The 114,392-nt window shown below is 67.8% G+C and carries 100 protein-coding genes and 1 tRNA gene (1 of these 101 running past the window's edge); 27 read left to right on the forward strand and 74 right to left on the reverse strand.

The window, feature by feature from the left end:
* Nucleotides 1-26 precede the first annotated feature (26 nt).
* The 20 genes from DLJ53_RS27590 to DLJ53_RS35630 form a co-directional block, all read right to left on the reverse strand.
* Complete coding sequence (locus tag DLJ53_RS27590; RefSeq protein WP_202913393.1) at nt 27-1,844, reverse strand: M15 family metallopeptidase; 1,818 nt, start codon at nt 1,842-1,844, stop codon at nt 27-29.
* 99 nt (nt 1,845-1,943) lie between these two features.
* On the reverse strand, nt 1,944-3,518 hold the full coding sequence (locus tag DLJ53_RS27595) for a terminase large subunit (protein ID WP_202913394.1): 1,575 nt from the start codon (nt 3,516-3,518) through the stop codon (nt 1,944-1,946).
* Nucleotides 3,490-3,858 (reverse strand): P27 family phage terminase small subunit, encoded by a 369-nt coding sequence (locus tag DLJ53_RS27600; protein ID WP_111351406.1) that lies wholly within the window; start codon nt 3,856-3,858, stop codon nt 3,490-3,492. Before DLJ53_RS27600 ends, DLJ53_RS27595 begins: the two co-directional genes overlap by 29 nt.
* Complete coding sequence (locus DLJ53_RS27605) at nt 3,858-4,142, reverse strand: hypothetical protein (RefSeq protein WP_111351408.1); 285 nt, start codon at nt 4,140-4,142, stop codon at nt 3,858-3,860. The genes DLJ53_RS27600 and DLJ53_RS27605 overlap by 1 nt, the downstream gene beginning before the upstream one ends.
* On the reverse strand, nt 4,142-4,459 hold the full coding sequence (locus DLJ53_RS27610) for a phage head closure protein (protein WP_111351409.1): 318 nt from the start codon (nt 4,457-4,459) through the stop codon (nt 4,142-4,144). The genes DLJ53_RS27605 and DLJ53_RS27610 overlap by 1 nt, the downstream gene beginning before the upstream one ends.
* A complete protein-coding gene (gene gp17 / locus DLJ53_RS27615; protein ID WP_111351411.1) occupies nt 4,456-5,379 on the reverse strand; it encodes a tail completion protein gp17 in 924 nt (307 codons plus the stop codon). The genes DLJ53_RS27610 and gp17 overlap by 4 nt, the downstream gene beginning before the upstream one ends.
* Entirely contained in the window at nt 5,379-5,795 is a 417-nt protein-coding gene (locus tag DLJ53_RS27620; protein WP_111351412.1) for an HK97-gp10 family putative phage morphogenesis protein, read from the reverse strand. Before DLJ53_RS27620 ends, gp17 begins: the two co-directional genes overlap by 1 nt.
* Entirely contained in the window at nt 5,795-6,070 is a 276-nt protein-coding gene (locus DLJ53_RS27625) for a head-tail connector protein (RefSeq protein WP_111351414.1), read from the reverse strand. The genes DLJ53_RS27620 and DLJ53_RS27625 overlap by 1 nt, the downstream gene beginning before the upstream one ends.
* A 110-nt stretch (nt 6,071-6,180) precedes the next feature.
* Complete coding sequence (locus DLJ53_RS34870) at nt 6,181-6,489, reverse strand: hypothetical protein (RefSeq protein WP_146620112.1); 309 nt, start codon at nt 6,487-6,489, stop codon at nt 6,181-6,183.
* A gap of 57 nt (nt 6,490-6,546) precedes the next feature.
* The gene (locus DLJ53_RS27630) at nt 6,547-6,789 is read right to left on the reverse strand and encodes a hypothetical protein (RefSeq protein WP_111351415.1); all 243 of its coding nucleotides are present in this window, start codon (nt 6,787-6,789) and stop codon (nt 6,547-6,549) included.
* A gap of 12 nt (nt 6,790-6,801) precedes the next feature.
* On the reverse strand, nt 6,802-7,125 hold the full coding sequence (locus tag DLJ53_RS34875) for a phage tail protein (RefSeq protein WP_146620113.1): 324 nt from the start codon (nt 7,123-7,125) through the stop codon (nt 6,802-6,804).
* The gene (locus tag DLJ53_RS27635) at nt 7,115-7,471 is read right to left on the reverse strand and encodes a phage tail protein (RefSeq protein WP_111351417.1); all 357 of its coding nucleotides are present in this window, start codon (nt 7,469-7,471) and stop codon (nt 7,115-7,117) included. The genes DLJ53_RS34875 and DLJ53_RS27635 overlap by 11 nt, the downstream gene beginning before the upstream one ends.
* Complete coding sequence (locus tag DLJ53_RS27640; protein ID WP_111351418.1) at nt 7,471-7,800, reverse strand: HNH endonuclease; 330 nt, start codon at nt 7,798-7,800, stop codon at nt 7,471-7,473. The genes DLJ53_RS27635 and DLJ53_RS27640 overlap by 1 nt, the downstream gene beginning before the upstream one ends.
* Before the next feature lie 3 nt (nt 7,801-7,803).
* Nucleotides 7,804-8,406 carry a hypothetical protein gene (locus DLJ53_RS27645; protein ID WP_111351420.1) on the reverse strand — a complete coding sequence of 201 codons (603 nt, stop codon included), beginning with the start codon at nt 8,404-8,406 and terminating at the stop codon, nt 7,804-7,806.
* On the reverse strand, nt 8,406-8,864 hold the full coding sequence (locus tag DLJ53_RS34880; protein ID WP_146620114.1) for a hypothetical protein: 459 nt from the start codon (nt 8,862-8,864) through the stop codon (nt 8,406-8,408). The genes DLJ53_RS27645 and DLJ53_RS34880 overlap by 1 nt, the downstream gene beginning before the upstream one ends.
* 35 nt (nt 8,865-8,899) lie before the next feature.
* Nucleotides 8,900-10,462: a phage major capsid protein gene (locus DLJ53_RS27655; protein WP_111351423.1), complete on the reverse strand. Its 1,563-nt coding sequence runs from the start codon at nt 10,460-10,462 to the stop codon at nt 8,900-8,902.
* Complete coding sequence (locus DLJ53_RS27660) at nt 10,459-10,779, reverse strand: gene transfer agent family protein (RefSeq protein WP_111351425.1); 321 nt, start codon at nt 10,777-10,779, stop codon at nt 10,459-10,461. The genes DLJ53_RS27655 and DLJ53_RS27660 overlap by 4 nt, the downstream gene beginning before the upstream one ends.
* Nucleotides 10,776-11,933 carry a phage portal protein gene (locus tag DLJ53_RS27665; protein ID WP_111351426.1) on the reverse strand — a complete coding sequence of 386 codons (1,158 nt, stop codon included), beginning with the start codon at nt 11,931-11,933 and terminating at the stop codon, nt 10,776-10,778. The genes DLJ53_RS27660 and DLJ53_RS27665 overlap by 4 nt, the downstream gene beginning before the upstream one ends.
* A gap of 930 nt (nt 11,934-12,863) precedes the next feature.
* On the reverse strand, nt 12,864-14,204 hold the full coding sequence (locus DLJ53_RS27670) for a hypothetical protein (protein WP_146620115.1): 1,341 nt from the start codon (nt 14,202-14,204) through the stop codon (nt 12,864-12,866).
* A gap of 103 nt (nt 14,205-14,307) precedes the next feature.
* Complete coding sequence (locus DLJ53_RS35630) at nt 14,308-14,661, reverse strand: TroA family protein (protein ID WP_202913395.1); 354 nt, start codon at nt 14,659-14,661, stop codon at nt 14,308-14,310.
* Between the two features lie 448 nt (nt 14,662-15,109).
* Here DLJ53_RS35630 and DLJ53_RS36720 point away from each other — a divergent pair, with 448 nt between their 5' ends.
* Both DLJ53_RS36720 and DLJ53_RS27685 read left to right on the forward strand, forming a co-directional pair.
* Nucleotides 15,110-15,361, forward strand: coding sequence for a helix-turn-helix transcriptional regulator (locus tag DLJ53_RS36720; protein ID WP_111351429.1), 252 nt, complete (start codon nt 15,110-15,112; stop codon nt 15,359-15,361).
* Between the two features lie 3 nt (nt 15,362-15,364).
* The gene (locus DLJ53_RS27685; RefSeq protein ID WP_111351431.1) at nt 15,365-16,399 is read left to right on the forward strand and encodes a tyrosine-type recombinase/integrase; all 1,035 of its coding nucleotides are present in this window, start codon (nt 15,365-15,367) and stop codon (nt 16,397-16,399) included.
* A 71-nt stretch (nt 16,400-16,470) separates the two neighbouring features.
* On the opposite strand, the gene DLJ53_RS27690 is transcribed toward DLJ53_RS27685, so the two are convergent.
* The 3 genes from DLJ53_RS27690 to mtaB form a co-directional block, all read right to left on the reverse strand.
* A tRNA-Lys gene (locus tag DLJ53_RS27690) sits at nt 16,471-16,546 on the reverse strand.
* 128 nt (nt 16,547-16,674) lie between these two features.
* The gene (gene ftsY / locus DLJ53_RS27695; RefSeq protein ID WP_111351433.1) at nt 16,675-17,844 is read right to left on the reverse strand and encodes a signal recognition particle-docking protein FtsY; all 1,170 of its coding nucleotides are present in this window, start codon (nt 17,842-17,844) and stop codon (nt 16,675-16,677) included.
* Entirely contained in the window at nt 17,841-19,112 is a 1,272-nt protein-coding gene (gene mtaB / locus DLJ53_RS27700; RefSeq protein WP_202913396.1) for a tRNA (N(6)-L-threonylcarbamoyladenosine(37)-C(2))-methylthiotransferase MtaB, read from the reverse strand. Before mtaB ends, ftsY begins: the two co-directional genes overlap by 4 nt.
* A 113-nt stretch (nt 19,113-19,225) precedes the next feature.
* Between mtaB and DLJ53_RS27705 the strand changes: the two genes are divergently transcribed.
* Both DLJ53_RS27705 and DLJ53_RS35635 read left to right on the forward strand, forming a co-directional pair.
* The gene (locus DLJ53_RS27705) at nt 19,226-19,762 is read left to right on the forward strand and encodes a GNAT family N-acetyltransferase (protein WP_111351435.1); all 537 of its coding nucleotides are present in this window, start codon (nt 19,226-19,228) and stop codon (nt 19,760-19,762) included.
* An 82-nt stretch (nt 19,763-19,844) separates the two neighbouring features.
* Complete coding sequence (locus DLJ53_RS35635; protein WP_280525529.1) at nt 19,845-20,309, forward strand: inorganic diphosphatase; 465 nt, start codon at nt 19,845-19,847, stop codon at nt 20,307-20,309.
* 441 nt (nt 20,310-20,750) lie between these two features.
* On the opposite strand, the gene DLJ53_RS27715 is transcribed toward DLJ53_RS35635, so the two are convergent.
* The 12 genes from DLJ53_RS27715 to DLJ53_RS27770 form a co-directional block, all read right to left on the reverse strand.
* On the reverse strand, nt 20,751-21,131 hold the full coding sequence (locus DLJ53_RS27715; RefSeq protein ID WP_111351438.1) for a metallopeptidase family protein: 381 nt from the start codon (nt 21,129-21,131) through the stop codon (nt 20,751-20,753).
* Nucleotides 21,131-21,676, reverse strand: coding sequence for a disulfide bond formation protein B (locus DLJ53_RS27720; RefSeq protein WP_162409616.1), 546 nt, complete (start codon nt 21,674-21,676; stop codon nt 21,131-21,133). Before DLJ53_RS27720 ends, DLJ53_RS27715 begins: the two co-directional genes overlap by 1 nt.
* A complete protein-coding gene (locus tag DLJ53_RS27725; protein WP_111351441.1) occupies nt 21,673-22,251 on the reverse strand; it encodes a YqaA family protein in 579 nt (192 codons plus the stop codon). The genes DLJ53_RS27720 and DLJ53_RS27725 overlap by 4 nt, the downstream gene beginning before the upstream one ends.
* 7 nt (nt 22,252-22,258) lie before the next feature.
* Nucleotides 22,259-23,209 (reverse strand): glutathione S-transferase family protein, encoded by a 951-nt coding sequence (locus DLJ53_RS27730; RefSeq protein ID WP_111351442.1) that lies wholly within the window; start codon nt 23,207-23,209, stop codon nt 22,259-22,261.
* An 11-nt stretch (nt 23,210-23,220) separates the two neighbouring features.
* Complete coding sequence (locus tag DLJ53_RS27735; protein WP_162409618.1) at nt 23,221-24,573, reverse strand: adenylate/guanylate cyclase domain-containing protein; 1,353 nt, start codon at nt 24,571-24,573, stop codon at nt 23,221-23,223.
* A 207-nt stretch (nt 24,574-24,780) separates the two neighbouring features.
* Nucleotides 24,781-25,830: a class I SAM-dependent methyltransferase gene (locus DLJ53_RS27740; RefSeq protein WP_146620117.1), complete on the reverse strand. Its 1,050-nt coding sequence runs from the start codon at nt 25,828-25,830 to the stop codon at nt 24,781-24,783.
* A 14-nt stretch (nt 25,831-25,844) separates the two neighbouring features.
* Entirely contained in the window at nt 25,845-27,281 is a 1,437-nt protein-coding gene (locus tag DLJ53_RS27745) for a homospermidine synthase (protein WP_111351447.1), read from the reverse strand.
* A 179-nt stretch (nt 27,282-27,460) separates the two neighbouring features.
* Nucleotides 27,461-28,774, reverse strand: coding sequence for a GGDEF domain-containing protein (locus DLJ53_RS27750; RefSeq protein WP_111351448.1), 1,314 nt, complete (start codon nt 28,772-28,774; stop codon nt 27,461-27,463).
* Between the two features lie 91 nt (nt 28,775-28,865).
* Entirely contained in the window at nt 28,866-29,603 is a 738-nt protein-coding gene (locus DLJ53_RS27755; protein ID WP_111351450.1) for a proteasome-type protease, read from the reverse strand.
* A gap of 183 nt (nt 29,604-29,786) precedes the next feature.
* A complete protein-coding gene (locus DLJ53_RS27760) occupies nt 29,787-30,656 on the reverse strand; it encodes a transglutaminase family protein (RefSeq protein ID WP_111351451.1) in 870 nt (289 codons plus the stop codon).
* A gap of 6 nt (nt 30,657-30,662) precedes the next feature.
* Nucleotides 30,663-31,607, reverse strand: a complete 945-nt coding sequence (locus DLJ53_RS27765) for an alpha-E domain-containing protein (protein ID WP_111351453.1) — start codon at nt 31,605-31,607, stop codon at nt 30,663-30,665.
* 100 nt (nt 31,608-31,707) lie between these two features.
* The gene (locus DLJ53_RS27770) at nt 31,708-33,123 is read right to left on the reverse strand and encodes a circularly permuted type 2 ATP-grasp protein (protein ID WP_111351454.1); all 1,416 of its coding nucleotides are present in this window, start codon (nt 33,121-33,123) and stop codon (nt 31,708-31,710) included.
* Between the two features lie 256 nt (nt 33,124-33,379).
* Here DLJ53_RS27770 and wrbA point away from each other — a divergent pair, with 256 nt between their 5' ends.
* Both wrbA and DLJ53_RS27780 read left to right on the forward strand, forming a co-directional pair.
* A complete protein-coding gene (gene wrbA, locus DLJ53_RS27775) occupies nt 33,380-33,979 on the forward strand; it encodes an NAD(P)H:quinone oxidoreductase (protein WP_111351456.1) in 600 nt (199 codons plus the stop codon).
* 150 nt (nt 33,980-34,129) lie between these two features.
* On the forward strand, nt 34,130-34,858 hold the full coding sequence (locus DLJ53_RS27780) for a TerC family protein (protein WP_111351457.1): 729 nt from the start codon (nt 34,130-34,132) through the stop codon (nt 34,856-34,858).
* Between the two features lie 103 nt (nt 34,859-34,961).
* Here DLJ53_RS27780 and DLJ53_RS35335 read toward each other — a convergent pair whose 3' ends face one another.
* Complete coding sequence (locus tag DLJ53_RS35335; protein WP_162409620.1) at nt 34,962-35,558, reverse strand: META domain-containing protein; 597 nt, start codon at nt 35,556-35,558, stop codon at nt 34,962-34,964.
* A gap of 249 nt (nt 35,559-35,807) precedes the next feature.
* On the opposite strand from DLJ53_RS35335, the gene nuoG reads away from it, so the two are divergent.
* The 6 genes from nuoG (at nt 35,808) to DLJ53_RS36455 (ending at nt 41,052) form a co-directional block, all read left to right on the forward strand.
* Nucleotides 35,808-37,898 (forward strand): NADH-quinone oxidoreductase subunit NuoG, encoded by a 2,091-nt coding sequence (nuoG, locus tag DLJ53_RS27790; RefSeq protein WP_111351459.1) that lies wholly within the window; start codon nt 35,808-35,810, stop codon nt 37,896-37,898.
* A gap of 576 nt (nt 37,899-38,474) precedes the next feature.
* The gene (nuoH, locus tag DLJ53_RS27795; protein WP_111351695.1) at nt 38,475-39,524 is read left to right on the forward strand and encodes an NADH-quinone oxidoreductase subunit NuoH; all 1,050 of its coding nucleotides are present in this window, start codon (nt 38,475-38,477) and stop codon (nt 39,522-39,524) included.
* Nucleotides 39,521-39,949 (forward strand): GFA family protein, encoded by a 429-nt coding sequence (locus tag DLJ53_RS27800; protein WP_162409622.1) that lies wholly within the window; start codon nt 39,521-39,523, stop codon nt 39,947-39,949. The genes nuoH and DLJ53_RS27800 overlap by 4 nt, the downstream gene beginning before the upstream one ends.
* Before the next feature lie 89 nt (nt 39,950-40,038).
* Nucleotides 40,039-40,224 carry a hypothetical protein gene (locus DLJ53_RS27805; protein WP_111351462.1) on the forward strand — a complete coding sequence of 62 codons (186 nt, stop codon included), beginning with the start codon at nt 40,039-40,041 and terminating at the stop codon, nt 40,222-40,224.
* Nucleotides 40,225-40,378: 154 nt separating this feature from the next.
* The gene (gene nuoI / locus DLJ53_RS27810) at nt 40,379-40,870 is read left to right on the forward strand and encodes an NADH-quinone oxidoreductase subunit NuoI (protein WP_111351696.1); all 492 of its coding nucleotides are present in this window, start codon (nt 40,379-40,381) and stop codon (nt 40,868-40,870) included.
* 53 nt (nt 40,871-40,923) lie between these two features.
* Nucleotides 40,924-41,052, forward strand: a complete 129-nt coding sequence (locus tag DLJ53_RS36455; protein WP_264194515.1) for a hypothetical protein — start codon at nt 40,924-40,926, stop codon at nt 41,050-41,052.
* A gap of 195 nt (nt 41,053-41,247) precedes the next feature.
* On the opposite strand, the gene DLJ53_RS27815 is transcribed toward DLJ53_RS36455, so the two are convergent.
* From DLJ53_RS27815 to DLJ53_RS27910, 20 genes are all read right to left on the reverse strand, one after another.
* Entirely contained in the window at nt 41,248-42,102 is an 855-nt protein-coding gene (locus tag DLJ53_RS27815) for an alpha/beta hydrolase (RefSeq protein WP_111351463.1), read from the reverse strand.
* Nucleotides 42,099-42,533: a RidA family protein gene (locus DLJ53_RS27820; protein WP_244935178.1), complete on the reverse strand. Its 435-nt coding sequence runs from the start codon at nt 42,531-42,533 to the stop codon at nt 42,099-42,101. The genes DLJ53_RS27815 and DLJ53_RS27820 overlap by 4 nt, the downstream gene beginning before the upstream one ends.
* Nucleotides 42,530-44,173: an AMP-binding protein gene (locus DLJ53_RS27825; protein WP_111351465.1), complete on the reverse strand. Its 1,644-nt coding sequence runs from the start codon at nt 44,171-44,173 to the stop codon at nt 42,530-42,532. Before DLJ53_RS27825 ends, DLJ53_RS27820 begins: the two co-directional genes overlap by 4 nt.
* Nucleotides 44,174-44,184: 11 nt before the next feature.
* The gene (locus DLJ53_RS27830; protein ID WP_111351466.1) at nt 44,185-45,339 is read right to left on the reverse strand and encodes an acyl-CoA dehydrogenase family protein; all 1,155 of its coding nucleotides are present in this window, start codon (nt 45,337-45,339) and stop codon (nt 44,185-44,187) included.
* Between the two features lies 1 nt (nt 45,340).
* A complete protein-coding gene (locus DLJ53_RS27835) occupies nt 45,341-46,171 on the reverse strand; it encodes an enoyl-CoA hydratase family protein (RefSeq protein ID WP_111351468.1) in 831 nt (276 codons plus the stop codon).
* Entirely contained in the window at nt 46,171-46,701 is a 531-nt protein-coding gene (locus tag DLJ53_RS27840; RefSeq protein WP_202913397.1) for a MarR family winged helix-turn-helix transcriptional regulator, read from the reverse strand. The genes DLJ53_RS27835 and DLJ53_RS27840 overlap by 1 nt, the downstream gene beginning before the upstream one ends.
* The gene (locus DLJ53_RS27845; RefSeq protein ID WP_111351469.1) at nt 46,698-47,465 is read right to left on the reverse strand and encodes an SDR family NAD(P)-dependent oxidoreductase; all 768 of its coding nucleotides are present in this window, start codon (nt 47,463-47,465) and stop codon (nt 46,698-46,700) included. The genes DLJ53_RS27840 and DLJ53_RS27845 overlap by 4 nt, the downstream gene beginning before the upstream one ends.
* Before the next feature lie 94 nt (nt 47,466-47,559).
* A complete protein-coding gene (locus DLJ53_RS27850; protein WP_111351471.1) occupies nt 47,560-48,846 on the reverse strand; it encodes a flavin-dependent oxidoreductase in 1,287 nt (428 codons plus the stop codon).
* A 10-nt stretch (nt 48,847-48,856) separates the two neighbouring features.
* Nucleotides 48,857-49,315 (reverse strand): cupin domain-containing protein, encoded by a 459-nt coding sequence (locus tag DLJ53_RS27855; RefSeq protein ID WP_111351473.1) that lies wholly within the window; start codon nt 49,313-49,315, stop codon nt 48,857-48,859.
* A gap of 18 nt (nt 49,316-49,333) precedes the next feature.
* Nucleotides 49,334-50,029, reverse strand: coding sequence for an ABC transporter ATP-binding protein (locus tag DLJ53_RS27860; protein WP_111351474.1), 696 nt, complete (start codon nt 50,027-50,029; stop codon nt 49,334-49,336).
* Nucleotides 50,029-50,775 (reverse strand): ABC transporter ATP-binding protein, encoded by a 747-nt coding sequence (locus DLJ53_RS27865; RefSeq protein ID WP_111351476.1) that lies wholly within the window; start codon nt 50,773-50,775, stop codon nt 50,029-50,031. Before DLJ53_RS27865 ends, DLJ53_RS27860 begins: the two co-directional genes overlap by 1 nt.
* The gene (locus tag DLJ53_RS27870) at nt 50,772-51,788 is read right to left on the reverse strand and encodes a branched-chain amino acid ABC transporter permease (protein ID WP_111351477.1); all 1,017 of its coding nucleotides are present in this window, start codon (nt 51,786-51,788) and stop codon (nt 50,772-50,774) included. Before DLJ53_RS27870 ends, DLJ53_RS27865 begins: the two co-directional genes overlap by 4 nt.
* Nucleotides 51,785-52,708 (reverse strand): branched-chain amino acid ABC transporter permease, encoded by a 924-nt coding sequence (locus tag DLJ53_RS27875; RefSeq protein WP_111351479.1) that lies wholly within the window; start codon nt 52,706-52,708, stop codon nt 51,785-51,787. Before DLJ53_RS27875 ends, DLJ53_RS27870 begins: the two co-directional genes overlap by 4 nt.
* Nucleotides 52,709-52,791: 83 nt before the next feature.
* Nucleotides 52,792-53,964 (reverse strand): ABC transporter substrate-binding protein, encoded by a 1,173-nt coding sequence (locus tag DLJ53_RS27880; protein WP_111351480.1) that lies wholly within the window; start codon nt 53,962-53,964, stop codon nt 52,792-52,794.
* Between the two features lie 411 nt (nt 53,965-54,375).
* A complete protein-coding gene (locus tag DLJ53_RS27885; RefSeq protein ID WP_111351482.1) occupies nt 54,376-56,745 on the reverse strand; it encodes an oxidoreductase in 2,370 nt (789 codons plus the stop codon).
* An 86-nt stretch (nt 56,746-56,831) separates the two neighbouring features.
* Entirely contained in the window at nt 56,832-58,115 is a 1,284-nt protein-coding gene (locus tag DLJ53_RS27890; RefSeq protein ID WP_111351483.1) for a TRAP transporter large permease, read from the reverse strand.
* 31 nt (nt 58,116-58,146) lie between these two features.
* Nucleotides 58,147-58,683, reverse strand: a complete 537-nt coding sequence (locus DLJ53_RS27895; RefSeq protein ID WP_211100692.1) for a TRAP transporter small permease — start codon at nt 58,681-58,683, stop codon at nt 58,147-58,149.
* Nucleotides 58,680-59,693, reverse strand: coding sequence for a TRAP transporter substrate-binding protein (locus DLJ53_RS27900; RefSeq protein ID WP_111351485.1), 1,014 nt, complete (start codon nt 59,691-59,693; stop codon nt 58,680-58,682). The genes DLJ53_RS27895 and DLJ53_RS27900 overlap by 4 nt, the downstream gene beginning before the upstream one ends.
* 267 nt (nt 59,694-59,960) lie before the next feature.
* A complete protein-coding gene (locus DLJ53_RS27905; protein WP_111351486.1) occupies nt 59,961-61,127 on the reverse strand; it encodes a DegT/DnrJ/EryC1/StrS family aminotransferase in 1,167 nt (388 codons plus the stop codon).
* 10 nt (nt 61,128-61,137) lie between these two features.
* Nucleotides 61,138-62,049, reverse strand: coding sequence for a Gfo/Idh/MocA family oxidoreductase (locus DLJ53_RS27910; RefSeq protein ID WP_111351488.1), 912 nt, complete (start codon nt 62,047-62,049; stop codon nt 61,138-61,140).
* Between the two features lie 349 nt (nt 62,050-62,398).
* Here DLJ53_RS27910 and DLJ53_RS27915 point away from each other — a divergent pair, with 349 nt between their 5' ends.
* The 3 genes from DLJ53_RS27915 to DLJ53_RS27925 all read left to right on the forward strand — a co-directional run bounded on the left by DLJ53_RS27915 (nt 62,399) and on the right by DLJ53_RS27925 (nt 72,160).
* On the forward strand, nt 62,399-63,319 hold the full coding sequence (locus DLJ53_RS27915) for a PfkB family carbohydrate kinase (protein ID WP_162409624.1): 921 nt from the start codon (nt 62,399-62,401) through the stop codon (nt 63,317-63,319).
* Between the two features lie 151 nt (nt 63,320-63,470).
* Nucleotides 63,471-70,778 (forward strand): type I polyketide synthase, encoded by a 7,308-nt coding sequence (locus DLJ53_RS27920; protein WP_111351491.1) that lies wholly within the window; start codon nt 63,471-63,473, stop codon nt 70,776-70,778.
* Nucleotides 70,775-72,160 carry an aminotransferase class I/II-fold pyridoxal phosphate-dependent enzyme gene (locus tag DLJ53_RS27925; RefSeq protein WP_111351492.1) on the forward strand — a complete coding sequence of 462 codons (1,386 nt, stop codon included), beginning with the start codon at nt 70,775-70,777 and terminating at the stop codon, nt 72,158-72,160. Before DLJ53_RS27920 ends, DLJ53_RS27925 begins: the two co-directional genes overlap by 4 nt.
* A gap of 411 nt (nt 72,161-72,571) precedes the next feature.
* Here DLJ53_RS27925 and DLJ53_RS27930 read toward each other — a convergent pair whose 3' ends face one another.
* The 4 genes from DLJ53_RS27930 to dapA all read right to left on the reverse strand — a co-directional run bounded on the left by DLJ53_RS27930 (nt 72,572) and on the right by dapA (nt 75,320).
* Nucleotides 72,572-73,429 (reverse strand): SDR family NAD(P)-dependent oxidoreductase, encoded by an 858-nt coding sequence (locus DLJ53_RS27930; protein ID WP_162409626.1) that lies wholly within the window; start codon nt 73,427-73,429, stop codon nt 72,572-72,574.
* Between the two features lie 124 nt (nt 73,430-73,553).
* A complete protein-coding gene (smpB, locus tag DLJ53_RS27935; RefSeq protein ID WP_111351495.1) occupies nt 73,554-74,027 on the reverse strand; it encodes an SsrA-binding protein SmpB in 474 nt (157 codons plus the stop codon).
* A gap of 25 nt (nt 74,028-74,052) precedes the next feature.
* The gene (locus DLJ53_RS27940) at nt 74,053-74,373 is read right to left on the reverse strand and encodes a hypothetical protein (RefSeq protein WP_111351497.1); all 321 of its coding nucleotides are present in this window, start codon (nt 74,371-74,373) and stop codon (nt 74,053-74,055) included.
* Nucleotides 74,374-74,444: 71 nt separating this feature from the next.
* Entirely contained in the window at nt 74,445-75,320 is an 876-nt protein-coding gene (dapA, locus tag DLJ53_RS27945) for a 4-hydroxy-tetrahydrodipicolinate synthase (protein ID WP_111351498.1), read from the reverse strand.
* Between the two features lie 359 nt (nt 75,321-75,679).
* Here dapA and DLJ53_RS27950 point away from each other — a divergent pair, with 359 nt between their 5' ends.
* Both DLJ53_RS27950 and DLJ53_RS27955 read left to right on the forward strand, forming a co-directional pair.
* A complete protein-coding gene (locus DLJ53_RS27950; RefSeq protein WP_111351500.1) occupies nt 75,680-77,773 on the forward strand; it encodes a lytic transglycosylase domain-containing protein in 2,094 nt (697 codons plus the stop codon).
* Nucleotides 77,774-77,856: 83 nt separating this feature from the next.
* The gene (locus DLJ53_RS27955) at nt 77,857-78,627 is read left to right on the forward strand and encodes an alpha/beta fold hydrolase (protein ID WP_244935185.1); all 771 of its coding nucleotides are present in this window, start codon (nt 77,857-77,859) and stop codon (nt 78,625-78,627) included.
* 254 nt (nt 78,628-78,881) lie between these two features.
* Here DLJ53_RS27955 and DLJ53_RS27960 read toward each other — a convergent pair whose 3' ends face one another.
* Entirely contained in the window at nt 78,882-80,057 is a 1,176-nt protein-coding gene (locus DLJ53_RS27960) for a sensor histidine kinase (protein WP_162409628.1), read from the reverse strand.
* A 169-nt stretch (nt 80,058-80,226) separates the two neighbouring features.
* Nucleotides 80,227-81,621: a methylenetetrahydrofolate--tRNA-(uracil(54)-C(5))-methyltransferase (FADH(2)-oxidizing) TrmFO gene (trmFO, locus tag DLJ53_RS27965; RefSeq protein WP_111351504.1), complete on the reverse strand. Its 1,395-nt coding sequence runs from the start codon at nt 81,619-81,621 to the stop codon at nt 80,227-80,229.
* Nucleotides 81,622-81,725: 104 nt separating this feature from the next.
* On the opposite strand from trmFO, the gene DLJ53_RS27970 reads away from it, so the two are divergent.
* Entirely contained in the window at nt 81,726-82,340 is a 615-nt protein-coding gene (locus DLJ53_RS27970) for a hypothetical protein (protein ID WP_226577407.1), read from the forward strand.
* A gap of 270 nt (nt 82,341-82,610) precedes the next feature.
* On the opposite strand, the gene DLJ53_RS27975 is transcribed toward DLJ53_RS27970, so the two are convergent.
* Nucleotides 82,611-82,766, reverse strand: coding sequence for a DUF1127 domain-containing protein (locus tag DLJ53_RS27975; protein WP_111351507.1), 156 nt, complete (start codon nt 82,764-82,766; stop codon nt 82,611-82,613).
* Nucleotides 82,767-83,013: 247 nt separating this feature from the next.
* Here DLJ53_RS27975 and DLJ53_RS27980 point away from each other — a divergent pair, with 247 nt between their 5' ends.
* The 4 genes from DLJ53_RS27980 (at nt 83,014) to xylB (ending at nt 87,930) form a co-directional block, all read left to right on the forward strand.
* Complete coding sequence (locus DLJ53_RS27980; protein WP_111351509.1) at nt 83,014-84,252, forward strand: Zn-dependent hydrolase; 1,239 nt, start codon at nt 83,014-83,016, stop codon at nt 84,250-84,252.
* A 177-nt stretch (nt 84,253-84,429) separates the two neighbouring features.
* A complete protein-coding gene (pncB, locus tag DLJ53_RS27985; protein ID WP_111351510.1) occupies nt 84,430-85,722 on the forward strand; it encodes a nicotinate phosphoribosyltransferase in 1,293 nt (430 codons plus the stop codon).
* Between the two features lie 6 nt (nt 85,723-85,728).
* On the forward strand, nt 85,729-86,481 hold the full coding sequence (locus tag DLJ53_RS27990; RefSeq protein WP_111351512.1) for a glycosyltransferase family 29 protein: 753 nt from the start codon (nt 85,729-85,731) through the stop codon (nt 86,479-86,481).
* Between the two features lie 9 nt (nt 86,482-86,490).
* Nucleotides 86,491-87,930 (forward strand): xylulokinase, encoded by a 1,440-nt coding sequence (gene xylB / locus DLJ53_RS27995; RefSeq protein WP_111351513.1) that lies wholly within the window; start codon nt 86,491-86,493, stop codon nt 87,928-87,930.
* Nucleotides 87,931-88,032: 102 nt separating this feature from the next.
* Here xylB and DLJ53_RS28000 read toward each other — a convergent pair whose 3' ends face one another.
* The 5 genes from DLJ53_RS28000 to proS form a co-directional block, all read right to left on the reverse strand.
* Nucleotides 88,033-91,167 (reverse strand): efflux RND transporter permease subunit, encoded by a 3,135-nt coding sequence (locus tag DLJ53_RS28000; protein ID WP_111351515.1) that lies wholly within the window; start codon nt 91,165-91,167, stop codon nt 88,033-88,035.
* Nucleotides 91,168-91,485: 318 nt separating this feature from the next.
* Nucleotides 91,486-94,923 carry a DNA polymerase III subunit alpha gene (gene dnaE, locus DLJ53_RS28005; protein ID WP_111351516.1) on the reverse strand — a complete coding sequence of 1,146 codons (3,438 nt, stop codon included), beginning with the start codon at nt 94,921-94,923 and terminating at the stop codon, nt 91,486-91,488.
* A gap of 250 nt (nt 94,924-95,173) precedes the next feature.
* On the reverse strand, nt 95,174-95,851 hold the full coding sequence (locus tag DLJ53_RS28010; RefSeq protein WP_111351518.1) for an ABC transporter ATP-binding protein: 678 nt from the start codon (nt 95,849-95,851) through the stop codon (nt 95,174-95,176).
* Nucleotides 95,851-97,101: a lipoprotein-releasing ABC transporter permease subunit gene (locus DLJ53_RS28015; RefSeq protein ID WP_211100693.1), complete on the reverse strand. Its 1,251-nt coding sequence runs from the start codon at nt 97,099-97,101 to the stop codon at nt 95,851-95,853. The genes DLJ53_RS28010 and DLJ53_RS28015 overlap by 1 nt, the downstream gene beginning before the upstream one ends.
* The gene (gene proS / locus DLJ53_RS28020; RefSeq protein ID WP_111351519.1) at nt 97,098-98,432 is read right to left on the reverse strand and encodes a proline--tRNA ligase; all 1,335 of its coding nucleotides are present in this window, start codon (nt 98,430-98,432) and stop codon (nt 97,098-97,100) included. Before proS ends, DLJ53_RS28015 begins: the two co-directional genes overlap by 4 nt.
* A gap of 392 nt (nt 98,433-98,824) precedes the next feature.
* On the opposite strand from proS, the gene DLJ53_RS28025 reads away from it, so the two are divergent.
* Nucleotides 98,825-103,009 (forward strand): choice-of-anchor I family protein, encoded by a 4,185-nt coding sequence (locus DLJ53_RS28025; protein WP_111351521.1) that lies wholly within the window; start codon nt 98,825-98,827, stop codon nt 103,007-103,009.
* Between the two features lie 75 nt (nt 103,010-103,084).
* Here the strand turns inward: DLJ53_RS28025 and DLJ53_RS28030 are convergent, their stop codons facing one another.
* The 6 genes from DLJ53_RS28030 to DLJ53_RS28055 form a co-directional block, all read right to left on the reverse strand.
* Entirely contained in the window at nt 103,085-103,861 is a 777-nt protein-coding gene (locus tag DLJ53_RS28030; protein WP_111351522.1) for an L-fucose dehydrogenase, read from the reverse strand.
* A 135-nt stretch (nt 103,862-103,996) separates the two neighbouring features.
* Nucleotides 103,997-104,938, reverse strand: coding sequence for an ABC transporter substrate-binding protein (locus DLJ53_RS28035; RefSeq protein WP_111351524.1), 942 nt, complete (start codon nt 104,936-104,938; stop codon nt 103,997-103,999).
* A 117-nt stretch (nt 104,939-105,055) separates the two neighbouring features.
* Nucleotides 105,056-106,228, reverse strand: a complete 1,173-nt coding sequence (locus DLJ53_RS28040) for an ABC transporter ATP-binding protein (protein WP_111351525.1) — start codon at nt 106,226-106,228, stop codon at nt 105,056-105,058.
* A gap of 36 nt (nt 106,229-106,264) precedes the next feature.
* Nucleotides 106,265-107,347, reverse strand: a complete 1,083-nt coding sequence (locus tag DLJ53_RS28045; protein ID WP_111351527.1) for a polyamine ABC transporter substrate-binding protein — start codon at nt 107,345-107,347, stop codon at nt 106,265-106,267.
* A 113-nt stretch (nt 107,348-107,460) separates the two neighbouring features.
* Nucleotides 107,461-108,840, reverse strand: coding sequence for an aminotransferase (locus tag DLJ53_RS28050; protein WP_111351528.1), 1,380 nt, complete (start codon nt 108,838-108,840; stop codon nt 107,461-107,463).
* A 112-nt stretch (nt 108,841-108,952) separates the two neighbouring features.
* Nucleotides 108,953-109,426, reverse strand: a complete 474-nt coding sequence (locus tag DLJ53_RS28055) for a PaaI family thioesterase (protein WP_226577453.1) — start codon at nt 109,424-109,426, stop codon at nt 108,953-108,955.
* A gap of 167 nt (nt 109,427-109,593) precedes the next feature.
* Here DLJ53_RS28055 and DLJ53_RS28060 point away from each other — a divergent pair, with 167 nt between their 5' ends.
* The 4 genes from DLJ53_RS28060 to hppD all read left to right on the forward strand — a co-directional run.
* Complete coding sequence (locus DLJ53_RS28060) at nt 109,594-110,793, forward strand: zinc-binding dehydrogenase (RefSeq protein WP_211100698.1); 1,200 nt, start codon at nt 109,594-109,596, stop codon at nt 110,791-110,793.
* A 162-nt stretch (nt 110,794-110,955) separates the two neighbouring features.
* Entirely contained in the window at nt 110,956-112,095 is a 1,140-nt protein-coding gene (locus DLJ53_RS28065; RefSeq protein ID WP_111351533.1) for a CaiB/BaiF CoA transferase family protein, read from the forward strand.
* 230 nt (nt 112,096-112,325) lie between these two features.
* Nucleotides 112,326-113,645: a TRAP transporter large permease subunit gene (locus DLJ53_RS28070; RefSeq protein WP_162409630.1), complete on the forward strand. Its 1,320-nt coding sequence runs from the start codon at nt 112,326-112,328 to the stop codon at nt 113,643-113,645.
* A 35-nt stretch (nt 113,646-113,680) separates the two neighbouring features.
* Nucleotides 113,681-114,392, forward strand: partial view of a 4-hydroxyphenylpyruvate dioxygenase gene (hppD, locus tag DLJ53_RS28075; protein ID WP_111351536.1) — the 5' portion only. The gene runs 401 nt beyond the window's last position; 712 of the gene's 1,113 nt are visible here — the first part of the coding sequence; its start codon is at nt 113,681-113,683; its stop codon lies beyond the right edge, outside the window.

The following is a 114,392-nucleotide window of genomic DNA, read 5'->3' on the forward strand; positions in this document are numbered from 1 at the left end:
ACATAGTCGTACTCATAGGCGGATGCCTATGCCTTATCGGCTATGCCACCTGTCCGGTCAAAACGGGGTGCGCTCCACTCGGAATCGATGGTGATGCCGGCTTGGCGCAATGCCTGATGGATCTGTTGTTGCAGGGTCGAACGGCCTAGTTGGTCGTTCTCAAACTGCAATTGCTGTGTCACACGCTGGATCGCGTCGGCTTGGCGCTTGGCTGCGGCGGCATCGGCATCGCGATTGGTGTTCGGTGCCGGGTTGGCCGAAGGAATCGAAGCGCCGTTCGGCTCAACGTGCCATGGTTCGTGGCTCATCCGGAAGTTCAGGCCGTAGTTGGCCGCGTTCTGGTGCGCCCATTGGCGTGCAGCATCGTTCCCGTAGCCGAGGTCAGCGGCGAGGCCGTAGTTGTGCTTTGAGCCGCCGGGTGGTGCGACCCATTTCCGTGCAGCCTGTTCACTCCCGTATTTCTCGACGGCAGCCGCAAAAAGCTCCGCTTGGCGCTCGTTCGAACGGAACCCGCTGTTGAGCGAGATATCATGCCCGGCTGCCTTAGCATCGGCGATCATGCGACGTAGGGCGCCTTCGAACGAGTCCTCTAGTGCGCTGAAACTCTTGTTCGAACCGCCGACACCGGCACCAAGGCCAGCTTCACCCTGAAGGTAGGGCCCATACTGGTTGGGAACCGGGATAGGCTGAATATGAATCGTGCCAGCGGTTTGCTCCAGAACGCGCAACTCGGCGTTCGCGTGGGCTAACTCTCGGGTCAACTCGGCAGCACGGTCGCGAAGGCCATCAAGGGTCATCACACCGCGCTCACCGTCCGGCAACGCCATGTATCTATTCACCTCGGCAATCTCGTTTTCGAGGTACGCAACCCGTTTCCGCTGATCCTCGATAGCGCGATTGCCGATGGTGCCGGCGAGGTCGTTATCAAGGATCGTCATGCCTTCCGGCACTGACATGAGCCCGTTCGCAGCCGCCCAGTTGTTGATACGCGACCAGAAGTCCGAATTGCCGAACTCTGTTGCGAGGGTGTCGAGCTTCCGAATGGCGGCATCGATCGCGTCCACAATGCCATATGCAGCGGTGCCAGCATTGATGAACGCGGTGCGCAGCTTGGTCTGAACAGCCGTGGATAGATCGGCAATGCGTTGGTCGAGAACGACGGCCTTGTCGATCAACTCGCCACTCAGGACCGCACCAACCTCATGGGCCTCCCGGCGCAGATCGCTCATCGATTGAGTCGACTGCCTGACGACGGTCATGAGCTGTTCGCCGCCAGTGCCGCCGAAAATCTCATCGAGAACGCGAATCTGTGCGGCTGTACTTCCTAGCTGCCGAACGCGGTCAATGATTTCGTCGAAAAACTGCGCAGGGCGCTGGAGCTTCAGCGTTACATCCTCAACGCCATAGCCGAGCCGGGCAAATGCGTCCGCCGCTGAACCCTTGCCCGTCACTGCGAATTCGTCTGCACGAAGCTGCATTTCTTTGAAGCCGTCAACAATCGCATCCTGGGACACACGGAACTTGCGCGCTACAAACGAGAATTCCTGAAAGGTCGTCGTATCGAGGCCGGCAACCGCCGCTTCCTTGTTCATTTCGGCGACGGCTGCCGTTGCCTCCCTGACGCGACTGACCAACTCGCCAACACCGGCAGCGGCAAAGGCGCCTGCAAGCGCACCACGTACGGCACCGATGCCTTGGGTAAGATCACCGAGTGATCGGGCGCCCCTACGGCTCAGGCTTTCAAGGGCACGTTCACCGCCCTTGGCGCCGTCGCGTAGTTCCTTCTCGATGGATTTGCCGGCCTTCTCTGCGCCCTTGTCGATAGTGGCTGCGGCCTTGGCCATTCGCTTCTCCGCGCGTGCCAGAGATTTTTCGTACTCTGCCACCTTGGCCTCTAGGAGAATAGTAAGTCTTGCGTCATCAGATGCCATTGTATTGCCTCGTTAAATGTAAGATAGAATAGATCCGGAAATCTCGGTATAAGCTGCAGCGCGTGCAACAGCCATTGCCGAAGCAACGGCGCCATCAATGCGGTCTTTGGACTTCTTTTTATGGAAGCTTCGGTTCTCTGCCTTGTCGTACTCAACAGCAATATTGTTGAAGTTCCACCGCAGAACCGGATGGCCACCATGAACAAACTTGCCCGACAGGATGGCGCGCTCTAACTCGCTAATCGCCGGGGACATGGTGCGCCAACCCTGAGGGAAGGCCAGAACAGGCAATCCGTCATCGTCCAGGCGCTGCATCATGGCCGACGCTCCGTAAGGATCGAAGGCAATCTCTTCGACACGGTAGCGCTTCGTTTGCTCGCGAATGAACTCCTCCACCCGCTTGTAATCGACGGCGGGGCCGGGTGTGGCTTCAATAAGCCCTTCGTCGCGCCAACGGGGGTAAGGGACACCGTCGCGTGATGCGCGTAGCTCGATGTTGTCCTCGGGTACGAAAAAGTGCGGCTTCACGACGTACCTGTCGTCTTCGTCGCGCCAGCACATCACGACGGCGGTAAGATCCTTGTTGCTCGATAGATCGACGCCAATGAAACATGGCGCGTCGCCCATGGCTTCGGGATCAACGGGGCCGGCGCCTTTGTCGTAAACCTCCATATCGACGAATGGCGAGGTCGAGTGCTCCAGCCACATGTTCAGGTGCAGTTGGCGGAAGGCGTCACGCTTGCCGGGGTTAGTGCTGGCTTCGCGTGCGGCGATCCGCATGCCGTCCAGATCGGGGAAGCCGTAGGGCATGCCAGGATTCACACGGTGCCAAAGTTCCTCATCGGTCCAATCCTCATCGGGATCGGCCTCAAACAGGATGGGCAAAAAGGATGGGTCTTCAACCTCGCCGCTGGCCACCTTCCGGGCGTATTGGATTGTTTCCCAAGCGTGGTTGGTGTGGCCCCGTCCTGCCGTCGTGGCGATCAGCATGAGGGTGTTTGGCGTTTTGGTAAGTGAGGTCTCCATAACGTCAAACAGGTCACGTTTCGGCCATGCATGGAGTTCGTCAACCAGAACAAATGACGGCGTACGACCATGCTGGAGGCCGGCATCTGAGGAGATGGCCTCCATGCGCGTGCGGTCTCCAAGGTGCCCAAGATAGTTTCGGGAATCCGTGATCCCGACGTAGGGCTTCAGGCGCCTGTCCGTTTGAATGATGTTGCGGGCTTCCTCGAACGCGACGCGCGCCGTGCCACGGTCTGACGCTGCGAACTGCACCAAGCCACCAATGTTGCGCTCCGGGCCGATGGTGTGCAGCAGTGCCAGGGCAGCGCAGAACGCCGTTTTGCGATTGCCGCGAGGGACCAGTAAGACAACCTTGCGAACGATCCGATTGCCGTTGGGAAGGCGCGGCCCATAGATCTGGCGAACGATACGTTCCTGCCACGGGGCCAACTCGAACCGGCGCTTTGGCGACTGGCTCATTGGGTGTTTGAACGCACCGATTGCCTGTACGGCGCGTTCGCCGTAGCCAAACGGATCATCAATGGGTGAGTCGTCAAAGACCCAATGCGGATAGGTCTTCATCGTTATCACTCGGCTCTGTACCAACCTTACTGCGCGAGGTTGGCGACAAACCAAGTTCTGCGGCTAATTGGCGTTGGATTTGCTGGGCCTGATTCAAAGTCCCATTGATGGTTTTGTCTCCGCGTCCGGACGTGATGATTTCGATATTCGCCGTAGCTACGCAGTAGCTCGCGAGCGTATCTAGATCACTCTCGGCAAGAACGCGCCGTTCAATGAGGCGCTTTGCAACGCGCCGCCACACCGATTTCGCTTCAGCCGGGAACCACGCCGGGACTGACGGCGTGCGCTTCAGAAGGCCGGATTCCGTTGATTTTGGGTTGGGCTTGCGGCCACGGCTCATTACAATATATTCCTGAAATCGTCATTGTGTGTGGTAGAGGTGCGGCAGTGCTTAGACTGATTGCCGAGCTTGCTGCCAATCGGCAGTGGGAAAATCTGCGCGAAATTTCGGAATCGCTCCAACAGTTGGGGCCACCCGACTCCGTTGAGGAAGTAAAGCTCCGGGAAGCGCTGGATAAGCTTGAGCAACGCTTCACTCCAGGCAGAATGCTTAGCATCGAAGACTCGCACGAACTTGAGCAAATACTCACGATCGTTCGGGATCATTGCGTTGAAAAAAGGCACTAGACTCTCCCCCGACAACGAAGCTCAAGGGCGCGACGACGGCCAAGCTCGACGACTTCAATAATTTCGAAATTGTCACCGTTGCAGGATAGGCGGTCGGCTACGGACACATCCGGGCGCCAACGAATGCGAAACGCCGCAACGGTCTCTGAACCTTCGCCGGAAGCCCTCAGGAAGTCGCTGGTACGCGTCTCGAGCCGTTGGGCATGCACGGTGGCAAACGTGGCCCAACTCTCTGAAATTGCGCCGTATTCGTCCTGTGCCTGAGTTAGCGCTTTGATCTCAATGATTTTGTCTAGCTGTCCGGAGGTGATCATGCGGTCTCCCTCCAAACGTCGTCATCGTCCCAACGAACGAAATCGTCCCAAACGATGATGCCGGCTTCCTTCAGCACGTTGCTGATGCGGTAGCTGACAGGCGCCCGGTCTAGCCGTCCGTCATAGATCCCAATAAAGTTAATGTTCGCGCCGTACGTCCGTTCGCTGGCGAACACGCTGAAGGTGCCGCCTGGGAGTGTGGTCTTGTACGCCTCTAGGCCATCATTGCTGCAAACAGCGACCCACACGTTTCGCCATTCGGTCGGCGTGGCAACCTCAACGTTCGTGGTTTCGAGGTCGAACAGGACGCTGCCGCCATCGGCGGAATGGTAGGTTGGCCGGGCGTTGTCGTCGGGCGTGACGGACAGCACGGCGGAATTCACATCGTCGATGAAGCGCCCAACAGCATCGCCTTCGCCGGGAATGTCACCGGAGCCATCGATTGCGGTGTTCATCGTCTGCGGATCGAACAGGCGCCACTCGGCAAAAATGGTGCTGTCGGCGATCAGCAGGTGGTCGTCCGTATGGTACTCAATCAGGGCATCGAAGCTGATGAGGCCGTGGCAAAGGTCGGCGTCGGCAGCGTCGCGCATGGTTCGCTGTTGGCTGTAGCGGGTGTCCGCGCATCGCATCCAAGAGAACTGCGGCGCCCAATTGCGCAGGGCCGTTTTGATGACAGCCAGGATGGCATTGTTTTCGGATGACCCAGGCTCACGGGTGAACACGTGCAGATCGAAGCTAAGCCGCGCGTGATTCCGATGCGTCGTGAGGTCAACGGCACCCTCGGCAAACGGACCCATCCGAACGCGGGGAAGGTCCGGGCATTTGACGCTATCGACAATCGCAATCCCAGCAAGTTCAGGTACGTTCGAAAGGTGCTGGAATAGGGCCTTCTGGATTGTGTTTGATCCGCTCTCCATCACTGCGCCTCACGCTTTACGGCGGTGGCGATGGCGCGCTTGATCCGGTTCAGGGCCTTCTTTTTCCCGAGGCGATATCCCGGTGCAAAGAACGGTTGGGCGTCGGTGTCCGACGTGCCGAACTCGACGTGATAGGCGTAATCAACGTCGTCGCTGTAGGCGGTGATGATGGCTTGGTTCGGTTCGGCGACGGTGGCCTCGCCTTTCCGAATGGCCCCATACGGTGTGGCTTCACCGGGCTTGGTGACATGGATGGAGTCGCGAAGATCGCCTTCATCCTCTGGCGCAAGGGATCGCTGAATGTTCGCGATGTCCTCTGCACCTTTGATCAGTGCGGGCTGAACGGCCTCTAGGGCGCTCTTCGAAAGAGTTTTGAGTTTGCGTTGCGCCTTATCGAGGCCCTTAACCCTACCCATCAGAAGCTCCATTTGCGGTATGGAGCCAGGAAAGGGGCCATGGCGTCGCGGGGATCGAGGCCCGTTTCGCCAGCATGGTCGAACATGTGCGCGACACCAACAAGGATCGCGTAGCGCAGATCAGCCGGGACAGGGTCGAGGTCGGTTAGCGTCGGATCGCCAGTGAACCCGAGGGCAATTGCTGTCGCAGCGGCAATGATGCCGTTGAGGTCCGTGTCATCTTCGTTGTGGTCGATCCGGAGGTGAGCCTTCACCTCTTCGAGGGTTACAAGCATTGCTAAATTCCTTCGTAGTAATCATAGGGGCAAAAGCCTATTTCTGGTGAAATTTGAAGAAAGGGGGTGGTGCGGTATAGGGTTACCGTCCAAAAGTTCAGAGCCTCCCCCTATGCCATTGTTTCTATTGCCGCTTCTCGCTCCTTACGTCTGTCGGCCACATATGGCTCAAGGAACGCAAGGGACGCTTCCTCTTCAATATTCGCAAGGGCACAAACAAGACGATAATCCTTGCTTCTATCGATGAACCAATCCTTGGCTTCGATTACATCGCGTGAAGGAAACTTGCTCACTCGTCTCTTTGGGTTAGCTGCTCGCTTGGTGTCCTTGATGGCTTGGACAATGACGGCACGCCACAGCGCCACACATTGGGCAGTGTGGGTGGTTGGTGCGCGGTAGTCGTCTACGTTCTCGGCCATCCAACGGGCGTGCTCCTCTGCTGTGTATGTGTGTCGGGTGGATTGCATCGTTGAATATTATGGCCACTCTAGCAGTACGACGTCTACGCAATAGTAATTGTCAATGGCTTTGATGGTGCATTCCTTGAGGTGCCAAAGACGAGTCGTCGTCTCACCGGGCAAGGTGTAATCGATGCGATGGCCGATGTTTAGAGCGCGGAAAGGCGTAACATCGTCGATATCTTGAGTATAATATTGCAGCGCCACAGTATGCTCGTCGTCGATAAAGTGTTCGCTAATATAGATTGGGTCCATGTTCATTTACGTACATCCTCATTCGGTAATCTGTATAAAATTGGCTTCTACATCAAACAGCGGCATTGGGTACGTCGAGACCTTATAGGTGTTGCAGATCCAATGGTGCTCGTGCTCATCGCCGGGAACGTGATAGGCGAACGGCTTGCGGTTATGCTGCTTGAAGAACCGAAGTAGCTCTCTGCCTTTGTCCTTTGGGATCATGGCCCATTTCAGGGTCAGGCTGCGGTTGAGCTTCAGTTCCGCCGGGTTGCCTTCATTAGTGCTCGTCACCGTTGGCTCATGGGATGGCGTGAAGATTGGCCGGGGTGGGTTCTGGCTGGTTAAGTAATTATTGTGCATTACTGAAGTCCTGTGTGAACTCGGCTGTAATGGTGCGTCGGTTGTTCTCTTGGAATGTCCTGTTCCACTTCCGGCATGTCCACTTCTTAGCCGTGGAATCATCGGGTGCCGTATAGTAAAATGGCGTATGGCCACCTTGGGCACGAAAGAAATCTTCGATATAGTCGGCTTCGGTCACGTCGAGGAATTGCCACGTCAGGCGAAGAGTCTCCCGGATGTGGTTGGTGCCGTCTGCCGTGATTTGCGTATAGCCGTCGCCGAATTCCGCAATGAGAAGCTTTGGCGTCGTGTCCCTGATAGAATTTTCAGAGGGTGTGCGCGTGGGCGTAAACGTCGTTAGGGCCATTACTTCTTTCTCTCAAATGATTGCTTCCAACTGTTATGGCACTTGGTGCAAAGGGCCTGCCAGTTGGACCGGAGCCAAAACAGGCGACGATTGCCACGATGCGGCTTAATGTGATCGACGACGCTTGCCGGATGGCCGCAGCGGACGCATTGGGGGTGCTCGGCGAGAAAGAGCCTACGGGCGCGTTGCCATTGGGCATCGTAGCCACGCTCTTTGGCGTTCTGGCGCTGCTTATCCCTTTTGGCTTTGGCGGCCTTGATGTGTTCGCATTCCTCGCCGGGCCGTAGCAGGCATCCGCACGAACGAAGGGAACGCGGTTTTTGTGGCATGGTTCATCCCTTCACCGCGTTTGCGAACATTGCGGTCATTAGCGCGTCGCGGGATTTTGGGTCTTTGGCGACGTATGGCTTCTGGGCCTTGTCTTTCGCGCCGGAACCGAACAATTGGTTCAGCAGCTTGGCACGACCGCGTTGGGCAGCGAGAATCTGACCGGGCGTGCAGTCGAGGGCATCTTTCGGCGTGTAGCCAAGCCAACCCGTCGCAACCTCGAAAAGCTCGGCATAGAACCTTTTGGGGTTCGGCTTCTCGGTGCTCGTGGTGGATTTGGTGCCTTTGGTCGCCTCGGTGTCGTCGGCGTCCTCGTACAGATCGGGCGTTGCGCCAGCCAACCCGAGCACGACATTAAGGATCGCTTCGGTGAATGCCGGTGCCGGGTAGGGGCGCAACGCCAGTCTGGTTGCTTTGGCGATGTCACGGGGGTTCGCGTTGACGGCGCATGCGTGAATGACCGCTTCAATAATTGAAAATTTTTCCCTGATGACGCCATCAAGGATTGTTTCCATTCCAAACCGGTTATTAAGTGTCATTGCCGCCCGTAGGGTCGGAATCAGCGTCAGCTCAATGTCGTCTACGGTGAGTTGAACCCCGTGCATCATTATGGGGCTTCAGGAGCCGGGGCCATGACGGCAATGCCCTTGTCGCGCGCCAGGATGACGTTGAGGGTCATCACGTGATCGTCGCCGTCACCGCCAGTACCGATGGCGCACTTGGGGACGTACGCCCTAAAGTAGATCGCTTCACCGTTGGTTAGGGTATATTTGAAGTTGTAGCCGCCGCCATTGTGCGCATCGATGAGTGCCTGCTGCCCTGCGTCATTGGGGTCATATGCGAACACGCAATCGATAGAACCGGGATCATACGAACCCTCAAACTTGATCATTCGACCAAGATTGATGTCCTTAATCGACCCAATGTTGCGTTCACCGGAAATCTCACCGATCTCGTTAAGCTGACCGATGGTCTCGTAGGTATCTGCCTCAAACGCAGCTAGCCCGTTTGCCGAGGCTGTGGTTCCGATACTTAGGGTTGAAGTGTTGTGTTTAATGACTGCCATTTCAAATGCCTTTCAATAATTGAGAGAATGGCCGCTTATGCAGCGGCCATCGTGTAGAACGTCATCGCGTCAGGGTTGATAACAGCGCCACCGACACGACGATTGACGTGAACGACGGTCATGTTGTTGGCCGCCTTGGTGTACGGGTCGCTGAACAGCGTAAGGCCGGCACGATCCACGACGCGGAAGGTCTGGGCGAGGTCGCCGAACAGGATCGGCGTAGCGTCAGCCGCAACGTCGTCGAGGTCGGGCAGTTCGATGATCGGGAAGCCAAGGAAGGTCGAAGGCGTCCCGGCAGCGAGGGAGTCACCCCACGCATCCGGTGCCTCGGCGAGCGCCAGCTTGCGAAGGGCGGCACGCGTCTTGCGGTTCATGAACAGCTTGGACGAGCGGGCGTACTCGTTCGGAAGCGAAACCGTGAGGTCCACAATATCGTCAATCGCGAGCGTGGTGCCGGTCGCATCCTGAACCGCAACGTTCGCATTGCGCAGAAGGCCGGTCGGCTTCTTGGTGCCGTCGCCATCGAGGAAGGCAAGGCCCTCAGCCTTCGCGGCCTGTTTGGCGAAATCGCTGGCGATGATCGACATGATATCAACCTGCGAGTCGGCAATCAGGTCGTTGGAAATCGAAACCTGCGCACCCATGCCGAACGTATCGATGGTGAGAGTGGAGAAGGCGGCATCCGTGTCGGGTCGCGTCTCATTCTCGCCAACCCACGAAACCTGAACGGCGGAGTCCTGTACCGGAAGCTCAATCGACGGGGCGCCAATGGTCATAACGGACGCAAACTGGCGGAAAGGCGATGCCTCGATCAGAAGGCGCTGCACGGTGGCCTGGAACGTTGCCGGGGCGAGTACGCCGCCCTTGCCGCCAGAGTCGCCAGTGACTGAAAGTGCCTTCTGGTCGCCTGCGACAAACGCACGGAACGCCTTGGTCTCGGTCTCGGCAGCATCTTCGGTCTTGGCCGTGATGACACCAGGGCGATTGAGGCGGGTGGCGAGCTTCTGGTGATCGGTCTTAAGGGCGTCAAATGCCTTCGTGGTCTCGGCGAGACTGGCCTTGAGTTCGCTGATGGTCTCGGCGAGGTCAACGGTCTCGGCCTCGTCTTCAATTACTTCGTTGTCCATAGGGGTAACATCCTGATTTGAAAGAGAATTTGATTTAATAGAGGTGATCCGGGCGTCTGCATTTGCAGGAACAGCCACGACTGAACATTCAAGAAGGTCGACGGACCTAATCGTTCGGCCACCACCGCGAATGGGTGTGGCGGACTTGGTTTGAAAGCCGATGCTGAGGCCGGAAGCGGCGCCGGCACGAACCATGGCGTGAACTTCACGCGCCTTGGCAACGTCATTGATCAGCAGGTGGCCTTTAAGCTCTAGGCCCTTTTGCCCTTCAATAATTGAAGTCCACACGCCGATGACTTGGCTCTGATCGTGAGCCCACAGCATCGGAAGGGACGTTGGGGCGCCAGCAAATGCGCCCTTCTCAATGACATCGCCGACGCGGTCAGCCTTGCCGAAGGGCCATGCGATGCCTTCAATATCGCCGGTATCGCCGGTTGTGAATGCTGCCTTGATTTCAATGACTTCGCTCATGCCGGCACCTCTTCGGTGTCGTCGTCATCAACGGCGCCCATCAGGTCACTTAGCGTCACGAGCGCAATAAGTGCGCACTTCGTGAGGCCCGTTGGCAGCATGTAGGCTTCAATAATTGAAGTGGCGCGTTCAGGGTCGAGACCACCGCCGACGAGCGACAGACGAAGGATGGTCTTCACGTCCCTCGCGCGCCAGGAGTCAGCCAGCAGTGATCGCGCCAAGCTAGGCAGGCCAAGGTCGGTCTGGCGCTCAATTTCTTCAATAAGTGAAAGGGTCAGCGCAAACTCATACTCGCCGTCCCCGAAAAAGTGCTTCATTCCTGTACCTCACTGAAATCATTTGAATTTCCTTGTGTGTAAGGGTTGCCGAGGGCATCGGCGTCGGCGGTATCGATCCGGGGCATGTTCTCAATTGCGCGGATCTCATTGGCCGTAAGGACGCCGGAGGACCGGGCGATCTGGTAAGCCTGCCAACGGTCCAATGTGGCGGACTTAATGAATTCATCAGTTTCGAACTCAAATAGGAAGGTGTCGCGCTCTTCAGGCGTCAGGAGCGCACGGCGGTAGGCGGATACCCATTCCCGGTGCCATGGCGCGAGGCTGTAGTCGAGGAAGGCCCTGTTCATCTCGGCAGCGTTGGACCACGTTGCGCGCGTCAGTTCGTAAGCGAGATGGGGCGGAACGTTGAAGTGCCGACAGATGGCGACATTCGTCTGAATGAGGAGCTTTTCGGCTTCATTCTCGGCGAGCGGCTGCTGAATGGTCTCGTACTTCGCGCCGTGCTCTAGGACAGCGATGCCGCCGGCATTCTCGCCGGAAAGGGCCTGTGTCCAACTAGATTTGATAGCAGCCCGTGTGTCATCGCCCATGGCCTTCTGAAGCAGAATGATCCCGCCGGGCCTGGAGTTATTTTTGAAGGTGCTCGCGACCGTTTGGGCCATCACGAGTGAAAGGGCGATGTCGTCTTTGGCTTGCGAAATCACCGAAAGCCCAGTCACACCGTCGTCGGCCCTCATGCCGCTGGTGATGTGCAGAATATTGGAAAAATGCTCGACGACCGTTCCGCCATGGGCCAGCGAAAGCCGATACGTTGGTTCAAGGGTGACGTCGTCGATTTCGATTGCTACGGCGCCAGGTGACAGGCGGATTAGCTCGACGGGCCGGCCAGATCCATCGCGGGTGATGTGCGCGAAACCGTTGCCGAACGCGATGGCATCCCGCGTGAGGGCAGTGCGGAACGCTGCCGCACTCATCCAGTCTGAAGCGTCACGGTGAACGAGGGTATGGGCCGGGTGGTCCGTTGCTGCTTCCTTGGCGCCGTCTACGCGCTGGTAGAGCTTCACCGGGATCGAACAGCCGTTGGCCAGGAGGGCAGTGCAGACCGCTACCATTGCGCACTTGGCGGCATTGGTTGGCGTGACCGCGATGCCGGTGTTTGTGCTGGTCGTAAACAACCAGTCCAAGCCGAACATGCCACTGGTTGTCGTAGCGGCCTTCGTTTCAATCTTTGGTGACGGAATCCGCCTGGAGAGTCTGTTTAGAATGGTCAAAATATCGCTCGTAAAATTAGTGGAGGTCCGGCGGGAAGGATTTAATGTTCGAACCAAACCGCCGGACCTTGCGCAATCGCTATCACGTAAAAGGATCTAAACCATGATAACTTTGCGTATTATACTAAATATTTGCGGTTGATGCAATAGATCTTATGTAGATTTGTTGCAAATTGTGCCGAATTATGCTTCGGCCCTGATTGGGTTTTGTTCTCGATGTCCCGGCGGATGTGTGTTGATACTATTTAAAGCCCTTCAGGACGACGCACAGACGCTCGTTGGTTTTTGGGGTGACAGTGCCTAGGGGCGCGCCGAGGCGCCCCTACGGCCTCCTATGGGCTTCGTACGGTTCAGGATCGCCGGAATGTGGTGAGCGTGGTCTTGGAGGCAGCCAAATTTGAAGTATGAGTGACGTGTCACGTCACGTCACACTCTCGGGGAGTTCGGAATCGCCGGATGATGTGATGTTTCCGGAGTGTGGTGATGGTGAGCGACAGCGAACGTCACATTCCGGACGATGGTTTATGTTCCGGAGGTGTTGTTAGATGTCATGTAACGCCCATAAATCGCCCCCTTTAAGAATCCTTTGTTTTTTTGAAGTGACGTCGGTTCTCAAATCAAAAAGAGACTCTAATAGGGAAGCATTTATGGGCGTTACATGACACATGACATCGTCCGGATCGTCAGGTTGCCTGAATTTATGGGCGTTACATGACACATTCGGCTGCGCCTTCTCCGTATCGCGCGATTTATGGGCGTTACATGACACATGACATCGCCCGGAGATAAATCAAAAAGGGGCGCCCGTAATGTGGACACCCCTTCTGAAAGCCAACGATGCGCGGTTTGATATCAAAATGGCAGATCCTCCAGCGCCATCTGCTCGGAGGCTTCGGGACGACTCTTTGACGTCCAATCGTTCAGGCGATCATAGTTGTCATCGTAAACGAGAGGTTCGGCCTCAGGCTTGGGCTTTTCCAACGGTGCCGATTTTTCATCCATCGCCGGAACGTCCAGGTAGCCTAGCAAGCTCTCCAACTCTTCATCAGCCGTAGGCGCGTCCTGTGTCAGCCACGGCGCGCCCTCAACCGCAATTGCATTTTTCAAATCAGAATGTCGATTGGAGTTTTCGTGCGCTTCAATCTCGTCTGCACGCTCATCCCAAATCTTGTTATACACTCCCACCTTGACCGGATCGGCGTCGGGGTCGTCGTCTAGGTCGCTTATAGCCGATATGAATTCCGCAATGTCGGTAGGGGCCTCCTTCCTGTACCGCTCGCGAAGCCGACGACGTTGTTGATTTCGCCGGTCCGCCTCGCGTTTGGTCTCCCTCTCCGCATCAGACAGGGGCGCCTTGTTGGCGCGATGCTTCCTGACGCGTGCCGCCGAGTTGTCGTTGGGCCGGTAACGCTGCATGCGCGCAACTTTCTTGCGCGGCTTGTCGTTAGCGCCGGTCTTAGCGTTGGACGCTTCAACGGCTTCTCTGTTTTTGGCGCGCTTGCTGTCTGTGTATGGCCAAGGGGAACCGTACATTTCAGCGGTCAGGGCATCCAAGTCCGTCACGATCTCACTGCGGCGACGGTTCACACTGACGCTTTTTGCTGCAATCTCCTCAACTTTGCGGCGCCGCTCTAGATCGTCGCGATTGAAAATTCCGGACTTTCCACCGTCAATGGCGAACTGATTGAATGTCGCCAACTTATACATAATGCCGGTAGCGACCTTGGCCGATGATAGCTGGCTGAACTGCGGGAAGTGGGCATAATGAGCCACGTTAAGCACGTAGTCATAAATACAATTGACGTTGGCTTCCGAGTACCGAAGCCCTAACACGTCAAAGATCTGCCTTAGCTTCCAAATGCGTTCCGCGTCGCGTGTTTGCCACCACGTCTGATATTTGGCCGCAGCGACATAGCTACACTCATGGGTTTTGCGCCACTTATTGCGCCACTCCTGATCGAGTTTGAAGAGCACCGGCATAAAGATGTGTGTACGCTCAAACGGCGTCTTTTGCCGATAATCCTTGTGGCACATCTGATTGCACCACGCATCATGTTCGATGGTGCGGCGCGTGAACAGTGCACGGGTAGCCGCCGCCTGCTGTTCCGGACCTTTTTCAAAGAGATGAGCTTGTAAGACCTTACGATTTCTCTTGTAATCCGCCTTAGGTTGCCATATAATGTTGCCATGCACGGTTAAAGTCTTTCTTGATTTTGATCATGTTGTATACCCAAATGAAGCTCTTGCCCGACACGCGCCATAACGTGTCGGGCTTTTTTTATTGAAGAGCGCGCCATCAGCTATGCTGGTATTGCGTATGCAGCGCTTCGTGGTGTTCGCGCGCTTCGGCAAGGCGGGCCTGCGCTTCTGCATGGCGTTCGCGCGCTTCGGCAAGGCGCGCCTGCGTTTCGGCAACCTGCTGCTTTGCTTCTGCGATAGTTGCTAGCGCCTCCGCGTACGCCTCGACTTCGCGAAGGTCATAAAGCACGCCGCTACCGACTTTGATCACGTGCGGTCCAATCCCCAGGCGCATCCGGGCGGACAGCGTTGGATACGGCATGCCGAGGATATCAGATGCGGTTTTGCGATCCACGTAGGGGCGCGAAGGGTCGAGTTTGCTTAGGTTGGCCGCAATATCGTTGGAATTCATGTGAAAATCTCCTCTTTTCTAAATGAGCACATTGTAGCAAATATGAATCTACCGCGCAATCGAAAAATTCACAATTGCGTAAAATTGTTTCGCGGCCGGTCTCGCTGATGAGCGTGATCTTAGAAGCGGAGCCGGGGCTGCATCATGGAAACCCGCGAAGTTTTGCAGGGTATTCCGACGCGCCGAGCCCTTCAATAATTGAAGACGTAACGCAACCGGAAGTTTCGTCTTTTGAATCGCACGCGCGCACGCGAAAGAAGCGATCACGTGACATGCCTGATGGCCCGGAGCAGTGTCACTCTAGCCGAACCCTATGCCCCATTATCGCTTTGTAATTACTGCCAAAATTCGCTTGCCCAATCGCACGCATTTCGCTAGAACAATGTCGGCGCCATTTCACGCGCCACCACAAAGGCATTTCATATGACGAATTTTCAGCGAGCGATTTATGGCGAAATTCATTCCGGGACTCACCACAACCTCTAACCTCCTGTTGAAGTGCGAGGCCGCGAACTATCTGCGGATCTCACCGTCAACCTTCCGGCGACTTGAGAAGGCCGGCGAGCTACCAGAACCTGTGAAGGTTGGGCCACGAACGCTTTATCGTCGTGCAGACCTTGACGACTGGCTTGCCCCCGATTCGCGCACTGGCGAAGATAGCGATTCCGCCGCGATCCTTGCGGCGGTTCGCTGGAGCTAGAGCATGTCCAAAAAATACGTAACGTCCTCGCCCGACCGTCACGGGCGCATACGACACCGATTCCGACGAAACGGCGTCACAAGATACCTTCCCGGCGATCCGGGAAGTGATCAGTTTGAAGCGACCTATCAGGAATGCCTCAGGCTGGCCAAGGACGCTGAAACGAACCCCATCAAACGCAAGCTCACGCCACAGGAGGAGGCCGCTCCTGAGGGCTCTGTGGCTGCGCTAATTCGCGACTATCGGGCGACGAACAAATTTCTACGCCTGAAGCCTCCGACCAAGCGTCAATATGACGGTGCGTTTGGCGCCTTCATTGATTTGTTCGGGAAGGCGCGTGTTGCCGACATCGATGTGAAGTTCGTCCTCAACATGGTCAACGACCTCAATGGGACGCCGGGTGTGGCCAACGCCTATCTCCGGTGCATGAAGCTCCTGTTGAACCATGCGGTCCTGTGCGGCGATATCCCGACCAATCCCGCTAGTCGTGTCCAACCGATCAAGTTGGGCGAAATCGACACGTGGGCCGAAGCGGACCTAGCGAAGTTTGAGAAGCGATGGCCGAACGGAACGGTGGAGCGTCGCATTTACAACCTCGCGCTCTACACGGGCCAACGTGCATCGGACCTTCGCCGGATGATGGTGCACGATATCGAGGATGGCGTGATCTCGATTCGGCAGTCCAAGACGGGGGAGGTGGTAGTCCTACCCATTCATCCGGCGCTGCAAGCCGATCTCGACGAATTTCCGCCCAAGGGGGAATTCCTCATCCATCGTGCAGACGGGAAGGGCTACAGTGGCGGCGTCATATCGAAGTTGCTGAGGGAAGCGCTTCGTAAGGCCAAGCTACCTGAGAACCTGAAGCTACATGGTCTCAGAAAGGCGACGTGCCGACGACTCGCTGAGGCAGGTGCCTCTGAGCGTGAGATTATGTCGGTGAGTGGCCATCGGTCTCCGCAGATGGTCTCGCACTACGTGAAGGCTGCGAGCCAACGGAAGATGGCAGCGGCGGCAATGGCCAAATTGCTCGCTGTCTAACCGCTTTTGTCTAACCGCTGATTGGGTTGTGTCCAACCTTCTCCGGGCTGCTGCTAAGCCCTTGAGAAACTTGGTAGGCGCACACGGACTCGAACCGTGGACCCGCTGATTAAGAGTCAGCTGCTCTACCAACTGAGCTATGCGCCCCAACCAAGGCCGGTGACATAGGCCGGATTTCCGGCGAGGTCAACCGCCGACATGCCACTTCGGGCCCGTAAAACCGGAATGGGATGCAGCCATCCACCGGCCGAGCCTCCTGGCAGCCTTTTCGCCGCCTACAGCCCCGATATCGCCCGGGCGAAGTCCTCCGCCTGGAAGGGGGCCAGATCGTCGATCCCCTCGCCGATGCCGATGAAATGGATCGGGAGTTTGTGCTTCGCCGCGATGGCGACGAGGATGCCGCCGCGCGCCGTTCCGTCGAGCTTCGTCATGACGAGGCCGGTGACGCCCACCGTCTTGCCGAAGATGTCGACCTGGTTCATCGCGTTCTGGCCGGTGGTCGCGTCGAGCGTCAGGAGCACGGCGTGCGGCGCGTCCGGATTGCGGCGCTTGATGACGCGGACGATCTTCTCGAGCTCGGCCATCAGCTCGGCGCGGTTCTGCAGGCGGCCGGCGGTGTCGATGAGCAGGACGTCCGCGTCGGCGGCGGCGTCGAGCGCCTCGTAGACGAGGCCGGCGGCGTCGGCCTTCGGTGCGCCCGCGACCACCGTGCAGCCGGACCGCTCGCCCCAGATCTTCAGCTGCTCGACCGCGGCGGCGCGGAACGTGTCGCCCGCGGCGAGCACGACCTTCTTGCCCGCGGCCGCCTGCTGCGCCGCGATCTTGCCGATCGTGGTGGTCTTTCCGGTCCCGTTGACGCCGACCACCAGGACGATGAACGGCGCCTCGCCGGTGATCTCCAGCGGGCGGGCGAGGGGGGCGAGCACCTTCTCCACCTCGTCGGCCAGCACCTCCTGCAGCTCGTCGGCGTCGATGCCGCGGGCGTAGCGCTGCTGCGACAGGCGGTCGGTGATCGCCATCGCGGTGTCGACGCCGAGGTCGGCCTCGATGAGGATGTCCTCGAGATCCTGGAGCGACGAGGCATCCAGCTTCTTCTTGGTGAAGAGGCCGGAGACCTGGTCGCCGAGGCGGTTGGACGACCGCCCGAGACCCTTGCGCAGGCGCGAGAACCAGCCGTCCTTCGCGGCTGTCGCCCCGGCCGTCGGTGCCGGTTCCGTCGCCGTGTCGACCGCGGTTCCGGCCGGGTCCGCGCCGGTGCCGCGAACGTCCGCCTCCCGCACCCCGGTATCGCCCGAGACCGTGCCCGGGGCGGCGGACGCGGCTGGCGCCGTGGCGGACGCGGGCGCGGTGGAATCGGGCGCGGCGGAATCGGGCGCAGGGATTTCGGGCTGGGCTTCGGCCGACTTGCGGCGGCCGAAACCCCAGAAGGAACGCCGTTCGCTCATGCCGCCTCGGCCAGGGCTCGGATGCTGAGGCTGCCGTCGACGACGCCGTCCACGCGGCCGGTGACGAACGTGCCGGGGAGGGCCGGCCCGTCGATGCGGGCGGGGAGGTAGGTCGGGGTGCGGCCGCGCCCGTCGTCCTCCACCAGGACCTCCACCTCGGTGCCGACGGCGCCGGCGAGGGTGCGCGCCATGGCCGCCTCCGCCGCCTCGCGCAGCCGCGCGGCGCGCGCCTTGACGACCTGACGGGAGAGCTGGGGCATCCGCGCGGCCGGCGTTCCGGCGCGCGGGGAGAACGGGAAGACGTGGACGTGGCTCAGCCCACAATCCTCGATGATGGCGAGGGTTCGCTCGAACATGGCCTCGGTTTCGGTCGGGAAGCCGGCGATGATGTCGGCGCCGAAGGTCGTCTCCGGCCGCCGGGCCCTGACGTCGGCGCAGAACTCCACCGCGTGGTGGCGCAGGTGCCGGCGCTTCATGCGCTTCAGGATCATGTCGTCGCCGGCCTGGAGCGACAGGTGCAGGTGCGGCATCAGCCGCGGCTCGGACGCGAAGACGTCGAGCAGCGCGGGGTCGGCCTCGATGCTGTCGATCGACGACAGGCGGAGGCGCGCGAGGTCCGGAACGTGCGTCAGGATGCGTCCGACGAGGTCGCCGAGGCTCGGCGCGCCGGGAAGGTCGGGGCCGTAGCTCGTCAGGTCGACGCCGGTCAGCACCACCTCGGCGTGACCCGAATCGACGAGGCGCTTCACCTGATCGACCACGCGCCCCATCGGCACGGAGCGGGACGGGCCGCGTCCATATGGGATGATGCAGAAGGTGCAGCGATGGTCGCACCCGTTCTGCACCTCGACGAAGGCGCGGGTGCGGGCGGAGAAGGCGTCGACCATGTGCTCGGCCGTCTCCGACAGCGACATGACGTCGCTGACGACGACGCGCTCGTTCAACGACAGACCTTGCCAGAACGAGGGCGAGACCTTCTCGCCGTTGCCGGCGACGTGGTCGACCTCCGGCATGTCGGCGAAGGTGCCCGGCTCGGTCTGCGCGGCGCAGCCGGTGGCGACGATGGTGGCGTTCGGACGCTCGCGGCGGATCCGCCGGATGGTCTGGCGCGCCTGACGGACAGCCTCGGCGGTGACGGCACAGGTGTTCACCACGACGAGGTCGTCGTGTCCGGCCGCGTGCGCGAGCGCGCGCACGTTCTCGCTCTCAAGTGCGTTGAGGCGGCAGCCGAAGGTCACGACGTCAATAGGGGCAGGGTTTGTCTTCACGGTGAAGATATGCGCCGGAGGACCGGCCCTTGCAACCGGATGTGAGCGCAACTCGGCTTTGTGGCAGTACAAAATGACTTGCGCGTCGCCCGATGTGACAGCACCATCACCTCATGAGCACTGCGGCGATTGCTATACGAACGGCGAAACCGACCGACGCGCACGGCCTGGCGGACGTGCACGACGACGCATGGCGGTTCGCGTATCGCGGCATTCTCCCCGGCGTCGAGCTGGAGCGAATGATCGCCCGCCGTGGCCCGACCTGGTGGCACAAGGCCATCACCCGCCGCGTGCCGATCGTGGTGCTGGAAAATGGCGGCCAAGTGCGCGGCTACGTCACCTATGGCGGCAGCCGCGTGCGCACCTTGCCCTACCGGGCGGAGATCTACGAGCTCTACATTCACCCGGAATATTCCGGGCTCGGCTTCGGCCGGCGCCTCTTCCGCACGGTGCAGCAGCGGCTGCTCCGTCGCGGGCACGACGCGCTCGTCGTCTGGTGCCTCGCCGACAACGACCCCGCCTGCCGCTTCTACGAGGCGATGGGCGGCCGGCCGGTCGCCGGCGCGGACGAGATGTTCCAGGACGTGCGGGTCGCCAAGGTGGCCTACGGCTTCGATCAAGGGGTTCCGGATCCTGACAGCACCGAATGAAACACCGGCCTTCGGCGACCTGCCCTTCGCCGTCGACCCGCCGGAGGATGTCAACGTCGTCGTCACCGCGTCGACCGGATCCCTGCCGCTCAGCCTCGTCACCGACACGTCCGGCCGTCTGACCGTCGACCAGCTCTACCACACGACCATGCGCTGCCCCGGCAACGTCGGCCTGATCCCGCAGACGATCGGGGAGGACGGCTCTCCGGTCCACGCGGTGGTGGTCGGGGAGCATGCGCTGGCGCCGGGCCTCATCGTCGGCGCCCGGCCGATCGGCGTCCTCTATGTCAGCGGCGCCGACGCGGACGAGATGACGCTGCTGTGCGTCCCGGCCGCCCGCCTGACCACGCGCTACAACTCGGTGGTGAACTACAAGGACCTGCCGCGCGGCGACCTGCGGGCGATCGCCAACTTCTTCCTGCACTACCGCGACGTCGAGGAGACCTCGCGTCCCCGCACCTCCGGCTGGGGCGACGTTTCGGAGGCCCACCGCGTGGTGACGGAGGCCGCGGCCCGCTGGACGAAGGCGGCGAAGGCGCCGGGCTGACGGACGGCGCCCCGGCTGACGCTCTCCGTCAGGCCGCAGACGACCACATGCCGGACCGGTCATCTCGCCGGAGCGTCCCGCATCACATGCCGCTCGATCTCCGACCGCCGGTCCGACGTCCGGGGCAACGAGGTCCCGACTGCGGCGCTCACGCAATCCGGGGCGGGAGCCTGATCGCCGGAGCCGCCGTCGCGCCCCCCGAAGGGCGGCGTGCGGGATCCGCTGCAAGGGGCCGCAGGCCGGCGAAGCCGCTCGCCCATGCAGCGGATCCCGCACGCTGCCAGGGGGAAAGCGCGATGGTGGCTCCGGCGGTCAGGCGGGCTGATCGCTGGTGAGCCCCGAGCCCGCCGGAGGCTCCGCGCGTTCCGTTCCTGGATCTTCGCTGCGGTCCCGCATGACGCGGACCTCTCGGGTGCGGACCGGTATGCCGCCGGGCCCGGCTCAGTCGTCGGCGTCGTCGATCGCGTACATGTCGTCGTCGCTGAGGCCGAAGTGGTGGCCGATTTCGTGGACGAGGACGTGGCGGATGACCTCTTCCACCGAATTCTCGCTGCCGCGCTGGTAGGCGAGGATCGGCAGCCGGTAGAGCCACACGCGGTTCGGCATCATGCCGGTGTACTCCGCCCCGCCGCCGTTGCTGAGGCCGACGCCCTGGAAGAGGCCGAGGAGGTCGAGCGGGTGGTCGATGCCCATCGACGCCAGGACGTCGGGCGAGGCCTCGTCGGCGACGCGGATCTCCACGTCCTGCGTCAGGGCGCGCACGTCCTCGGGGAGGAGTTCGTACTGCGCCCTGGCGAGGGAGGCGAAGGTCTCCGCGTCCATTAGCGTGTCCCGGCGCCCGTCCCGGCGGCGGGCGCCGCTGCGGTGCGGCGGCTCGGACCGATGAGGGCGGCGAGGAGCAGGAGGAAGGCGGCGGTGCCGGCGCTGAGGACGTTCCAGCCGGCGAAGCTGAGGCCGAGGAAGCGGCCCTGCACCTCGGTGCAGCTCACGACGTGCTCGGTGTCGAGCGCACCGAGAAGGCCGTTCGGGTTGTCGAAGATGTTGTCTCCGCCGCCGCCCGAGCAGGTGCTGGGGCCGGGCCAGAAGCCCCACTCGGCGCCGGCATGGTAGACGCCGAGGCCCGCGCTCCACGCGACGGCGACGGCCGCGGCGAGGACCAGAAGGCGTGCCAGGCGGGGCGCCGGGCCCTGCAGCAGGAGCGCCGCCAGGGTCAGCGGGATGGCGATGTAGTAGCCGGTGCGCTGCTCGAGGCAGAGCGGGCAGGGCTGGAAGCCGCCGACGAGCTGGAAGAGCCACACCGCCGCGATGGCGAGGAGCATGACGACGAAGGCGCCGAAGGCCATCGCGGAGGAGGTGAGGGTTTTCATAGGAACTTGACCGCCACGAAACCGAGCACCGCGACGACGCCGACGGCGGCGAGCACCAGCGCGAGGCGGTCCTCGATGAAGCGGCGGATCGGCGGGCCGAACACATACAGGAGCCCCGCCACCAGGAAGAAGCGGATGCCGCGGGCGAAGATGCTCGCCACGATGAAGACGGGCAAGGACAACCCTGTCGCACCCGAGGCGATGGTGATCACCTTGTAGGGGAAGGGCGTGATTCCGGCGAGGAACACGATCCAGGCCCCGTACTGGTTGAAGCGTGCCGTGAAGTCCGCGAACTTCTCGCTGTAGCCGTAGAACTCGAGGAGGGGCTGGGCGAGGGCGTCGAACAGGACCGCGCCGATGAAGTACCCGGCGAGGCCGCCGATGACCGACGCCACGGTGCACAGCGCCGCGTACCAGATCCATTTGGTCCGCTCCGACAGGACCATCGGGATGAGGAGGAGGTCCGGCGGGATGGGAAAGAAGGAGCTTTCCGCGAACGACACCCCCGCGAGGGCCGGGGTGGCATGCCGGCTTGCCGCCAGAGCCATGGTCTTGTCGTAGAGCTTCTGGAGCAAGGTCGCCTCAGCTGTAGTCGATATCAGGCCCGACCGGGACAATCCCCGTCGGGTTTATCGCCCTATGGCTCGTATAATAGTGCCGCTTGATGTGGACCAGATCCGTGGTGTCGCCGAACCCGTGGAGTGCGTAGAGAGCCTTCAGGTACCGCCAAAGGTTCGGATAGTCCACGATCCGCCGGATGTTGCACTTGAAGTGCCCGTGATAGACCGGATCGAACCGCACCAGGGTGGTGTAGAGGCGGATATCGGCCTCCGTCAGCTGGTCGCCGACGAGGTAGTCCTTGCCCTCGAGGCGCGCCTCCAGCCAGTCGAGGCTCTCGAACAGCCGCGCGACCTCCGCGTCATAGACACTTTGCCGCGTCGCGAAGCCGGCCTTGTAGACGCCGTTGTTCACCGTGTCGTAGACGCGCGCGTTGACCCGGTCGATCTCGCCCCGCAGCGCCTCGGGGTAGGTGGTCCCGGTCTCGGCGCCCGCCTGATCGAAGGCGCTGTCGAACATGCGGATCACTTCGGACGACTCGTTGTTGACGATCGTCCCGCGCTCCTTGTCCCACAACACCGGCACGGTGACGCGGCCGGTGTAGTTGCGGTCGGCAGCCAGGTAGACCTCGCGCAGATAGCGCGCGTGGTTGATCATGTCGGGGATGACGCCCGGGCCTTCCTCGAAGGTCCAGCCGTTCTCGGCCATGTGCCAGTGGACGACCGAGAGGCCGACGATTTCCTCGAGCCCCTTGCGGCGCCGCATGATGAGGGCGCGGTGCGCCCAGGGGCAGGCGAGGGAGACGTAGAGGTGGTAGCGTCCCGCCTCGGCCCTGAAGCCGCCCTCGCCGGTGGGGCCCGGCGCGCCGTCGGCGGTCACCCAGTTGCGGAAGGACGACGCCTTGCGCCTGAACTCGCCGTTCGCGCCGGCGAACTCGGCGCCATCATGCCATGCGCCGTCTAGCAAATATCCCATCAAACGTCCCTCTATCCGAGCCTCACCAGATGGAGCGGTTCGGCCACGCCGGCTACCTCTGTCGGTGCAAGCGGGATGCCCTCGCGTGCATGGAAGCCTTGCTTACAGGCAAGCGCATACGTGTCCGCGGTGGTGAGAGCCTGGGTGCCTGCGACCTTGTTGTGCTTCTCCAGTTTCGCCGCGAGGTTGACCGCGCTGCCGATGACGGTGAACTCGAGGCGCCGCTCGGTCCCCACCGTCGCCGCGACGACGGGGCCTGCGACGACCGCGCCGTGGATCGGCAGGACCGGGCAGTCCTCGTCCTCGAGCGAGCGGCACCAGGCGGGGCCGACCTCCATCACGGCGCAGAGCGCGGCGAGAGCGTCGGCGGCGGCGGTCGGCGAGGGGCTCACCGCGCCGAAGGTCGCCATCGCCCCGTCGCCGAGGAACTTGTCGATCACCCCGCCGTGCTCCTCGATGATGGGGATCACGAGGCTGTGGTAGCGCGTCAGCACCTCCACCGTCTTCGCCGTGCCGCGAAGGCTCGCGAAGGGGGTGAAGCCGCGCAGGTCCAGCATCAGGATCGCCGCGTCGCGCGCCTCCGCCTCGCCGGCCATCGCCGCGGTCCGGCGGGCGGTGATCGCGTCGGCGACGCCGGCGCCGAAGTAGCGGCGCATGTCGCGCGAGGCGACGCCCTCCCGCACGGCGGTCAGCAGCGTGAGGCGCGCGCGGTAGAGCGTGGCGCCGAGGATCGCCGTCACCGCGATGATACTGATCAGCTTGTCCGCCTCGGCGCCGATGAGGATGCCGTTGCCGCTCATGTAGGCGACGAAGGACCGGGTGATGGAGGTGGGGCCCATCTCGTCGATGGCGAGGACGACGAGGGCGACCCAGCCGAAGAAGGCGAGGAGGCCCTGCGTCAGCACGAAGCGCGGGTCGAAACGCAGCGCGCGCACGGCGATGAAGATGAAGATGTGCGTGAACGTCGGCACGCGCAGAGAGAAGGACGGGGGCTGGCCGTAGCTGGTGTGGAAGGCCCACAGCAGCGAGTAGAGCAGGATGACGTCCGCCAGCATCGACAGCATCAGGAACCAGCCCGGCAGCCACCCGCGGTAGGAGAGGGCGAGGCGCAGGAGCGTGAAGATGAAGTAGATGCCGAGCGCCCAGGGCACCGGCTCGCTGATCATCGAGGCGTCGACCGGGCGCGGCGCGAGGCTGTAGAGCGCGGCGAAGGTGACGGTCAGCGTGAGCTGGACCCAGGAGATGGCGCGTTCGGAGCGCTCCTCCTCCTGCTCCATGAGCTTGGCGATCCGCGGCGGCAGGCGGCGCATTTCGCTCGGGCGCAGCCCGAGGTGGGTGAAAAGGCTCGATCCGAGCGCGGTCATGAGGCCGCCTCCGCTGGCATTCCGGCCGTACCTTCCTCGTTCCATGAAGCGAACGGTCAAGTCACGTTCGCGGCACGAAGGGGGAGGATGCCACTCTGCCGCGCACCGGGGGAAGCCAGCGAAACCTCCCCGTCCGCAGCGCGCACGACCGGCGCGCGACCGTGCGGCCCCCCGCTGCGGGCGACCGCGACCGGCCGGGCGGCGGCGTCAGACGAGGGCCGGGTTGCGCCAGCCCTGGACGCCGTCGACCGTGACCTCGCGGCTCGGAACGTCGAGGATCGCGGGGCGCTCGACCTCCAGCGTCCACCCCGCCGCGGCGAAAGTGCGCATCACCTCGCCCTCGATGTCGCGGCCGTGGGTGCCGACGACGACATAGGCGGCGGTGCGCGTGAGCGCCTCGATCCCGGCCGCGACGAGATCGCGCTCGCCGCCCTGGATGTCGATGTGGACGAGGTCGAAGCGCCCGTGCTCGGCGGCGAGCGCGTCGAAGGCGATCATCGGCAGCTCGGTGTAGCGGCCGGTCCCGATGGCGGCGGCGTAGGCGGCTTCGTCGGTGGAGAAGACCGGGGCGAGGCCCCAGGTGTCCTCGCCGGCCTGCTGCTGCGGGAAGGCCGCCGTGCCGGACGCGGCGTGGGCGATGCCGTGGTGCAGCGTGAAGTCGTCGGCGGTGAAGCCGTTGGCGGCGAGCGCCTCCTCGGCGAGGCCGAAGTTGAAGCGGTCTCCCTCCACGCCGACGAGGCGCGCGGTCTTGCCGGCGCGGCGGGCGACGACGCCGCTGATGTTCATCCAGCAGCCCCAGCCGCAGCCGAGCTCCAGCATGGTGAAGGTTTCGCCGGAGAGCTCCACCGCGCGCAGGACGGCGGCGAACTCCGCGGTATCGGCGTGCCAGTTGCTCGGGATGGGGCTCGCCTCCACCTCGGGCACGTGCTGGACGATGGCACGCGGGATCACCTTCTCCGGCACCTTCACGCCGAAGGAGTTGACCCGCATGCCGGGGGCGGCGGCGCGGGCGCCGTCGACGTGCCGCAACACCAGCGCCTCGCCGTCGAACGCCCTGTTGTAGAAGACGAACGGCGAGGGAGCCGGGGCGGGGGCCGCCCCGACCCGGGCCTGGAACTCGCCCGATTCGGACAGGATGCGCACGAGGTCCGCCACCGCCGGGACGGCACGGAAGTGCTCCACGACGTCCTCGCTCTCGGGCGGGCGTCCGAGCATGGCTTGGAACACGCTGCGGACGTCGTCTCGTTCCAGGGTCATGGGTCGCGATCCGGTCAGCGAACGAGGACGTTCTTGAACTGCCAGGGGTCGGAGGTGTCGAGGTCGTCCGGGAAGAGGTGCGGGCGGCCGTCGAGCGGGGTCCAGTCCGTGTAGTAGCCCTTCACCGGGCCGAGGTAGGGGAGCTGGACCTCCAGGCAGCGCACGTGGTCCATCTCGTCGGCCTCGACGATGCCGGCCTCGGGGTTCTCGAGCGCCCAGACCATGCCGGCGAGGACCGCCGAGGTCACCTGCAGGCCGGTGGCGTTCTGGTACGGCGCGATGCGGCGCGTCTCCTCGACGGAGAGCTGCGAGCCGAACCAGTAGGCGTTCCGGGCGTGGCCGTAGAGGAGGACGCCGAGCTCGTCGATGCCGTCCTCGATCTCGTCCTCGTCGAGGACGTGGAAGACCGACTGCGGCTGACCCGCCTGACCGAACATCTCGTGCAGCGACAGGACCGCGTCGTTGGCCGGGTGGTAGGCGTAGTGGCAGGTCGGGCGGTACTCGGGGTCGAGACCCTCGCCGACGGTGTAGTAGTCGGCGATCGAGACGCTCTCGTTGTGCGTCACGAGGAAGCCGTACTGGGCGCCGGGCGTCGGGCACCAGGTGCGCACGCGCGTGTTGGCGCCGGGCTGGAGCATGAAGCGCGCGGCAAGGCAGCCCGAGCCTTCCGGCTGGACGCGCATGTTCTCGGGCATCCACTTCTCGTGGCTGCCCCAGCCGAGCTCGGCCGGCTGCAGCCCCTCGGAGACGAAGCCCTCGACGGACCAGGTATTCCAGAAGGCGTCCATCGGCTTCGGGTGCTTGGTGCGCTGGGTGTCGCGCTCGGCGATGTGGACGCCCTTCACGCCGAGGCCCTGCATGAGCTTCGCCCATTCCTCGCGGCTCGTCGGCATCGCGGCGGGGTGGCCGAGCTCCTCGGCGAGGTTCATCAGCGCCTGCTTCACGAACCAGGACACCATGCCGGGGTTGGCGCCGCAGCAGGAGACGGCCGTGGTGCCGCCGGGATTGGCCCGCTTCTCGGCGCGCACGGTCTCGCGCAGGTGGTAGTTGGTGCGCGTCTCGGGCTTGGCGTTCTCGTCGAAGTAGAAGCCGGGCCACGGTTCGACGACGGTGTCGACATAAAGGACGCCGAGCTCACGGGTGAGCTTCAGGATGTCCAGCGACGAGGTGTCGACCGAGAGGTTGACGCAGAAGCCCTGGCCCTCGCCCTTGGTCAGGAGCGGGGTCAGCACCTCGCGGTAGTTGCCGGCGGTGATGGCGAGCTGGATGAACTCGATACCGCGCTCGTCGAGCAGCCGCTTGTCGGCGTCGGACGGGTCGATGACGACCATCCGGCTCTTGTCGTACTCGAAGTGCCGTTCGATGAGCGGCAGTGTGCCTCGCCCGATGGAGCCAAACCCGATCATGACGATCGGACCGGTGATGGTGCCGTGGATCGGCCAGTCGCTCATGAGTGTCTCCCGCGTCTTTGACCGCGGGACTTATTGCATGTCGCCCGCCGATGCTACGGCGTCCGGACGCTTTTCGCGCAAGGCATGCGGCGCTGGCCCCGAAGCTGCGGACCGGCCATGCGCTGCGCGCCCGGCTCGTCGGTCAATCCGGCCCGGCCGGAGCGCGAGGCGTCGTGGTCTCAGGCGGCGGCGTTGCGGCCGACCATCTCCTCGTCGGTTCCCGTGTCGGGCTCGGCGGCTTCGGCCTTTGGCGCGGCCGGCGCCGGGTCGATGGCGGCCCGTGGCGGTGTCGGCGGGGACGCGGCGGTCCCCCGGATCGAGGCCACCATCCGGCCGGACGCGTCCCCGCCCGCCGAAGCGGCGTCTGACGAGACGGGCGCGGCGACGGCGCCGGGGAAGGAGCGGACGAGGCCGTCGGACACGGTGTCTTCCGCCGGCGCGATCACGCCGCGGCGCTGCTTCGGGCCGGCGACGGCGAGCTGGCCCTCGGCCGCCGCCTCGATGTCGTTCGGGGCCGTCGTCCCCGTCACTTCGGCGCAGCCGATCGAGACGGTGAGCTTGAGACCCGGCTTCGCCTTGTCGACGGCGGCCGCCACCGCGTCCTGCACGCGCCTTGCGACGGGGACGGCGAAGGGGAGCGTCGCGTGCGGCAGGAGGAGGCCGAAACGATCGAGGTCGATCGCGGTGCACACGTCCGACTCCCGCGTCGCCTGGGTGACGGCGGTGGCGACGACGGCGCGCATGCGGTCCCACTCGTCCGGGTTGAGGGCGGCCTGCGCGCGCTGCGCCTCGTCGATGGAGACGAGAAGGTAGGAGTATTCGTGCCCGTAGCGTTCGTGGAGGCGCCACTGGTGCTCGAGCTGCTGCTGGAAGACGCTCGCCGGGACGGTGCCGGTCAGCGCGTTGAAGAGCCGCTGCTTGCGGCGGATGCGCGATCGCTGCGCCCGCCGGACCTCGTTGGTGACCGTCAGCCCGAAGATCACCGTGCCGACGGCCGTCCAGATGGCGAGCGTGCGCAGCGCCGCGCCGTCGAAGTCGGCGAACGGCAGGAGCGTCGTGACGAGGGTGAGCGGGGAAAGGCACGCCGCGACGAGGACGGCGCGCCGGTCGACGCGCCAGCCGAGCGCGGACCAGACCGCCAGCACCGTGAGGCCGATGAGGACGGGGACCACGAGGGCGAGGAGGTCCGCCACCATCGCCGCGTTCTCGGTGAGGATCGCGGCGGCCATCGGCGCGACGAGCACGACCGCCGCGGTGACCGGACCGCCGTAGAGGGTGGCGACGAGGAGGAGGGGGGTGTCGACGTCGACGACGAACGAGCCCAGCTCGAGCGGGGCGAGCTGGAGGGAGGCGACGACCAGCCCGACGACGATGCCGCAGCCGGCGTCGCGCCACGGTCCTCCGCTCACCCGGTCGAACACGAGCCCGAGCGCGAAGGCGCACAGGATGTAGATGCTGGCCGACAGCATCAGTTGCTGGAACGCGCCGATCATCGCCCACCTCTCGCGGGGTCGCTAACAGGTCGGCGATGATAGTGCCGGGCGGCGCTGGGCCCTGGCTGGCCTGAGGGCCGGCCGCCGTCGATCAGTAGCCGTAGGGCGGATTCGGGATCGACAGGTGCGCCTCACGCAGCGCGTTCGACCACGAGTCGCGCACGTGGCCGAAGTAGGGGTCCGACTCGGTGATGCGCACGTTGACGGTGCAGGCCAGCGCGTCGCGCGGCAGGACCATCGCGTCGAGCGGCATCCCCACCGCGAGGTTGGAGCGGATGGTGGAGTCCATCGAGATGAGGGCGATCTTCAACGCCTCTTCGAGCGGGGTGTGGAAGGTCACCGAGCGGTCGATGATGGGCTTGCCGTACTTGTGCTCGCCGATCTGCAGGAAGGGCGTGTCCTCGGTGCTCTCGAGGAAGTTGCCGGCGCGGTAGACCATGAAGAGGCGCAGCCGCCGCTCGCCGATCTGCCCGGCGACGAGGAGGGCGCAGTCGAAGCCGTTGCCGTCCTGGGCGAGGGCCTCGGCGTCGCGTTCGCGCACCGTGCGTACGGCGCGGCCCGCGAACTGCGCCATCTCGAACATCGAGGGGACGGTGTAGAGCGTCTGGATCTCGCCGTCGGTGCCGGGAAGGCCCTCCAGCATGTGGTTCACCACGGCCTGCGTCACGGCGAGGTTGCCGGCTGTGGCGATGGCGATGACCCGTTCGCCGGGGACCTCGAAGATCTGCAGCTTGCGGAAGGTCGCGATGTTGTCGACGCCCGCGTTGGTGCGCGTGTCGCCGACCATCACGAGGCCTTTGTGGAGCAGGAGACCGACACAGTAGGTCATCGCGTGGGTCCAGTTGGGACTTGGGGCGGTGATCTAACCGAAGTTGCGCCCCGAACCCTAGCTGTTTCGCGTCTCGGCCGGAGGGAAGATCGCCGCGTGTCGCGTCCCGGCCACGCTGCAGCCACGCTCCGGCCGCAATCGGCGCCGGGTTGATGCGGCGCCACGCGGAGGCCGCCGGCGGCCTCAGTCCATCGACTGGGACTGGCCGCCCTGGCTCTGGCGCTGCCGGCCGCCCGGTCCGCCCGGGGCGCAGTCCACCGTGACGGTGACGTCCAGCACTTCGCCGAGGCCGCCGTAAATCGCCCCGCGCAGCGGGGAGGCGCTCATCGTGTCGAGGCCGACGGCGACGCGCACGTAGTGGTCGGTGCCGCACAGGCCCATGGTCGGGTCGAACGCGATCCAGCCGAGGTCCGGCAGGTGGATCTCGGTCCACGCGTGCGCCTCGTGCGAGGTGCGCGGGCGGCCCTCGACGTACTGGTAGCCGGAGATGTAGCGCGCCGGGAGGCCGTCTGCCCGGGCGGCGGCGATGAGGATGTGGGCGAGGTCCTGGCAGACGCCGTGTCCCGCCTCGAGGGCCGCCGCGGCTGTCGTCGCGACGCCGGTGCGCCCGGTCTCGTAGCGCATGGTCTCGAAGACCATCGTGTTGAGGGCGTGCGCGCGGTCGAGCGGCGTGTCGCTGGACTTGGCGCGGGCCGCCGCGGCGAGGTCGCGGATCGCGTCGTCCGGCTCGGTCAGCGGGGTGTGGCGCAGGAAGACGCCCACCGGGAGGCGCTCCGGCGTTCCGGTGACGACGCCGTTGGTCGGCTCGGTGTCGACGGTTCCGGTGGCGGTGATCGTCAGGCTCTCGCCCGGCGAGCTGACCGAGAAGGTGTGGACGAGGTTGCCGAACGCATCCTCCGAGCGGCGCAGCACGGCGTCGCCCGAGACGTCGATGCGCCAGGAGCGCACGGTCTGCGTCGCGGTGGAGGCGGGCGTCAGGCGCAGGAGCTCGATGACCGAGTTCGGGGCCTGCTCGTAGCGGTAGTCGGTTTCGTGACAGATCGAGAGTCTCATAGGCCTTTAACGCAGGTACTGAGCTTCGATGGTCTCGGACAGCGCGTTGTTCTCGCGAATGGCGCGCTGCAGGAATTCGTGCAGTCCCTCCCGGTAGACGTCGTCGACGGACGAGTTGGCGAGCCGAGCGTGGTAGGCGCGCGCGGCGCGCTGGGCGGGTCCCTGCCGCCCGTAATCGTTGGCGAGATCGTCGAGGAAGTCGAGCGTGAACTTGGCGCAGTTGGCGATGGAGCGGGGGAGCTCCTTGCGCAGGGTCAGGAGCTCGGCCACCCGCCAGGGCCGCAGGGCGTCGCGGAAGACCCACTGGTAGGCGCCGAGCGCGGACGCGCCGCGCAGGATCGAGGACCACTGGAAATAGTCGAGGCCGCCGCCGACCGGATCCGTCTCGGGCAGCAGCACGTGGTACTTCACGTCGAGGATGCGGGCGGTGGCGTCGCCGCGCTCGATGTAGGTGCCGAGGCGGAAGAAGGCGTGCGCGTCGGTGCGCAGCATGGTGCGGAAGGCCGAGCCGTCGAACTTCAGGCAGGCCGACTTCACACCGTCGAGGAACTCGGTGAGCTGGCGGGGCGACAGGCTCTCGTTGTTGTAGCGCCGCAGGTCCAGCCAGGCGTCGTTGATCGCCTCCCACATCTCGCGGGTGATCGCGGTGCGGACCGCGCGGGCGGAGCGGCGCGCGACGGCGAGGCAGGAGTAGATCGAGGACGGGTTGTCCGGGTCGAAGGCGAGGAACTGGATGACGTTGCGCCGGCTCGCCTCGTCGTAGCGCTCGCGGAAGAGATACTCGCCGCCGGTGGCGATCATCGCCGATTCCCACTCGTTGGTGGTGCCGCCGTAGTTGGAGGGAAGGGCGGCGAGGCGGGAGGCGACGTCGAGGATGCGGGCGGTGTTCTCGGCGCGTTCGGCGTAGCGGGCGAGCCAATAGACGTCGTTGGCAACGCGGGAGAGAAGCATCAGTTCAGCTCCGAAAGTTCACGGGCGCAGCGGTGGGAGCGTGGCGTGATGCTCCGACGGACGGCGCCCCTTGTGCGAGCACCCCTCGTGCCAGTCCCGGTCATGCCAGCACCCAGGTGTCTTTGGTGCCGCCGCCCTGGGACGAGTTCACCACCAGCGAGCCTTCCTTCAAGGCCACGCGGGTGAGGCCGCCGGGGACCGTCTTGATGCCCTTCGAGCCGGTCAGCACGAACGGGCGCAGGTCGACGTGCCGCGGCGCGATGCCGTCCTGCACAAAGGTCGGGCAGGTGGAGAGGGCGAGCGTCGGCTGGGCGATGAACTCGTCCGGATCGTGCTTCAGCTTGGCGCGGAACTCCTCGATCTGCTCCTTGGTGGAGGCCGGGCCGACCAGCATGCCGTACCCGCCGGAGCCGGAAACCGTCTTCACGACGAGGTCGGGGAGGTTGTCGAGGACGTGGGCGAGCGAATCGGGCTCGCGGCAGCGCCAGGTGGGGACGTTGTTGAGGATCGGCTCCTCGCCCAGGTAGAATTTGATGATGTCCGGAACGTACGTATAGACCGCCTTGTCGTCGGCGACGCCGGTGCCCATCGCGTTGGCGACGGTGACGTTGCCGGCGCGGAATGCCGACAGCAGGCCCGGCACGCCCAGCACCGAATCGGGACGGAAGGCGAGGGGGTCGAGGAAGTCGTCGTCGAGACGGCGGTAGATCACGTCGACCCGCATCGCGCCCTCGGTGGTGCGCATGTAGACGACGTCGTCGCGCACGAAGAGGTCGCGCCCCTCCACCAGCTCGACCCCGAGGCGGTCGGCGAGGAAGGTGTGCTCGTAGAAGGCGGAGTTGTACTGGCCGGGGGTGAGAATCACCACGGTCGGCTCGCGCGGGGCCGTGCGCGGGGCGAGCGACTGCAGCGTGTCGAGCAGCTCGTTCGGGTACTGCTCGACCGGCTGGATGACGTGCTCGTTGAAGAGGTCGGGGAAGATGCGCATCGTCACCTCCCGGTTCTCCAGCATGTAGGAGACGCCGGAGGGCGTGCGCAGGTTGTCCTCCAGCACATAGAAGGTGTCGGCGTCGACGCGGACGATGTCGATGCCGCAGACCGGGGTGTAGATGTCGTGGGGGACGCGGACCCCGACCATCTCCGGCCTGAAATATGTGTTCTGGTAGATGAGCTCCTGCGGAATGATGCCGGCCTTGATGATCTCGCCGGTACCGTAGATGTCGGCCAGGAACATGTTGAGCGCGCGGACCCGCTGCTCGAGGCCCCTGGACATGGCCGTCCACTCGGCGGCGGTCAGCACGCGGGGGATGATGTCGAAGGGGATCAGGCGCTCTTCGGCGTCCTTGTCACCATAGACGGCGAACGTAATTCCAATTCGCCTGAACAACATTTCCGCTTCACGCGAGCGCGCCCTCAGCGCCTCGGGCGTGACCCCATCGAGCCACGACTTGATGATCTCATAGGCCGGCCGGGTGGAGCCGTCCGTGCCGTTCATCTCGTCGAAGAAATCAGCCATATGTCTTTCGCGTCAAGGATGGAATTGAACCGTGGCTGTGGCCGTTTGTTAAATCAAGTGTAGTGCGTGTTTCATTCTTGTGCAGTGGTTTGGTGCGATTTCGGGCTTTGACAGACGAAGTTGACGAGAGCCCGATGGCGGTGGGGCGGTCGCAAGGCAGACACGAAGCGGACGCACTTCACATCGAGTTTCATTGGCGTAGTTGGCAGCATGAACCCGCGAGGCACAACGCCTCGGAATTCTAGGAGTTGCAGCTATGGTAAAAGTTCTCGTCCTTTATCATTCGGCCTATGGGCACGTTGAAACGATGGCCGAAGCCGTGGCCGAGGGGGCCCGCGGCGCGGGCGCCGACGTGGTCGTGAAGCGCGTGCCGGAGACGGTGCCGGAGGATCTGGCGAAGGCGTCCGGCTTCAAGCTCGACCAGGCCGCCCCCATCGCCACCGTGGAGGAGCTGCCCGAATACGATGCCATCATCGTCGGCACGGGCACGCGCTACGGGCGCATGCCGTCGCAGATGGCCGCCTTCTGGGACCGCACCGGCGGCCTTTGGGCCAACGGGGCGCTGATCGGCAAGGTGGGTGCCGCCTTCGGCTCGACCGCCTCGCAGCACGGCGGCAACGAGATGAACCTCTTCTCGACGATCACCATGCTGCTGCACCACGGGCTCGTCATCGCCGGCCTGCCGTACAGCTACCCCGGCCTCACGGCCCTCGACGAGGTTGCCGGCGGCACGCCCTACGGCGCGACGACGATCGCCGGCGCCGACGGCTCGCGCCAGCCGACCGCGAACGAACTCGGCGGCGCGAAGGCGCAGGGCAAGATCGTCGCCGAGGTCGCGGCCAAGCTCGCCGCCTGAGGCGTCCGGCAGGCGTCGCGGCCGGGCGCCGCGATGCCTCCGTCCCGGCCTCCGCCCTTATTGCGCGGAACGGCTCTTGTCTCGGTGCGGGCGCCGATGGATCTTCCGCCGGACTGCGGCGTTCTTGGCGAGACACCAGAGACGAGGCCTATGGAACTTCTGACCGACCCCGCCGTTTGGGCGAGCTTTGCCACTCTCGTCGTGCTCGAGATCGTCCTCGGGGTCGACAACGTCATTTTCCTCTCGATCGTCTCCAACCGCCTGCCGGAGGCGCAGCGTGCCCGGGCAAGGCAGGTCGGGCTCATCGGCGCCCTCGTCCTGCGCATCCTGCTGCTCGCCTCGATCGCGTGGATCGTGTCGCTGTCGCAGCCGTTCGTGACGGTCGCCGGCTTCGGCCTCTCCTGGCGCGACGTGATCCTGATCGCCGGCGGCCTCTTCCTGATCTACAAGGCCGCCACCGAGATCCATGCCGAGGTCGAGGGCGAGGAGCCGGAGGAACACGCCTCCGGTGCGGCTTCGGCCGGGATGGCGAGCGTGATCGGACAGATCATGCTGCTCGACCTCGTCTTCTCCATCGATTCCGTCATCACGGCGGTCGGCGTGGCGGACCACCTCGAGGTGATGATCGGGGCGGTGGTCATCGCGATCATGGTGATGATGGTGGCGGCGGCGCCGATCGCGAACTTCGTGGCGCGCCATCCGTCCACCAAGATGCTGGCGCTGGCGTTCCTCGTGATGATCGGCATGGCGCTGGTGGCCGACGGCTTCCACTATCACGTGGAGCGCGGGTTCATTTACGCCGCGATGGTGTTCGGCGGCTTCGTCGAGGTGCTGAACCTGATGCGCGGCCGCCGGGTGAAGCGGCTGCGCGGCATCTGAGACGGCCCGGACCGCGGGCGGCCCGCCGCCCGGAAGGGGCGCCGGCGGAGGGGCCGGCGCCGCGGTGTCGTTTGCCGGGCGCCGCGGGAGGGCGCCGGCGGTCTCAGTAGCGGCGCAGGCGCAGCCGCGCGGTGCCCTTCGAGCTGAGGACGATCGTCTGGTTCTCGCCGGTCTCGACCCGGTCGACCTGCTCCAGCGCCTTGAAGATCCTGTTCTCGTACTCGGCGCTCCGGTCGCAGAATTTGCGCGTGGAGGCGACGCCGTCGATGATGATGTCCGAGCCGCGGCGGTTGTAGCGGCCGGAGAACGTGTTGCAGACCGCCTGACCGGAGACGCGCCCGTCACGGTCGAAGTTCATCGTCGCGTCCTTGCGCGCCCACTCGGGGAGCACCTCGCGGTCCACCGCGATGATGCGCCACGCCCCATCCACCTCCACCGGGCCGGAAGCGGGGCCGGGACCACCCGGCTTGCCGGGACCGCCTGGGCCGCCGGGCTTGCCGGGGCCGCCGTGGGACGGAGGCGGGCTGCCGCCGCCACCGCCGTACTGGGCGAGGTGGACCTGCCCGGCCGCGCCGACCGCCGCGCCGGGGAACGTCGCGACGGTCTGCGCAGCGGAGGGGCCGGTGCCGACGAGGGGGGCCGCCGCGAGGAGGAGGGCGGCCGCCGCGATCGCGAACGGGCGAGCGGAAAATTTGCTCATGGAACTGTCTCCATTTATCGAGCGCCTATGAACCGAATCGGCGCCGGCCACGTCATCGGCTGCGCGGGTCCCCTTGGCAAGCAATGGCGGCACGTGGCGTCCCGGCGGCGATCGTTCCCTTCGACGAGCTCCAGTTTGGGCTTGTTTCAATGTGGAAGGCGTTGCCGTGGCGAGCAATTTGGGTGATGACGTGCTACGCGCAAGGGCATGGCGCCCCGGCGCGGCGGCGACCCTGTGGTGTGAGGACCTATGGCCAATCTGATCATCGACGGTGAAGAGATCGAGGTGCCCGATCACTACACGCTGCTCCAGGCGTGCGAGGCGGCCGGCGCTGAGATCCCCCGCTTCTGCTTCCATGAGCGGCTGTCGATCGCTGGCAACTGTCGGATGTGTCTCGTCCAGGTGGTGGGCGGTCCGCCCAAGCCGGTCGCGTCCTGCGCGATGGGCGTGAAGGATCTGCGTCCCGGCCGCGACGGCACCCCGCCGACCATCAACACGAAGACCGACTTCGTGAAGAAGGCGCGCGAGGGGGTGATGGAGTTCCTCCTCATCAACCACCCGCTGGACTGCCCGATCTGCGACCAGGGCGGCGAGTGCGACCTGCAGGACCAGGCGATGGCCTACGGCGTCTCCGGCTCGCGCTTCACCGAGAACAAGCGCGCGGTCGAGGACAAGTACATCGGCCCGCTGGTCAAGACGATCATGAACCGGTGCATCCAGTGCACCCGCTGCGTGCGCTTCGTGACCGAGGTGGCCGGCGTTCCGGACCTCGGAGCCATCGGCCGCGGCGAGGACATGGAGATCACCACCTATCTCGAGACCGCGATGCGCTCCGAGATCCAGGGCAACGTGATCGACCTCTGCCCCGTCGGCGCGCTGACCTCGCGTCCGTACGCTTTCCAGGCCCGCCCCTGGGAGCTGACGAAGACCGAGACCGTCGACGCGATGGACGCGGTCGGCTCCAACATCCGCGTCGACGTGCGCGGACGTGAGGTGATGCGCATCCTGCCGCGCGCCAACGACGCGGTGAACGAGGAGTGGATCTCCGACAAGTCCCGCTTCATCTGGGACGGCCTCAAGACCCAGCGTCTCGACCGCCCGTACGTGAAGGAGAACGGCCGCCTGCGCCCGGCCTCCTGGCAGGAGGCCTTCTCGGTGATCGCCGCGAAGGTGAAGGGCGCCGGCAAGGACCGCATCGCGGCCCTCGGCGGCGACCTCGCCACGGCCGAGGAGCTCTTCGCGCTGAAGGACCTGATGAACCGCCTGGGCGTCGCCTCGGTGGACTGCCGGACCGACGGTGCGCCGCTCGATCCGGCCAACGGGCGCGCGTCGTACCTCTTCAACCCGACGATCGCCGGCATCGCCGACGCGGACGCCGTCCTCATCATCGGTGGCAACCCGCGCTGGGACGCGCCGATCCTCAACACCCGCATCCGTCAGGCCTGGGCGCGCAACGGCGCCAAGGTGGGCCTCGTCGGCGAGCGCGTCGACCTCACCTATCCGTACAGCTACCTCGGTGCCGGCGGCGCCTCGCTGAAGGACCTCGGCGAGTTCCGCGACGTCCTGGCCAATGCCGAGCGCCCGGCGATCATCGTCGGCCAGGGCGCGCTCACCCGTGAGGACGGCGCCGCCGTGCTCGCCGCCGCCGCGGCGCTGGCGGACGAGGTCGGCGCCGTCAAGGACGGCTGGAACGGCTTCGGCGTCCTGCACACCGCCGCCTCGCGCGTCGGCGGTCTCGACGTCGGCTGCGTGCCGGGCAAGGGCGGGAAGACGGGCAAGGAAATCCTTTCCGCCGGCCGCACCTTCGACCTCGACGTCCTGTTCCTGCTGGGCGTGGACGAGATGGACGAGCGCAACCTCGAGGCTCCGTTCATCGTCTACATCGGCACCCACGGCGACCGCGGCGCCCATGTGGCCGACGTGATACTCCCGGGCGCGGCATATACCGAGAAGTCGGGCACCTACGTCAACATGGAAGGCCGCCCGCAGCGGCTGACCCGCGCCGCCTTCGCTCCGGGCGAGGCGCGCGAGGACTGGGCGATCCTGCGTGCCCTGTCGGCCGAGCTTGGCGCCAAGCTCCCCTACGACAGCTTCGCCGCGCTGCACCGTGCGATGATCCAGAGCGTCCCCGTGCTCGGCCGCTACGACACGGTGACGGCGGCGGATCCGGCGGACGTCGGCAAGCTGACGGCGGCCTCCGGCGGCGTCGACGACGGCCCGTTCGTCAACCCGATCCAGCAGTTCCACCTCACCAACCCGATCGCCCGCGCCTCCAGGGTGATGGCCGAGTGCGCGAAGCTGTGGGCGGAGCAGCAGTTCGTGAGCGTGGCTGCCGAATAGTGCGCGTCGCGGCTCTCCCGTCCGGCGCGACGGCGGCGCATCGCGCCGCCGCGTCTTCCGTACCGCCGTCCCCGGGTCCGTCCCGGACGGTGGCGGGGCGGCGCCGGGGCGAGGGAGGGGAGGCGAACGGGCGGTCGACGTCCGACGCAGTACAGGAATTTCGGTGCCGGTATTTCAATCAAAGGGTGAAATACCGTCACTTTTATGCAGAACCGATCGCCGTCCAGCCTCAGCGTTCAAGCGGAAATCGATGTGTCACGGCCGAGAATCCTGAATTATGCGAGCCTCTCGCCGAATCCGGGAATGTCGTGTATCATTATTCCGGCAACGCGGCGGGCGATGGGTTCACTGTCTCGTTGCATGGCCGGGGCTGTCGTGGCTCCAGCGCTGTCGGCGAGGTTCGTGGTGCCGACGTCCAGCACGTCGCCGGGGCATGATGTCCCGGGCGATGCGGCTGCGGACGGTGGCTCCGCGTAAGGGATCCGGTTCGTCCACGCCCGTGGGCGAGCCGACTTGCAAGATCAGCGCGCAAGGTTCAGGAGTTCTGCGACCGCGCCGGCCGATTAGGGATCGATGATGCCAGACTTTTGGAGCACCTACGTACTGACGCCACTCATCATCGCGCTGCAGAGCGTGGTGCTGATGGTGGTGCTGCTCATTATCATCGCCTACGCGCTGCTCGCCGACCGCAAGATCTGGGCGGCCGTGCAGCTTCGCCGCGGGCCCAACGTGGTCGGCGCCTTCGGCCTCTTCCAGTCCTTCGCCGACCTCATCAAGTTCGCGCTGAAGGAGCCGGTCATCCCCGCCGGCGCGGACCGCGTCGTCTTCCTCCTCGCACCGCTGGTGACGACGGCGCTCGCGCTGTCGGCCTGGGTGGTGGTGCCGGTGGCGGACGGGTGGGTGATCGCCGACATCAACGTCGGCATCCTCTTCGTCCTCGCGATCTCGTCCCTCGGCGTCTACGGCGTCATCATGGGCGGCTGGTCGTCGAACTCGAAGTACCCGTTCCTCGGTGCGCTGCGCTCCTCGGCGCAGATGATCTCCTACGAAGTCTCCATCGGCCTCGTGATCATCAGCGTGCTCCTGTGCGTCGGCTCGCTGAACCTCACCGACATCGTGAACGCGCAGGCGACCGGCCTCGCGACGATGCTCGGCGTTCCCTGGCTGTCGATCCTCAACTGGTACTGGCTGCCGCTACTGCCGATGTTCGGGATCTTCTTCATCTCCGCCCTCGCCGAGACGAACCGTCCGCCGTTCGACCTTCCCGAGGCCGAGTCGGAGCTCGTGGCCGGCTTCATGGTCGAGTACGGCTCCACCCCGTACATGATGTTCATGCTGGGCGAGTACGTCTCCATCGGCCTGATGTGCGCGATGACGACGATCCTCTTCATGGGCGGCTGGCTGCCCCCGCTGGCGATCGCGCCCTTCACCTGGATCCCGGGCGTCATCTGGTTCGCCCTCAAGTGCTTCTTCGTCTTCTTCATGTTCGCCATGGTGAAGTCGATCGTGCCCCGGTACCGGTACGACCAGCTCATGCGCCTCGGCTGGAAGGTCTTCCTTCCCATGTCCCTGGCCGCGATCGTGGTCGTCGCGCTGGTGCTGAAAGTGACGGGCTGGCGGGGGTGAAGTCGCTGACGGGAGAGTGCCCCTGCGGATCTCTCTCGTTCGGTGCCTCCGGTCCTGCCGTCTGGACCGTCTTCTGCCATTGTACGGAGTGCCGCGACTGGAGCGGCTCTCCTCTCTCGCTCTGGGTCGGCTTTCCCTCGGAGAGCGTCGTCTTCGGCGGCTGGATCCTCTGGCGGCCGGGCAAGTCCATCGACGTGATGCGCGGCTTCTGTGGGAAATGCGGGGCTGCGGTGATTTATCGCGACCGCTCGATGCTGCAGGAAGAGACCTACGTCAACGGGCTTCTCGTGCATGAACCCGACCGGGTGAAACCCGCGGGACATGCCTTCTGGCGCGAGCGAATCTCCTACATCGCCTGCTCCGACGACCTGCCGCGGTGGGAGGGGTATTCCCGCGCGCGGCGGCTCCGGCTCGTCGAGTCCTGAACCTCACAATCGCTTGATCGCCCCGTGACTGGCTTGGGGCTCTCGATAATCATCCTATCTCGGCGGGATGATGACAGGGGATCACGGCTATGTTCCTGAGGTTGCATGTTCTTTTTCTGGCGCTCGCGCTGGTTGCTCCCAGCGTCGCCTGGGCCAGCGTCGTGACGCCGGTCCCGTCGCAGGACATCGTCGACCGGCGCTGCCCGCGGATCGACGTCGGCCCGCCGGGCAAGCCGATCCTGGTGCCGGATCCCGCCTGCGGCTCGGGCCGCTAGGGCGGGGGGCGTGGGTGTGCCGCACCGTACGCCACGCCCCGAAAAAAATTGGGCTTTCGGTCCTGCGGGACGGCCTCGGGACGTCTTGGGCGTTGCAGCCGCGCGCCAATCGCGCAATTAGAAAGGGTCTACGTCCGAACGGATCGAGTTGATCATGACCACGCTTCAGGGCACCGCGAAGTCCGTCTTCCTGGCGGAGTTCGTCTCCGCGTTCTTCCTGGGAATGAGGTACTTCTTCAAGCCGAAGGCGACGGTGAATTACCCGTTCGAGAAGAACCCCATCTCCCCGCGCTTCCGCGGCGAGCATGCGCTGCGCCGCTATCCGAACGGCGAGGAGCGTTGCATCGCCTGCAAGCTGTGCGAGGCCGTCTGCCCGGCGCAGGCGATCACCATCGAGGCCGGCCCGCGCCGGAACGACGGCACCCGCCGCACCACGCGGTACGACATCGACATGGTGAAGTGCATCTACTGCGGCCTCTGCCAGGAGGCCTGCCCGGTGGACGCGATCGTCGAGGGACCGAATTTCGAGTTCTCGACCGAGACGCGTGAGGAGCTTCTCTACAACAAGGAAAAACTGCTGGCGAACGGCGACCGCTGGGAACGCGAGATCGCGGCCAACATCGCGGCGGACTCGCCCTATCGCTGAGCCGGTCGTGCACCGCGGGTGTGCCGCCTGCGCCTTGGTCGCGGGGTAAGCGCATGGACGAGGAATCCGACCGTCCCTCCCGGAACGTCCGGCGGATCAGTGCCGCCTGGGGGATGACCCTCGGCGCCGTCGGCATCGTCGTCGTGCTGGTCCTCGCCATCATCGGCTGGATCACCGGCTGAGCAGACGGCAGCAGGCACAGGCCCGGCGGTCCCATCCGCCGGCCGTCTTATCGAACAATGAGTAGAGCCCGGCCGCATGGCGGCCGGGCTCTATTCGTTTCGAGGAGCGTCGCGGTAGAGCGCATCCACGTCTGCCGGCGCCGAGGCGGGCCGCGCCCGCCGATGACCCCGGCCGGTGCCGGCAATGGCCGGGCGTCAGGGCGTCCAGGTGAGGGCTTCGACGACGGTGCTGTCCGGGTCGCGCAATGCGTCGACGATGTCGAAGTGGTGCCGGCCGGGGGCCTCCAGCGCGACGGTGCGCACGCCGAAGCCATGCCACACATTGGCGAGAAGGGCGTTCTGCCGGCGGAATTCGGCGAGCTCCGCGCCACCGACGATGCAGGTCAGGTCGATCCCGTCGCGCGGCTCCAGCAGCGCCGGGCTCTCAGCGCGCGCGCTCTCGAGGGTCAGGCCGAGGATCTCGTTCATCGACGCCGGGATCAGGCAGCGCAGGTCATGGACGCCGCTGATCGAGACCACCTTGCCGATCCGCTCGATGGTCGCCTCGCAGATCGGCGCGTCGCGGCACAGCATGCGCGAGACGAGATGGCCGCCGGCGGAATGGCCGGAGAGGTTGATGGGCCCTTCGATCTGCTCGGCGATGTCGTCCAGGAAGGCGCCGATCTCGCGGGTGATCTCCGGGACCGTCGCCTCGGGGCAGAGCGTGTATTCCGGCATCGCCACGGCGAAGCCGCGGGCAAGGGGCCCTTCCGCGAAGCGCGACCAGTTGCCGATCACGTGCGCCTTCCAGTAGCCGCCGTGGACGAACACGGCGAGGCCCTTCGGCGCGCCCTCCGGGAGGAACAGGTCGTAGTGCTGGCGGGGCGAATCGCCGTAGGGGACGCCGATGCGGGCGCGGCCGGCGGCGAGGAGCGTCTCGCGGAACGTCTTCGCCTCGGCGGCCCAGCGGGGCGTGTAGGCGGCCGCGCCTTCGATGGAGGCGCCGTTGTCCCACGCCGCGTCGATGTCGGTGACGGGGTCGCCGCCGGTCCAGATCAGGTTCTCGGTCATGTGTCGGGTACGATCGCTGTGGCTTCGATTTCGACGAGGGCTTTGGGCTCCACCAGATCGGAGACCTCCACCAGCGCCATCGCCGGATAGTGACGTCCCATAACGTTGCGGTAAATGGCGCCCATCTCCGCGAGCGACCTGCGGTAGCCCTCGACCGAGCGCACGTACCAGGTGAGGCGGGCGATGTGCTCCACCTCGCCGCCGGCTTCCGCCACCACGGCAACGACGTTCCTGAGCGCCTGCTCCACCTGCGGGACGAACCCCTCGGGGAACTCCTCGTTCTCGTCCCAGCCGATGAGGCCGCCGGTGAGGACGAGTGTGCCGCGCCCGGCCATTCCGTTGGCGTAGCCCTTAGGCTTCTTCCATCCGGGGGGCTGCAGGACGGTCAGCGCGGCCGGCGCCGTCGCGGCCTCGTCGCGGGATTGGCTCACAGGACGTCTCCTTGGGTCTCGGGCTCGGCTTCGGCGTGCTTGCGCAGGGCAAAGCGCTGCAACTTGCCGGACTCCGTCTTGGGTAGCGCGTCGACGAACTCGATGGCGCGGGGGTACTTGTAGGGGGCGAGCTCGGCCTTCACGTGCTCCTGCAGCGTCTTCACCAGGGCGGCGTCGCCGGTGAAGCCGTCGCGCAGGACCACGTAGGCCTTGACGATGTGGCCTCGGTCCGCGTCGGGAGCGCCGACGACGCCCGTCTCCGCCACGGCCGGGTGGGCGAGGAGGGCGGCTTCCACCTCCGGCCCGGCGATGTTGTAGCCGGAGGAGACGATCATGTCGTCGTTGCGGGCCTGGAACCAGAAGTAGCCGTCCTCGTCCTCGACGAAGGTGTCGCCGGTGATGTTCCAGCCGTTCTCGACGTAGTTCCTCTGCCGTTCGTCGGCGAGGTAGCGGCAGCCGATCGGCCCGCGCACGGCGAGGCGGCCGGGAACGCCCGGCGGGCAGCGCTCGCCCTTCGCGTCGACCACCTTGGCCTCGTAGCCGGGGACGGGCTTGCCGGTGGCGCCGGGGCGGATGTCCTCCTCGCGTGCGGCGATGAAGATGTGCAGCATCTCGGTGGCGCCGATCCCGTCCATCAGCCGGATGCCGGTCGCCTCCAGCCAGGCGTCGTAGGTCGGGCGCGGCAGGGTCTCGCCGGCGGACACGCCCTTGCGCAGCGAGGAGAAGTCGTACTCGCGCGCCTTGGGGATCATCGCCCGATAGGCAGTCGGCGCCGTGAAGGTGATGGTGGCGCGGTATTCTTCTATGGCGGCGGCGAGGTCCGGCGGACCGGCCTTCTCCAGCAGCACCGCGGAGGCGCCGACGCGGAAGGGGAAGAGGACGAGGCCGCCGAGGCCGAAGGTGAAGGCGAGCGGCGGGGAGCCGATGAACACGTCCGTCGGTTCCGCGCGCAGGATCTCCTTTGCGTAGCAGTCGCAGATGACGAGGAGGTCGCGATGATAGTGGATCGTCGCCTTCGGCATCCCGGTCGTGCCGGAGGTGAAGCCGAGGAGGCACGGGTCGTCGGCGCGGGTGGGGGCGGCCTCGAAGGTGTCCGGCACGCCCTCCAGCAGGTCGCCGAGCTCGCCGCCGGCGGTGCCCTCCCAGGTCACGATGCGGCAGGGTCCGGCGGCCATGGCGGCGGCGCGCCGCATCTCGCCCTCGAGCTTCGCGTCGCAGAGGGCGAGGCCGATCTCGGCCTTGTCCAGCGCCTTGACGATCTCTCCGGCGCGCAGCAGCGGCATGGTCGCGACGACGATGCCGCCGGCCTTGATGATGGCGAGGTAGAGGGCGACCTTCGTGGGGTTGTTGGCCGAGCGCAGCAGCACCCGGTTGCCGGGCACCATGCCGAGCTTGCCTGTCAGCACGTTGGCCATCCGGTCGATCATGCGGGCGAGATCGGCGTAGGTCCAGCGCACGCCCGGCGCCATCAGCGCGACGCTGTCGCCGCGGCCCTCCGTGACGTTCCTGTCGACGAGCTCGACCGTGGCGTTCAGCATCTCGGGGTAGCCGAGGCGGTCGAGGTTGATGAAGTCGGGCTGCTCACCTTCGGGCGGCAGGTTGTCGATGACGAAGGTGTCGACGTGGCACGAAGACGGCATGACGCCTCCCACTAGGTCGGCTGCGACAGCAGCTGGCGGGCAATGATGAGCTTCTGGACTTCCGTGGCGCCCTCGTAGATCCGCAGCGCGCGGATATCGCGGTAGAGCGTCTCGGGAATGGAGCCGGACCGCACGCCCTCGCCGCCGTGGAGCTGGACGGCGCGGTCGATGACCTTCTGGGCGTTCTCGGTGGCGACCATCTTGGCCATGGCCGCCTCGCGGGTGATGCGCGGGGCCCCGGCATCGCGCGTCCAGGCGGCGCGGTAGACGAGGAGGGCGGCCTCGTCGATCTCGGTGGCCATCTCGGCGAGCGCGGCCTGGGCGAGCGGCAGGTCGGAGAGGGTGCCGCCGAACATCGCGCGCGAGCGGGCCCGGTCGAGGGCGGCGTCGAGCGCGCGGCGGGCAAATCCCAGCGCGGCGGCGCCGACCGTGGTGCGGAAGACGTCGAGCGTCGCCATCGCCACCTTGAAGCCCGCGCCCGGCGCGCCGATGCGGTGGGCGGCCGGGATGGTGACGCCCTCGAAGGCGAGGCGGGCGAGGGGGTGGGGCGAGATGGTGTCGAGCCGCTCGGCCACCGTCAGGCCCGGCGTGTCGGCGGGGACCCAGTAGGCGGAGAGGCCGCGCGCCCCCGGGGCCTCGCCTGAGCGGGCGAACACCACGTAGGAGTCGGCGATCCCGCCGTTGGAGATCCAGATCTTCTCGCCGTCGAGCCGAACGGCGTCGTTGCCGGCCGGCGTGGCGGAGAGCGCCAGCGCGGCGACGTCGGACCCGGCATCGGGCTCGGTGAGGGCGAAGGCGGTGATGGCGGTGCCGGCCCGGGCGCGCGGCAGGATCGCGGCCTTGACCGCCTCGTCCGCGAAGAGCGTGACCGAGCCGGTGCCGAGGCCCTGCATCGCGAAGGCGAAGTCGGCGAGCGCGTCGTGCCGGGCGAACGTCTCGCGCAGGATCGACAGGGCGCGCACGTCGAAGACGCCGGATTCCGGAACGGCGTAGGCGAGGAAGCCCGCCGCGCCGAGCGCGGCGACGAGACGCCGGCAGGAGGCGTCGGCGTCGTGGTGGTCGACGAGCGCCGGCACGTTCCCGGCGGCCCAGGCGTCGGCCTCGGCGGCGAGCGCCTTGTGGCGCGGCTCGAAGAAGGGCCAGTCGAGGAACGTGGTATCGGCCACCTCAGTTGCCCTCGAAGACAGGCTTCTGCTTCGCAGCGAAGGCGTTGAAGGCGCGGGTGAAGTCGCCGGTCGTCATGCAGAAGGCCTGCGCCATCGCCTCGGCGTCGATCGCCTCGTCGATGCCCATGGCCCATTCCATCTGCAGCATCTTCTTGGTGATGCCGTTGGCGAAGGTCGGCCCCGCGACGATCCCGGCGGCCATCTCCCGCGCGGCGTCGAGCGCGGCGCCGCCCTCCACGACGCGATTGAAGAAGCCCCAGCGCTCGCCCTCCTCGGCGGGGAGGAAGCGGCCGGTATAGAGAAGCTCCGACGCGCGGCCCTGGCCGATGATGCGCGGCAGCATCGCGCAGGCGCCCATGTCGCATCCGGCGAGCCCGACGCGGTTGAACAGGAAGGCGACCTTGGCCCCGGCGCCGGCGACACGCAGGTCCGATGCCATGGCGACGATCGCGCCGGCGCCCGCGCACACGCCCTCGACGGCGGAGACGATCGGCTGCGGGCAGGCGCGCATCTCCTTCACCAGGTCGCCGGTCATGGTGGTGAAGGTGTGGAGGTCCGCCGCGCCCATCTTCGTCAGCGGCTCGATGATCTCGAAGACGTCGCCGCCGGAGGAGAAGTTGCCGCCCGCGCCGGTGATGACGACGGCCTTGATGGACCGGTCGTGGCGCAGGGCGTGGAAGGTGTCGCGCAGCTCGGCGTAGCTCTCGAACGTCAGCGGGTTCTTGCGCTCGGGGCGGTTCAGCGTGACGGTGGCGATGCCGTCCGCGACATCCCAGCGGAAGTGGGCCGGGGCGAACCCTCCGAGGGGGGCTGCGATAGCGTTCTGGTGCATCAGGCGTCTCCTGTCCGCGTTTTGGCCTTGCCTTCGGTGGCGGACGTGACCGAGGCCTTGAGGTCGCCGAGGCGGTGGTAGAGCTGGTCGAGCTCGGCGGCGCCGAGGCCGCCGAGGAGCTCGCCGACCCAGTCGGAATGTTCCGCCGCCATCTCCGCGAAGGCGGCGCGGCCGGAGGGGGTGAGGCTGACGCGCACGGCCCGGCGGTCGGTCTCGGGCGTCTCGCGGACGATGAGGCCTTCCTGGACCAGCCGCTCGACGAGGCCGGTGACGTTGCCGTTGGAGACCATCATGCGGCGCGACAGCTCGCCGAGCAGGATCCCTTCGGGCGCCCGCTCGAGCTGGGCGAGGAGGTCGAACCGCGGCAGCGTCGTGTTGAACCGCTCGCGCAGGCGGCGCCGGATCTCCGCCTCGATGAGGTTGCTGACCGCGAGGAGGCGCAGCCAGAGGCGGAGGTCGGCGCTGTGGTCCTCGTGCGCGGCGGGCTCGCCGAGGGCGGAATCCATGTCGTCGGACGCGCGCGCGCTCATGTTTCGCCTCCTGAAACGGCGATCGCCTGCCCGGTGACGGCGGCCGCGGCAGGGCTCGCGAGCCAGAGGACGGCGGCCGCGACCTCGTCCGGGTCGATCAGGCGGCCCATCGGGTTGACCTTTGTGAACTCGGCGAGGAGATCGGCCCGCTCGCGTCCGGTCTTCTGTTCCAGCGCGTCGATGGAGCCGGCGACGAGGTCGGTATCGGTGAAGCCGGGGCAGACGGCGTTGACCGTGATGCCGGTGCGGGCGAGTTCCAGCGCGAGCGCCCGCGTGAGGCCGACCGCGGCGTGCTTGGCCGCGCAGTAGGCGCCGACATAGGCGTATCCCTTCAGCCCGGCGGTGGAGGCGATGGCGATGATGCGCCCCGAGCCCTGCGCCTTCATGGCCGGCACCACCGCCTTCGCCGCGACGAGAAGCGGCTCGACGTTGAGGGCCATCATGGTGCGCAGGGCGCCGGTGGTGGTGCGGGCGAGCGGGGCGGTGTCCGCGCCGCCGGCATTGTTGACGAGGACGTCGACGGGGCCGTGCGCCTCCGCGGCGTCGTGAAGAGCGGCGGCGAGAGCCTCTTCGTTGGTGACGTCGGCCGCGACATGGCCGGCGGCATGGAGCGCTTCGGCCGCGGCGCGGGCGCTTTCGGGCGTCCGGCCGAGAACCGTGACGCGGTCGCCGGCCGTGACGAACGCTGCCGCGATCGCGCGCCCGATGCCGCGGGTGGCACCGGTGACGAGGACGTGGCGAGGGGCGGTATCAGGCGAACTCAAGGCGTATGCTCGACGGCTCGTGATGTTTGAAGCTTAAACTATCAGGGCGAACGCAGGCAACCGCGGTCGCTCCATCGGCCCGGGATGGTCGCCGCTATTTGGCGGCGACCGGGGTCGGGGTGGCGGCGGAACTTGTGGCGCCGCCCTGCCTCTGGCCGGCGGCGGCGAAACCGGCCTTGCCGGCGTACCCGCCGACGATGGCGGCCCGCTCGGCCTTGGTCATGACGTCCTCGATGCTCTCGAAGCCGCCGGGGGCGCGCTTCTCCGCCTCGTCGATGACGCGCTCCGGGCCGCCCTTGCGGTTGAGCCGGACGACCTCGGCGGTCTTCGGCCGACGATCGGCCTCGTAGGCGTGGAGCGCCTGACGGGGGTGCTCGGCCTTCTGCAGCGCGTCGGCGAGCGCCCTCGCGTCGAGGATCGCCTGCGACGCGCCGTTGGAGCCGACAGGGTACATCGGATGCGCGGCGTCGCCCAGCAGCGTCACGCGGCCGAAGGTCCAGCGCGGCAGCGGATCGCGGTCGCACATCGGGTACTCGAACGCCTGCGGGGTCGTCTCGACGAGGGCGTAGACGTCGTAGTCCGGGATGTTGAAACGTCTGGCGTAGGGCAGCACCATCGAGCGCTGCGCGGGACGCGACCAGCTCTCCTTGGGGGGCGGCGAGGCGGCCCCGTCGGCCATCTTGATGTTCACCACCCAGTTCATGAGCTGCCTGCCGCCCTCGGGGTGGGCGATCGGGTAGAGCACGAACTTGGCGCCCATGCCGCCGCCGATCGCCATCGAGCGGCCATCGCGCCAGGGCGTGAACTCCGTCGCGCCGCGCCACATGAGGACGCCGTTCCACTTCGGCGGCCCTTCGTTCGGGTAGAACGTGCGGCGGCCGACCGAGTGGATCCCGTCGGCGCAGATGAGGACGTCGCCGCGCGCGGTGAGGCCGGGCCCGCCGGTGACCGAATCGATGAAATGCGCGGTGACGCCGCCCTCGTTCTCGATGAAGCCGGCGAGGCCGAGGCCGGTCTTGACCGCGTCCGGGCCGAGGCGGGCGATGACGGCGTCGTAGAGCACCTTCTGTAGCCGGCCGCGATGGATCGAGAACTGCGGGACCGCGTGCCCGGCGTCGAGGCCGCGCAGCTCGCGCCACACCTCCTGGCCGTAGCGGTTGTAGTAGAAGAGTTCGCGCGTGCGCGGCGCGGCGTCGTCGAGCGCCGGCAGGAGGCCGATCTCGGCGAGCTCGCGGATCGCGTGGGGGAGGGTGTTGATGCCCACCCCGACCTCGCGCACCGAGGGCGACTGCTCGTAGATCGTGGCGCGGATGCCGCGGCGGTGCAGCATCAGGGCCGTGGTCAGCCCACCGATGCCCGCGCCGGCAATGAGAACCTTCATGTCCGCCTCCTTATGCGGCCTCGTCCGGCGGCGGCAGGAAGTCCACTTCGTGCTTGGCCGACACGGCGACGACTTCGGCCGGATCCGCCTCGGGCCCAAGGTTGTGCAGCGCCCAGAAGAGATCGTAGAGCCGCGCCGCCGGGGTCACCCAGAAGACGCACTTCACCGGCGCGTCGGACTTGTTGAAGAGCCCGTGCGGCAGGCCGCGGGGCAGGCGGATGAGGTCGCCCGGCTCGGCAAAGCCCTCGCTGCCCTCGAGGACCGTCGTGAGGCGGCCCTCCAGCATGTAGATGAACTCGTCCTGCGTCGGGTGGATGTGCGGCGGCACGAAGGTCCCCGGGGGGAAGGTCGCGTGCCACGAGAACGAAGCGTCCGTGAGCTGCTTGGGCACGTAGGTCTGGCCCAGGATGTTCCAGACGATCCCGTCCATGCCCTCGCCGTGCCTGGTGATGCCGGCGGTCATTGTCATTGGGGCGTTCTCCTTCGCTTACACATGCAGGAAGCGGTCTTTGATGTCGGGGGTCGCCCTCAGCTCGGCGGTCGAGCCCTGCCAGGCGATGCGCCCCTTCTCGATGACGACGTGCCGGTCCGCGAACCGGGCCAGCGCGTCGACGTTCTTGTCGATCACGAGGATCGCCTCGCCGGCGGACTTGATCGCCTTGAGGCAGTCCCAGATCTCCTCGCGGATCAGGGGCGCCAGCCCCTCCGTCGCCTCGTCGAGGACGACGAGGCGCGGGTTGGTCATCAGCGCGCGGCCGATGGCGAGCATCTGCTGCTCGCCGCCCGAGAGCTGGTTGCCCATGTTGCGCCGCCGCTCCTGGAGCCGCGGGAAGAGGCTGTAGACGCTGGAGAGCGTCCAGCGCGCCGACCCCTCGTTGCGGTGCGTCGCGACGAGGTTCTCCTCGACGGTGAGCGTCGGGAAGATCTGCCGCCCCTCGGGCACGAGGCCGAGGCCGTGGCGTGCGATGATGTGGGGCGGCCTGCCGGTGACGTCGTCGCCGTCGATGGTGATGCGCCCGCCGGTCGGCTTCAGCAGGCCGAAGATTGACTTGACGGTCGTCGTCTTGCCCATGCCGTTGCGGCCGAGCAGCGTGACCACCTCGCCGGCGGCGACCGAGAGGTCCACGCCGAAGAGGATGCGGGACTGTCCGTAGGCGGCTTCGAGCCCTTCGACGACGAGCATCAGGCCTCCTCCCCCAGGTAGGCGGCGCGCACTTCCGGGTCGGCGCGCACCGTGGCGGCGTCCCCGGTGGCGATGAGGCGGCCGTAGACGAGGACGCTGACGCGGTCGGCGAGGGCGAAGACGGCCTCCATGTCGTGTTCGATGAGGACGACGGTGTGGGTCGACTTGAGCTGGCGCATCAACTCGACGAGGACGGCGCCTTCCTCGTGCCCGGTCCCGGCGAGCGGCTCGTCGAGAAGGAGCATCTTCGCGCCGGTGGCGAGGGCGATGGCGATCTCGAGCTGCCGCTTCTCGCCGTGGGAGAGGTCGCCGGCACGCCGGTGGGCGCGGTCGGCGATGCCGACGCGCGAGAGCGTTTCCATCGCCGCGTCGTTGAGGGCGCGCTCGGCCGCGGCGGGACCGAAGAAGCGGAACGAGGAGCCGGAGCGGGCCTGGACCGCGGTCGCCGCGTTCTCCAGCACGGTGAAGCCTTCGAGGATCGAGGTGATCTGGAAGGACCGAGCGAGGCCGCGGCGCACGCGGGCCACCATCGGCAGCCGCGTGATGTCCTCCCCGGCGAAGTGGACCGATCCGGAGTCGCTCTTCAGCGAGCCGGAGAGCTGGTGGATCAGCGTCGTCTTGCCGGCGCCGTTGGGGCCGATGATCGCGTGCAACTCGCCCTCGGGGACGTCGAGGGAGATGCCGTCCGTGACGGCGAGCGCGCCGTACGCCTTGCGCAGGTCGCGGATGGACAGGAGGGCGCTCACGGGCGGGCTCCGAAGATGCGGCCGACGAGGCCGGCGATGCCGCCGCGGGTGTAGAGCACGAGGAGAATGATGAGCGCCCCGAACGGCAGGTGCCAGTGCTCCCACATGGACGAGAGCACGTTCTCCAGCGCGAGGTAGCCGACGGCGCCGGCGATGGCGCCCGTCAGTGTGCCCATCCCGCCCAGCACGACCATGACGATGAGCTCGCCCGAGCGCTGCCACGTCATGTACGCGGGCGAGACGAACTCGGTCTGGTTCGCGAGGAGGACGCCGGCGATGCCGCAGAGCGCCCCGGCGATGACGTAGGCGGTAAGCTGGTAGGGGAAGGGGGCGAAGCCGATCGCCTGCATGCGCACGGCGTTGTCGCGCGTTCCCCGCAGCACGCGGCCGAAGCGCGAGGCGACGACGGTGCGCAGTAGGAAGAAGGCCGCCACGAGCACGACGAGCGCGGTGTAGTAGAGCCCGACGTCGCTCTCCAGCGCGGACGTGCCGAGGAGCGTGGAGCGGCTGTAGAGCGTCACGCCGTCATCGCCGCCGTAGGCCGACAGCGAGACGAAGAAGAAGAACGCCATCTGCCCGAAGGCGAGCGTGATCATGATGAAGTAGACGCCCTTGGTCCGGAGCGAGATCGCCCCGGTGAGGAGGGCGAAGAGGGCCGAGACCGCCACCGCGACCACCGCCTGGAGGACGACGTCGCCGATGCCGAGGCTGGCGAGGATCGCCACCGAGTAGGCGCCGATGCCGAGGAAGGCGGCGTGGCCGAAGGAGACCATCGCCCCGTAGCCGAGCACCAGATCGAGCGAGAGGGCGGCGATGGCGTAGATGACGATGCGCGTCGCCGTCACCACCAGGAAGGGGTCGCCCGCCGCGGTCGCGGCCGGCGGCAGCGCGGCGAAGATCGCGAAGAGGATCAGCGCGGCGACGAGGGCGCCCCGGCTCGCGAGGCGGGGCTGGCGCGCGTCGGCGGCGACGGCCGGGTCTACGGCCGGATCGGAGACGGCGGACTGGCTCACGCTGCGCCCTTCTTCGGGAAGAGGCCGGAGGGGCGCGCGAAGAGCACGACGGCCATCAGGATGTAGATGAGCATCGGGGCGAGGGTGCGGCCGGTCTGCGCGGCGGCGGCGGGCTCCATGAGGCTCCTCAGGACGATCGGCCCGAAGGTGCGCCCGACGGTGTCGACGACACCGACGAGGATGGCGGCGACGAAGGCGCCGCGGATGGAGCCGACCCCGCCGATGACGATGACGACGAAGGTGAGGATGAGGATGCTGTCGCCCATCCCCGGCTCGACCGAGAGGATGGGCGCGACCATGGCGCCGGCGAACCCCGCCAGCATCGCCCCGAGGCCGAAGACCAGCATGAAGAGCCGCTTCACGTCGACGCCGAGCGCGGAGACCATCGGCGCGTTGGTGGCACCGGCGCGCAGCAGCATCCCGACGCGGGTGCGGGCGACGAGGACCCAGAGGCCGAGCGCCGTCAGGAGGCCGGCGACGATGATGATGATGCGGAAGACGGGGTAGCGAAGCGGGCCCACCAGCGGCACGGAGCCCGACAGGATGTCCGGGACCGGCACCGACAGCGGCGCGGCGCCCCAGATCATCTTCACCCCCTCGTTGAGGATCAGGATGAGGCCGAACGTGGCGAGCACCTGCTCGAGGTGGTCGCGGTCGTAGAGCTGGCTGAAGATCAGCCGCTCCAGCACGATGCCGAAGACGAGCGCGGTGGGAAGCGCCAGGGCGAGGCCGAGGAAGAAGTCGCCGGTGACGGCGGTGAACGTCGCCGTGAGATAGGCGCCGACCATGTAGAGGACGCCGTGGGCGAGGTTGATGAGGTCCATGATCCCGAAGATCAGGGTCAGTCCCGCGGCGACGAGGAACAGGAGGATGCCGAACTGCAGCCCGTTCAGCGCCTGGAGGAGGAGGAGGTTGGTCATGGTCCTCGGTGTCGGTCCCGGATCCTCGGGCGGGTCGGTCGAAGGGGCCGGCCGGATGGCTCCGGCCGGCCGTCAGGCGGCGTTTATTTCGCCATCTTGCACTGGTCGGCGTAGTTGTCGGCGTAGTCGTCGAAGATCTTCTCTTCGATCTGCGTCTCGAACTTGCCGTCGTCGCGCTTGGCGACCTTCACCAGGTAGAAGTCCTGGATCGGGTAGTTGTTGGGGCCGAACTTGAAGTCGCCGCGCAGCGAGGTGATGTCGGCGGCGCGCAGACCCTCGCGGATCGCGTCCGAGTTCGAGACGTCACCGTCGGCGTGCTTGATGGCGCTGTCGATGAGCTGGGCCGCGTCGTAGGCCTGCATGGCGTAGGTGCCGGGGACCGCGCCGAACTTCTCCTCGTAGGCCTTCACGAACGCCTTGGAGGCCTCGTTGTCGAGGTCGGGAGCCCAGTTGGCGCCGCCGAAGAAGCCGACCGCCGCGTCCTGCTGTGCCGGCAGCGTCGTCTCGTCGACGGTGAAGGCAGAGAGGAAGGGGATGTTCTCGAGGCCGGCCTGGCGGTACTGCTTGACAAGGTTCACGCCCATGCCGCCGGGCATGAAGGTGTAGATCGCGTCCGGCTGGTAGGCGGCGATCTGCGCGAGCTCGGCGGAGAAGTCGAGCTGGCCGAGCGGCACGAACACCTCGCCGACGACCTCACCCTTGTAGGAGTGCTTGAAGCCCGCGAGCGCGTCCTTGCCGGCCTGGTAGTTCGGCGCCATCAGGAACACGCGGGCGAAGCCCTTGTCCTGCGCGTATTTGCCGAGGACCTCGTGCACCTGGTCGTTCTGGTAGGACGCGACGAAGAGGTTCGGGTTGCACCCCTCGCCGGCGAAGGTCGAGGTGCCGGCGTTGGGGCTGACGAGGAAGGCCCCGGCGTCGGTCACCGGCTTGGCGATCGCCATCATGATGTTGGAGAAGATCGGTCCGACGACGAAGTTCGCGCCGTCGCGCTCGACGAGCTCGCGGGCCTTCGTCGCGGCGACGTCCGGCTTCAGCTCGTCGTCGACGACCACGACCTCGGTCGGGATGCCGCCGAGCTGACCGCCGAGCTGCTCGACCGCGAGTTCGAAGCCGTTCCGGGCCTGCTCGCCGAGCACGGCCGGCGGACCCGACAAGGTCACCATGACGCCGACCTTGACGCCGTCTTGCGCGGCCACCGGGCCAGCGATCATCGTCGTCGCCAGGGCGGCGGCGGCGAGCTTAGCGATAGTCCTCATCCTCGTCTCTCCACGCAGTTGTTCTTGTCCGACTGTACGGCTTGTTGACGGTGAGCGCCTCAGACGTTGCGTGCCGAGAGGCGGCGTCCGCTGCCAATTACTTTACGCATAAAATAATTGGCAGCAACAGGGTTGTTGGGCCTTATCGAACGTCTGAGCCCGGTTGCCGCGATAACCAGCCTCTTGCTGCCGGACTGGGCGAATTCTGCCCATTGAACAGGCGAATGCATGCCATTTCAAGCCATTAAACGGCGCTTTCCTGCCGCGCCCACGAGCCCGTCGGCGCCCGGACGGCAGGTCCGGGACGAGGCGCACACGGCGGGCACGCCGGCGCCGCCGGGAGGGCGCGGCGCGGCGGTCGGAACGGGGCCAACGCGGGCCGCGCCTCCGGAAGGATGGGCCCGCGGGGCGTTATTCGGCCGCCTTCTGCGTGGGGGAGGCGGGGGTGTGCGGCCGCGGGCGCGCCTTGCGGCGGAGCTCGATCTCCTGCTCGCGGCGTTTCTTCATCTCCCGGTGGACCTGGTCGCGGCCGGCGGTGTACTGCCTCGGCCAGTGCTGGTTGCGCGTGTCGTACCAGGCGGCCGCCTCGCGGCTGAAGTAGGGCGACCACATGTGCGGCCGGCCGAGCGCGACGAGGTCGGCGCGGCGGGTGTGGATGATCGTGTTCACCTGCGCCGCCTCGGTAATCGCGCCGACCGCCATCGTCGCCATCCGCGGCACGTTCCGGATCGCCTCGGCGAACTTCACCTGGAACATGCGCCCGTAGACCGGCTTCTGGTCCGGCACGGTCTGCCCGGCCGAGACGTCGATGAGGTCGCATCCGGCCGCGGCGAACGCCTCGGCGATCGCGAACGTCTCGTCCTCGCTGATGCCGCCGTCCTTCCAGTCGGACGCGGAGATGCGCACCGACATCGGCCGCTCGGAGGGCCAGACCTCGCGCACCGCGGCGAACACCTCGAGCGGGTAGCGCAGGCGATTGGCGATGGATCCGCCATACTCGTCCGCCCGGCGGTTGGTGAGCGGGGACAGGAACGAGGCGAGGAGATAGCCGTGCGCGCAGTGAAGCTCCAGCATGTCGAAGCCCGCCCGCGCGGCCCGCTCGGCGGCCTGCACGAAGTCGGCCTTCACGCGGTCCATGTCGGCCCGGTCCATCGCCTTGGGCGCGGCGCTGACGCCGGAGAAGTAGGGGATCGAGGAGGCGGAGAAGAGCGGCCAGTTCCTGGCCTCGTCCTCGATCGGCATGTCCATCTTCTCCCAGCCGAGCTGGGTGGAGCCCTTCCGGCCGGCGTGGCCGAGCTGCATGGCGACCTTGGTGCGGCTGTTGGCGTGCACGAAGTCGACGATCCGCTTCCACTGCGCCTCGTGCGCGTCGGTCCACATGCCCGGACAGCCGAGCGTGATGCGCGCGTCCGCCGACGGGCACGTCATCTCGGCGAAGACGATGCCGGGGCCGCCGAGCGCGTGGCTCGTGTAGTGGACGAAGTGCCAGTCGGTGAGGTTGCCGTCCTCGTCGGCCGAGTACTGCGCCATCGGGCTCATGACGACGCGGTTCTCCAGCTCCATCCCGCGGAGGCGGAACTTGGTGAACATCGGTGTCGGCCGCGTCTTGCGGTAGTCGTAGCCCGACTCGCGGAAGTAGCGTTCGTAGAAGGCGGTATCGACCTTCTCCACGAAGGCGGGGTCGCGCACGATGAGGTTGTCGTAGGTGATCGACTTCGCCCGGCACATGACGACCATCGCGAACTGCTCCGGACTCATGTCCCAGGACCGGTTCATGTGCTCGAACCAGGCGAGCGAGACGTCGGCGTTGTGCTGGATGATCTCGCAGGCGGTGCGGCGCGTGTCGTCGTAGTACTTGAACGCGGCCTCGATGCTCGCCTCGCCGTTCTCGACGACGCCGTCCGACAGCGCGATGGCGCACTCCATGGCGAGCTTCGTGCCGGACCCGATGGAGTAGTGGGCGGACGCCTTCGCGTCGCCGAGAAGGACGATGTTCCGGTGCCACCAGCGCTGGCAGTAGATCCGCGGGAACTGGCGCCAGTTCGACCGGTTGAGGAGCAGCGGGTGCCCGGCGAGCTCCTCCGCGTAGAGGGCGGACAGCTTGTCGGCCGAGGCCTGTTCGTCGAGGCCGTCGAAGCCGTGGCCGGTCCAGCAGGCGTCGTCCATCTCGAAGATCCAGGTCGAGAGGCCGGCCTCGTACTGGTAGGTGTGGGCGCAGATGATGCCGTGCGCCGTCTCCTTGAAGAAGTAGTTGAACTCGTCCATCGGCCGGGTGGAGCCCATCCAGCAGAAGCGGTTCGACTTGATCGCCACCTCCGGCTGGAAGGCGTCGCGGTAATGCTCGCGGATGCGCGAGTTGACGCCGTCGGCGGCGACGATGATGTCCGAATTGGCGAAACGCGTGGCGACCTCGTCCGCCGGGATCGCCTCAGAGAAGTGGAGGCCGACGCCTTCCTGCCGGCAGCGGTGCTGGAGGATCGACAGCAGCAGCTTGCGGCTCATGCCGGCGAAGCCGTTGCCGGAGCAGCGCATCTCCACCCCGTCCTTATGGACGGCGACGTCGTCCCAGTACTCCATCTCGGCGCGGATGTGCTGGAAGGAGCGGCGGTCGCGCGAGAGGAACTCGTGCAGCGTCTCGTCCGAGAAGACCACGCCGAAACCGAACGTGTCGTCGGCGCGGTTCTGCTCGTAGACGTCGATCTGCCAGTCGGGCCGCCGCTTCTTGGTGAGGAGCGCGAAGTAGAGCCCGCCGGGTCCACCGCCGATCACCGTGATCCTCATGGGCGCCTCCATCGTCCGGCCATAAGCTGCGTCGCCAGTTAGTTTAAGCCTAAAATTTCTCCGGTCCAGAGGATTTTCGGGGTCCGCTACATCGTCTGCGGCAGGAACAGCGCCAGGGCGGGGACCGCGATCAGGAGCGCGATCCGTACCAGGTCGACCAGCACGAACGGCACCAGTCCCCGGAACACCGTGCCGAGGCTGAGGTTCGGAACCACCGACGTGAGGACGAACGCGTTCATCCCGACGGGCGGCGTGATGTAGCTGATCTCGGTCGCGACGACGACGAAGATGCCGAACCAGACGAGGTCGAACCCGGCCGCCTGCGCGACCGGGTAGAAGATCGGCACCGTCAGCACGATCATCGAGAGACTTTCGAGGACGCAGCCCAGCACGATGTAGATCGCGAAAATCGTCAGGATGATGGCGAGCGGGCTGTCGAGTCCCCCGAGTGCGGAGCGGAGGTCCGTCGTCATGCCGGACAGGGTGACGTAGTTGGCGAAGGTGAGCGCGCCGAACAGGATGAAGAACATCATCGCGGTCATCTTCGCCGTCTCGAAGAGGGTGGCGAAGGTGTCCCGCCAGGCGAGCCGCCCGCGCAGGATCGTCAGCAGGAACGCGCCCGCCGCGCCGCAGCCCGCCGCCTCCGTCACGGTGAAGACGCCGAAGTAGATGCCGCCCATCACGAACGCGAAGAGGACGAGTGCGCCCGAGACGCCGCGCAGCGCGACGATGCGCTCGCGCAATGGCAGCGGCGCCTCGCGCGGGATCTCGGTCCGGCCGAGCGCGATCGAGATGCGCACGGCGACCATATAGAAGAGAACGCCGATGATCCCCGGGACGACGCCGGCAAGGAAGAGGGCGCCGATGTCCTGGCTTGTCATGATCCCGTAGAAGATGAGGATCACCGACGGCGGGATCAGGATTCCGAGGGTGCCGCCGGCGGCGATGGAGGCGGTCGACAGCCCGTCCGGGTAGCCGTAGCGGCGCATCGAGGGGAGCGCGATCTTCGACATGGTGGCCGCCGTCGCCAGCGACGATCCGCACACCGAGGAGAAACCGCCGCACGCCACCACGGTCGCCATCGCGAGACCACCGCGGCGATGGCGCAGCCAGGCGTTGGCCGCGCCGTAGAGGTCCTCGGCGATGCCCGACTGCATGACGAAGTTGCCCATCATGAGGAAGAGCGGCAGCACCGACAGCGAGTAGTTGCGCGCGTTGTCGAAGTAGGTCTGGCCGAGCAGCGACAGTGCCGGGCCGAAGCCGAGGATCGTGGCGCTGCCGACGACGCCGACCAGCATCATCGCGAAGGCGATCGGCACGCCCGCGAACATGAGAGCGAGAAGGATCGCCATGCCGTAGGGCCAGTCCATCGCTAGCGGCTCCGGGAACGGGGTGAGGGCATCAGACGGAGGTCGCCGTGCCGCCGCGCCCGGCGCGCATCGCGACGAGCGTGAGTGTCAGGAGGGCGGAGACGGTGCACAGGGCCGCCGCAGTGTAGGCGATCGGGCCGACGGGCAGGCGCAGGTAGGTCGTCACTTCGCCGTAGCTCGCCGTGCGCATCCCCTGGATGGCGAGGCGCCAGGCGATGACGCCGAGCGCCGCCGCCGTGATGAGCCGGGCGATGGCGAGCTCCACCGCCTTGCCGCGCGGGCCGAGCCGCGCGGTGAAGAGGCGGACCGTGACGTGCCCGTCGTCGAGGCAGACGGCGGGCAGCCCCGAGAAGATCACCGCCGCCAGCACCAGCTCGGTCAGCTCCGTGGCGCCGAAGACGGGGCTGTTGAAGAGGTAGCGCCCCGCGACGTCGACGACGGTGATTCCCATCAGCGCCATGAGGAGCACGGCGGAGAGGGCGGCGAGGGCGATCCGGATCGGGCGCAGCGCGAGCGTGCCGCCGGCCTCGACCGCCATCCCCGGCTCGTCGGCGGCGGCGCCGCTCATTCGGCGGCGACGGCGGCGATCTCGGCCTTCAGCGCCTCGAGCGCAGCCTTGGCGTCGATGCCGGTGGACGAGGCCTCGGCGAGCTTCGCGTCGATCACCGGCTGCAGCGCCTTGGTGAAGGCGGCGACTTGCGCGTCGGCGGCCGCGCTCAGCGTGATGTGGCCCTTCATGGCGTCGCGTCCGGCGGCGTCCGCCGCGTCCCACGCGGATCCGGCCATGCGCGCCAGGGCCTCGCCGGAGACCTGGTCGATGGCGGCCTTGTCCTCGTCCGACAGCGACTCCCACCGCGCCTTGTTCATGACGACGAAGAAGGACGTGTTGTAGAGGCCGCCCGGAACGGTGAGCCCCGCGTCGAGCAGGCTGTCCAGCTTGAAGAAGGTGACCGATTCGAACGGGAAGAGGATCCCGTCCGCGACCCCGCCCGACAGGAGTTCGTAGGACTTCGACGAGGGCGCCAGCACCGGCGCGGCGCCGAGCGCGGCCGCCACGTCGCCGGCGATGCCGCCGCCGACGCGGATCTTCGTGCCCTGCAGCGGCATCTCGGCGGAGAGGTCGACACCCTCGGTGAAGATCTCGCCTGGGCCGTGGGTGAAGACGGCCAGCACATGGACGTCCTTCGCCTCGCCGGCCGCCGCCAGCATCTTCTCGTAGATGCGCCAGTAGGCGACGGAGATGTCCTCCGCGCTGTCGCCGAGGAACGGCATCTCGGCGATCGAGACGGTCTTGAAGCGGCCCGGATTGTAGCCGTGGACGCCGTAGGTGATATCCGCCACGCCGTTGACGGCGAAGTCGTAGTGCGCCGGCGGCGGGCCGAGCGGAGCGTCGAGGATCTGCACCGTGACGCGCCCGTCCGTCGCCTTCTCGATGGCGGCGGCGTAGGGGACCATGACGTCCTTCATCAGCGGATGGCTGGGCGGCAGCCAGTTGGCCATCCTCAGCGTGGTCTGCGCGCTGGCCTCGCCGGTGAAGAGCGCAGCCAGCAGGGGGACGGCAAGGGCCAAGGATCTCATGATCCGATCTCCATCATCGAGCCGGTGGGAGTGGGAGGCGAAGTGCCTGGCCGTTCGGGCGCAATGGGCCCGGGACCGGCGCGGCGAGGAGAGTGCACGCTCCTCGAAGCGTTGCCAAGCGGGCACTGGCGTGACGCCCGCGCCTCCCCCGGCAACCGGACGAGCGGCGGGCGGCGGTGCGTAGGGGCGGCCGGCCGGTGGCGCGCGGCCACGAAAAAAGCCGGCCCCGAGGGACCGGCTTTCGGCAGCTCAATCCGGGCGCTGGCCTCAGATCGAGGCGATCGCGTCCGCGACCGCGTCGACCACGCGCAGGGCCTCCTCGTCGGTGAGGTCGGGGCCCATCGGCAGGCTGAGGACCTCGTCGGCGAGCGTCTCGGAGACCGGCAGGTGCTCGCTGCCCGTCAGCGTCGCGGCGAACGCCGGGTGGCGGTGCAGCGGCACGCGGTAGAAGAGGCCCGTGCCGATCTGGCGGTCGGTCAGCGCCGCGCGCACCGCGTCGCGGTACTTCACGCGCACGGTGTAGAGCGCCCAGGCCGAACGGACGCCGTCGCTGTCGGCCGGCGGCAGGGTGCAGATGTCGCCGAGCTCGGCCTGGTAGATCGCGGCGAGTTCGGCGCGGCGGTTCAGCTCCGCCTTGAAGACGGTGAGCTTCGACAGGAGGATCGCGGCCTGGATGGTGTCGAGACGGCCCGTCATGCCGATGCGCATCGCCTCGTCGCCGTCGCCCTGGCGGCCGTGCGTGCGGATCTGGCGGACCGCGGCGGCGAGGTCGTCCTCGTCGGTCATCACCGCGCCGCCGTCACCGAACGCGCCGAGCGGCTTCGTCGGGTAGAAGGAGACGCAGGAGATCGGCGCCAGCGAGCCGACCCGGTTGCCGTCCAGCGCGCCGCCGAAGGACTGCGCGGCGTCGGAGATCAGCGGCAGGCCGTGCGCGTCGGCGGCGGCCTTCAGCGCCGGGTAGTCGGCGGGGCGGCCGAAGAGGTCCACCGGCATCACCGCGCCCGGCGTCAGGCCGCGCGACTTCGCCGAGGCGACCGCTTCGTCGAGGCGGGCGGCGTCCATGTTGTAGGTGGCCTCGTCGACGTCGACGAAGACCGGCGTCGCGCCGACCGCGATCACCACCGCGGCGGTCGCCGAGAAGGTGAAGGCCGGGACGAACACCGCGTGGCCGGCGCCGATCCCCATGGCCATCAGCGCCATGATCAGAGCGTCACGCCCGGAGGAGACGGCGATGCAGTGCTTCACGCCGGAGAAGGCCGCGAGGTCCTGCTCCAGCTCGGTCACTTCGGGGCCAAGGATGTACTGGCCGTGGTCGAGCGCCTTGGCGATGCGGCGGTCGATGTCGAACCGCAGACGGGCCTGCTGTCGCTTCAGGTCGAACAACGGGATCGGTGCGTGGGTAGTGACCGGGGCCCGTGCAAGAATGGCAGTCATGTTCGACCTTTCAGGCAGACAACTGGAACGAGGGAGAGGCAATCGCCGCGCGGATACGCTCGGCCACCGCCAGAGCGGCGGCGCCGGCACGTCCCGTGACGGTCGGGTGCGGCCCACCGAGCACGGCCCGAACAAACTCGTCGAGCTCGGTGAAGAGGTTGTCGCGCGGGGCGATCGGCTCGTCGGAGACGATCGCGCCGTGCGCGGTGCGGGCGAGACGCCCGGCTGCGAGGTCGGCGCGCCACACACCGTCCGCGTCGTGGACGGTGAGGACACGCTCGGTCACCGGCGAAAGGCGGCTGGCGGAGAGGTCCGCCGTGATGCCGTTCGCGAAATGGAGCGAGGCGACGGCCGATTCGGCGCCGCCGTCTGGGGCGAACGCGTTGACGGTGCGCGGCATCTGGCCGGCGAGCGTCAGCGCGAGGTCGATGTCGTGGATCATCAGGTCGAGAACGACATCGGCGGTGGGCGGAGTCGGCCGCGGCGGGTTGTGCCGGCGGGCGGCGATGTGAGTGACCCCGTTGGCGCCCTCGGCGATCACGGCGAAGGCGGGGTTGAAACGTTCGATGTGGCCCACCTGGAGCACGACGCCGGCGCGCTCGGCGGCGGCGACGAGGGCGGCCGCGTCGGCGTCCGACCCGGCGATGGGCTTCTCGATGAAGACCGAGGCGCCGCGGCCGATCAGCGGCTCGGCGATGGCGCGGTGCGCCTCCGTCGGAACCGCGATGACGGCGGCGTCGGGAGAGATGGAGGCAATGTCGCTCGTCCACGCGGTGCCGTGCTCGGCCGCAAGGCCAGCCGCGCGCGCCTCGTCCTGGTCGACGATCGTGACCTTCCCGACGAGGGGATGCTGGCTGAGGTGCCTGGCGTGGTGGCGTCCGAACGACCCGGCGCCGATGGAGGCAATGTGGAGCGCTTGCATGCCGCGTGAAGTAGCATGCGGATTCGTACTTGCGAGTTACCAGGACCGCCGAAAACGGCCTATCGCACTCAAATGGTGTTGCAGCATGTTACCAAATTGCGCGTTTGCCACACGTCAGTACGCGGGTGTTGCAGAATTGTCAGCCCCGCCATGCGTCAGACGCGCGGCTTGACCCTTCGACAACTGACTTCGGCCTCTGTGCTGCTGCCGAATCGGGGGAACGGTGTCGCCTTATCCCTAGAACTGCGAATCGTTTACTTGCGTTCCGACCGCAAGACATCTCTATGTCGCTCCCCAATTGGTTAATCGTGGAGCCGTCCGTGATCGGATGCCAGCGGGGACAATCGGCGTGATCGTGTCGTGCGGCGAGGCGCTCGTGGACCTGATGCCGGAGCGGCAGGACGGCGGCCTCGTCTACCGCCCCGTGCTCGGCGGCTCGGCCTACAACGTGGCGCTGGGAATCGCGCGCCTCGGCGGGGCGTCCTCCTATCTCTGGGAGCTCTCCACCGACGAGCTCGGCTGCGCCTTCGCCGCGGCCCTCGAGGAGGAGGGGGTCGACATCGCGTCCGTGCGGCGCAGCGCCCGGGCGACGCCGGTCGGGATCGTCGACCTCTCCGGGCCCGAGCCGCGCTACAACATCGCCGATCCGGACCGGGTGATGCACGACACGGTGCCGCCGCCGCTGCCGGAGCGGGCGTCCATCGTCGTCGTGGGCTCTGCGGTGCTCGCGCAGGAGCCGGTCGCGACTGCGCTGGAGGCGCTCGCCGCGAGCGCGCCGCTGGTCGCCATGGACTATAATGTGCGACAGCCGAGCATCAGCGATCTGAAGACCTACCGCGCCCGATTGGAGCGGATGTCATCGCGGGCGGGGATAGTGAAGGCCAGCGAGGCAGATCTTCACATGATCGGGGTAGACGTCCCCGAGGCCTTTCTGCACCGTATGTTAGAAGCCGGCGCCGCCATGGTTGTATTGACCAAGGGCGCCGACGGGGTTTCGGCCACGACATCGGCCGGCACCGTCAGCGTTGCGGCACGCCGGGTCGACGTGGTCGATGCGGTCGGAGCTGGAGATGCGTTCATGGCAGGTTTATTGGCTGCATTGCAGTTTGAGGGATTGTTGTCCGGACCCGCCTTGCGCCAATTGACGGCGCCGCGGCTCACGGACGCGCTGGACGCGGCGCAGTCGGTCGCTGCGGCAGCCTGTACCAAGCGAGGGGCCGTTATGCCGAAATGCTCGGAAATCGGCGGTCGCTTCCGGCGCTTGGCCTGAGGCGTCCGCCTTTGTTGCTTGGATTACGCCGATCGCCTATGCGTCTTTGTCGCCCTGACGATACGGTTTTCGTAGCGATCGGGCGATCTCACTCGCGTGTGCGTCGCGTCGGCTTCCCACCGATCGCCAGTTGGACTGAAGGATCGCCAGTATGACGGTTACGGACTCGCGTGTAGCTCTTGTCGGGTCCGCCTGCCGTTTGCCTGAAGCCGAAGGGCTCGAGGCGTTCTGGGAGGTTCTCGTCAACGCGCGGTGCGTGATCTCCTCGCTGGACGAGGAGCGCTTCGGCACGGCCCCCTACCTGCATCCGGACAGGAACAAGGCCGGCCGTTCGGTGACCTTCGCCGCCGGGCAGATCGCCCGACCGTACCACTTCGACCCGGGCTACTTCGGCATCTCCCCGCGCGAGGCGGCGACGATGGACCCGCAGCAGCGCGTCCTGCTCGAGGTCGCGGTCGAGGCGCTGGAGAACGCCGGCATCCCCGCAGACCGCCTCGCGGGGCAGGAGGTCGGCGTCTACGTCGGCGCGTCGTCATTGGATTATTCCAACGAGGCGCAGCTCGACCCCATGTCGATCGAGCCGCAGTCGATGACCGGCAACACGCTGTCGATCGTCGCCAACCGCATCTCCTACGTCTTCGACCTGCGCGGGCCGAGCTATACGGTGGACACCGCGTGCTCCTCCTCGCTGATCGCGCTGCACCACGCCATCGAGGACATCCGCCTCGGGCGTGTCGAGACCGCCATCGTCGGCGGCGTCTCGCTTCTCCTCAATCACATTCCCTTCATCGGCTTCTCCCGCGCCTCGATGCTGTCGGCGAACGGCCTCTGCCGGGCGTTCGACGCCGGCGCGGACGGCTACGTCCGCTCGGAGGGCGCGGTCGCGCTGGTCCTGCGCTCGGAGGAGGCGGCACGGCGCGAAGGCGACCCGATTCGCGCGCGCTTCGTCGGCTCCGGCATCAACGCGGACGGGCGGACCGCCGGCCTCTCGCTGCCCTCGCCGACGGCGCAGGCCGACCTCCTGCGCACCGTCTACGAAAAGGGCGGCATCGACCCGGCGAAGCTCGCCTTCGTCGAGGCGCACGGCACCGGCACCCGCGTCGGCGACCCGATCGAGACCAACGCCATCGGCACCGTCCTCGGCCAGAAGCACGGCGACCCGCTGCTGATCGGCTCGTCCAAGACCAACTTCGGCCATCTGGAGCCGGCCTCCGGCCTCGTCGGCGTGCTGAAGTCCCAGCTCGCGCTGGCGAACGACCTCCTGCCGGCCTCGCTGCACTTCGACGTCCCGAACCCGGACATCGACTTCACCGGCCTGAACCTCTCGGTCGCCGCCGAGGCGACGGAGCTGGAGCCCGCGGCCGAGCCGCGCCTCGCCGGAATCAACTCCTTCGGCTTCGGCGGCGCCAACGCCCACGTGGTGATGGCGGACGGTGACCGCGTCGCCGACGCCGGTACGCTGAAGCACGACGCCCCGCTGGTCGTGTCCGCCGCCACCCGCGCGGCGCTCGCCGAGCTCGCGACCGCCACCGCCAGGGCGCTCGACGGCGCCGACGCCGCCCACGTCGCGAGCCATGTGAACGCCGCCGCGCACCGGCGCCAGCGGCTCGCCCACCGCGCGGTCATCGCGCCGGGCGATTCGGCCGCCATGGTGTCCGCGCTGAAAGCCGTCGCGAAGGGCGACGACCATCCGCTCGCGGCCGTCGGCGAGGCGGCGACCGTCGCCGAGAAGCCGGTGTTCGTCTACTCGGGCAACGGCTCGCAGTGGGCCGGCATGGGCCGCGCTGCCTACCAGGGCGAGACCGACTTCCGCCTGTCGTTCGACCGCACAGACCGGCTCTTCATGTCGGTCGCCGGCTGGTCGCTGGTGACGATGCTCTTCTCCGGCGACCTCGAGACCGAGATCGAGCGGACCGAGATCGCCCAGCCGCTGCTGTTCGCCATCCAGGTCGCACTGACCGACGCGCTGGAGCGGCGCGGCGTGACGCCGTCGGCGGTGATGGGGCACTCGGTGGGCGAGGTCGCCGCCGCCTGGGCCTCGGGCGCGCTGTCGCTCAGCGACGCCGTCAAGGTGATCCACGCCCGCTCGACGCATCAGGAGGTGACGCGCCACCTCGGCGGCATGGCCGCGCTCCTGCTTCCCGCTGACGAGGCCGAGGCGGCGATCGCGCCGTACCAGGGCCTCGAGCTCGCGGCCATCAACTCCAGCCGCTCCGTGACGATCTCCGGTCCGACCGAGCAGCTGGCGACGTTCGGCAAGGCCGCCCGCGCCAGGCGCTGGGCCATGAAGCGGCTCGACCTCGACTATCCGTTCCACTGCGCGCTGGTGGAGCCGATTCGCGGCCCGCTGCTCCAGTCCCTCGGCGCCATCGCCCCGCGCCCGACGACGATCCCGATGATCTCCACCGTCACCGGCGAGGCGGTCGACGGTTCATCCCTCGACGCCGCCTACTGGTGGGAGAACGTGCGCCAGCCGGTGATCTTCCAGACCGGTACGATGGCCGCGCTCGAAGCCGGGCACCGCCTGTTCGTGGAGATCGGCCCCCGGCCGGTGCTGACCGGCTACCTCAACGACGCGCTGCGCACGGCCGAGCTTCGCGCCACGGTGCTGCCGTCCTTCAAGCAGGGCGACGGGCCGGACGAGCCGGTCGCCGAAGTGCTGCGCAACCTCCTCGCCAACGGCACCGCCGTCGACGACGTCGCCCTCTTCGGCGAGCGGCGCGCGGCGCCGGACGTGCTGCCGGGCTATCCCTGGCAGCATCAGCGCTACAAGAAGGCCGAGTCGAACGACATCGTGTGGCTGATGAAGCGGCGCGACCACGTCCTCCTCGGCGACCGCGTGCGCGAGGACGTGCGCGAGTGGCGCGTCGCGCTCGACCCGGTGGTACTGCCCTTCCTCGCCGACCACACTGTCGAGACGTCCGTCGTCTTCCCCGCCGCGGGCTTCACCGAGATGCTCCTCGCGGTCGGCCGCATCCTCCATCCGGGCCAGCCGGTCGAGGTGCGCGGTCTCGACATCCTCGCCCCGCTGGTGCTGGACGCGACCGACGACCGGACGGTGCGCACCCACGAGATCGCGCCGGGAACCTACACCATCTGCAGCCGCGTCCGCGGCTCCGACGACCCGTGGTCGATGCACGTCAAGGCGAGCGTCGGGAAGGCGCCGGCCGCGCCGCACGGCGACCGGATCGAGGTGCCGGAGGGCGCGCCGACGGTTCCGGCCGCGCGCCTCTACGAGATCACCGGGCAGTTCGGCCTGCCGTACGGCCCGGTCTTCCGCCGCGCCAACCTCGTGACGCTCGTGGACGACGAGCATATCCACGTCCGCCTCAGCCCGCCGGACCCGGCCACCGCGCGCCTCAAGCTGGCGCTCGACCCGACGATGTTCGACGCGTGCTTCCACGGCCTCTTCGCGTTCCTGGCGGGGCGGGACGAGGTGCGGGGCGTCGCCGTCCTGCCGATCCGCCTCGGCCGGCTGACCCTCGCCGCGGACGCCGCCACGCCGACCGAGGCGGACATCACCGTCCGTCGTCCCACCGAGGGGATCGTCGAGGCGGACTTCGTGCTGCGCGACGCCTCGGGTACGGTCGTCGCGACCGCCGAGGCCGTGCGCTTCCAGGCCGTGCCGCTCGCCCATGCGGTCGGCGAGCCTGTCGTCGCCGCGCCGAAGCTGCGCCGAGTCTCGCGCGTGAGCGCGCCGGCGTCGGAGCTTGCCGCGTTCGCGCCCGCCGACGCCGGCGAGACCGAGCCGTCGGAGACCGCGCTCTTCCTCGAGGCCGGGGTCCTCGCCGCCGCCGCCGAGGCGCTGGGGCCGATCCTGACCCCGCCGGCCTCGCTCTCGGCCTGCGTCGCCGAAGGGCGTCTCGCCGGCAACGCCGTCCCGCTCGCCGCGCGCGTTCTGCCGGCGCTCGTCGCCGCCGGCATCGCCGAGGAGGAGGGCGGCACCTACGCCATCACCGGCGAGGCGGTCGACATCTCCGAGATCGTCACGATCCTCATCGAGGAGCACCCGGAGCGTCTCGCCGAGGCGACCTTGCTCGCCGCGCTCCCCGAGTGGCTCGCCGACACCTTCCGCAACGGCATGGCGTCGGAGCATCCGGCATCCGACGCCATGGTCGACCAGCTCCTCGTCAGCGCCCCGTTCACGGCGCCGCTGTTCGCCGAGATGGGACGCCTGATCGAGATGGTCCTGTCGGCAGACGGGGCAGCGCTCACGGTCTGCCTCGTCGGCGCCGGCAACGTCGCCTTCGCGCGCGCGGTGGCCCGCGCCATCGACCCGGAGCGGATCCGCCTCACGATCACCGACACCGACGCCACCGAGCTCGAGCGCACCGCGCTGGTGTGGGACCGGGTCGAGGGTGTCCACCTGGAGCCGTTCGCCGACGCGCGCGAGCACCGCTACGACCTCGTCGTGGTCACGCCGCAGTTCGGTCCGCTCGACATTGCCGCCGCCGCGGCGTGTCTGCGACCGGGCGGCCGGCTCCTGGGTGGCGCGCTGTCGGGCAACCTCTTCGCCGACGTGATCGGCGGCCTCACGTCCTCCTGGTGGTCCGCCTCGCTCGACGCGGAAAGCCCCGTCGGGCCGCTCAACGCGCCGCAGGAGTGGACCGCTGCCCTCACCGAGGCGTCGCTCGAGGGGATCGACGTGCGCACCCTCGCCTCGGGCGAGACCGACGCGGTGATCTTCGCCGCGAGCCGCCCCGCCGCGTCGGCCGCAATCGCGCTTGAGGCGTTGCCGGCCCTCGTCGCCGTCGGTCCCGCCGGCGGGCGCACCCTCGAGGCGATGCGGGCGATGTTCGACGACGCCCCCGAGCTCGCCGACCTCACGGCGACGCCGGAAGGCTCGCTGGTGCTCGCGGTCGACGTCCCGGACGCCGCCGAGCTGTCGGCCCGCCTCGCTGAGATCGGCGCCTTCCTCGTCTCGCTGGGCGCGGACGCCCGCTCGGTCACCATCGTGACCTTCGGCGCCCACGTCGAAGGCGCGAAGGAGGTGCGCCCCGCGGCCGCCGCCGTCGCCGCCTTCGGCCGTGTCGCGATGAACGAGTTCCCGCATCTCGACATCCGCCTCGTCGACATCGCCGCGTCCTTCGACGCCAGCGAGGCGGCGGTGCGGCTGCTGGCCGAGCTCTCCGAGCCCAACGGCGAGCGCGAGATCGTCCTGTCCAGCGATCACCGCAGCGTGATGCGCTACGTTCCGCTGCGCGAGGACGCGGCGGGCGAGGCGCTGTCGCTCCAGATCCCGCGCCGCGGCTCCATCGACAATCTCGTCTGGGCGCCGGTCCAGCATCCGCCGCTCGGCCCCGGCGACGTGCGCATCAGGGTCGAGGCGTCCGGCCTCAACTTCCGCGACGTCATGTGGACCCTCGGCCTCCTGCCGCACGAGGCGCTGGAGGACGGCTTCGCCGGCCCGACGCTCGGCATGGAGTGCGCAGGCGTCGTCGAGGCGGTCGGTCCCGAGGTGACCGGGGTTGTGCCAGGCGACTCGGTGCTCGCCTTCGCCCCGCAGTCGTTCGCGAGCCACGTTACCGTTACCGCGCAGTCCGTCATCCCGCGTCCGGCGGAGCTCGCCCCGGAGGCGGCGGCGACGATGCCGGTCGCCTTCCTCACCGCGTTCTACGCGCTCATCGAGCTGGCCCGCCTCGAGGAGGACGAGACCGTCCTCATCCACGGCGGCGCGGGCGGTGTCGGCCTCGCGGCGATGCAGATCGCCAAGTGGCGCGGCGCGCGCGTCTTCGTCACCGCCGGCACGCCCGAGAAGCGCGCCCTGCTGCGCGAACTGGGGGCCGACGAGGTGTTCGACTCCCGCAGCCTCACCTTCGCGGAGGAGGCTCGCGCCGCGACCGGCGGGGAGGGCGTCGACGTCGTCCTCAACTCCCTCGCCGGCGAAGCGATGGAGCGTTCGCTCGATACGCTGAAGCCGTTCGGGCGCTTTTGCGAGCTCGGCAAGCGCGACTTCTACGCCGACACCAAGCTGGGCCTGCGCCCGTTCCGGCAGAACCTCTCCTATTTCGGCATCGACGCCGACCAGCTCATGAAGCACCGCCCCAAGGTGGCGCGCCGTGTGCTGACCCAGATCGTGTCGATGATGGACTCCGGCGAGCTGACGCCGCTGCCCTACCGCTCCTTCGGCGCTGGCGGCGTGAAGGATGCCTACCGCCTGATGCAGGCCGCCGGCCACATCGGCAAGATCGTCGTGACACCCCCTCAGCCGTTGGCCCCGGCCGAGGCGCACGTGCCTGCGTCCATCGTTGCGGACAAGGCCTACCTGCTGATCGGCGGCGTCTCCGGCTTCGGCTTCCGCACCGCGGAGTGGCTCATCGAGGAGGGCGCGAAGGACCTCGTCCTCGTCAGCCGCTCCGGCGTGAAGGACCCGGTCGTCGCCGAGAGCATCGAGGCCTACCGCGCCAGGGGCATCGCCATCGACGTGCGCCAGGCCGACGTCACCGACGAGGCGGCCGTTCGCGCCCTCGTCGCCGAGATCACCGCCCGGCGCCCCCTCGGCGGCGTCTTCCACATGGCGATGGTCCTCGACGACGCCCTGATCGCCTCCCTCGACGCGGACCGCTTCGAGACGGCGATGCATCCGAAGATCGCCGGTGCCGCCGCGCTGGAGGCCGCCACCGCGGACGTTCCGCTCGACCTCTTCGTGCTCTACTCGTCGATCACCGTGCAGCTCGGCAATCCGGGCCAGGCGAACTACGTCGCCGCCAACGCCTACCTCGAGGCGGTGGCCCGTCGGCGCCGGGCGCAGGGGAAGCCGGGGCTTACCATCGCCTGGGGCGCGATCGCCGACGCGGGCGTGTTCGCCCGCTCGCTGCAGTCCAGCGACCTCTTGCGCCGCAAGCTCGGCCGCCACGCGATCACCGCCGGCGACGGCCTCGCGGTGCTGAAGCGCTTCCTCGCCGAGGGGGCGGCGACGTCCGGCCCGGCGGTCCGCCTGATCGGCCAGGTCGACTGGGCGACCGCGCGCAAGGAACTCATCATCGCCCGCAGCCCCGCGTTCGAGGACCTCGCCGACACCTCCGCCGGTGATGGCGACGACGCCGGCACGGTGGACCTCGCCGAGCGCATCGCCGGCCTCTCGCCCTCCGAGGCGGTCGCAGAGGTGACGCGGCTCCTCGCGGTCGAGATCAGCCGCATCCTCAAGATGCCGGCCTCCGAGGTGGACCCGCACAAGCCGCTCACCACCCTCGGCATGGACTCGCTCATGGGCGTGGAGCTGCGCATGAGCGCGGAGCAGAAGCTCGGTGTCGACATTCCGCTGATGTCGCTCACCGCCGGGGCGACGCTCGCCGACATCGCCAAGAAGGTGGTCCACCGCACCACCGGCGACGAGTCGACCGACGAAGACCAGGACGAGCTGATCGCCCGCCACATCGGGTCCGCCGATGCGCCGCGTGAGGCGATCGAAGCCGCGGTCCGCGAGAAGACCGCCGGGGTGAGGACAATCCTGTCATGAAGAAGCGCGGCATAGGCTCCCTCAAGTCGGCGGCGAAGGACCAGCTCCTCGCCGCCGCCCGGGCCTCCCGTCAGGCGGGACTTGAACGCAAGCTCGAACGCCTCGTCCCGGACAACACCGATGGCAGACCCGGCGGCAAGTCCTTCGACTTCTCGTCCCTGGAGAACGCCCGGCAGCTCAAGATCCAGCGCGCCGCGGCCGAGATGCTCCAGATCGACGTGCCGTTCTTCCGCCCCCACGACGTCCGGGCGGCCGCGCATACCCGCATCGGCAACCGCGAGTACATCAACTTCTCGTCCTACGACTATTGCGGCCTCAACGGCGACCCGCGCGTCACCGCCGCCGCGCAGGAGGCGATGGAGCGCTTCGGCACGTCCGTCTCCGCCTCCCGCGTCGTCTCGGGCGAACGGCCCTTCCACCGCGAGTTCGAGAAGAACATCGCCCGCTTCCTCGGCGTCGAGGACGCCGTCGTCATGGTGTCCGGCCACGCCACCAACGTCACCACCATCGGCCATCTCCTCGGCCCGAACGACCTGGTGCTGGCGGATGCGTTCATCCATAACTCCATCGTCGAGGGCGTCCGGCTCGCGGGCGCGACGCGGCTCACCTTCCGCCACAACGACATGGACCACCTGGCCGAGCTGCTCTCGGCCAAGCGCCACCAGTTCAACCGCGTCCTGATCGCCGTCGAGGGCCTCTACTCGATGGACGGCGACACCCCGCCGCTCGACCGCCTCGTCCGCCTCAAGACCCGGCACGACGCCTGGCTCCTCGTCGACGAGGCGCACGCCCTCGGCGTCGTCGGCCCCACCGGCCGCGGCCTCGCCGAGCGCGAGGGCATCGACCCCAACGCGGTCGAGATCTGGATGGGGACACTATCCAAGACGCTCGCCTCCTGCGGCGGCTTCATCGCCGGCTCCACCGCGCTCGTGGAGTACCTCAAGGCGACGGCCCCCGGCTTCGTGTTCTCCGTCGGCATTCCCCCCTCGGTCGCCGCCGCCGCCAACGCCGCGCTCCTCGCCCTCGAGGCGGAGCCGGAGCGCGTCGCCAGGCTCGTCCACAACGGCCGGCACTTCCTCAAGGCCGCCAGGGCGGCCGGCCTCGATACCGGGACCGCCGAGGGCCTCGCGGTGCTGCCGGTCATCATCGGCGATTCCATCGTCTCGGCCCTCGTCGCGCACCGCCTCGCCGAAGCCGGCGTCAACGTCCAGCCGATCATCTTCCCCGCGGTGCCGGAACAGGCCGCCCGCCTCCGTTTCTTCGTCAACGCGACCCACAGCGAGGACGACATCGACACCGCCGTCCGCCTCACCGCCGAGATCCTCGAGCGCACCCGCAAGGACGGCGCCGGCCTCAGCCAGCTCGCCGCCAGCCTGCGCTGACGTCGCAGGACCCGGACCGGGTATCGGGGCAGCGCCGGGACGGCCGGGCGAAAGCCTGCGGGACATTCGAATATCTCGGCATCGCCGGCGCGGGCTGGACCGCCGCTGCGAGGGAGTTCCCCCTCGCGCTCCCCCATCTCGCCGATGGGCAGGCGGTTCAGGTCAGGCGGCCGCGAAGGGCGGCCGACTGATCTGAACCACCCGGACCAGCGTGGGTCGGGATGCGGGCGCGTCAAGGGTGAAGGCTCCGCCCGCCACTGCGTGGCGCCCTTGACCCGCCCGCATCCCTTGAGCCGTGCCGGATGTGAGTTGGGGGACCGGCAATGCCGGCGCGGCCGGGCCGTGCGTGGGTCCGCTGATTGCCGCCGGTACGGGACGGTGGCTGTTGGGAACGCTTGCCGCCCTGCGGGCCTAGCTCTCGTCGCCCTGGGGATCGTCCGGGCGGTCACGGTCGAGCTTCCGGGACGTGAACGTTGGCTCGACGCGGGGGTCCGGCTCGATCCTGGCGCGGAAGGTCGGCACGATCCGGTCGATGATCCCGCCCGGAGCGATCGCCTCGCCGAGCGAGAGCAGCCGGTAGGGCAGGGGGAAGACCGACGTGCGCCGCCCCGCCTCCGTCGCGCCGATGATCTTGAGCGCCGCGCGGTCGGCGCTGATCTCGAACGGCTTGGCCCCCTTGTGCCGCTCCGACATCGGGCTCGTCACGAAGCCGGGGCACAGCACCGTGACCGTGATGCCGTCCCTCGCGAGCCGTGGCCGCAGCGCGTGACCGTAGGCGATGAGGCCGGCCTTCGTCGCCGAGTAGACCGCGAGGTCCGGCGTCGGCATCAACCCCGCCGTCGAGGCGACGATCCCGATGTGCCGCCGCTGCCGGGCCGGCACGGTCTGCGCGCGCATCCGCTCGACGATCACCCTGATGCAGTTGATGTTCGCCAGCAGGTTGGTGCGCACCAGCCGCTCGGTGTCCTCCGCCGACTCCAGCGCCCTCGGGTCCGGCGGGCCGGCCGACAGGCCCGCGTTCGAATAGAGGCCCTTGAGCGTGTAGCGTTCGGCGACGTCCTCCGCCCAGTGCTCGAAGGCGCCGGTCGTGATGTCGATCCGGCTGCTGATCGCCCGCCCGCCGCGCCGCTCGACCGCCTCCGTCGCGGTCGCGAGGCCCTGCGCGTTGCGTCCCACCAGCCCGACCGTCAGGCCCGGACGGGCCAGCCGCTCCGCCAGCGCCTGACCGATCCCGCCCGACGCGCCGGTGACGATGATCAGCGGTGGCAACGGGGCCGTTCCGGTTCGGCCGCGCGCGGGCTCCCCTTCGGCGGCGTCGCGCGGGAGATCCTCGGGCGTGGACGCACCGGCGCGGCGGGAGCGCGGCGAGGGTGTTGCCGCACTCACCGGCCCGTCAGCCTCGGTCTCTCAGGAGGCGCGCCTTGTCACGCTGCCAGTCGCGCTTCTTCTCGCTCTCGCGCTTGTCGTGGGTCTTCTTGCCCCGGGCGAGGCCGAGCTGCACCTTCGCGACGCCGCGCTCGTTGAAGTACATCCGCAGCGGCACCAGCGTCAGGCCGTCCTGCGCCACGGCGCCGATGAGCTTGTCCATCTCGCGCCGGTGCAGCAGCAGCTTCCGCGGACGCTTCGTCTCGTGGTTGAAGCGGCTCGCCTGCTGGTACTCCGGAATGTAGACGTTGTAGAGCCACAGCTCGCCGCCGGACTCACCGGCATAGGAGTCGGCAATGTTCGTGCGCCCCTCGCGCAGCGACTTGACCTCGGTCCCCTGAAGCTGGATGCCGGCTTCGACATCCTCCAGGATCTCGTAGTTGAACCGCGCCTTGCGGTTCTCGGCCACGGCGCGCGAGGCAGGGTGGGGGTTCTTCGCCATGGTCGTGTCTCGCGCAGTCGGTCCTCTAGAAGACGCAGATGGAAAAGCCCGTCGCGTCCGACACCCAGCAGGCTGTCTTTTCGGTGGAACGGAAGAACGGGCCGGGCAGGGAGATGTTCCCGTTGCCGTAGTCCGCGAAGCCGTCGGCGACACCCTGCGAGACGATCGAGATCGTGTAGCCGGGTTTGCCCGGTGCGGTCACCGTGAAGCTGCCGTCGCCGCCGAACTGGAAGAAGTCGCACGGGTAGCGGCCGTCATCGTCGTTCACGCACGTCGCTGGGCCGGCAAAGACATGGGTCGTCGACAGGGCGATGACAATGATGCCCAGCGCAAATCGTTGCCGCATAGTCGAATTCGCCCTCCGCGTCGGCGGCGGATGCTAGCCGAAGCATCCGCCCCTCGCCAGCGAGGAGTGCGTTAAATCAACCCCGCGTGCGCGAGCGCCTTGTCGAGCGCGGCCTCGGCCTTTCCGCTGACCGGAAGCAGCGGCAGGCGCAGCTCGTTGGTCATCCGGCCGAGCTTCGACAGCGCGTACTTCGCACCGCCCGGGCTCGGCTCCAGGAACAGCGCGTCGTGCAGCGGCATCAGCTTGTCCTGGATCGTCAGCGCCGTCGCGTAGTCGCCGGCAAGACAGGCGTTCTGGAAGTCGGCGCACAGCTTCGGCGCGACGTTCGCGGTGACCGAGATGCAGCCGACGCCGCCGTGGGCGTTGAAGGCCAGCGCCGTTCCGTCCTCGCCCGAGAGCTGCACGAACGACGGCCCGCACGCGGCCCGCTGGCGCGAGACGCGGCCGAGGTTCGACGTCGCGTCCTTCACGCCGACGATGTTGACGTGCTCGGCGGCGAGCTCGGCCATCGTCTCCACCGTCATGTCGATCACCGAGCGCGGCGGAATGTTGTAGATGATGATCGGCAGGCTGATCGCCTTGGCGATCGCGCCGAAGTGCGCCTTCATGCCCGCCTGGTTGGGCTTGTTGTAGTAGGGCGTCACGACGAGCACCGCCGTCGCGCCGACCTTCTCGGCATGCTCGGCCAGCGAGATCGCCTCGCGGGTCGAGTTCGAGCCGGCGCCGGCGATCACCGGGACGCGGCCGGCCGACACCTCGACACAAATTTCGACGACGCGCTCGTGCTCGTCATGGGTCAGCGTGGGTGACTCGCCCGTCGTGCCGACGGGGACAAGACCATGAGATCCTTCGGCAATCTGCCACTCCACATGGTCGATGAAGGCACGCTCATCCACCTTTCCGTCACGAAACGGTGTGACGAGTGCGGGCATTGATCCCTTGAACATGGCCGGGCCTTTCTTGTTGGGTGTCGGTACCGGCGTGACTCGCGCGGACCGCCCTCTTGTCGGCGTACGCGTTACCGAAAAGGTAAGCTAAACGGGTTACCACTCCGTAGTGCACTGGCGTTTTGGGGGACGCAATGCGGTTCTGCGTTGTGAACAGGCTGACGATGCTAACTTTGGCGGCAAGTGTGGGCACGGCGTCAGCCGCTCCGCTCACTTCATTGCCCCAAATGGCGGTCTCGACAAGTGTCGTGACCGTGGGCGACAGCGTGCCCGTCCCCACCCCCCGTCCGGGGTCGGCGGCGGCACGTGCGGCGCCTCCGGACGTTAAGATTATTGGCCGAATTCAGGACGGGCAGGCCGTGCCGCTGTCCGCCTCGGCCTTCGCCGCGCGAGCCGACACCGGCCCCATGAAGGCGCTCTTCGCCGCCGCCACGGACGAGGCGACCATCGAGGTGCCGTCGCCGGCACCGGCTGCCGCTCCGGTCGGCACGCCGTCGCCGGCGTTGCTCGCGGGACACGGCAACCCGCGCGGCAGTGGGCCGTCCCCGTTCGCGGCGGAGGGGCGGCAGTCGAGCTCGCTCAAGGGCGCGCTCGACGCGCTGAAGGCCGACCGTTACCAGGAGGCGCTCCAGCGCCGTAACGGCCTCGGCGATCCGCTGGACCAGCTCATCGTCGACTATTTCCTCGTCCGGTCGGGCACCGACGAGCTGTCGTCGGCGATGATCGCCGACTACGCCGTGCGCGCGCCGAACTGGCCGGACCCGGAGCTGGTGCGCACGCGGGCGGAAGAGGCGCTGTCGCGCGAGCGGCCGGCGCCGGACGTCGTGATCCGCGCCATGGGCGGGCAGGCGACGTCTCCGGTGGGCGTGCGCCTCCTCGCCAAGGCGATGATCGCCAGGGGCGACGTCAACGGCGGCATGAAGCTCGTGCGCAAGGTCTGGCATGAGCAGAGCCTCGGCACGAGCCTGCAGAGCGCCTACGTCGACGACTTCGCCGCGCGCCTGACGATCGACGACCATCTCGAGCGGATCGACAAGCTCGTCGCCAACAACCGGTTCGACGAGGCGTCGGCGCTGCGCGGCCGGCTCGGGACCGGGCCGCGCGCCTATCTCGACGCTCGCGTCGCCGTCGCGACCAACGCGGGGAACGCGGGCCAGCGCCTTGCCGCCGTGCCGGCGGACCTGCGCAAGCGCCCGGGCTACCGCCTCGCGCAGATCGAGGAGAAGCGCCGCGAGGAGAAGCTCGACGCCGCCGCGCGGCTCATCGAGTCGACGTCGCGCCGCGACATCGTCGACGGTGACGCCTGGTGGGTGGAGACGCGCATCGTCGCCCGCATGCTGGCCGAACAGGGCGAGGGGCGCAAAGCCTACCAGCTCGTCACCATCGGCTTCGCCGAGGGGAGCGTCGAGCGGGCGGACCAGGCCTTCCACGCCGGCTGGTTCGCGATGCGCTACCTGAAGGACGGCAACCGCGCCGCGCGCCACTTCGCCGAGCTGGAGACGATCGCCACGACGCCGCTGTCGCTCTCGCGCGCCGCCTACTGGCGGGGCCGCGCCGCGACGATGGCCGGCCACTCCTCCGAAGCGCGCACGGCCTACAACGATGCGGCCCGCTACGGCTTCACCTACTACGGTCAGCTCGCGCGGGTCGCGATCGGCGCCTCGGGTACCGGCGTCGCCCGCGCGCCGACGCCGACGCCCTCCGACCGGGCCGCGTTCGCGCGCAACGACGTCGCCGTGGCGGTCGAGCGGCTGATCTCCTCCGGCCACAAGCATCGGATCGCGACACTCCTGTCGCACCTCGCGAGGACGGTGCCGACGCCGGGGCAGGTCGTGCTGACCGCCGATCTGGCAGACAAGGCCGGCTACCCGCATCTCGCGTTGATGGTCGCCAAGGAGGCCCAGCGGCGCGGCGTCGACGTCGGACGGCTCGCCTATCCGAGCAACGCGATCCCGCATTCGGCGAAGGTCCCGTCGGGCCTCGACAGGGCGGTGGTGTTCTCGATCGCGCGGCAGGAGTCGGAGTTCAATCCCGACGCGGTGAGCCCGGTGGGCGCACGCGGGCTGATGCAGGTGATGCCGCAGACCGCGGCGTCGATGGCGCGCGAACTCGGCCTCAGCCACTCGGCCGCCAAGCTGACCAGCGACCCCGGCTACAACGCCACCCTCGGCGCGGCCTACCTCAGCAAGCGGCTCGGCAACTTCAACGGCTCGTATATCCTCACCTTTGCCGCTTACAATGCCGGGGCGACTCGGGTGCAGGAGTGGATCCAGCGATTCGGCGACCCGCGCGATCCGCGGGTGGATGCGGTCGCCTGGGTGGAGGACATCCCGTACCCCGAGACGCGCAACTATGTGCAGCGCGTAATGGAGAACGTGCAGGTGTACCGCGAGGCGCTCGGGACGGGACGGCTCGCGATCGACACCGATCTATCCCGAGGGAGGCCAAGCTGATCCGTGATCTTACGACGGCCGCGCGTGACGGAACCCTGATCCACGCGGAGACTTACGGCCCGTCAGACGACCCTGTTCCAGTCATTTGCCTCCCCGGTCTCAACCGCAACGCCCGAGACTTCCACGTTCTCGCCAAGTCGCTGTCGACCCCGGACGAGTGGCGCGCGCGCCGCGTGATCGTCGTCGAGTCGCGCGGCCGCGGGCGTTCCGGCTGGGCCGACAAGGCCACCTACAACGTCATCCAGGAGCTCGACGACCTCCTCGTCTGCCTCGATTCCTGGAAGGTGGGTTCCGCCCAGTTCGTCGGCACCTCGCGCGGCGGCCTGGTCACGATGCTGCTCGCCATGAAGGCGCCGGAGCGGATCGACCGCGTCGTGCTGAACGACATCGGGCCGACGATCGAGCGCAACGGGCTGGCGCGCATCGCCTCCGGCATCGGCGTGAAGATGCACCACGAGTCGTTCGAGGCGCTGGCGGACCACCTGTCCGAGGCGCAGGGCACCCAGTTCCCGCGCATGCCCTGCGGGAAGTGGATCCGCTACGCCGAGCAGCTCGCGACGATCGACCCCGAAGGCGGCGTCGTGCTGGACTTCGACCCCGCCCTCGCGGAGACCGTGCGCGGGTACTCGCCGGACGATCCGGCGCCGGACTTCTGGCCGGGCTTCCAGGCGCTCGACGGCAAGCCGGTGATGGTGGTGCGGGGGGCGTACTCCGACCTCCTGTCGGCCGCGACGGTCGAGGCGATGCGCCGCCGCCACCGCGACCTCGCGACGCTCGTCGTCCCGGACGAGGGCCACGCCCCGCTGCTCTGGGACCGCCTCAGCATCGAGACGATCAGCACCTTCCTCAGCTGACGCCCGCCGCGCCGGCCCCTGCGCACTCCGTTGGCGGGGCCTTCCATCCGAGGTCCTGACATGCGGAACGGGTCGGTCCGCACGAGACGGAAGGTTTCGCCGCGACTCCTATTGGGGGGATGACACCCTTCATGCGCTGGCTCGTCCCGACCGGGCCGCTGACGCGCGAGGCACCCGGCGGGTCGTGCCGGAAGCACAAATGAAAACGGCCTCCCGGGGGTCCGGAAGGCCGTGCTTCATGGAAGTGGGGCCGATTACTCCGCCGCGGGGGCCGCTGCTCCGGCCTCGGAGTGGCGCTTGTGCGGGTGCGACGCGCCGTTGGCGGAGCGGTCACCGCCGCGCACGATCGCGGGCTTGCGAATCTCCTTCGGGGCGGCGCTCAGGGTGCCGCTGGAGGCGAGGTCGTTGGCTCGGGTGCGGTTCGGCACGCGGATGAAGCAGGACGTGCCCATGTGCCCGCTCTCGCGCTCGATCGTTCCCTCCAGCGAAGCGAGGTACATGTCCACGAGGCGCATGCCGAGGCCGGTCGACTTCGGATCGACGTGGTCCTTGTCGAAGCCGTTGCCGTTGTCGGTCACGGTGATGTGGATCTCGTCCGCCCGGTCCTGCATCAGCACGCGGATGGAGCCGATGTCCTGACGCCCGTTGAAGGCGTACTTCGCGGCGTTCGCCACCAGCTCGTTGACCACGGCGCCGAGCGCGATCGCGTCGTCGATCGAGACGGGAAGGTCGTCGCCCCGCACTTCGATGGACCAGCCGGTGTGCTCGGACGTCGCCATCTGCTCGATGGAGTGGCAGACCCTCTCGAAGTAGGGACGCAGGCGCACGATGCCGGTGTTGTCGTGGATCGCGAGGAGCTCGTAGAGCGAGCCCATGGACTCCACGCGCAGCGCGATGCGCTGCAGCACGTCGCGGCCGGCCTCGTCCTCGAGCTGGCGGCTCTCGATCCGCAGCATCGACAGGATGGAGGCGATGTTGTTCTTCACGCGGTGATGGACCTCGGTCATCATCGCGTGCGTCTTCTCGACGCTCTCGTCGGCGGCGCGGGCGGCCATCTCGGCGTTTGTCACGTCCTCGATCTTGACGAGCATCTGGTCAGTCGGGGCGCCGGCGCGGGTGACGCGGCGGGCCGACACGTTGAGGACGCGCGCACCGATGACGGGGAAGGTTTGCTCGAGCTTGAAGCCGCGAACGTCGACGTCGTGCGGGATCACCGATTCGAGGAGCGGACGCAGCGCGGGCTGGTTCCAGATCTCCGAATGGACGTTGAAGATCGAGTGGCCGAGCGTCTCGGACTCGGTGCCCCCGAAAAGCTGATAATAGGCCAGGTTCGCGAACTGGACCACGAGCTCGCCGTCCAGAACGAGCATGGCCGACATCATCGAATTGACGATGTCCCTGTAGTGAACTGACGGATCCGTCACGGCCATGCGCATACTCTGTTCCGTTCATCGGCCGCCGCGGATCGCGCGCCTCGGGAGGGTGACCGATCATTTATACAGTGTCTTGCAATCAAAGCGAAGGCGTCAACCAGCTGTTTGCGACGTTTCAGACAACCACCAGACGCATAAGGGCTTAACAAGGTGTGAACGGCCGGAATTACTCTGCCGGCTCAGCAACCGGATCCTCGGCCAGCCAGGCGGAGAAATCGGCCCGCGCCCGCTCTGTGTAGGCCGCCTTGCGGCCCGCCTTCTTCTGCCCGCGGCCTTTTCGCCCAGTAGCGATCGGGGTGACGGGCGGGAAGAGGCCGAAGTTGACGTTCATCGGCTGATAGGACCGCGGCCCGCCCTCGTCGTGTGACAGGTGGCCGCCGGTGATGTGGGCGAGAAGGGCGCCCATCGCGGTCGTCGGCGGCGGGGTCCGCGCCGCGCGGCCGGTCAGTTCGGCCGCGGCGAACCGGCCGGCCATGAGCCCGGTGGACGACGCCTCGACGTAGCCCTCGCAGCCGGAAATCTGGCCTGCAAAGCGCAGGTTCGGCGCACTCTTGAGGCGAAGGGTGGCATCGAGAAGGCGCGGCGAGTCGATGTAGGTATTGCGGTGCAGGCCGCCGAGGCGCGCGAACTCGGCGTTCTCCAGAGCCGGGATGAGGCGGAAGATCTCCGCCTGCGCGCCGTAGCGCAGCTTGGTCTGGAAGCCGACCATGTTGAAGAGCGTGCCGAGCGCGTTGTCCTGCCGGAGCTGGACGATGGCGTAGGCCTTCACCTGGGGATTGTGGGGATTGGTGAGGCCGATCGGCTTCATCGGTCCGTGCCGCAGCGTCTCGCGCCCGCGCTCGGCCATCACCTCGATCGGCAGGCAGCCGTCGAAGTAGGGGGTGTCCTCGAACTCGTGAAAGTCGACGCGGTCGGCGGCGAGGAGGGCGTCGATGAACCGCTCGTACTCTTCCCGGTTCATGGGACAGTTCAGGTAGTCGGCGCCCGTCCCGCCGGGGCCGGCCTTGTCGTAGCGCGACTGGAACCACGCGACGTCCATGTCGACCGATTCGCGGTAGACGATGGGGGCGATGGCGTCGAAGAAGGCCAAGTGCTCGGCCCCGGTCTCCCGGGCGATCGCAGCCGAAAGCGCGTCGGAGGTGAGGGGGCCGGTCGCGATGATCGCCGGACCGCCCGGCAGAGCGGTCAGCTCCTCGCGCACGATGGTGATGTTGGGGTGCCCCTCGATCGCGGCGGCGACGGCGGCGGAGAAGCCGTCCCGGTCGACCGCGAGGGCGCCGCCCGCCGGGACCTGGTGCGCATCGGCCGAGCGCATGATGATCGAGCCGAGGTCGCGCAGCTCCGCATGGAGGAGGCCGACGGCGTTGCTCGCCGCATCGTCCGATCGGAACGAGTTCGAGCAGACGAGCTCGGCGAGCGAGTCGGTCTTGTGGGCCGGGGTCATGCGGGTCGGGCGCATCTCGAACAGGCGCACGGACAGACCCGCCTCGGCGAGTTGCCAAGCTGCTTCCGATCCGGCCAGGCCGCCGCCAATCACGTCAATGTCTGCCATGGCGCACATTGTGGCGATCGGACCGCTCACCTTCAAGGCGAGATTGTGGATCGTCACCCGTGACGGAGAGACACGGGGCGGCCTTGCCCCTATTGAGGTGCCAGGAGGACTGCGTGCGTCATCACTTTCGCCCCATGATCCTGGCGTTCGCGCTCCCGCTGCTGGCCGGCTGCGCCGACCTCAGCAACGGCAAGCCGGACGCGTGGTACACGGCGCGAGGCGCCATCGCCCCGCGCGAATCCGGGCGTGTCGTGGTCTGCCACGGCTTCGGCTGCAATCTTAAGACGGCGTATCACTTCACCCCCGCCGACTTTGCAAAGATGCGAAGGCTGATCGGCAACGGCGATGCCGCGCAGGAGCGCGAGGGCGTGCGCCGGATGATCGCGTGGGCCGAGAAGCGGGTGGCGCCGACCGTCGGCTCGGGCGACGACATCGGCGGTCTCGACCTCTTCAACGCCGGCGAGGCCGGCCAGATGGACTGCATCGACGAGGCGACCAACACCACGAGCTACCTGCTCGTCGCGCAGGAGGCGGGGCTGCTGCGCCATCACCATGTCGGCCGTCCCGTTGCGCGCGGCTACTTCCTGGACGGGCGCTACCCGCACGCGACGGCGGTGCTCATCGGCAAGACGGGGTCATGGGCCGTCGATTCCTGGCCCTACCGCAACGGTGCGCTTCCGGACGTGATGCCGCTCGACGAGTGGTTCGCGCGCTCCCCGTCGGGCTGATCGTCCACCCGCGACTGCATCCGCCGGGCACCGTCGGTGCCCGGGCCTCCGGTTCCACGACATTCCGCGGCGTGCGCCCTCGCCGGAGAGCTCCCGCAGGCCGGGAACGCAGCTATGCGCGGCTATGCATATCGCAGTGCAGCAAACGATCTTATGTCGACATTGAAATCTGCGGGCACCGGTCCGCGAGGTGCCCAAAATGCAAAAACGCGCCGGACCACCAGGATCCCGACGCGTTTCGCGGTCATCGTAATCGTATGTATTCCGCGATCAGCGGCGGCCATGGCCACCACGAGCGAGCGACGGAATCTCATCCCGGAACACACCGATGTCCATGAGCTGCCGATCCGGCAGGCGGGACAACTGATCAACCGTGCGGCGATATTCCATCCAGCCGTTCACGGCGCGACGCATGCGCTGCATCATCTCTCTAACGCTTTCATTCAACTGCTACCAACGATCCCGATATAGTCGAGCGTGCTGGCAACGTGACCGCCCACCGGGACATGGCTGCGTTGTCTCTCGTCCGGCCCTGAGGTCGGCTTCGTGCAAGATTGAGGAAACGGCCGCAGCGCGAGGGCCTTCGCCGGCCGGGGTGGGCGATGCCGGGTTCCGTCGGGGCCCGTCCTGCCCCTAGGCTGTTGCGCGGATGCCTCAGCCTCGGGAGACGGAGATGCCCACGCAGGCACGGATCAACTCCGACCGGTTGGCCGCTCTTCTCGGCGGTATCAACGGCTTCGGCTTCGACCCGGGATCGGGCGGCTACGACCGGCGCGCCTTCTCGGACGCCGACATGGCCGTGCGCCGCTGGTTCATGGAGACGATGGCGGCCGACGGTCTCGACGTGCGGATGGACAGCGTCGGCAACGTCTACGGCCGCGTCGGCCCGCCGGGGCCGGCGGTGGTCGTCGGCTCGCACCTCGATACCGTGCCTGCGGGCGGCCCGCTCGACGGCGCGCTCGGCGTCGCGGTGGCGCTGGAGTGCGTGCGCGCGATCCGGGAGGCCGGGCTGGCGCTCCGCCGCCCCATCGAGGTGCTCGCCACCGCCGACGAGGAGGGCCGCTTCGGCGGCATGCTGGGGAGCCAGTCGATCGCCGGCGCGGTGCCGCCGGGGTGGCTGGACGCGGCGGTCGACGCGGCCGGCGTCCCGCTCACGGAGGCGATGCGTGCCGTCGGGCTCGACCCCGGCCTCGCCGGGGAGGCGGCAAGGGACCCTGCCGACGTCCACGCCTTCCTGGAGCTTCATATCGAGCAGGGGCCGGTGCTGGAGGCGGCCGGGAAGGACATCGGCGTCGCGACCGGGATCTCCGGCTGCGCGGTGCTCGCGGCGTCGCTCGTCGGCGCGGCCAACCACTCCGGCACGACCCCGATGGACATGCGCCGCGATGCGCTGGTGGGCCTCGCCGAGGTTGTGGCGGCGGTCCCCGGCATAGCCCGCGACGTCGGCACGGACGAGGCTCGCCTCACGGTGGGCTTCGTCGAGCTGACGCCGAACCAGCCCCACACCATACCCGGCCGCGCCGACTTCACCGTGATCGTGCGCGACGTCGACCATGGCGCGATGGCGATGATGATCGGCGCGCTCGAGACGCTGCTCGCCGAGGCCTCCGCCCGCCACGGTCTGGCGTTCACCTCCGGGACGCGCAGCTGGCTCGACCCGGTCGCCCTCGACCCGGCGCTGCAGCAGTCCCTCCTCGCGGCGGCGGGCAGCCTCGGCTTCGATCCGGTGTCGATGCCCTCGGGCGCCGGCCATGACGCCCAGATGATGGCGAGACTATGCCCCTCCGCACTGCTGTTCGTCCCCAGCGAAGGCGGAATAAGTCACGCGCCGGGAGAGTTCACCGCGTGGGAGTCGATTGAAAAAGGGGCAGCTGTATTCCTGAAGGCCCTGACCCGGCTCGCTGCGGAGTGAGCGGCGCCGAATTCTCCCGCGAACGGGATCGGCGCGTACTGCCGGGGGGTGACTGCGGGGCCGTGTCACAATGCGCAACACATTGAACTCAGGGGCGGCATTTTCCCGGCCCATCTGCTATGCAACACGCGCAGAATTTGCGTAACCCGCGAGCAGGGTGCTGCATCGGAGGACGTCTTGGTCGATATCGCGACGCGTGTCTGGAACCATAAGTGGAAGATCGACCCGATCGTCCGCTCGCTCATCGATACCGATTTCTACAAGCTTCTGATGTGCCAGTCGGTCCATCGCAACAAGCCGAACACGCGGGTCACCTTCCAGCTCATCAACCGGTCCCGCGACATCCGTCTCGCCGACCTCGTCGACGAGGGCGAGCTGCGCGAGCAGCTCGACCATATCCGCTCGCTCAGCCTGTCGCGCGGCGAGTCCACCTGGCTCCGTGGCAACACCTTCTACGGCAAGCGGCAGATGTTCTCGCCGGAGTTCATGGCCTGGTTCGAGGAGCTGCGGCTGCCGCCCTACACCCTGGAGAAGCGCGACGGCCAGTACCGGCTGACCTTCGAGGGGGCGTGGCCGGAGGTGATGCTGTGGGAGATTCCCGCGCTCGCCGTCCTGATGGAGCTGCGCTCGCGCGCGGTGCTCAACCAGATGGGCCGGTTCGAGATAGAGATCCTCTACGCCCGCGCGATGACCAAGCTCTGGGAGAAGGTGGAGCGCCTGCGCACCGTCCCGGAGATCCAGATCGCCGACTTCGGCACCCGCCGGCGCCACTCCTTCCTGTGGCAGGACTGGTGCGTGCAGGCGATGATCGAGGGGCTGGGGGAGAGCTTCACCGGCACGTCGAACTGCCTGATCGCGCAGCGCCGCGAGGTGGAGGCGATCGGCACCAACGCCCACGAGCTGCCGATGGTCTACGCCGCGCTCGCCGACAGCGACGAGGAACTGGCCCAGGCGCCCTACCAGGTCCTCGCCGACTGGCACGAGGAGCACGTCGGCAACCTCAGGATCATCCTGCCGGACACCTTCGGCACCAAGGGCTTCCTCGAGCACGCGCCGGACTGGCTCGCCGGGTGGACGGGCGTGCGCGTCGATTCCGGCGATCCAGCCACGGCGGCCGAGACCGCCATCGCCTGGTGGAAGGCGCGCGGCGAGGACCCGACCCAGAAGCGCATCATCTTCTCCGACGCGCTCGACGTGGAGACCATGCTCGACCTGCAGCGGCGGTTCACCGACCGTGCCCGCGTCTCGTTCGGCTGGGGGACGCTTCTCACGAACGATTTCCGCGGTCTGGTCCCCAACGACGCGCTGAAGCCGTTCAGCCTCGTCTGCAAGGCGGTGTCGGCCAACGGCCGTCCCACGGTGAAGCTCTCCGACAATCCGGAGAAGGCGACCGGGCCCGAGGACGAGATCGCCCGCTACAAGCGCGTGTTCGGTGTGGGTGCGCAGACGCCGATCCCCGTTACGGTGTAGCCGCCTATGACCCCTGAGTACCGGGTCGATCCCTCCTTCCGCGCCAAGCTCGTGCTGGCGGGCGAGGACTGGCTGCAGGCGCTGCGCGACGGCTGGTGGCGCTCGCTCGGCACGACACCGCCTGCCCTCGGACCCGGCGCGAAGGACGCTGCGGCGGTGGTCGGGCCGCTGGTCGCCGGGCGCAGCGTCGCCCTGATCGGCAATGCGACGAGCCTGCTCGACGATCCGCCGCGGGGCATCGACGATCACGACGTGATCGTGCGCATCAATCGCGGCGCGCATGTCGCCGAGCAGCTCGGCACCATCGGATCGCGCACCGACATCCTCCTCCTCGCCGGGCGGCGCATGGCGATCACGCTGGCGGTCGACGAGCACCTGCTGAAGCACAAGCCCGGGCACACGCTCTTCATGAGCGTCGCCGACCGGCGGCGGCTGCCACGCTGGCTCGCCCGCCGGATGAGCTACTACCCCGCCGCCTGGCGCGAGGCGCTCGAGGCGGAGCTCGGCGCGCGGCCGTCCACCGGCGCCATGGGCATCGACCTCTTCTCCCGTCTCGTCGGCGACGGCACGCTGCACCTCTACGGGTTCGACTTCTGGGACAGTCCGACGAGCTATAACCTGCGTACCAAGGTCGGCCCGCATGCGCCGAACGCGGAGCGCGACTTCGCGCTCCGCCGGGTGCGGCCGGAGCACATCCACGGATGGCGCGCGCCGGACGGGGCGGGCCCTCCCGAACCACACGCAACCAGAGAACCATAGGCGAAGCGTATGTACTTGGGGCTGGACCTCGGCACCTCCGGGCTGAAAGGCGTCGTGATCGACGATGCGCAGACCGTCGTCGCAGAGGCCGTGGCGCCGCTCTCGGTGTCGCGGCCCCATCCGGGCTGGTCGGAGCAGGACCCGGCCCATTGGATCGCCGCCGCCGAGGAGGTCCTGACCCGCCTCGGCGCGGCCACCTCCCTCTCGGCGGTGCGCGGGATCGGGCTCTCCGGGCAGATGCACGGCGCGACGCTGCTCGCCGCCGATCACGAGCCGCTGCGACCGGCGATCCTGTGGAACGACACCCGCTCCAGCGCCGAGGCGAGCGCGCTCGACACCATCCCGATGTTCCGCTCGATTTCTGGCAACATCGTCTTTCCGGGCTTCACCGCGCCCAAGCTCGTCTGGGTCAAGGCGAACGAGCCGGACGTGTTCGGCAAGACCGCCTTGGTCCTTCTTCCCAAGGACATGCTGCGCCTGTGGCTGACGGGGGAGGCGGTCTCCGAGCCGTCCGATGCCGCCGGCACGAGCTGGCTCGACACCGGCGAGCGGACCTGGTCCCCCGAACTCCTCGGCGCGTGCGACATGACCGTCGCGCAGATGCCGCGCCTGGTAGAGGGCTCGGAGGTCTCCGGCACGCTGCGGGACAGCATCGCGACGCGCTTCGGCTTCTCGTCCGGCGTGGTGGTCGCCGGCGGGGCGGGCGACAACGCGGGCGCGGCCGTCGGCATGGGCGTGGTGGAGGAGGGGCAGGCCTTCCTGTCGCTCGGCACGTCCGGCGTGCTCTTCGCGCCGTCGCCCGGCTACAATCCCGCGCCGGAGACGTCGGTTCACACCTTCTGCCACGCGCTGCCGGGGCTCTGGCACCAGATGGGCGTGATCCTCGCCGCGAGCGACGCGCTGTCGTGGCACGGCCAACTCCTCGGGGCGGACCCGGTGGCGCTCGCGGTCGACATCGGGCCGCTGAAGGCCCCGTCGCAGACGATCTTCCTTCCCTACCTCGGTGGCGAGCGCACGCCCCACAACGACGCCAGGATCCGCGGTGCATTCGTCGGTCTCGGCCACGAGACCGACCGTGTCGCCGCAACCCGCGCGGTGATGGAGGGCGTCGCCTTTGCCGTCGCCGACTGCCGTGACGCGCTCGAGGCGGCCGGCACGAGGGTCGAGCGTGCGATCGCGGTCGGGGGCGGCAGCCGCTCGCGCGCCTGGCTGGAGATCATGGCGACCGCGCTCGGCATTCCCATCGACGTGCCGGGCGCCGGCGACTACGGGGCGGCCTTCGGCGCGGCGCGGCTCGGCCAGATGGCGGCGACGGGCGGCGGCGCCGAGCTCGCCACGCCGCCGGCGATCGCCGACACCATCGAGCCCGACCGGGAGCTGGAGCGCGCCTTCTCCGACGCGCACGACCGCTTCTCGGCGCTCTACCTCGCGCTGCGCGGCGTCCGCTGACGCGGTAGGCACCCTGCGGCAACGAAAAAGCGGGCCCGTTCGGCAAGAACGGGCCCGCTTCGTTGTGACCTGCCCCGGCCGAAGACCGGGGCGTGACGGCGGTTATTCGGCTGGCGCCGCGCTGGCTGCCGTCTTCGGCTTGCGGCGGAACAGGCCGACGAGGCGCTGCACCGCCACGAAGAAGATCGGCACGAAGACCACCCCGAGGATCGTCGCCGACAGCGTGCCGCCCAGCACGCCCGAGCCGATGGCGTTGCGGCCCGCCGAGCCCGCGCCGGTGGAGATCACCAGCGGCAAGACGCCCAGCGAGAAGGCCATCGACGTCATGATGATCGGGCGGAAGCGCTGTCGCGCGGCCTCTCTCGCGGCTGTCACCGGATCTTCCCCGCCGTCCATCCTTTCTCGTGCGAACTCCACGATCAGGATCGCGTTCTTGCCTGTGAGGCCGATGACGGTGAGGAGGCCGACCTGGAAGAACACGCCATTGTCGAAGGAGCCGAGCCACGCGCCCGCCAGCGCGCCGAGGACGCCGATCGGCATCGCCAGCATCACCGCGAACGGGATGGTCCAGCTCTCGTAGAGCGCCGCCAGCGACAGGAACACCGCCGCGAGGGACAGCGCGTAGAGGAGCGGCGCCTGCGAGCCGGACTCGATCTCCTCCAGCGACAGGCCCGTCCAGGCGATCTGGAAGCCGGGAATGTCGGCGGCGAGACGCTCCACCTCGGCGATCGCTTCACCGGTCGTGACGCCGGGTGCGGGCGTGCCCTGGATCTGCATCGAGGGGATCGCGTTGTAGCGGTAAAGCCCCTGCGGGCCGTACCGCCAGCCGCCGGTGGCGAAGTTCGAGAACGGCACGAGGCCGCCTTCGGCGTTCGACACGCGCCACAGCCGCAGATCCTCGGGGGCGGAGCGCGCGGACGGCTCGCCCTGGATATAGACACGCTTGATCCGGCCCTGGTTGAGGAAGTCGTTCACGTACTGCCCGGCCCACGCGATCTGCAGGAGATCGCCGACGTCGGCGGCCGTGACGCCCATCGCACCGGCGGCGCGCCAGTTGATGTCGAGGTTGAACTGCGCCGCGTCCTCGAGGCCGTTGGGGCGTGCCGACGCGATCAGCGGCGACGCCGCCATGGCGCCGAGCAGCTGGTTGCGCGCCTCGAGAAGCTGCTCGTGCGTCTGCCCTGCGCGGGCCTGGAGGTAGAAGTCGAAGCCCGACACGTTGCCGAGTTCGATCACCGCCGGCGGCACCACCGGGAAGACGAGCGCGTCCTGGATCTGGCTGAGCGCGCCGTAGGCCCGGCCCGCCAGCGCCTGCACCGCCTGGCCCGGCTCGGTCCGCTCGTCCCAGTCCTTCAGCCGGACGAAGCCGATGCCCATGTTCTGGCCACCGCCCGCGAACGAGAAGCCGACCACCGTGAAGATGGAGTTCACGTCGTCCTGCTCGTGGTCGAGGTAGTAGTCCTCGATCGTCTTGATGGTCTGGAGCGTGCGCCCTGCCGTGGCGCCGGTCGGCGCCTGGACGAGGGTGAACATGATCCCCTGGTCTTCGTCCGGCAGGAAGCCCGTCGGCGTGTTGATGAAGAGGTAGACCATGCCCCCGGCGAGGGCGAGGTAGATGATGCCCATCCGCAGCGGCCGCCCGGCGGTCGCGCCGACCAGCCTGGAGTAGCCGTTCTGCGTGGCGTTGAAGCCGCGGTTGAACCAGCCGAACGGACCGCGCTTCACGGCGCCGTGCTTGGGCTGCTTCAGGAGCTGGGCGCAGAGGGCCGGCGTCAGCGTCAATGCGACGACCACCGACAGCGCCATCGCCGAGACGATGGTGACGGCGAACTGCTTGTAGATGACGCCGGTCGAGCCGCCGAAGAAGGCCATCGGCACGAACACCGCCGACAGCACCATCGCGATGCCGATGAGGGCGCCCGTGATCTGCCCCATGGACTTGCGTGTCGCCTCGCGCGGGGTGAGGCCTTCCTCCTCCATGATGCGCTCGACGTTCTCCACCACGACGATCGCGTCGTCGACGAGGAGGCCGATGGCCAGCACCATGGCGAGCATCGTCAGCGTGTTGATGGAGAACCCTGCCGCCGCCAGCACGCCGAACGTTCCGAGCAGAACGACCGGCACCGCGAGCGTCGGGATGAGGGTCGCGCGGAAGTTCTGCAGGAACAGGAACATCACGAAGAACACGAGCACGATCGCCTCGAAGAGGGTGTGGATCACCGACTCGATGGAGATCGTGACGAACGGCGTCGTGTCGTACGGGACGACGTAGGAGACGCCCTCGGGGAAGAACTGGGCGAACTCGTCGACCCGTGCGCGGACGGCCTCGGCGGTGTCGAGCGCGTTGGCGCCGGTCGCGAGCTGGATCGCCATGCCGGACGCCGGCTGGCGGTTGTAGCGGGCGATGGTCTGGTAGCTCTCCGCGCCGATCTCCACCCGGGCGACGTCCTGCAGGAGGACGAGGCCGCCGTCGGTCTCGGCGCGCACGACGATCTGCTCGAAGTCCTGCGGCGTCTGCAGCAGCGACTGGGCGGTGACCGTCGCGTTCAGCATCTGCCCCTCGACCGCGGGGAGGCTGCCGAACTCGCCGGCGGAGATCTGCGCGTTCTCTGCCGCGACGGCGTTGACCACGGCCTCGGCCGACAGCTCGTAGGCGGCGAGCTTGGACGGGTCGAGCCAGATGCGCATCGCGTACTGCGAGCCGAACACCTGCACCTTGCCGACGCCCTGGATGCGGCTGATCTCGTCGACCATGTTGGACGTCAGGTAGTCGGACAGGTCCACCTGATCGAGCGCGCCGTCTTCGGAGATGAGCGCGATCACCATGAGGAAGCCGGCGGACGACTTCTCCACCGTAATGCCCTGGCGCTGCACGGTCTCGGGTAGGAGCGGTGTCGCCTGACTGAGGCGGTTCTGCACCTGCACCTGCGCGATGTCGGGGTCGGTGCCGGTGCGGAAGGTGAGGGTGATCTCGGCCTGGCCCGTCGACGTCGAGTTCGACGAGATGTAGCGCAGGCCGTCGAGACCGGTCATCTGCTGCTCGATGACCTGGGTGACGGTGTTGGCGACCGTCTCGGCGGACGCGCCGGGATAAGTGGCTGTGATCTGCACCGACGGCGGGGCGATCTGCGGGTACTGCGCGACCGGCAGCGTCATGATCGCGAGGATGCCGACGCCCATGATGATGATCGAGATCACCCAGGCAAAAACGGGACGATCAATGAAGAACTGTGCCATGAGTGACCTTTAGCAGCCCGGCAACGTGCAGCAGCACGCTTAGCGATCGGTCCCTAGAGCACATTCCGCGAACGGGCTCCAGAACTTGAATGTCGCATTCGCCGGGGAGGGGGGCAGGATCCACACTTCCTGAGGCGAGCTTATAGCAGCCGATCCCCGCGCGGCCTACCGGGGCGGCGCATCTCAGTGTTGCGACGCACCATCCGGCCGGAAGGTGTGGGATCCCTGCCGCGCCGGCCCTCGCGACGGCGCGAGCGGATGCCGCCCGTTATCGCGGCCAGCGCGGGGCCCGGCGTAGGATGCAGAGGAGCCGGGTGCTCAGGCGTAGGCGACGTCGACCACGCCGGGTATCGACTTGATGGCGTTGGCGACCGATCGCGAGACGGCGCGCGGCTCCCGCAGGGCCATCTCCACCTCGCGGCCGCCGCCCTGGGTGAGGGCGACTAGCTTCACCGTGCACATCCCCTGATGACCGATCAGCCGCTCGATCGAGGTGATGACGTCGGCGCGGTCGAGGAAGACGGTGAGCGTCGTCGACTGCTTGGCGGCCAGCTTCTCCAGCGGCTCCACGTGGCCGATGCGGATCGAGATGCCTTCCTCCTCCTCCCGCGCGGTCACGGAAAGGAGGACGCAGCTCCCCGGCTCGAGCTTCTCCCGGTACGCGTCGAGCGTGTCGGAGAAGGCGATCGCCTCGTACTGGCCGGACGGGTCGGAGAGGGCGAGGATCCCCATCCGGTTGCCGCTCTTGGTGCGGCGCTCCTGCCGTGAGACGACAACGCCGGCGATCTTCGCCCCCTCTCCCCGGCGCACGGCGGCCGGGAAGTCGCGCCACTGCGGCACGCCGGCCTTCTCCAGCGCCTCGCGGTAGTCGTCGAGCGGGTGCGCGGAGAGGTAGAAGCCGATGGCGTCGAGCTCGCGCTTCAGCCGCTCGTGCGGGGTCCAGACCGCATTGGTGGGCAGGCGGATGTCCTCCGCCGCGCTGGCGCCGAAGAAGTCGTTCTGGCCGACCGCCGCGCCGGAGGCGACGCGGTTGGCAACGCCCAGCACCTGTTCCAGACCCGCCGAGAGGCTGCCCCGGTCCGGCACCCAGACGTCGAAGGTGCCGGCCGCGACGAGCGCCTCCATGGAGCGCTTGGGCGCGGCCTTCGGGTCGAGGCGGTTCGCGAAGTCCGAGAGGTCCTTGTACGGCGCCTTGGCGCGCGTCTCCTCGATGTGGTGCACGAGGGGCCAGCCGACGCCCTTGATGGCGCCGAGGCCGTAGACGATATCACCCTTCTCCACCGAGAACTCGCCCTTCGACTTCTCGATGGAGGGTGGCAGCACCTTTATGCCCATGCGCTGCGCCTCGCCCCGGAAGTCGGCGAGCTTGTCGGTGTTGCCCATGTCGAGGGTCATCGACGCGGCGAGGAACTCCGACGGGTAGTGCGTCTTCAGGTAGGCCGTATGGTAGGCGACGAGGGCGTAGGCGGCGGCGTGGGACTTGTTGAACCCGTAGTTCGCGAACTTGGCGACGAGGTCGAAGATGCGGTTCGCGTCGGCCGCCCTGGTGCCGTCCTTCACCGCGCCGTCGACGAAGCGGTCGCGCTGCACCGCCATTTCGGCGGCGATCTTCTTGCCCATGGCGCGGCGCAGCAGGTCGGCTTCGCCGAGCGAGTAGCCCGACAGGACCTGCGCGATCTGCATCACCTGCTCCTGGTAGATGATGATGCCGTAGGTCTCTTTCAGGATCGGCTCGAGCTTGGGGTGGAGGTAGTCCGGCTCCTCCAGCCCCTGCTTGCGGCGGTTGTAGCTCGGGATGTTGTCCATCGGGCCCGGGCGGTAGAGCGCCACGATGGCGATGATGTCCTCGAACCGGTCGGGCTTCATGCCGACCAGCGCCTTCCTCATGCCCTGACTTTCCAGCTGGAAAACGCCGGCGGTCTCGCCCCTCGCGAGCAGCTCGTAGGTGGGGCCGTCGTCCAGCGGCAGGGTATCGAGGTCGATCTCGTCCGGGATCAGGGCGATTGCGCGCTCGATGGTGGTGAGCGTCTTGAGGCCAAGGAAGTCGAACTTCACCAGGCCGCCCGATTCCACCCATTTCATGTTGTACTGGGTGACGGGGAGGTCGGACCGCGGGTCGCGGTAGAGGGGGACGATCTCCTCCAGCGGCCGGTCGCCGATGACGATGCCGGCGGCGTGGGTGGAGGCGTGGCGGTAGAGCCCCTCGAGCTTCAGCGCCATCTGCAGCAGGCGGTCGATCTCGCCGTCCTGCGCCTTCGCCTCCTGCAGCTTCGATTCCTGCTCCAGCGCCTGGCCGAGGGTGATCGGGTTGGCAGGGTTGGAGGGGACGAGCTTGGCGAGCTGGTCGACCTTGCCGTACGGCATGTCGAGCACGCGGCCGACGTCGCGCACCACGGCGCGGGCCTGGAGGGTCCCGAAGGTGATGATCTGCGCCACCCGGTCCGGGCCGTAGCGCTCCTGGACGTAGTGGATGACCCGGTCGCGCTTCTCCTGGCAGAAGTCGACGTCGAAGTCCGGCATCGAGACGCGTTCCGGGTTGAGGAAGCGCTCGAACAGGAGGTCGAAGCGGAGCGGGTCGAGGTCGGTGATCGTCAGCGCGTAGGCGACGAGCGAGCCGGCGCCCGAGCCGCGGCCCGGCCCCACGGCGACGTCGTGCGCCTTCGCCCACTGGATGAAGTCGGCGACGATGAGGAAGTAGCCGGGGAACTTCATCCGGCAGATGATGCCGAGCTCGTGCTCCAGGCGGTGCTCGTACGCCTCGCGGTCGACGCCGGGCGCCATGCCGCGCGTGGCGAAGCGCCGTTCTAGGCCGTCTTTCGCCATCTGGGTGAGCCGCTCGGCCTCGGCCTCCAGCTCCTGCTCCTCGGTCTTGTCCTCCGGCGGCAGGCCCTGGGCCTTGCGCTCGGCGGCGATGAAGCGCGGCAGCATCGGCGGGCACTTCTTTACCCGGAAGTGGGAGCGCATGGCGATCTCGACCGTCGAGGCGATCGCCTCCGGGAGGTCGCTGAAGAGGGCCTCCATCTCGCCCTGGGTCTTGAAATAGTGTTCCGGCGTCAGGCGCCGCCGGTCGTCGTCGGCGAGGCGGCGGCCTTCGGCGATGGCGATCAGCGCGTCGTGCGCCTCGTAGTCGTCGCGCTTGGCGAAGTAGACCTCGTTGGTGGCGACGAGGGGAACGCCCCTGTCGTAGGCGAGGCCCACGGCGAACGCCTCGAACGTGTTCTCCGCCGTCGTCCCGTGGCGCTGGAGCTCACAATAGAAACGATCTCCGAACGTTTCGCGAAGTTCGTCGAACAGCGCGGCGGCGCCGTCGGTCTCGCCGAGCTCGAGCGTCTTGCCGACGGGACCGTCGGTCCAGCCGGAGAGGGCGATGATGCCGTCGGCGTAGGGGGCGAGGCCGTCGACCGGGACGGCGACGGTCTCGCCGTCCGACTTCAGGTAGGCGTGGCTGATCAGCCGCTGCAGGTTGGCGAAGCTGTCCGGGCAGGTGGCGATCAGGGGCATGCGGGCGATGGGCGTGATCCGCCGGCCACCCTGGATCCGCTCGGCGAGGCGGATGGGGACGGTGCAGGCGATGAGGGGCTGCACGCCCTCGCCATACGCCTTTTCCGAAAACTCCAATGCGCCGAAGAGATTGGCCGTGTCGCTGACGGCGACGGCGGGCTGATTGTCCGCCGCTGCAAGCGACACGATCTTCTTGAGGTGCAGCGCGCCTTCCAGGAGAGAGTAGGCCGAGTGGACCCTCAGATGGACGAACATGACGCGCCTCCCAGATACCGGCGCTCACCTTAGCGCCGGATCGGTCCGATGGGATCACACGAGGGGGACCTGCATTCCGTCAATCCACAGAATGAGGGCGACGACGAAGGCCGAACAGGAAACGAACGCACCACAATCGAGAAAGAACCGCTGCATCACTGACCTCTCTTTGTTCTCATTGGAACGTAGTAGAATGTTCCGAGAACATCAAGCGTGATTCGCGAGAAACTTATTCGACAGATAGCGTCAATTATAGCGCGACGATTCGGCCTTCCTTCAGGGTTACCGTGCGGTCGAGCTGGCTCGCGAGGGCCTGGTTGTGGGTCGCGACCAGCGCGGACAGGCCGGTGTCCCGGCTGAGCGACAGGAACGCGTCGCGAACAGTCTCGGCCGTCGCCTGGTCGAGGTTGCCGGTCGGCTCGTCGGCGAGGATGACGCGCGGGTTGTTCGCCACCGCGCGCGCGATGGCGACGCGCTGGCGCTCGCCGCCGGACATCTCGCCCGGCCGGTGGGTGCGCCGGTGGGCGAGGCCCAGGCGGTCGAGAAGTTCGTCCGCGCGGGCGAGGGCATCCTTGTACGACGCCCCGGCCAGACGCTGCGGCAGGGCGACGTTCTCGCGGGCGGTGAAGTCGCCCAGGAGGTGGTGGAACTGGTAGATGAAGCCGATCCGGTCCCGGCGGAGCATCGTCCGCTCCTTGTCCGACAGGCCCGTCGCCTCGACGCCGTCAATGGTGACGACGCCGCTGGTCGCGCCCTCGAGGAGGCCCGCGATCTGCAGCAGCGTCGACTTGCCGGCGCCCGACGGCGCGACCAGCGCGACGAGCTCGCCCGCGTTCAGCGAGAGGTTGGCGCCGGTGAGGACGTGCACCTCTTCGGACCCGTCCGAGAACGTGCGCACGATGTCGGTCAGAACGAGAGGGGTCGTCATCACTCGGCCTTCAGCGCTTCGACGGGGTCCGTGGTGGCCGCCTTCCACGCCGGCGGGATCGTCGCGATCAGCGCCAGGAGCAGCGAGATGACGACGACCATGGTGGTCTGCGTGGAGGAGATGTCGGACGGGATCTGCGTCAGGTAGTAGAGCTCCGGCGGGAAGAGCTGGATGTTGAAGATCGTCGTGATCGCCTGACGGATGTTCTCGATGTTCACGGCGATCAGCGTGCCGAGGCCGAGGCCGATGAGCGTGCCGCCGACGCCGATGGTCAGCCCCACCATCAGGAAGACCCGCAGCACCGTCCCGCGCGAGGCGCCGATGGTGCGCATGATGGCGATGTCGGGCGTCTTTTCGTTCACCAGCATCGTCATGGAGGAGATGACGTTCATCGACGCCACCAGAACGATGAGCGTCAGGATGATGAACATCACGTTCCGCTCCACCGTGAGCGCGGAGTAGTAGGCGCGGTTGTTCTGCCGCCAGTCGGAGAGGTAGAGGGGCCGGTCGGCGGTCTCCGCGATCGCGGCTTTGAGGCCGTCCATGTCGTCCGGCGAGTCCGAGAAGATCTCGATGCCGGTCGCCTGGTCGTCCATGTTGAGGTAGAGCTGCGCCTCGGCGATCGGCAGGTAGGCGATGGTCCCGTCCACCTGGCTCATGCCGACGTCGAAGATGCCGATGACGGGGAAGTTGTCGATCTGCGGCGTCTGGCCGAACGGCGTCACCGGGCCGTCCTGGGTCATCACCGTGACCTTGTCGCCGATGGTGACGCCCAGCGCGCGGGCGAGCCCGGCGCCGATGACCATGCCCTTCTCCTCCTCGCCGAAGTTCTTCAGCGTGCCGGCGACCATGTGCTCGTCGAGGAGGGGCGTGCGCTCCATGTCCTTGCGGGAGACGCCGCGCAGAAGGATGCCCGTCGCGCCGCCGTTGCCGGTCGCGTAGGCTTGGCCGAGGACGTAGGGCACGGCGCGGTCCACGCCCGGGATCGCCTCCAGCTTCTCGGCGAGGCCCTCATAGCCGGGCATCCCGTCGGCCGCCTGGACCACGACGTGGCCGGAGATGCCGAGGATGCGGCTGAACAGCTCCGTGCGGAACCCGTTCATGACGCTCATCACGATGATGAGCGCCGCGACCCCCAGGACGATGCCGGTGATCGACAGCGTCGAGACGATCGAGATGGCGCGTTCACGCCGGCGCGCGCGCAGGTAGCGCCGCGCGATGGACCATTCGAGCGCGCCGAAGGGCGTCACGCGGTGGCCCCCGCCGTCGACGCGAGGCGGTTCATCAGCTCGGCCTCGCCCATCGTCGTGCGCTCGCCGGTGGCGCGGTTCTTCAGCTCGACCTCGCCGGCGGCGACGCCGCGCGGGCCGACGATGACCTGCCAGGGGAGGCCGATGAGGTCCATCGCCGCGAACTTGGCGCCCGGGCGCTGGTCCGTGTCGTCCACGAGGACGGTGCGGCCCGATGCCTCGAGCCCGCGCTCCAGCCGGTCGACGACCTCGTCGCACGCCGCGTCACCGGGGCGCATGTGGACGATGCCGACCTGCCACGGCGCCACCGACTCGGGCCATATGATCCCGTCGTCGTCGTGCGAGGCCTCGATGATCGCGCCCACCAGACGCGAGACGCCGACGCCGTATGAGCCCATGTGGACCGGCACCTCGGTGCCGTCGGGTCCGGCGACCACGGCGCCCATCGGTGCGGAGTACTTGGTGCCGAAGTAGAAGATGTGGCCGATCTCGATGCCACGCGCCTCGACCCGCTTGTCCTTGGGGATCGCCGCGAATGCCGCTTCGTCGTGCATCTCGTCGGTGGCCGCGTAGAGCGAGGTCCAGTCGTCGACGATCGGGGCGAGGTCGCCCATGAAGTCGGTGTCGGCGGGCGGGACCGGCTTGTCGAGCATGTCCTTGTGGCAGAACACGGCGCTCTCGCCGGTCGAGGCGAGGATGATGAACTCGTGGCTGAGGTTGCCGCCGATGGGGCCGGTGTCGGCGCGCATCGGGATCGCCGTCAGCCCCATCCGGCGGAAGGTGCGCAGGTAGGCGACGAACATGCGGTGGTAGGCCCGCTCGGCCGCGGCCTGGTCGATGTCGAACGAGTAGGCGTCCTTCATCAGGAACTCGCGCCCGCGCATCACGCCGAAGCGGGGCCGCACCTCGTCCCGGAACTTCCACTGGATGTGGTAGAGGTTCATCGGCATCGCGCGATAGGAGCGGACGTGGGTGCGGAAGATGTCCGTCACCATCTCCTCGTTCGTGGGGCCGTAGAGCATGTCGCGCTCGTGCCGGTCGGTGATGCGCAGCATCTCCGCCCCGTAGGCGTCGTAGCGGCCCGACTCGCGCCACAGGTCCGCCGACTGGATCGTCGGCATCAGGATCTCCTGCGCGCCGGCGCGGTTCTGCTCCTCACGCACGATGTTGGCGACGTTCGTCAGCACCCGCATGCCCGCCGGCAGCCATGAGTAGATACCGGCCGACTGCTGGCGGATCATGCCCGCCCGCAGCATCAGCCGGTGCGAGACGATCTCCGCCTCTTTGGGAGTCTCTTTCAAAAGGGGCAGGAAAGTCCGGGAAAGACGCATGATTGGCTCGCTGATCGGGTCGGGGGCTATTGGACCGCTTCACCCGGCCGGGTCAATCGCACCCCACCGCACCAAGCGCCGCATTGCGCCGAAAAACACCCGAATCCCGGGGTTTTTCGCCGAAAAATGTCTGCTTCAAGACCATTTTATCCTGTTGTCACACAGCCCGGTTAAGCAGCCCGCCGTGCCCACATGCTGGGCGTGCACGGCGAAAATGACGGCAGGCGCGGGCAGGGAACATGGATCAGCAGCGATCTGAATGCGGCAGCGACATGCGCCGCCCCCCGGCCTCCCGCCGCTGTCCACAGCCCTGACGACCCCGCGCGACGCCCGAGCGGCCGTCCGCCCCACCGTTTCAATTCAGACATCACGCGAAGCCCAGGGAAACTGACATGGAAGACGCCCCCACCGCTACCGGCGAGCTCGTCGCCACCATCGTCGCACAGCTCGACAGCACCGTCGGTGAGGGCGGCTCCGAGGTCGTGGCCCACGAGGACGGCCGTCTCTACGTGACCAACGGCGCGATCGGCGCCATCGACGTCTACGACATCGAGTCCGAGACGCTGGTGACCTCCTTCGACCTCACCGCGCTCGCCGGCTACGAGAGCCTGCAGTCCGTCGACGTCAGGAACGGCGTCGTCGCCGCGGCCATCGCCCGGCCGAACCTCGACGACGGCGGCACCGTCGTCGGCCAGCCCGGCTTCGTCGCCTTCTTCGACGCCGGGACCGGCGCGCTGCTCTCCACCGCCGACGTCGGCAACCTGCCGGATTCGATCCACTTCACCGACGACGGCAACACGCTCGTCGTCGCCGGCGAGGGGGAGTTCAACGCCGACAGCGACACCGACGACAATCCGCTCGGCACCATCGCGGTGATCGACACCTCCGATGCGGCGAACCCGGTCTCCACCGTGCTCGACTTCGCGTCCTTCTCCACCGCCGACTTCGAGATGGCCGGCCTTCGCGTCGCGCCGGGTGTCCCGGTCGCCCGCGACGCCGAGCCGGAGTTCGTCGCGATCAGTCCCGACGGCGCCACCGCGTACGTGACGCTGCAGGAGAACAACGGCATCGCCGTCGTCGACCTCGCGAGCAAGACCATCACCGGCGTGGTCAGCGTCGGCCTGCAGGACCACTCCGTCGCGGGCCTCGATCCCGAGGACGACGGCGCCATCGGCATCGGCACCCACGACAACCTCGTCGGCCTGCGCATGCCGGACGCCATCGTCGCCCACGAGATCGGCGGCGAGACCTACCTCTTCATCGCCAACGAGGGTGACGGCCGCGGCGACGCCGACGACGGCTTCCCCGGCGACGAGGCGCGCGTCGGCGACATCCTCGACGGCGACGTGCCGGGCCTCTCCATCGACCCCTCCGTGGACACCACCGGCCTGGAGCGCCTCACGGTCTCCACCGTCGACGGCGACACCGACGGTGACGGCGACATCGACGTCCTGCACGCCTTCGGCTCGCGCTCCTTCTCGATCCTCGACACCGAAGGCAACGTCGTCTTCGACTCCGGTGACGCGTTCGAGCGGATCGTCGCCGATCTCGCCGGCGAGCGCTTCAACAACGACGACGGCGACACCATCGAGGCGTCCGGCGGTGACGAGGTCGACAACCGTTCCGACGCCAAGGGCCCCGAGCCGGAGGCGATCGCGGTCGGCGAGATCTCCGGCGAGGTCTACGCCTTCATCGGCCTGGAGCGGGACTCGGGCGTGATGGTCTACAACGTGACCGACCCGATGGCGCCCTCGTTCGTGACCTACCTGGAGCCGCTGTTCGAGGCGACCGGCGACGACGTGGCCCGCGTCGGACCGGAGACCATCGCGTTCATCTCCGCCGCGGACTCCAGCACCGGCGCCGCCCAGATCGCCGTCGCCAACGAGATCTCCGGCACCACAATCGTCTACGAGTTCGTACCCGCGCTGGCGATCTACGACATCCAGGGCGCCGGCCATCTCTCGGCCTATGACGGCGACGTGGTCCAGACGACGGGTATCGTCACCGCCGTCGACACCAACGGGTTCTACCTCCAGGACGTCGACGGCGACGGCAACGACGCCACCTCCGACGGCATCTTCGTCTTCACCGGCTCCGCGCCCGCCGTCGCGGTCGGCGACGAGGCGACCGTTACCGGCACCGTCGACGAGTACCAGCCGGGCGACCCGGAGGACGCCAACCTCACCATCACCGAGATCGTCTCCCCCGAGGTGACGGTTCTGTCCTCCGGCAACGCGCTCCCCGCGGCGACGTTGATCGGCGCCGCCGGCCGCACGCCGCCCACCGAGGTCGTCATCACCGACGGCGAGACCCCGGTGGACCTGGCGCTCGACCCGGGCACCTTCGAACCGGCCGTCGACGGCATCGACTTCTACGAGTCGCTGGAGGGCATGTACGTCCAGCTCGACGACCCGGCGGTCATTTCCACCACGAATTCCTACGGCGAGACCTGGATCCTGACCGACGACGGGGCCGGCTCCACCCCGGGCCTCAACGACCGCGGCGGCATCAACATCAATGCCGACGCGGACGGCTACGGCGACCTCAACCCCGAGCGCATCCAGATCCAGGAAGACTCCGGCCTGACCCCCGGCGACATCGCCTTCGAGGTCGGCACCGAGCTGCAGGATGTCTTCGGCGTCGTCTCCTACTCCTTCGGCAACTTCGAGGTCCTCGCGACCGAGGCGGTCGTCGCCGAGGCGGAGAGCACCAACACGCGCGAGACGGCGGCGCTCGCGGGCGGCGAGAACGAGCTCCTCTTCGCCACCTACAACGTCCTTAACGTGACCGCGAACGAGGCTGACGGCGACGCGGACCAGATCGCACAGCTCGCGCAGCAGATCGTCGACCACATGGGCTCGCCCGACATCGTCGCCCTGCAGGAGATCCAGGACGACTCGGGCGTCACCGACGACGGCACGCTCTCGGCGGACGAGACGCTGCAGGCGATCGTCGACGCCATCGCCGAGGCTGGCGGCCCGCGGTACGAGTTCGTCTCGGCCGTGGTCGACGAGGACGGGGAGACCGGCGGCGTTCCGGGCGGCAACATCCGCAACGCCTTCATCTACAACCCCGACCGCGTCGAGCTGCAGCGGGCGATCACGCTGGAGAGCGACGTCCTCGCCGCCTACGGCGTCTCCAACCCCGACGCGTTCGAGGGCGCGCGCGATCCGCTGATGGGTGTCTTCACCTTCAACGGCGAGACGGTCACCGTCATCAACAATCACTTCTCCTCGCGCTCCGGATCGACGCCGATCTTCGGCGCCACGCAGGAGTTTATCCAGGCCGGCGAGGACGCCCGCCAGCAGCAGGCGCTCACCGTCAACGAGGTGGTGGACGCGCTTCTCGCGGACGATCCGGACGCCAACGTCATCGTCAACGGCGACCTCAACACCTTCGAGTTCACCGACGAGGTGGCCGACGATCTCCAGGGCACGCTGGGCGGCAAGGTGCTGACCAACCTCATCGACGGCGTCGACGAGGGCGAGCGCTACACCTACGTCTTCGACGGCAACAGCCAGGTCCTCGACCACATCCTGGTGTCGAACAACCTCGCCGGTCAGGCCGAGGCGGACATCGTCCACGTCAACAACGACTTCCTCGACTACGCGTCGGACCATGAGCCGGTCGTGGCGCGCATCACGATCGGCCTGCCGCGCGTGGTCGTCGGGACGGACGGCGACGACACGCTTCAGGCGCGTGCCGACGGCGGCCGGGTGGACGGCCTCGGCGGCGACGACATCATCACCGGGTCGCGCGCCGACGACCGCCTCTTCGGCGGGACCGGCACCGACACCGTCAACGGCATGGGCGGCGACGACGTCATCGTCATCGTCGACGGCATCGCCGACGGCGGCGCCGGCGCGGACCGCGTCGTCGGCGGCAACGGCGACAACGTGCTGCACGGCGGCGGCGGCAGCGATGAGCTCGAGGGGCGACGCGGCAACGACGTGCTGTTCGGCGACGACCGCCGGGACACCGTTCTCGGGCAGGGCGGCGACGACGTGATCCGCGGCGGCAACGGGCGGGACGAGCTGAGCGGCGGCGCCGGTGACGACACCGTGGTCGGCAATGCCGGCGACGACGTCGCCGGGGGCAACGGCGGCAACGACCTGGTCGCGGGCCAGGATGGCGACGACACGCTCCTCGGCGGCAACGGCCTCGACACGCTGCTCGGCGGCGACGGCGACGACAGCCTGTCCGGCGGCGCGAAGGCGGACCAGCTCTCCGGCGGCAATGGCAACGATACGCTGTTCGGCGACGACGGGCACGACCAGCTCTTCGGCAACGACGGCGATGACTTCATCGTCGGCGGGGCCGGGAACGACACGGCGACCGGCGGCGCCGGCGCGGACACCTTCGTGTTCGAGAGCGGCGCGGGCGCCCTCATCATCGCCGACTTCGAGCAGGGCACCGACCTTCTCGCCCCGCTCACGGGTCCGGTCGACTTCGACGAGCTCTCGTTCTCCGGCGATACCATCCGCGATGCGGACGGAGACGTGGTGGTGCGCTTCTCCGACGGGTTCCTCGCCACCTCGCTGACCGAGTCCGACTTCGCCCTGATCGCGATCTCCTGACCGCTGGTCAACACGGACTGCGACGGCGCCGGGTCATTCCCGGCGCCGCTTTCGTTTGCGGACCCGTCCGCCGGGTCAGGTGAGGGCGCGGTCGAGGTGGGTGTAGCCGCCGTCGACGAAGAGCCACTGGCCGGTGGTGTGGCTGGCGCGCGGGGAGAGGGCGAACGCCACCGTCGCCGCGAGTTCCTCGGGTTCGGTCATGCGCTTTCCGAGGGGGATGCGGCGCTCGATCTCCTCGCGGCGTGCGGCGGGGTCGTCGAACGTCTCGAGCCAGCGGGCGTAGAGCGGGGTCATCGCCTCGGCCGGGATGACGGCGTTGACGCGGATCCCGTCCCTGGCGAGGTCAGCCGCCCACTCGCGCGTCAGGGCGAGCTGCGCGCCCTTCGCCGCGGTGTAGGCGGACGTCCCGCCCTGGCCGGTCACCGCGGTCTTGGACGAGATGTTGACGATGGCGCCGCGTGACTGGCGCAGGTGCGGCACCACCAGATGCGCCAGCGTGTAGTAGTGGATGAGGTTGCGCTCCAGCGAGGCCCTGAAGGCCTCCGGCCCCGCGTCGAGGCCGATGGAATCGTTGGCGCCGGCGTTGTTGACGAGCCCGTCGACGTGGCCGAACCGGGCCACGACCTCGTCGACCGCGCGGGCGCAGGCGGCGTCGTCGGAAAGCTCCAGCGCGATGGCGTGGGCGTCGGGCGCCAGGGCCTTGACGGAGGTCCAGAAGTCCTCGGCCGGCAGGCTGCGCGACAGGACGACGGGGACGGCGCCCTCGTGCGCCAGGGTCGCGGTGATCGCCGCGCCGATGCCCGACCCTCCGCCGGTCACGATGACGACCTTGCCCGTCAGTCCGAGGTCCATGGCGCTCTGTCCTTTCGAGGAGACGAAGCGGCCCGATGCGATGCACCGGGCCGGGGAGACGTCCGGCCGCCGCGGTCGCCGGAGAGGGTCCGTGCCCGCTCCGCCGGGAGGCGGGGGCGGGCCGTCCTCGTGCTGTCAGTCGTAGAGGACCGCGGCGATCTTCGGATCGTCGATGTTGGTGGCGTCGTACCAGTAGAAGCCGGTGTCGATGCTCTCCGGCACGTCCTCGCCCTTCGAGGCGGCGACGGCGGCCTTCACCGTCTCGTAGCCGATGCCGACCGGGTTCTGCGTGATCGCGCCGGCCATCTTGCCGTCGCGGATCGCCTGCTTCTGCTGGGTGCCGGAGTCGTAGCCGATGACCACGACCTTGTCCCGGCCCATCTCGGTGACGCCGTTGAGGACGCCGATGGCCGAGCCCTCGTTGGCGCCGAAGATGCCCTTGAGGTCCGGGTTGCCGGCGAGGATCGCCTTGGTCAGCTCGGTCGACTCGAGCTGGTCGCCGCCGCCGTACTGGACCGTGACGACCTCGATGTCCGGATACTTCTCCTTGATGCGCCCGGTGAAGCCCTCGACGCGGTCGATGCCGGTGCGGCTCGTCTGGTCGTGCGCGACGACAGCCACCTGGCCCGAGCCGCCGATCAGCTCGGCCATCTTGTCGGCGGCGAGCGCGGCGGCGGCGATGTTGTCGGTCGCGGCGGTGGTGACGGGGATGTCGCTGTCGACGCCGGAGTCGAAGGCGATGATCGGGATGCCGTTCGACTGCGCCTGGCGCAGGAGCGGGATGGCGGCCTGGCTGTCGAGCGCGGCGAAGCCGACGGCCTTCGGCTCCTTGGCGAGGGCGGCGGCCAGCATGTCGATCTGCCGGTCGACTTGGCCCTCGTTATCCGGTCCCTCGAAGGTGACCTCGACGCCGAGCTCCGCGGCGGCCTGGTCGGCGCCGGCCTTCACGGCCTGCCAGAACTGATGCTGAAAGCCCTTGGAGATCAACGGGACGTAGATGGTGTCCTGTGCCGAGGCCGGGGCAGCGCTCATCAGCGCCGCCACGCCGATCGCGGCGAGCGTGCGTTTCACGAACATTGGGTGCTTCCTCGTCGTTTCGTTTTTGAGCGGCCGGGCTCCGAACCGGCCGGCCTGCGGGGACGTTGGCCTCTCGCCGGCGCCCCGTCAACGGGGGCGCCGGGTGGCGCCCGCCCGTCAGTGGTCGAGGAAGACCGTGTCGCTCGCGTCGAAGGTCAGCACCACCGGATCGTCCCAGGTGAAGGCCTTTTCTGTGGTCCGGCGGTGATTGAAGACGCTCGCCTCGACGATGCCGGTCGGCGTCTTCACGCGGAACAGGGTGAAGTCGCCACCATAGGCGATGTCCTCCACCGTGCCCTCGATGCGGTTGTGCGGGGCGTCGGGCGCCTCGTGCGGCAGGTGCATGACCAGTTTCTCCGGGCGCACCGCGACGCACCCGTGCGATCCCGAAACGGCCCCCGAGGGCGGCGCGGCGAAGGCGAGGCCGGAGGCGTCGTGGGTCACAACCGTCACGCCGGTGGCCTCCCGCACCGTCCCGTCGAAGAGGTTCACGTCGCCCACGAAGTCGGCCACGTAGCGGGAGGCGGGGCTCTCGTAGAGCCGCGCCGGCGGGGCGACCTGCTCGATCCGCCCGTCGCGCATGATGGCGATCCGGTCGGCGAGGGCGAAGGCCTCGTCCTGGTCGTGGGTGACGACGAGGAAGGTGATCCCGAGCTTGTACTGCAGGTTGACGAGCTGGAACTGCGTCTCCCCGCGCAGGCGCTTGTCGAGCGCGCCGAGCGGCTCGTCGAGCAGCAGCACCCGCGGCTTCTTGGCGAGGGAGCGGGCGAGGGCGACGCGCTGGCGCTGCCCGCCGGAGAGCTGGTGCGGCTTGCGCCTGGCCTGCGCGGTGAGCTGGACGAGGGTCAGCATCTCGTCGACGCGCCGGGCCACCTCGCGCCGGGGCAGCCCGTCGCGGCGGAGTCCGAACGCGATGTTGTCCTTCACCGAGAGGTGCGGGAACAGCGCGTAGGACTGGAACATCATGTTGACCGGCCGGCGGTGCGGCGGCACCCCGGCGAGGTCCTTGCCTTCGAGCATCACCCGCCCGTCGCTCGGCTCCTCGAAGCCGGCGAGGAGCCGCATCAGCGTGGTCTTGCCGCAGCCGGACGGACCGAGCAGCGCGAAGAACTCCCGCGGGTAGATGTCGAGCGACAGGTTGTCGACCGCGACCACGTCTTCGAAGCGCTTGCTGACGCCGCGATAGGAGATGATGGGGACGGCCGTCGGGTCGTCCCACGGGGCGAAGGGGGTCTTCGCCACGCTCTGGCGCTGGCGGGCGCCTTGCGGGTCGGTGCTCCGGACGGTCATCGGGTCAGACAGCGCGTGCCGCCGGACGACGGACCGTCATTGGCCCGTCTTCACCCGCGTCCACTCGCGCGTCGCGACGCGCTGCACGCGCGGCGGCAGCTCGGTCGTGGTGAAGAGCTTCTCGACCACCTCCTGCGGCGGGTAGACGGCCGGATCGTCGAGCACGGCCTCGTCCACGAACTCCTGCGAGGCCTTGTTGGCGTTCGCGTAGTTCACGTAGTTCGTCGCCTTGGCGATCACCTCGGGCTTCATGATGTAGTTCAGGAAGGTGAGGGCGTTGTCCTTGTTCGGCGCGTCGGCTGGGATCGCCATCATGTCGAACCACATCATCGTCCCCTCCTTGGGGATCGAGTAGACGACGGTGACGCCGTTGTCGGCCTCCTCGGCCCGGTCACGCGCCTGCAGCACGTCGCCCGACCAGCCGACCGCGAGGCAGATGTCGCCGTTCGCGAGCGCGTTGATGTACTCGGAGGAGTCGAACTTCTGCACGTACGGGCGGATCTTGGTCAGCAGCTCCGCGCCCTTCTTGATGTCATCCGGCTCCTTCGAGTCCGGGTCGAGGCCGAGATAGTTCATCGCGATCGGCAGCATGTCGGTCGGCGCGTCGAGCACGAAGACGCCGCAGTCCTTGAACTTGGAGACGACGTCGACGTCGAACAGCATGTCCCAGGAGTTGACCGGCGCGTCGGGCATGCGCTCCTCGATCTTCTCCTTCACGTAGCCGAGGCCGGTGGTGCCCCACATGTAGGGGATCGCGTATTCCGCGCCCGGATCGTAGACGTCCGTGCGCTTCAGGATGTCGGTCCACAGGTTGTCGAAGTTGGGCAGCTTCGACTTGTCGAGCGGGGCGAACACGCCGGCGCGGATCTGGCGCGACAGGAAGTAGGCGGTCGGCACCACGATGTCGTATCCGGTCGCGCCGGCGAGGAGCTTGGCCTCCACCATCTCGTTGGAATCGAAGACGTCGTAGCGGATCTTGATTCCGGTCTCGGCGGTGAAGTCGGTGAGGATGCTCTCGTCGATGTAGTCCGACCAGTTGTAGATGTTCACCACCTCCTCGGCGGAGGCGGGTGTGGCGAGGATCGCCAACGCCAGACCCGTTTTGATCCAAAGATGCATTGCGCGCTCCATCGCTGGTCCGTCGGGCTGGACCCGTTGTCTTGAACCCCGCGGCAGCAATCGATGTGCCAGCGGCCTCATTGATGCCACTGTTTCCGATGCATCGCGAGCGATCAAGCACCCGTGAGTGCGGCGTGTAGGTCGTCCAGCGTCTTGCGGGCGCGCGCGACGATCAGGTCGGCCGCCTCGTGGGAAATGACGAGCGGAGGGGCGATGACCATCGTGTCGCCCACCGCGCGCATCACGAGGCCGTTGCGCACGGAAAGGTCGCGGCAGCGCGTCCCGGCGGCGATGTCCGCGGGGAAGCGCTCCAGCGCCGCCTTGTCGCGCACCAGCTCGAACGCGCCGATGAGGCCGCGCATGCGCGTCTCGCCAACCAGCGGGTGGTCGCCGAGGCTCGCCCAGCGCGCCGCGAGGTAGGGGCCGATGTCCGTCGCGACGCGCTCCACCAGCCGCTCGCGGTCGATGATGGCGAGGTTGGCGAGGCCCGCCGCGCACGCCGCGGGGTGGCCGGAGGCGGTGTAGCCGTGGAAGAACTCGCCGCCCGTCTCCAGCGTCGCGGCCACCTCGTCGGAGAAGGCGACGCCGCCGCAGGGGATGTAGCCGGAGGTCATCGCCTTCGCCATGGTGACGATGTCGGGCGAGAAGCCGAACGTCTCGAAGCCCCACATCGCCCCGGTCCGCCCGAACCCGCAGATCACCTCGTCGGCGACGAGCAGGATGTCGCGCTCGGCGCAGATCTCGGCGATGCGCGGCCAGTAGGTGTCCGGCGGGATGACGACGCCGCCGGCGCCCTGGATCGGCTCGCCGATGAAGGCGGCGACGGTGTCGGCACCGAGCCGGTCGATCTCGACCGCCAGCCGCTCGGCCGCGAAGTGGCCGTATTCGGCCGGGCTCATGCCGAGGAGCCGCCCGTCGCCGAACCAGTAGGGCTGGTCGATATGGCTGATGCCCTCGATGGGGAGGCCCGACTGCCCGTGCATCGGCGCCATCCCGCCGAGGCTCGCGCCGAGCACCGTGGAGCCGTGGTAGCCGTTGCGCCGGGCGATGAAGCGCTTCTTCTCCGGCTTGCCCTTGAGGTCCCAGTAGGTCCGGGCGGCGCGGAAGGCGGTGTCGTTCGCCTCCGACCCCGAGCTCGTGAAGAAGATGCGGTTGAGGTGGCCTGGCAGGAGACCGGCGATCGCCTCGGCGTAGGCGGCCGCGGCGGGGTGGGTGCACTGGAAGAAGGTGTTGGTATAGCTCAGCGTCGTCAGCGCCTCGGCCACGGCGTCGACGATCTCGCGCCGTCCGTAGCCGACCGCGACGTTCCACAGCCCCGACATGCCGTCGAGGACCTGGTGGCCCTCGCTGTCGGTCAGCGTCCAGCCCTCGGCCGCGGTGACGACCCGCGAACCGGCCGCGTTGAGCGCCGCCATGTCGGAGAAGGGGTGCCAGTGGTGCCGGGCGTCGCGCGCCTGGATCTCCGCCGTCGACGTGTTCGCAAGCCCCGCCACGATGCCCTCCGTTGCCGTTGCGCCCGACGACCTAGCCCATCGCTCCGGTCGAGGGAAACGGCTCCGGCGGGGGAGGGGCAAAAACGCCCGTCACGGAGCCCGCCGGCAAGGGTCAGTCGGCGACGCCGTCGCGGCCCTCGATGGTCATCAGCGTGGCGCTGAGGACGGAGACCAGCCTTGCCTTCCCGTCCGCCTCCGCGAAGACCTCGGCCTGGGCGAGGGTGAGTGTCCGCCCCGCCTTGATGACGCGGCCCCGGGCGAGGATGAGGTCCCCCGCGGCGGGTGCGAGGAGGTTGATCTTGAACTCGACCGTCAGGACCCCGGCGCCCTGCGGCATCAGCGTCAGGGCGGAGTAGCCGGCCGCGCTGTCCGCGATCGCCGACACGGCGCCGGCGTGGACGAAGCCGTGCTGCTGGGAGACCGCCGGGGTCGGCGTCAGCGCGATCTCCACCGCGCCGGGCGCGATTCGCACCAGCGAGGCGCCGAGCGTCGCCATCAGCCCCTGCTTGTCGAAGCTTGCCCTGATCCGCTCGGCATAGTCCGGATCCTTTGGCGCCGGAGTCGGCATCACGTCCCCTCGGTGCATACGCTCGTCCTCGCTGTGGCCCGCGGTTGAGGACCGCCCGGGCTCCTTGGCCACCCCCTCGACATCGCCTTTGACTGGCATGGGATGACTTTGTGTTTAAAAGGGAGGAAAATTGCCCAAACGACAACGCCCCGCACGAAGGGCGGGGCAGGGAGGCGACGATGACCTTGAAGACCAAAGCCGCGGTGTTGCGTGCCCTCGGCGAGCCGCTGCCTTATGCGCAGTCCCGCCCGATCAAGATCGAGGAGCTGACGCTCATCCCGCCGGGGCCGATGGACATCCTGGTGAAGGTCGTCGGCGCGGGCCTGTGCCACTCGGACCTCTCGGTCATCAACGGCTCGCTCGGCCGCGGGCTGCCGGTGGTGCTCGGCCATGAAGGCGCGGGCGAGGTGCTCGAGGTCGGCTCGGCGGTCACCGACGTGAAGAAGGGCGACCACATCGCCTTCCAGTTCGCCGGCAACTGCGGGCGCTGCAAGAATTGCCAGGCCGGCAAGCCGCAGCTCTGCGAGGCGTTCATGGCCGCGCGCGCCCACGGCGGGCTGATGTCGGGCGGCATCCACTTCCGCGACGCCAACGACGAGCCGGTCAAGCACATGGTCGGCGTCGCCTGCTTCTCCGAATATGTCGTGGTGCACCGCGGCTCGGTGGTGGTGATCACCGACGAGCTGCCGCTCACCGAGGCCGCGCTGTTCGGCTGCGCGGTGATGACGGGCGTCGGCGCGGTGGTGAACACCAGCCAGGTGAAGCCGGGCGAATCGGTCGCGATCTTCGGCCTTGGCGGCGTCGGCCTCTGCGGCCTGATGGGCGCGAAGGTCTCGGGCGCGGAGACGATCATCGCCGTCGACCTCGAGGACGCGAAGCTCAAGAAGGCGATGGAGCTCGGCGCGACGCACACCTTCAACGCCAGGGACCCGGACCTCGTCGAGAAGATCAAGGATCTGACGGACGGCGGCGTCGACCACGCGATCGAGCTCGCCGGCGCGATCCCGGCGATGGAGGCGGCCTACGCGGTGGCGACGCGCGGCGGCAAGGTGGTGACAGCCGGCCTCTCGGGCACCGGCAAGAGCTTCTCCATCAACCACGGCGACCTCGTGCTCGGCGAGAAGCACGTGTGCGGCAGCTACATGGGCTCGTGCGTGCCGATGCGCGACATCCCGCGCTTCATCAAGCTCTACCAGTCGGGTGCGCTGCCGGTGGACGCGCTGATCGACGGCCTCGTCACCTTCGACGAGCTGAACGAGGGCTTCGACCGCCTGCACAACGGCACCGCGCTGCGCCAGGTCCTGGTGCCGCACGGTCCGGCCAGCGTCGGCGGCTCCGCCAAGGTCCAGGAAGGCGTCCCGGCCGCCCGCAGCGCGGACGTCTAGCTCTCTCCGCGCGCCCGGCCGGTCCGGGCGCGCTTCGCGGGGGGACGGCGCAGCGGCAAATCCCCTCGCATTTTACCGCCGCTGCAAAAAACCATTGCCCTTTGAGCGACTTCGCGACACCAAGGCCGGAGTGAACGATAAGTGCAATAGAGGGGGGGCGCGATGGACAAGCCGCTTTCTGGCATCCGGGTGGTCGAGATCAGTCACATGATCATGGGGCCGTCCTGCGGCATGTTCCTCGCGCTGATGGGCGCCGAGGTCATCAAGATCGAGCAGCCCGGCGGCGACAAGACGCGGGACCTCACCGGCATGGGCGCCGGCTTCTTCCCCACCTTCAACCGCGGCAAGAAGTCCGTCGTCCTGGACCTCAAGAGCGAGGAGGGGCTGCGTCATCTCCACGCCCTCCTCGAGACGGCGGACGTCTTCGTCGAGAACTTCCGTGACGAGACGATCGCCCGCATGGGCCTCTCGCCGGCCGAGCTGGAGGAGCGTTATCCCCGGCTCATCTCGGCCTCCTGCAAGGGCTTCCTCGACGGACCGTACAAGAACCGCACCGCCCTCGACGAGGTCGTGCAGATGATGACCGGCATGGCCTACATGACCGGCCCGACCGGGCGCCCGCTGCGGATCGGGTCGTCGGCGACCGACATGATGGCGGGCCTATCCTCGGCCTACGCGGTGATGGGCGAGATCATGCGCCGCGAGAAGACCGGCAAGGGTGCCCAGGTGCGCACCGGCCTCTTCGAGACCAGCCTCCTCATGGTGTGCCAGCACATGGTGCAGTTCGACATCGAGGGCGTCGAGGCGCCGCCGATGCCCGAGCGGCACTTCTCCTGGCCGGTCTACGACATCTTCACCACCGCCGACGACCGCCAGATCTTCGTCGGCGCGGTGACCGAGAACCAGTGGATCAAGCTCTGCACGATCCTCGACCTTCCGGACTACATCACCGACCCGGCGCTGAAGACGCGGCCGATGCAGATCGCCGAGCGCCACCGCACGATCCCGGTGATCGCCGAGGCGATCGCGACGCGCCAGAGCGCGGACTTCTCCGCGGCGCTGGAGGCGGCGGGACTGCCGTACTCGCCGATCCTGCGTCCGGCGGAGATGTACGACGACCCGCACGTCAACCGTCCCGGCGGCCTGTTCGTCTCCCACGAGAAGGACGGCAAGACCTTCCGCGCCCCGTCGCTCCCGTTCGAGGTCGACGGCGTGGTGCCCGTGGCGGACACGATGGACCTGCCCGCGATCGGGGAGCACACCGACGAGATCCTCGGGTCTCTCACGGCCGCGGCGAAATAGGGCCGGCGGAGTTTCCCGAACCAGCATCGTGACGAGCGAATGGTGACGCCCATCAGGACCCGACCCAAGCGCCCGACCGCTGCGCCTCACTGCGCCCGAACTTCCGCCGTCGCCGCAGACGCGCGGTCGGCCCTCCGCCGGCGACGCGATGCCGGAGCGGCGGCGACGGGCGCCTCCTGGCGGCGGTGCGCCGGTTCGGTCGGGGCCGGGCGGCCGGCCGGGGGTGCCCCGTGGCGCTGACCGGACCCGTCGTCGTCGCGCTGATCGCCGCGATCCGCCTCGCGGGCATACCCCTTTCGGCCGGCCTCGCGGTCACCGGCGCCGCGATCCTCTTCGCCTACGAGGGCGGCGTCTCTCCGGTTGTCGACGCGGCGGTCGCGACCTTCGGCCAGCCGCAGCTCATCGCGATCCCGCTGTTCCTCTTCATGGGCAAGGTGATGACGCGGGTCGGCATCGTCGACGACCTGTTCGACGTCGCCCGGACGCTGTGCGGCCACGTGCGCGGCGGCCTCGGTGTCGCGACGGTACTGTCCTCGATCCTGTTCGCGGTCGTCTCGGGCTCTTCGCTGGCGACAGTCGTCTCCGTCGGCGCACGGGCGATCCCGGCGATGGCCGCGGCCGGGTATGCCCGCCGGCACGTCGCGGGGCTCGTCGCCGCGGGCGGCGCGCTCGCGGTGCTGACCCCGCCGTCCGTGCCGCTGATGCTCTACGCGGTGGCCGCGCACGTCTCGATGGGGGCGCTGTTTCTGGCCGCGCTGGTCCCCGGCATCGTCCTGGGGCTCCTGTTCGCGATCTCGGCGATCCTCGACGTCGGGCACCCGGGTCACGAGCGGGCCCCGTTCGCCGGTTGGCACAGCATCGGCGCGGCGCTCGCCCGCTCGTTCGCAGTGCTGCTCCTGCCGCCGCTGATCCTCGGCGGGCTCTACTTCGGCCTCGTCACCAACGTCGAGGCGGCGGCGACGGGCGCCGTCTACGCCCTCGCCGTGGCACTTCTGGCTCCGCGCCGGGTCAGCGTCGCAGACGTGGGGGAGGCGGGCCTCGACGCGCTGAAGACGACGATCCCCGTCGCAGCGCTGATTCTCGGCGCGGGCATCTTCGCCGCGGCGGTGGCGGCGATCGGACTGCCGGCCCACCTCGCGGCGATCACGCAAGGGTGGGGCGCCCCGGCCGTCGTCCTCGCCGCGCTCGCTGTCGCCTTCCTGGCGGCGATGGTCGTCGACAACGCGGTCGTCGTCCTCGTGATCACGCCGCTGGTGTTGCCGGCGCTGACGGGGCTCGGCGTCGACCTGCTCTGGTACGGCGTCCTCCTGACGCTGATGCTCGGTCTTGCCACCATCACGCCGCCGTTCGGCCTCACGCTCTTCGTGGTCCGGGGCATCGCCAATTTGCCGCACCGCGAGGTCGGCCGCGGCGCGTGGCCGTTCGTCATCCTCCTCCTCGCCGCGATCGCGCTGGTGCTGCTGGTGCCGCACCTCGCCACGATGGTGCCGCAGTCGTCCGGCCTGCCGGTCGAGGCCGTCCCTGTGTCCATACCGGCAGGTGCGCTATAATCAGACCTTATTGAGAGTAACGACAGGAGAGTGCGATGGGACCCTTCCCGCATGACGCGCCCAGGTCGACGATCAGTGAGGCCAACCCCGCCGGCACCGATGGCTTCGAGTTCGTGGAGTTCGCGCACCCCGACCCGGCGGTGCTCGACACCCTGTTCCGGACGATGGGCTACACCCCGGTCGCCCGGCACAGGACCAAGGCGATCACGCTCTACCGCCAGGGCCGGATCAACTACATCCTCAACGCCGAGCCGGAGAGCCACGCCGCCGGCTTCGTCGCCCGGCATGGCCCTTGCGCCCCGGCGATGGCCTGGCGCGTGGTCGATGCGCAGCACGCGCTGGAGCGCGCCGTCGGCATGGGCGCGACCGCCTACGACGGGCCGGGCAAGACGCTCGACGTTCCCGCCGTCGTCGGTATCGGCGGCTCGCTCCTCTATTTCGTGGACACCTACGGCGAGGACGGCTCGTGCTACGCGCGGGAGTTCGAGTGGTTGGGGGAGGCGGATCCGGTCCCCGAGGGGGTCGGCTTCTACTATCTCGACCACCTGACCCACAACGTGGTCCGCGGCAACATGGACACGTGGTACAAGTTCTACCACGACGTCTTCAACTTCCGCGAAATCCGCTTCTTCGACATCAAGGGACGGATGACCGGACTGACGAGCCGCGCGCTCACGTCGCCCTGCGGGAAGATCCGCATCCCCATCAACGAGTCGACCGACGACAACTCCCAGATCGAGGAATACC

Source organism: Acuticoccus sediminis (assembly GCF_003258595.1).
In the GTDB taxonomy this organism is placed as follows: domain Bacteria; phylum Pseudomonadota; class Alphaproteobacteria; order Rhizobiales; family Amorphaceae; genus Acuticoccus; species Acuticoccus sediminis.

What these genes read in the sequence shown, in the direction of transcription:
- DLJ53_RS35335 (WP_162409620.1), bottom strand. Translation starts at nt 35,558, where the DNA reads ATGAGCAAATTTTCCGCTCGCCCGTTCGCGATCGCGGCGGCCGCCCTC.
- DLJ53_RS27860 (WP_111351474.1), bottom strand. Translation starts at nt 50,029, where the DNA reads ATGCTCGTCGTCGAAGGGCTCGAAGCCGCCTACGGACAGTCCCGCATC.
- DLJ53_RS36455 (WP_264194515.1), top strand. Translation starts at nt 40,924, where the DNA reads ATGGACGAGGAATCCGACCGTCCCTCCCGGAACGTCCGGCGGATCAGT.
- DLJ53_RS27635 (WP_111351417.1), bottom strand. Translation starts at nt 7,471, where the DNA reads ATGGCCCTAACGACGTTTACGCCCACGCGCACACCCTCTGAAAATTCT.
- DLJ53_RS27835 (WP_111351468.1), bottom strand. Translation starts at nt 46,171, where the DNA reads ATGCACCAGAACGCTATCGCAGCCCCCCTCGGAGGGTTCGCCCCGGCC.
- DLJ53_RS28040 (WP_111351525.1), bottom strand. Translation starts at nt 106,228, where the DNA reads ATGACCGTCCGGAGCACCGACCCGCAAGGCGCCCGCCAGCGCCAGAGC.
- DLJ53_RS27620 (WP_111351412.1), bottom strand. Translation starts at nt 5,795, where the DNA reads ATGGGTAGGGTTAAGGGCCTCGATAAGGCGCAACGCAAACTCAAAACT.
- DLJ53_RS27885 (WP_111351482.1), bottom strand. Translation starts at nt 56,745, where the DNA reads ATGAGGATCACGGTGATCGGCGGTGGACCCGGCGGGCTCTACTTCGCG.
- DLJ53_RS27940 (WP_111351497.1), bottom strand. Translation starts at nt 74,373, where the DNA reads ATGCGGCAACGATTTGCGCTGGGCATCATTGTCATCGCCCTGTCGACG.
- DLJ53_RS27630 (WP_111351415.1), bottom strand. Translation starts at nt 6,789, where the DNA reads ATGAACATGGACCCAATCTATATTAGCGAACACTTTATCGACGACGAG.
- DLJ53_RS27815 (WP_111351463.1), bottom strand. Translation starts at nt 42,102, where the DNA reads ATGACCGAGAACCTGATCTGGACCGGCGGCGACCCCGTCACCGACATC.
- DLJ53_RS27625 (WP_111351414.1), bottom strand. Translation starts at nt 6,070, where the DNA reads ATGCTTGTAACCCTCGAAGAGGTGAAGGCTCACCTCCGGATCGACCAC.
- DLJ53_RS27960 (WP_162409628.1), bottom strand. Translation starts at nt 80,057, where the DNA reads ATGGCCGTGACGGATCCGTCAGTTCACTACAGGGACATCGTCAATTCG.
- DLJ53_RS27640 (WP_111351418.1), bottom strand. Translation starts at nt 7,800, where the DNA reads ATGCCACAAAAACCGCGTTCCCTTCGTTCGTGCGGATGCCTGCTACGG.
- DLJ53_RS35630 (WP_202913395.1), bottom strand. Translation starts at nt 14,661, where the DNA reads ATGAATTCCAACGATATTGCGGCCAACCTAAGCAAACTCGACCCTTCG.
- DLJ53_RS27920 (WP_111351491.1), top strand. Translation starts at nt 63,471, where the DNA reads ATGACGGTTACGGACTCGCGTGTAGCTCTTGTCGGGTCCGCCTGCCGT.
- DLJ53_RS27740 (WP_146620117.1), bottom strand. Translation starts at nt 25,830, where the DNA reads ATGACCCTGGAACGAGACGACGTCCGCAGCGTGTTCCAAGCCATGCTC.
- DLJ53_RS27750 (WP_111351448.1), bottom strand. Translation starts at nt 28,774, where the DNA reads ATGATCGGCGCGTTCCAGCAACTGATGCTGTCGGCCAGCATCTACATC.
- DLJ53_RS28000 (WP_111351515.1), bottom strand. Translation starts at nt 91,167, where the DNA reads ATGGCACAGTTCTTCATTGATCGTCCCGTTTTTGCCTGGGTGATCTCG.
- dapA (WP_111351498.1), bottom strand. Translation starts at nt 75,320, where the DNA reads ATGTTCAAGGGATCAATGCCCGCACTCGTCACACCGTTTCGTGACGGA.
- xylB (WP_111351513.1), top strand. Translation starts at nt 86,491, where the DNA reads ATGTACTTGGGGCTGGACCTCGGCACCTCCGGGCTGAAAGGCGTCGTG.
- DLJ53_RS27745 (WP_111351447.1), bottom strand. Translation starts at nt 27,281, where the DNA reads ATGAGCGACTGGCCGATCCACGGCACCATCACCGGTCCGATCGTCATG.
- DLJ53_RS27665 (WP_111351426.1), bottom strand. Translation starts at nt 11,933, where the DNA reads ATGTTCGGCTTGGACTGGTTGTTTACGACCAGCACAAACACCGGCATC.
- DLJ53_RS27895 (WP_211100692.1), bottom strand. Translation starts at nt 58,683, where the DNA reads ATGAGCGGCGCCGCCGCCGACGAGCCGGGGATGGCGGTCGAGGCCGGC.
- wrbA (WP_111351456.1), top strand. Translation starts at nt 33,380, where the DNA reads ATGGTAAAAGTTCTCGTCCTTTATCATTCGGCCTATGGGCACGTTGAA.
- nuoG (WP_111351459.1), top strand. Translation starts at nt 35,808, where the DNA reads ATGGCCAATCTGATCATCGACGGTGAAGAGATCGAGGTGCCCGATCAC.
- DLJ53_RS28030 (WP_111351522.1), bottom strand. Translation starts at nt 103,861, where the DNA reads ATGGACCTCGGACTGACGGGCAAGGTCGTCATCGTGACCGGCGGAGGG.
- DLJ53_RS27900 (WP_111351485.1), bottom strand. Translation starts at nt 59,693, where the DNA reads ATGAGATCCTTGGCCCTTGCCGTCCCCCTGCTGGCTGCGCTCTTCACC.
- DLJ53_RS27875 (WP_111351479.1), bottom strand. Translation starts at nt 52,708, where the DNA reads ATGACCAACCTCCTCCTCCTCCAGGCGCTGAACGGGCTGCAGTTCGGC.
- DLJ53_RS27655 (WP_111351423.1), bottom strand. Translation starts at nt 10,462, where the DNA reads ATGAGCGAAGTCATTGAAATCAAGGCAGCATTCACAACCGGCGATACC.
- DLJ53_RS34870 (WP_146620112.1), bottom strand. Translation starts at nt 6,489, where the DNA reads ATGGCCGAGAACGTAGACGACTACCGCGCACCAACCACCCACACTGCC.
- DLJ53_RS28010 (WP_111351518.1), bottom strand. Translation starts at nt 95,851, where the DNA reads ATGACGACCCCTCTCGTTCTGACCGACATCGTGCGCACGTTCTCGGAC.
- DLJ53_RS27825 (WP_111351465.1), bottom strand. Translation starts at nt 44,173, where the DNA reads ATGCCGTCTTCGTGCCACGTCGACACCTTCGTCATCGACAACCTGCCG.
- proS (WP_111351519.1), bottom strand. Translation starts at nt 98,432, where the DNA reads ATGCGTCTTTCCCGGACTTTCCTGCCCCTTTTGAAAGAGACTCCCAAA.
- DLJ53_RS27600 (WP_111351406.1), bottom strand. Translation starts at nt 3,858, where the DNA reads ATGAGCCGTGGCCGCAAGCCCAACCCAAAATCAACGGAATCCGGCCTT.
- DLJ53_RS27855 (WP_111351473.1), bottom strand. Translation starts at nt 49,315, where the DNA reads ATGACAATGACCGCCGGCATCACCAGGCACGGCGAGGGCATGGACGGG.
- DLJ53_RS27715 (WP_111351438.1), bottom strand. Translation starts at nt 21,131, where the DNA reads ATGGACGCGGAGACCTTCGCCTCCCTCGCCAGGGCGCAGTACGAACTC.
- DLJ53_RS27765 (WP_111351453.1), bottom strand. Translation starts at nt 31,607, where the DNA reads ATGCTTCTCTCCCGCGTTGCCAACGACGTCTATTGGCTCGCCCGCTAC.
- DLJ53_RS27735 (WP_162409618.1), bottom strand. Translation starts at nt 24,573, where the DNA reads ATGACCGCGCTCGGATCGAGCCTTTTCACCCACCTCGGGCTGCGCCCG.
- DLJ53_RS27660 (WP_111351425.1), bottom strand. Translation starts at nt 10,779, where the DNA reads ATGAAGCACTTTTTCGGGGACGGCGAGTATGAGTTTGCGCTGACCCTT.
- DLJ53_RS28045 (WP_111351527.1), bottom strand. Translation starts at nt 107,347, where the DNA reads ATGCATCTTTGGATCAAAACGGGTCTGGCGTTGGCGATCCTCGCCACA.
- DLJ53_RS34880 (WP_146620114.1), bottom strand. Translation starts at nt 8,864, where the DNA reads ATGGCAGTCATTAAACACAACACTTCAACCCTAAGTATCGGAACCACA.
- DLJ53_RS27910 (WP_111351488.1), bottom strand. Translation starts at nt 62,049, where the DNA reads ATGCAAGCGCTCCACATTGCCTCCATCGGCGCCGGGTCGTTCGGACGC.
- DLJ53_RS27705 (WP_111351435.1), top strand. Translation starts at nt 19,226, where the DNA reads ATGAGCACTGCGGCGATTGCTATACGAACGGCGAAACCGACCGACGCG.
- DLJ53_RS27925 (WP_111351492.1), top strand. Translation starts at nt 70,775, where the DNA reads ATGAAGAAGCGCGGCATAGGCTCCCTCAAGTCGGCGGCGAAGGACCAG.
- DLJ53_RS27610 (WP_111351409.1), bottom strand. Translation starts at nt 4,459, where the DNA reads ATGATCACCTCCGGACAGCTAGACAAAATCATTGAGATCAAAGCGCTA.
- DLJ53_RS27685 (WP_111351431.1), top strand. Translation starts at nt 15,365, where the DNA reads ATGTCCAAAAAATACGTAACGTCCTCGCCCGACCGTCACGGGCGCATA.
- DLJ53_RS27595 (WP_202913394.1), bottom strand. Translation starts at nt 3,518, where the DNA reads ATGAAGACCTATCCGCATTGGGTCTTTGACGACTCACCCATTGATGAT.
- DLJ53_RS27880 (WP_111351480.1), bottom strand. Translation starts at nt 53,964, where the DNA reads ATGAGGACTATCGCTAAGCTCGCCGCCGCCGCCCTGGCGACGACGATG.
- DLJ53_RS27760 (WP_111351451.1), bottom strand. Translation starts at nt 30,656, where the DNA reads ATGAGACTCTCGATCTGTCACGAAACCGACTACCGCTACGAGCAGGCC.
- DLJ53_RS27840 (WP_202913397.1), bottom strand. Translation starts at nt 46,701, where the DNA reads ATGAGCGCGCGCGCGTCCGACGACATGGATTCCGCCCTCGGCGAGCCC.
- DLJ53_RS28055 (WP_226577453.1), bottom strand. Translation starts at nt 109,426, where the DNA reads ATGCACCGAGGGGACGTGATGCCGACTCCGGCGCCAAAGGATCCGGAC.
- DLJ53_RS27770 (WP_111351454.1), bottom strand. Translation starts at nt 33,123, where the DNA reads ATGGCTGATTTCTTCGACGAGATGAACGGCACGGACGGCTCCACCCGG.
- DLJ53_RS27645 (WP_111351420.1), bottom strand. Translation starts at nt 8,406, where the DNA reads ATGATGCACGGGGTTCAACTCACCGTAGACGACATTGAGCTGACGCTG.
- smpB (WP_111351495.1), bottom strand. Translation starts at nt 74,027, where the DNA reads ATGGCGAAGAACCCCCACCCTGCCTCGCGCGCCGTGGCCGAGAACCGC.
- DLJ53_RS27730 (WP_111351442.1), bottom strand. Translation starts at nt 23,209, where the DNA reads ATGGGATATTTGCTAGACGGCGCATGGCATGATGGCGCCGAGTTCGCC.
- DLJ53_RS34875 (WP_146620113.1), bottom strand. Translation starts at nt 7,125, where the DNA reads ATGCACAATAATTACTTAACCAGCCAGAACCCACCCCGGCCAATCTTC.
- DLJ53_RS27590 (WP_202913393.1), bottom strand. Translation starts at nt 1,844, where the DNA reads ATGGCCAAGGCCGCAGCCACTATCGACAAGGGCGCAGAGAAGGCCGGC.
- DLJ53_RS27720 (WP_162409616.1), bottom strand. Translation starts at nt 21,676, where the DNA reads ATGAAAACCCTCACCTCCTCCGCGATGGCCTTCGGCGCCTTCGTCGTC.
- DLJ53_RS27890 (WP_111351483.1), bottom strand. Translation starts at nt 58,115, where the DNA reads ATGGACTGGCCCTACGGCATGGCGATCCTTCTCGCTCTCATGTTCGCG.
- DLJ53_RS27980 (WP_111351509.1), top strand. Translation starts at nt 83,014, where the DNA reads ATGCCCACGCAGGCACGGATCAACTCCGACCGGTTGGCCGCTCTTCTC.
- DLJ53_RS28035 (WP_111351524.1), bottom strand. Translation starts at nt 104,938, where the DNA reads ATGTTCGTGAAACGCACGCTCGCCGCGATCGGCGTGGCGGCGCTGATG.
- ftsY (WP_111351433.1), bottom strand. Translation starts at nt 17,844, where the DNA reads ATGAGCGAACGGCGTTCCTTCTGGGGTTTCGGCCGCCGCAAGTCGGCC.
- dnaE (WP_111351516.1), bottom strand. Translation starts at nt 94,923, where the DNA reads ATGTTCGTCCATCTGAGGGTCCACTCGGCCTACTCTCTCCTGGAAGGC.
- DLJ53_RS27755 (WP_111351450.1), bottom strand. Translation starts at nt 29,603, where the DNA reads ATGACCTACTGTGTCGGTCTCCTGCTCCACAAAGGCCTCGTGATGGTC.
- DLJ53_RS28065 (WP_111351533.1), top strand. Translation starts at nt 110,956, where the DNA reads ATGGACAAGCCGCTTTCTGGCATCCGGGTGGTCGAGATCAGTCACATG.
- DLJ53_RS36720 (WP_111351429.1), top strand. Translation starts at nt 15,110, where the DNA reads ATGGCGAAATTCATTCCGGGACTCACCACAACCTCTAACCTCCTGTTG.
- DLJ53_RS27990 (WP_111351512.1), top strand. Translation starts at nt 85,729, where the DNA reads ATGACCCCTGAGTACCGGGTCGATCCCTCCTTCCGCGCCAAGCTCGTG.
- nuoH (WP_111351695.1), top strand. Translation starts at nt 38,475, where the DNA reads ATGCCAGACTTTTGGAGCACCTACGTACTGACGCCACTCATCATCGCG.
- DLJ53_RS28025 (WP_111351521.1), top strand. Translation starts at nt 98,825, where the DNA reads ATGGAAGACGCCCCCACCGCTACCGGCGAGCTCGTCGCCACCATCGTC.
- DLJ53_RS27975 (WP_111351507.1), bottom strand. Translation starts at nt 82,766, where the DNA reads ATGATGCAGCGCATGCGTCGCGCCGTGAACGGCTGGATGGAATATCGC.
- DLJ53_RS27780 (WP_111351457.1), top strand. Translation starts at nt 34,130, where the DNA reads ATGGAACTTCTGACCGACCCCGCCGTTTGGGCGAGCTTTGCCACTCTC.
- DLJ53_RS27850 (WP_111351471.1), bottom strand. Translation starts at nt 48,846, where the DNA reads ATGAAGGTTCTCATTGCCGGCGCGGGCATCGGTGGGCTGACCACGGCC.
- DLJ53_RS27905 (WP_111351486.1), bottom strand. Translation starts at nt 61,127, where the DNA reads ATGACTGCCATTCTTGCACGGGCCCCGGTCACTACCCACGCACCGATC.
- nuoI (WP_111351696.1), top strand. Translation starts at nt 40,379, where the DNA reads ATGACCACGCTTCAGGGCACCGCGAAGTCCGTCTTCCTGGCGGAGTTC.
- gp17 (WP_111351411.1), bottom strand. Translation starts at nt 5,379, where the DNA reads ATGGAGAGCGGATCAAACACAATCCAGAAGGCCCTATTCCAGCACCTT.
- trmFO (WP_111351504.1), bottom strand. Translation starts at nt 81,621, where the DNA reads ATGTGCGCCATGGCAGACATTGACGTGATTGGCGGCGGCCTGGCCGGA.
- DLJ53_RS27805 (WP_111351462.1), top strand. Translation starts at nt 40,039, where the DNA reads ATGTTCCTGAGGTTGCATGTTCTTTTTCTGGCGCTCGCGCTGGTTGCT.